This window comes from Streptomyces sp. NPDC014882 (genome assembly GCF_043081325.1).
In the GTDB taxonomy this organism is placed as follows: domain Bacteria; phylum Actinomycetota; class Actinomycetes; order Streptomycetales; family Streptomycetaceae; genus Streptomyces.
Genome location: NZ_JBIBWL010000001.1, coordinates 689,274 through 784,134 on the forward strand (window position 1 = coordinate 689,274; position 94,861 = coordinate 784,134).

85 protein-coding genes are annotated in these 94,861 nt (G+C 72.7%); 52 read left to right on the forward strand and 33 right to left on the reverse strand.

What is annotated here, in order from left to right; genetic code table 11:
* Window positions 1-108: 108 nt before the first annotated feature.
* The 4 genes from ACF09K_RS03100 to ACF09K_RS03115 form a co-directional block, all read right to left on the reverse strand.
* Window positions 109-2,202 (reverse strand): SpoIIE family protein phosphatase, encoded by a 2,094-nt coding sequence (locus ACF09K_RS03100; protein ID WP_392240714.1) that lies wholly within the window; start codon window positions 2,200-2,202, stop codon window positions 109-111.
* 296 nt (window positions 2,203-2,498) lie between these two features.
* Window positions 2,499-3,191 (reverse strand): DUF402 domain-containing protein, encoded by a 693-nt coding sequence (locus ACF09K_RS03105; RefSeq protein ID WP_392240715.1) that lies wholly within the window; start codon window positions 3,189-3,191, stop codon window positions 2,499-2,501.
* A 72-nt stretch (window positions 3,192-3,263) separates the two neighbouring features.
* Entirely contained in the window at window positions 3,264-4,649 is a 1,386-nt protein-coding gene (locus tag ACF09K_RS03110; protein WP_392240716.1) for a class II fumarate hydratase, read from the reverse strand.
* 193 nt (window positions 4,650-4,842) lie between these two features.
* A complete protein-coding gene (locus tag ACF09K_RS03115; RefSeq protein ID WP_392240717.1) occupies window positions 4,843-6,510 on the reverse strand; it encodes a fumarate hydratase in 1,668 nt (555 codons plus the stop codon).
* Window positions 6,511-6,677: 167 nt separating this feature from the next.
* Between ACF09K_RS03115 and ACF09K_RS03120 the strand changes: the two genes are divergently transcribed.
* Both ACF09K_RS03120 and ACF09K_RS03125 read left to right on the forward strand, forming a co-directional pair.
* On the forward strand, window positions 6,678-7,367 hold the full coding sequence (locus tag ACF09K_RS03120; protein ID WP_392240718.1) for a DUF1707 domain-containing protein: 690 nt from the start codon (window positions 6,678-6,680) through the stop codon (window positions 7,365-7,367).
* A 124-nt stretch (window positions 7,368-7,491) separates the two neighbouring features.
* On the forward strand, window positions 7,492-7,866 hold the full coding sequence (locus tag ACF09K_RS03125) for a WhiB family transcriptional regulator (protein ID WP_366060711.1): 375 nt from the start codon (window positions 7,492-7,494) through the stop codon (window positions 7,864-7,866).
* A gap of 321 nt (window positions 7,867-8,187) precedes the next feature.
* Here the strand turns inward: ACF09K_RS03125 and glpX are convergent, their stop codons facing one another.
* On the reverse strand, window positions 8,188-9,222 hold the full coding sequence (gene glpX / locus ACF09K_RS03130; RefSeq protein ID WP_392240719.1) for a class II fructose-bisphosphatase: 1,035 nt from the start codon (window positions 9,220-9,222) through the stop codon (window positions 8,188-8,190).
* 125 nt (window positions 9,223-9,347) lie between these two features.
* Here glpX and ACF09K_RS03135 point away from each other — a divergent pair, with 125 nt between their 5' ends.
* Window positions 9,348-9,875 carry a DUF4245 domain-containing protein gene (locus tag ACF09K_RS03135; protein ID WP_392240720.1) on the forward strand — a complete coding sequence of 176 codons (528 nt, stop codon included), beginning with the start codon at window positions 9,348-9,350 and terminating at the stop codon, window positions 9,873-9,875.
* 146 nt (window positions 9,876-10,021) lie between these two features.
* Here the strand turns inward: ACF09K_RS03135 and ACF09K_RS03140 are convergent, their stop codons facing one another.
* The 3 genes from ACF09K_RS03140 to xseA form a co-directional block, all read right to left on the reverse strand.
* Entirely contained in the window at window positions 10,022-10,612 is a 591-nt protein-coding gene (locus tag ACF09K_RS03140; RefSeq protein WP_392240721.1) for a malonic semialdehyde reductase, read from the reverse strand.
* 200 nt (window positions 10,613-10,812) lie between these two features.
* Entirely contained in the window at window positions 10,813-11,055 is a 243-nt protein-coding gene (locus ACF09K_RS03145; protein WP_392240722.1) for an exodeoxyribonuclease VII small subunit, read from the reverse strand.
* Window positions 11,052-12,275: an exodeoxyribonuclease VII large subunit gene (gene xseA, locus ACF09K_RS03150; RefSeq protein ID WP_392240723.1), complete on the reverse strand. Its 1,224-nt coding sequence runs from the start codon at window positions 12,273-12,275 to the stop codon at window positions 11,052-11,054. Before xseA ends, ACF09K_RS03145 begins: the two co-directional genes overlap by 4 nt.
* Before the next feature lie 108 nt (window positions 12,276-12,383).
* Here xseA and ACF09K_RS03155 point away from each other — a divergent pair, with 108 nt between their 5' ends.
* A complete protein-coding gene (locus ACF09K_RS03155; RefSeq protein WP_392240724.1) occupies window positions 12,384-13,400 on the forward strand; it encodes a 4-hydroxy-3-methylbut-2-enyl diphosphate reductase in 1,017 nt (338 codons plus the stop codon).
* A 29-nt stretch (window positions 13,401-13,429) separates the two neighbouring features.
* On the forward strand, window positions 13,430-14,179 hold the full coding sequence (gene ppgK, locus ACF09K_RS03160) for a polyphosphate--glucose phosphotransferase (protein WP_392240725.1): 750 nt from the start codon (window positions 13,430-13,432) through the stop codon (window positions 14,177-14,179).
* A gap of 100 nt (window positions 14,180-14,279) precedes the next feature.
* Here the strand turns inward: ppgK and ACF09K_RS03165 are convergent, their stop codons facing one another.
* Window positions 14,280-14,804, reverse strand: a complete 525-nt coding sequence (locus ACF09K_RS03165; protein ID WP_392240726.1) for a DUF6542 domain-containing protein — start codon at window positions 14,802-14,804, stop codon at window positions 14,280-14,282.
* 358 nt (window positions 14,805-15,162) lie between these two features.
* Here ACF09K_RS03165 and ychF point away from each other — a divergent pair, with 358 nt between their 5' ends.
* On the forward strand, window positions 15,163-16,251 hold the full coding sequence (gene ychF / locus ACF09K_RS03170) for a redox-regulated ATPase YchF (RefSeq protein ID WP_392240727.1): 1,089 nt from the start codon (window positions 15,163-15,165) through the stop codon (window positions 16,249-16,251).
* A gap of 159 nt (window positions 16,252-16,410) precedes the next feature.
* Here ychF and tnpA read toward each other — a convergent pair whose 3' ends face one another.
* Window positions 16,411-16,827, reverse strand: coding sequence for an IS200/IS605 family transposase (gene tnpA, locus ACF09K_RS03175; RefSeq protein WP_392240728.1), 417 nt, complete (start codon window positions 16,825-16,827; stop codon window positions 16,411-16,413).
* Window positions 16,828-16,854: 27 nt separating this feature from the next.
* On the opposite strand from tnpA, the gene ACF09K_RS03180 reads away from it, so the two are divergent.
* From ACF09K_RS03180 to ACF09K_RS03210, 7 genes are all read left to right on the forward strand, one after another.
* Window positions 16,855-18,045: an RNA-guided endonuclease InsQ/TnpB family protein gene (locus ACF09K_RS03180; RefSeq protein WP_392240729.1), complete on the forward strand. Its 1,191-nt coding sequence runs from the start codon at window positions 16,855-16,857 to the stop codon at window positions 18,043-18,045.
* Window positions 18,046-18,209: 164 nt separating this feature from the next.
* Complete coding sequence (locus ACF09K_RS03185) at window positions 18,210-19,466, forward strand: DUF4190 domain-containing protein (protein WP_392240730.1); 1,257 nt, start codon at window positions 18,210-18,212, stop codon at window positions 19,464-19,466.
* A 147-nt stretch (window positions 19,467-19,613) separates the two neighbouring features.
* Complete coding sequence (locus ACF09K_RS03190) at window positions 19,614-20,366, forward strand: GntR family transcriptional regulator (RefSeq protein WP_392240731.1); 753 nt, start codon at window positions 19,614-19,616, stop codon at window positions 20,364-20,366.
* A 396-nt stretch (window positions 20,367-20,762) separates the two neighbouring features.
* Entirely contained in the window at window positions 20,763-20,954 is a 192-nt protein-coding gene (locus ACF09K_RS03195) for an SPOR domain-containing protein (protein WP_392240732.1), read from the forward strand.
* A gap of 30 nt (window positions 20,955-20,984) precedes the next feature.
* Window positions 20,985-21,425, forward strand: coding sequence for a (deoxy)nucleoside triphosphate pyrophosphohydrolase (locus tag ACF09K_RS03200; protein WP_392240733.1), 441 nt, complete (start codon window positions 20,985-20,987; stop codon window positions 21,423-21,425).
* 201 nt (window positions 21,426-21,626) lie between these two features.
* Window positions 21,627-22,022 carry an ATP-binding protein gene (locus ACF09K_RS03205; protein ID WP_392240734.1) on the forward strand — a complete coding sequence of 132 codons (396 nt, stop codon included), beginning with the start codon at window positions 21,627-21,629 and terminating at the stop codon, window positions 22,020-22,022.
* A gap of 400 nt (window positions 22,023-22,422) precedes the next feature.
* Window positions 22,423-25,065, forward strand: coding sequence for a SpoIIE family protein phosphatase (locus tag ACF09K_RS03210; protein WP_392240735.1), 2,643 nt, complete (start codon window positions 22,423-22,425; stop codon window positions 25,063-25,065).
* 55 nt (window positions 25,066-25,120) lie between these two features.
* Here ACF09K_RS03210 and ACF09K_RS03215 read toward each other — a convergent pair whose 3' ends face one another.
* Complete coding sequence (locus ACF09K_RS03215) at window positions 25,121-26,755, reverse strand: hypothetical protein (RefSeq protein ID WP_392240736.1); 1,635 nt, start codon at window positions 26,753-26,755, stop codon at window positions 25,121-25,123.
* Between the two features lie 90 nt (window positions 26,756-26,845).
* Between ACF09K_RS03215 and ACF09K_RS03220 the strand changes: the two genes are divergently transcribed.
* The 9 genes from ACF09K_RS03220 (at window position 26,846) to ACF09K_RS03260 (ending at window position 40,920) form a co-directional block, all read left to right on the forward strand.
* Window positions 26,846-28,123 carry a hypothetical protein gene (locus tag ACF09K_RS03220; RefSeq protein WP_392240737.1) on the forward strand — a complete coding sequence of 426 codons (1,278 nt, stop codon included), beginning with the start codon at window positions 26,846-26,848 and terminating at the stop codon, window positions 28,121-28,123.
* A gap of 217 nt (window positions 28,124-28,340) precedes the next feature.
* Window positions 28,341-29,267 (forward strand): class I SAM-dependent methyltransferase, encoded by a 927-nt coding sequence (locus ACF09K_RS03225; RefSeq protein WP_392240738.1) that lies wholly within the window; start codon window positions 28,341-28,343, stop codon window positions 29,265-29,267.
* 662 nt (window positions 29,268-29,929) lie between these two features.
* Window positions 29,930-32,065 (forward strand): ABC transporter family substrate-binding protein, encoded by a 2,136-nt coding sequence (locus ACF09K_RS03230; RefSeq protein WP_392240739.1) that lies wholly within the window; start codon window positions 29,930-29,932, stop codon window positions 32,063-32,065.
* Window positions 32,066-32,227: 162 nt separating this feature from the next.
* Window positions 32,228-34,135, forward strand: a complete 1,908-nt coding sequence (typA, locus tag ACF09K_RS03235) for a translational GTPase TypA (protein ID WP_392240740.1) — start codon at window positions 32,228-32,230, stop codon at window positions 34,133-34,135.
* A 542-nt stretch (window positions 34,136-34,677) separates the two neighbouring features.
* Window positions 34,678-35,718 (forward strand): ABC transporter permease, encoded by a 1,041-nt coding sequence (locus ACF09K_RS03240; RefSeq protein WP_392240741.1) that lies wholly within the window; start codon window positions 34,678-34,680, stop codon window positions 35,716-35,718.
* Window positions 35,719-35,820: 102 nt separating this feature from the next.
* Complete coding sequence (locus tag ACF09K_RS03245; protein WP_392241024.1) at window positions 35,821-37,617, forward strand: ABC transporter substrate-binding protein; 1,797 nt, start codon at window positions 35,821-35,823, stop codon at window positions 37,615-37,617.
* Window positions 37,618-37,720: 103 nt separating this feature from the next.
* Entirely contained in the window at window positions 37,721-38,698 is a 978-nt protein-coding gene (locus tag ACF09K_RS03250) for an ABC transporter permease (protein ID WP_392240742.1), read from the forward strand.
* A gap of 10 nt (window positions 38,699-38,708) precedes the next feature.
* Window positions 38,709-39,770 (forward strand): ABC transporter ATP-binding protein, encoded by a 1,062-nt coding sequence (locus ACF09K_RS03255; protein WP_392240743.1) that lies wholly within the window; start codon window positions 38,709-38,711, stop codon window positions 39,768-39,770.
* 13 nt (window positions 39,771-39,783) lie between these two features.
* Entirely contained in the window at window positions 39,784-40,920 is a 1,137-nt protein-coding gene (locus tag ACF09K_RS03260) for an ABC transporter ATP-binding protein (protein ID WP_392240744.1), read from the forward strand.
* Window positions 40,921-41,134: 214 nt separating this feature from the next.
* Here ACF09K_RS03260 and ACF09K_RS03265 read toward each other — a convergent pair whose 3' ends face one another.
* Window positions 41,135-41,878: a class I SAM-dependent methyltransferase gene (locus ACF09K_RS03265; protein ID WP_392240745.1), complete on the reverse strand. Its 744-nt coding sequence runs from the start codon at window positions 41,876-41,878 to the stop codon at window positions 41,135-41,137.
* Between the two features lie 268 nt (window positions 41,879-42,146).
* Here ACF09K_RS03265 and ACF09K_RS03270 point away from each other — a divergent pair, with 268 nt between their 5' ends.
* Genes ACF09K_RS03270 through ACF09K_RS03290 form a run of 5 tightly spaced genes read left to right on the forward strand, consistent with a single transcriptional unit; the run spans window position 42,147 to window position 47,813 of the window.
* Window positions 42,147-43,769, forward strand: a complete 1,623-nt coding sequence (locus ACF09K_RS03270; RefSeq protein ID WP_392240746.1) for an ABC transporter substrate-binding protein — start codon at window positions 42,147-42,149, stop codon at window positions 43,767-43,769.
* A gap of 6 nt (window positions 43,770-43,775) precedes the next feature.
* Window positions 43,776-44,699, forward strand: a complete 924-nt coding sequence (locus ACF09K_RS03275; RefSeq protein ID WP_392240747.1) for an ABC transporter permease — start codon at window positions 43,776-43,778, stop codon at window positions 44,697-44,699.
* Window positions 44,700-44,703: 4 nt separating this feature from the next.
* Window positions 44,704-45,735 (forward strand): ABC transporter permease, encoded by a 1,032-nt coding sequence (locus tag ACF09K_RS03280; RefSeq protein ID WP_392241025.1) that lies wholly within the window; start codon window positions 44,704-44,706, stop codon window positions 45,733-45,735.
* A gap of 7 nt (window positions 45,736-45,742) precedes the next feature.
* Window positions 45,743-46,729: an ABC transporter ATP-binding protein gene (locus ACF09K_RS03285; RefSeq protein WP_392240748.1), complete on the forward strand. Its 987-nt coding sequence runs from the start codon at window positions 45,743-45,745 to the stop codon at window positions 46,727-46,729.
* The gene (locus ACF09K_RS03290; protein ID WP_392240749.1) at window positions 46,710-47,813 is read left to right on the forward strand and encodes an ABC transporter ATP-binding protein; all 1,104 of its coding nucleotides are present in this window, start codon (window positions 46,710-46,712) and stop codon (window positions 47,811-47,813) included. Before ACF09K_RS03285 ends, ACF09K_RS03290 begins: the two co-directional genes overlap by 20 nt.
* Window positions 47,814-47,962: 149 nt before the next feature.
* On the opposite strand, the gene ACF09K_RS03295 is transcribed toward ACF09K_RS03290, so the two are convergent.
* Window positions 47,963-50,122: a prolyl oligopeptidase family serine peptidase gene (locus ACF09K_RS03295; RefSeq protein WP_392240750.1), complete on the reverse strand. Its 2,160-nt coding sequence runs from the start codon at window positions 50,120-50,122 to the stop codon at window positions 47,963-47,965.
* Between the two features lie 178 nt (window positions 50,123-50,300).
* On the opposite strand from ACF09K_RS03295, the gene ACF09K_RS03300 reads away from it, so the two are divergent.
* The 4 genes from ACF09K_RS03300 to ACF09K_RS03315 all read left to right on the forward strand — a co-directional run bounded on the left by ACF09K_RS03300 (window position 50,301) and on the right by ACF09K_RS03315 (window position 54,328).
* Complete coding sequence (locus ACF09K_RS03300; protein ID WP_055635483.1) at window positions 50,301-50,495, forward strand: hypothetical protein; 195 nt, start codon at window positions 50,301-50,303, stop codon at window positions 50,493-50,495.
* 74 nt (window positions 50,496-50,569) lie between these two features.
* Window positions 50,570-51,433, forward strand: coding sequence for an N-acetyl-1-D-myo-inositol-2-amino-2-deoxy-alpha-D-glucopyranoside deacetylase (gene mshB, locus ACF09K_RS03305; RefSeq protein WP_392240751.1), 864 nt, complete (start codon window positions 50,570-50,572; stop codon window positions 51,431-51,433).
* Window positions 51,433-51,843, forward strand: coding sequence for a DUF6113 family protein (locus ACF09K_RS03310; RefSeq protein ID WP_392240752.1), 411 nt, complete (start codon window positions 51,433-51,435; stop codon window positions 51,841-51,843). Before mshB ends, ACF09K_RS03310 begins: the two co-directional genes overlap by 1 nt.
* Window positions 51,844-51,997: 154 nt before the next feature.
* The gene (locus ACF09K_RS03315; protein WP_392240753.1) at window positions 51,998-54,328 is read left to right on the forward strand and encodes a hypothetical protein; all 2,331 of its coding nucleotides are present in this window, start codon (window positions 51,998-52,000) and stop codon (window positions 54,326-54,328) included.
* Between the two features lie 158 nt (window positions 54,329-54,486).
* Here the strand turns inward: ACF09K_RS03315 and ACF09K_RS03320 are convergent, their stop codons facing one another.
* Together ACF09K_RS03320 and ACF09K_RS03325 are read right to left on the reverse strand one after the other, a co-directional pair.
* Window positions 54,487-55,320, reverse strand: a complete 834-nt coding sequence (locus tag ACF09K_RS03320) for a tetratricopeptide repeat protein (RefSeq protein ID WP_392240754.1) — start codon at window positions 55,318-55,320, stop codon at window positions 54,487-54,489.
* On the reverse strand, window positions 55,317-56,327 hold the full coding sequence (locus tag ACF09K_RS03325; RefSeq protein WP_392241026.1) for a GNAT family N-acetyltransferase: 1,011 nt from the start codon (window positions 56,325-56,327) through the stop codon (window positions 55,317-55,319). Before ACF09K_RS03325 ends, ACF09K_RS03320 begins: the two co-directional genes overlap by 4 nt.
* Before the next feature lie 140 nt (window positions 56,328-56,467).
* Here ACF09K_RS03325 and fdxA point away from each other — a divergent pair, with 140 nt between their 5' ends.
* Together fdxA and ACF09K_RS03335 are read left to right on the forward strand one after the other, a co-directional pair.
* Window positions 56,468-56,788, forward strand: a complete 321-nt coding sequence (gene fdxA, locus ACF09K_RS03330; RefSeq protein WP_130443832.1) for a ferredoxin — start codon at window positions 56,468-56,470, stop codon at window positions 56,786-56,788.
* Between the two features lie 151 nt (window positions 56,789-56,939).
* Entirely contained in the window at window positions 56,940-58,034 is a 1,095-nt protein-coding gene (locus ACF09K_RS03335; protein ID WP_392240755.1) for a bifunctional succinyldiaminopimelate transaminase/glutamate-prephenate aminotransferase, read from the forward strand.
* Window positions 58,035-58,315: 281 nt separating this feature from the next.
* On the opposite strand, the gene ACF09K_RS03340 is transcribed toward ACF09K_RS03335, so the two are convergent.
* Window positions 58,316-58,777, reverse strand: a complete 462-nt coding sequence (locus tag ACF09K_RS03340; RefSeq protein ID WP_392240756.1) for an ATP-binding protein — start codon at window positions 58,775-58,777, stop codon at window positions 58,316-58,318.
* Between the two features lie 296 nt (window positions 58,778-59,073).
* Complete coding sequence (locus ACF09K_RS03345; RefSeq protein ID WP_392240757.1) at window positions 59,074-60,060, reverse strand: heavy metal transporter; 987 nt, start codon at window positions 60,058-60,060, stop codon at window positions 59,074-59,076.
* A gap of 158 nt (window positions 60,061-60,218) precedes the next feature.
* Between ACF09K_RS03345 and dapE the strand changes: the two genes are divergently transcribed.
* Together dapE and ACF09K_RS03355 are read left to right on the forward strand one after the other, a co-directional pair.
* Window positions 60,219-61,298 (forward strand): succinyl-diaminopimelate desuccinylase, encoded by a 1,080-nt coding sequence (gene dapE, locus ACF09K_RS03350; RefSeq protein WP_392240758.1) that lies wholly within the window; start codon window positions 60,219-60,221, stop codon window positions 61,296-61,298.
* 113 nt (window positions 61,299-61,411) lie between these two features.
* Window positions 61,412-62,170: a TIGR00730 family Rossman fold protein gene (locus ACF09K_RS03355; RefSeq protein WP_392240759.1), complete on the forward strand. Its 759-nt coding sequence runs from the start codon at window positions 61,412-61,414 to the stop codon at window positions 62,168-62,170.
* A 115-nt stretch (window positions 62,171-62,285) separates the two neighbouring features.
* Here ACF09K_RS03355 and folP read toward each other — a convergent pair whose 3' ends face one another.
* Window positions 62,286-63,146: a dihydropteroate synthase gene (gene folP, locus ACF09K_RS03360; protein WP_392240760.1), complete on the reverse strand. Its 861-nt coding sequence runs from the start codon at window positions 63,144-63,146 to the stop codon at window positions 62,286-62,288.
* A gap of 125 nt (window positions 63,147-63,271) precedes the next feature.
* Between folP and ACF09K_RS03365 the strand changes: the two genes are divergently transcribed.
* Both ACF09K_RS03365 and ACF09K_RS03370 read left to right on the forward strand, forming a co-directional pair.
* Window positions 63,272-63,628, forward strand: a complete 357-nt coding sequence (locus tag ACF09K_RS03365; RefSeq protein WP_392240761.1) for a DivIVA domain-containing protein — start codon at window positions 63,272-63,274, stop codon at window positions 63,626-63,628.
* The gene (locus tag ACF09K_RS03370; protein ID WP_392240762.1) at window positions 63,625-64,212 is read left to right on the forward strand and encodes a DNA-3-methyladenine glycosylase I; all 588 of its coding nucleotides are present in this window, start codon (window positions 63,625-63,627) and stop codon (window positions 64,210-64,212) included. Before ACF09K_RS03365 ends, ACF09K_RS03370 begins: the two co-directional genes overlap by 4 nt.
* A 45-nt stretch (window positions 64,213-64,257) precedes the next feature.
* On the opposite strand, the gene ACF09K_RS03375 is transcribed toward ACF09K_RS03370, so the two are convergent.
* On the reverse strand, window positions 64,258-65,049 hold the full coding sequence (locus ACF09K_RS03375) for an enoyl-CoA hydratase/isomerase family protein (RefSeq protein ID WP_392240763.1): 792 nt from the start codon (window positions 65,047-65,049) through the stop codon (window positions 64,258-64,260).
* Between the two features lie 363 nt (window positions 65,050-65,412).
* Between ACF09K_RS03375 and ACF09K_RS03380 the strand changes: the two genes are divergently transcribed.
* Window positions 65,413-65,580, forward strand: a complete 168-nt coding sequence (locus tag ACF09K_RS03380) for a DUF3117 domain-containing protein (RefSeq protein ID WP_003966491.1) — start codon at window positions 65,413-65,415, stop codon at window positions 65,578-65,580.
* Between the two features lie 262 nt (window positions 65,581-65,842).
* On the opposite strand, the gene ACF09K_RS03385 is transcribed toward ACF09K_RS03380, so the two are convergent.
* Complete coding sequence (locus tag ACF09K_RS03385; RefSeq protein WP_392241027.1) at window positions 65,843-66,541, reverse strand: O-methyltransferase; 699 nt, start codon at window positions 66,539-66,541, stop codon at window positions 65,843-65,845.
* Between the two features lie 162 nt (window positions 66,542-66,703).
* Between ACF09K_RS03385 and sigE the strand changes: the two genes are divergently transcribed.
* The 5 genes from sigE (at window position 66,704) to ACF09K_RS03410 (ending at window position 72,389) form a co-directional block, all read left to right on the forward strand.
* The gene (gene sigE / locus ACF09K_RS03390) at window positions 66,704-67,486 is read left to right on the forward strand and encodes an RNA polymerase sigma factor SigE (RefSeq protein ID WP_392240764.1); all 783 of its coding nucleotides are present in this window, start codon (window positions 66,704-66,706) and stop codon (window positions 67,484-67,486) included.
* Window positions 67,483-68,445: a zf-HC2 domain-containing protein gene (locus tag ACF09K_RS03395; protein ID WP_392240765.1), complete on the forward strand. Its 963-nt coding sequence runs from the start codon at window positions 67,483-67,485 to the stop codon at window positions 68,443-68,445. The genes sigE and ACF09K_RS03395 overlap by 4 nt, the downstream gene beginning before the upstream one ends.
* A 454-nt stretch (window positions 68,446-68,899) precedes the next feature.
* The gene (locus ACF09K_RS03400; RefSeq protein WP_392241028.1) at window positions 68,900-70,825 is read left to right on the forward strand and encodes a trypsin-like peptidase domain-containing protein; all 1,926 of its coding nucleotides are present in this window, start codon (window positions 68,900-68,902) and stop codon (window positions 70,823-70,825) included.
* A 275-nt stretch (window positions 70,826-71,100) separates the two neighbouring features.
* Entirely contained in the window at window positions 71,101-71,550 is a 450-nt protein-coding gene (locus ACF09K_RS03405; RefSeq protein ID WP_392240766.1) for a sec-independent translocase, read from the forward strand.
* Between the two features lie 179 nt (window positions 71,551-71,729).
* On the forward strand, window positions 71,730-72,389 hold the full coding sequence (locus ACF09K_RS03410; protein WP_392240767.1) for a hypothetical protein: 660 nt from the start codon (window positions 71,730-71,732) through the stop codon (window positions 72,387-72,389).
* Between the two features lie 111 nt (window positions 72,390-72,500).
* On the opposite strand, the gene ACF09K_RS03415 is transcribed toward ACF09K_RS03410, so the two are convergent.
* Genes ACF09K_RS03415 through ACF09K_RS03425 form a run of 3 tightly spaced genes read right to left on the reverse strand, consistent with a single transcriptional unit; the run spans window position 72,501 to window position 75,538 of the window.
* Window positions 72,501-73,634: an Mrp/NBP35 family ATP-binding protein gene (locus tag ACF09K_RS03415; RefSeq protein ID WP_392240768.1), complete on the reverse strand. Its 1,134-nt coding sequence runs from the start codon at window positions 73,632-73,634 to the stop codon at window positions 72,501-72,503.
* Between the two features lie 43 nt (window positions 73,635-73,677).
* Entirely contained in the window at window positions 73,678-74,265 is a 588-nt protein-coding gene (locus ACF09K_RS03420) for a DUF1003 domain-containing protein (protein WP_392240769.1), read from the reverse strand.
* Window positions 74,249-75,538: a magnesium transporter MgtE N-terminal domain-containing protein gene (locus tag ACF09K_RS03425; RefSeq protein ID WP_392240770.1), complete on the reverse strand. Its 1,290-nt coding sequence runs from the start codon at window positions 75,536-75,538 to the stop codon at window positions 74,249-74,251. The genes ACF09K_RS03420 and ACF09K_RS03425 overlap by 17 nt, the downstream gene beginning before the upstream one ends.
* Before the next feature lie 250 nt (window positions 75,539-75,788).
* Between ACF09K_RS03425 and ACF09K_RS03430 the strand changes: the two genes are divergently transcribed.
* The gene (locus ACF09K_RS03430) at window positions 75,789-76,547 is read left to right on the forward strand and encodes a hypothetical protein (protein WP_392240771.1); all 759 of its coding nucleotides are present in this window, start codon (window positions 75,789-75,791) and stop codon (window positions 76,545-76,547) included.
* A gap of 19 nt (window positions 76,548-76,566) precedes the next feature.
* Here the strand turns inward: ACF09K_RS03430 and ACF09K_RS03435 are convergent, their stop codons facing one another.
* The gene (locus ACF09K_RS03435; RefSeq protein ID WP_392240772.1) at window positions 76,567-77,091 is read right to left on the reverse strand and encodes a hypothetical protein; all 525 of its coding nucleotides are present in this window, start codon (window positions 77,089-77,091) and stop codon (window positions 76,567-76,569) included.
* Between the two features lie 25 nt (window positions 77,092-77,116).
* Window positions 77,117-78,232, reverse strand: a complete 1,116-nt coding sequence (locus ACF09K_RS03440; protein WP_392240773.1) for a magnesium and cobalt transport protein CorA — start codon at window positions 78,230-78,232, stop codon at window positions 77,117-77,119.
* Window positions 78,233-78,757: 525 nt separating this feature from the next.
* On the opposite strand from ACF09K_RS03440, the gene ACF09K_RS03445 reads away from it, so the two are divergent.
* Window positions 78,758-79,342, forward strand: a complete 585-nt coding sequence (locus ACF09K_RS03445; protein WP_392240774.1) for a suppressor of fused domain protein — start codon at window positions 78,758-78,760, stop codon at window positions 79,340-79,342.
* On the opposite strand, the gene ACF09K_RS03450 is transcribed toward ACF09K_RS03445, so the two are convergent.
* Window positions 79,329-80,597, reverse strand: coding sequence for an MFS transporter (locus tag ACF09K_RS03450; RefSeq protein ID WP_392240775.1), 1,269 nt, complete (start codon window positions 80,595-80,597; stop codon window positions 79,329-79,331). The two genes, ACF09K_RS03445 and ACF09K_RS03450, sit on opposite strands and share 14 nt — an antisense overlap.
* Window positions 80,598-80,755: 158 nt before the next feature.
* Here ACF09K_RS03450 and ACF09K_RS03455 point away from each other — a divergent pair, with 158 nt between their 5' ends.
* The 3 genes from ACF09K_RS03455 (at window position 80,756) to ACF09K_RS03465 (ending at window position 83,204) form a co-directional block, all read left to right on the forward strand.
* Window positions 80,756-81,397: a DUF6758 family protein gene (locus ACF09K_RS03455; protein WP_392240776.1), complete on the forward strand. Its 642-nt coding sequence runs from the start codon at window positions 80,756-80,758 to the stop codon at window positions 81,395-81,397.
* Between the two features lie 293 nt (window positions 81,398-81,690).
* Window positions 81,691-82,548: a PHP domain-containing protein gene (locus ACF09K_RS03460; protein WP_392240777.1), complete on the forward strand. Its 858-nt coding sequence runs from the start codon at window positions 81,691-81,693 to the stop codon at window positions 82,546-82,548.
* A 50-nt stretch (window positions 82,549-82,598) separates the two neighbouring features.
* Window positions 82,599-83,204, forward strand: coding sequence for a MarC family protein (locus tag ACF09K_RS03465; protein ID WP_392240778.1), 606 nt, complete (start codon window positions 82,599-82,601; stop codon window positions 83,202-83,204).
* A 98-nt stretch (window positions 83,205-83,302) separates the two neighbouring features.
* Here the strand turns inward: ACF09K_RS03465 and ACF09K_RS03470 are convergent, their stop codons facing one another.
* The gene (locus tag ACF09K_RS03470; protein ID WP_392241046.1) at window positions 83,303-83,479 is read right to left on the reverse strand and encodes a hypothetical protein; all 177 of its coding nucleotides are present in this window, start codon (window positions 83,477-83,479) and stop codon (window positions 83,303-83,305) included.
* A gap of 307 nt (window positions 83,480-83,786) precedes the next feature.
* On the opposite strand from ACF09K_RS03470, the gene ACF09K_RS03475 reads away from it, so the two are divergent.
* Entirely contained in the window at window positions 83,787-84,692 is a 906-nt protein-coding gene (locus ACF09K_RS03475; RefSeq protein WP_392241029.1) for an NYN domain-containing protein, read from the forward strand.
* Here the strand turns inward: ACF09K_RS03475 and ACF09K_RS03480 are convergent.
* Both ACF09K_RS03480 and ACF09K_RS03485 read right to left on the reverse strand, forming a co-directional pair.
* Window positions 84,689-85,603 (reverse strand): alpha/beta fold hydrolase, encoded by a 915-nt coding sequence (locus ACF09K_RS03480; protein ID WP_392240779.1) that lies wholly within the window; start codon window positions 85,601-85,603, stop codon window positions 84,689-84,691. The genes ACF09K_RS03475 and ACF09K_RS03480 overlap by 4 nt on opposite strands.
* A 142-nt stretch (window positions 85,604-85,745) precedes the next feature.
* Window positions 85,746-88,319 (reverse strand): DEAD/DEAH box helicase, encoded by a 2,574-nt coding sequence (locus tag ACF09K_RS03485; protein WP_392240780.1) that lies wholly within the window; start codon window positions 88,317-88,319, stop codon window positions 85,746-85,748.
* 499 nt (window positions 88,320-88,818) lie between these two features.
* Here ACF09K_RS03485 and ACF09K_RS03490 point away from each other — a divergent pair, with 499 nt between their 5' ends.
* On the forward strand, window positions 88,819-89,556 hold the full coding sequence (locus ACF09K_RS03490) for a ferritin-like fold-containing protein (RefSeq protein WP_392241030.1): 738 nt from the start codon (window positions 88,819-88,821) through the stop codon (window positions 89,554-89,556).
* A gap of 315 nt (window positions 89,557-89,871) precedes the next feature.
* Here the strand turns inward: ACF09K_RS03490 and ACF09K_RS03495 are convergent, their stop codons facing one another.
* From ACF09K_RS03495 to ACF09K_RS03510, 4 genes are all read right to left on the reverse strand, one after another.
* The gene (locus ACF09K_RS03495) at window positions 89,872-90,141 is read right to left on the reverse strand and encodes a hypothetical protein (protein ID WP_392240781.1); all 270 of its coding nucleotides are present in this window, start codon (window positions 90,139-90,141) and stop codon (window positions 89,872-89,874) included.
* A 276-nt stretch (window positions 90,142-90,417) separates the two neighbouring features.
* The gene (locus tag ACF09K_RS03500; RefSeq protein ID WP_073493074.1) at window positions 90,418-90,645 is read right to left on the reverse strand and encodes a DUF3107 domain-containing protein; all 228 of its coding nucleotides are present in this window, start codon (window positions 90,643-90,645) and stop codon (window positions 90,418-90,420) included.
* A gap of 143 nt (window positions 90,646-90,788) precedes the next feature.
* Window positions 90,789-91,430: a TetR/AcrR family transcriptional regulator gene (locus tag ACF09K_RS03505; protein WP_392240782.1), complete on the reverse strand. Its 642-nt coding sequence runs from the start codon at window positions 91,428-91,430 to the stop codon at window positions 90,789-90,791.
* A gap of 222 nt (window positions 91,431-91,652) precedes the next feature.
* Window positions 91,653-91,874, reverse strand: a complete 222-nt coding sequence (locus ACF09K_RS03510; RefSeq protein ID WP_392240783.1) for a hypothetical protein — start codon at window positions 91,872-91,874, stop codon at window positions 91,653-91,655.
* Window positions 91,875-92,072: 198 nt separating this feature from the next.
* Between ACF09K_RS03510 and ACF09K_RS03515 the strand changes: the two genes are divergently transcribed.
* Together ACF09K_RS03515 and ACF09K_RS03520 are read left to right on the forward strand one after the other, a co-directional pair.
* Window positions 92,073-93,122 (forward strand): alpha/beta fold hydrolase, encoded by a 1,050-nt coding sequence (locus ACF09K_RS03515; protein ID WP_392240784.1) that lies wholly within the window; start codon window positions 92,073-92,075, stop codon window positions 93,120-93,122.
* Window positions 93,123-93,129: 7 nt separating this feature from the next.
* The gene (locus ACF09K_RS03520; protein ID WP_392240785.1) at window positions 93,130-94,638 is read left to right on the forward strand and encodes a DUF3152 domain-containing protein; all 1,509 of its coding nucleotides are present in this window, start codon (window positions 93,130-93,132) and stop codon (window positions 94,636-94,638) included.
* The last annotated feature ends 223 nt before the right edge of the window (window positions 94,639-94,861 follow it).

Below are 94,861 nucleotides of genomic sequence, written 5' to 3' on the forward strand. Positions count from 1 at the left end.
GTCGGAGGAACCGGCCACGGAGTCCCCGTCCGGCGAGCCGTCGAAGACGCGGGAACCGTCGCACCCGCCGCCTGCCGCGGGGACGCCGCCGCCCGCCGCCGGGACGGTCTACGTGCCCTGGTTCAACTCGAACCAGACCACCTTCCCCGTGCTCAGCCGGGTCGCCCCCCACCGCCGGGCCAGCCGGTTCACCAGGTACAGCCCGCGGCCGCCCTCGTCGGTGGCCCGGGCCTGCCGCAGCCGGGGCAGCTGCGGCACGTCGTCGCCGACCTCGCAGCGCAGCACGTCGGTGCGCAGCAGCCGCAGCGACACCGGCCGGGTGGCGTACCGCACCGCGTTGGTGACCACCTCGCTCACCAGCAGCTCGACGGAGTCCGTCATCCCCTCCATGCCCCAGCGGGACAGCGCCTGCCGGGCGAGGCGCCGGGCCCGCCCCGGAGCCGCGTCCTCCGGCTCCAGGAACCAGTACGCGACGTCACTGGGCGCGATCCCGTCGAAGCGGGCGGCGAGCAGCGCGATGTCGTCGTCCCGGTCGCCGGGACCGAGCATGTCGAGGACCTCGTCGCACAGGGCCTCCAGCGGCGGCGGATGGTCGGGACCGGTCAGCTGCGCGGTCGCGGCGAGCTTCTCGCGCAGCTGCTCTATGCCGGTCGCCACGTCCCGCAGCCGGGACTCCACCAGGCCGTCCGTGTACAGCAGCAGGGTGGCACCGGCGGGCGCGTCCAGCTCGACGGCCTCGAAGTCGACGCCGCCCACCCCGATCGGGGCGCCCGGCGGCACCCGCAGCACCTCGGCCCGGCCGCCCAGGTGCAGCAGGATGGGCGGGGGATGGCCGGCGTTGGCGATGGTGATGCGGTGCGCCACCGGGTCGTAGACGGCGTACAGGCAGGTCGCCATGCGGTCGGTGCCCAGGCGCTGCGCCTGCTCGTCCAGGTGGTGCAGGACCTCCTGCGGGGGCAGGTCCAGCCCGGCCAGCGTCTGGGCCGTGGTGCGGAGCTGGCCCATGATGGCGGCGCTGGTCATGGAGTGCCCCATGACGTCACCGACCACCAGCGCGACGCGGCTGCCCGGCAGCGGGATCGCGTCGTACCAGTCGCCGCCCACCCGCGCCGTCTCCGCCGCGGGCAGGTAGCGGGAGGCCAGCCGCACGCCCGTGGGACGCGGCAGGGTCTCCGGCAGCATCGTGCGCTGGAGCTCGTCGGCGATGTACGCCTCACGGTCGTACAGCACCGCCTTGTCGATGCCCAGGGCGCTGTGCGTGGCGAGCTGCGCGGCCACCAGCAGGTCGTCCGCGTCGAACGGGATGCGCTCGGGACGGCGGATGAAGACCGCGGCGCCGATCACCCGGCGCCGGCCGCGCAACGGCGCGAGGATCGCCCGCCGCCCGCCCGGAATGTCCAGCCTGTTCTCCGGGCCGAGGAGTTCGGGCAGCGCGGCGGTCGCCGCCGGGGTGTCCGCGAACACCGGACGCACCCCCCGCAGCACCTCCGCGAGGGCCCCGCCCGGACGCACCTCGCACAGTTCCGCTATCGCCGCCGACAGCTCGGACAGCTCCGGCGCCTCGGGGGGCGGCAGACCGAGCTGCGCGAACCCGGGCTCGGGCTCGCGCTCCTCGGGGATCCGGTCGGTGCGCCGCAACCGCAGCACGACCCGGTCGGCGACCGGCCGCTCGTCACCGACCGGCAGCGGATCACGCAGGTAGACCAGGATCGCGTCGGAGAAGGTCGGCACGGTGGCCCGGCACAGCCCCATCACGATCTCGTCCAGGTCCAGACCGCGGGCGATCCGCCGGGTCGCCGCGCCCACGAAACGCAGCCGGTCGCCGTCCCGCCGCATCGGCGTGGGCTGCCGGCCGGCCGGGGGCGCCTGGCCGGCCCGCCGGTCCCGGCCGTCCGGGCGCGCCTCGGCGCCCGGCTGGAGCGGTACGGCCTCGGGTGCGGGGCGCGGCCGGTGGGCGTCCGGCTCGGCGCCCGCCGCGGGCTGTGAGTGCTCGGCGTCGGAAACGGCCTGATCCTTCCCCTGGGGACGGGGCGCCGGGCCGCCCGGCGCGGTGGTGCCCGGGGCGCCGTCGGTACGGGCCCGGTCGGCGGGCGGTAAGGGGGTCGCGCCGGGCGCGGACTCCTGGGTACGCAGGAGCGCCCCGCGGTCGTCCGCGGGGTCCACGCCCTGAGGGCGTCCGTAGGAGGTGGGCTGCTCCGTCACGCGTGTCGAATCCGTCCGTCCGGGGCTGCGCGCCGCGCGTGCAGTCGGTCCCGCAGAGAACCCGATACCCGGAATACGTGTCCCCGGAACGGATTTCCCGCGTGGTCAGAGGCTGTTCCTGTGCCACCGGCGGGCCCACCGCGGCCCCGGCCGGTACTGCCCTCGTACCCCTCGCTCACGTCCTGCCGCCCCTCGGTGACGTTCGGTCAGACCTGGCGCCCCCTCCGGGAGTTGCGGTGGGAGCGCCCTTGCGGAGGACGATCCTACGTTTGCCGCCCGGGGGCACATCAAGGGTCTCACGTGGACAGGCGCGCGGGCGTGCGGTGCCAGTCCCGCGGCAGCGCCGGCACGGTCCACGACGGGTCCGGACGCCAGGCCTCCCAGCCGTCGGCGAACGGCGTACCCCAGGCACGGACCACCTCCACCGCCGACCGGCCCGCCTCCCGGACCCGCTCGGCCACCGCCCCGTCCATCAGCCCGTCCTGCTGGGCCTGCGCGAACTCGTCCTCGTCGCGCCAGTCCCAGGAGCGGTCGGGATAGACGCACAGGTCCAGGAAGTGGTCCTCGGAGTCCACCCCGCCGTCCCAGCGGGCCAGCGGCTCCTCGAAGTTGACGTACCAGTTCTTGAACCGCCAGCCCGGCTCCCAGAACAGCCACACCGACCACGGCTCGCCGGGCCGGGCCAGCTTCAGCACGCCGGTGCCGAACCAGCGGCCCGGCGCCACCGTCCGCGGCTTGGTGTAGCGCGTGCGCAGCGGCTCCTGGTGCGGGGGAGTGCCGTCGGCGAGCACGGGTCTGACGCACTGGGTGCCGGGCGCCAGCCACACCGCCAGCAGCTCCTCGTCGTCCCGCACGACGGTGACGGGACGGGCGATGTGGACACCCGCGCCGCCGTTCTCCCGGTACCGCCACAGGATCTGGTCCCCGGGCCGCCAGCAGCCCGCCGCCCCGTCCGTTCCCACGCGCCTCACCGCTCCACCGTCTGCCATGCACAGATATTAGGTGCCCCGGGCATACGACGCCGCGGCACGCGTCACGGTTCTCGCGCCGGACACGAAAGGTTACGGCCGTGTCATCCGCAGGACGTCGAGCGCCTCGTCGAGCTGCTCGAGCGTGAGGTCACCGCGCTCCACGTACCCGCCGTCGAGCACCGTCTCGCGGATCGTCCGGCGCTCGGCCAACGCCCTCTTGGCGACCTTCGCGGCCTCCTCGTACCCGAGGTACTTGTTCAGCGGGGTGACGACGGACGGCGACGACTCGGCGTACTCGCGGGCGCGTTCGCGGTGGGCGACGATCCCGTCCACGGTCCGGTCCGCGAGCAGCCGCGACACGTTGGCGAGCAGCCGGACCGACTCCAGCACGTTCTTGGCGATGACCGGCAGCATCACGTTCAGCTCGAAGTTGCCGGCCGCGCCCGCCGTCGCCACGGTGGCGTCGTTCCCGACGACCTGCGCGGCGACCATCAGCACCGCCTCCGGGACCACCGGGTTGACCTTGCCCGGCATGATCGAGGACCCCGGCTGGAGGTCGGGCAGCGAGATCTCCGCCAGCCCGGTCCGCGGCCCCGAGGCCATCCACCGCAGATCGTTGGCGATCTTCGTCAGTCCCACGGCGATCGTCCGCAGCTGCCCGCTGGTCTCCACGATGCCGTCGCGCGCGCCCTGCGCCTCGAAGTGGTCGCGCGCCTCCGTCAGCGGCAGCCCGGTGACCCGGGCGACCTCCGCGATGACGGCCGCGGAGAAACCGGGCGGCGTGTTGATGCCCGTCCCCACCGCCGTGCCGCCCAGCGGCAGTTCGGCGAGCCGGGGGAGGGAGGCCGTCAGCCGCTCGACGCCGTACCGCACCTGCGCGGCGTACCCGCCGAACTCCTGCCCCAGGGTCACGGGCGTGGCGTCCATGAGGTGGGTGCGCCCCGACTTCACCACGTCGGAGAACTCCGCCGCCTTGCGCTCCAGGGAGCCGGCCAGGTGCTCCAGGGCGGGGATCAGGTCGTGGGTGACGGCGGCGGTGGCGGCGACGTGGATCGACGAGGGGAAGACGTCGTTGGACGACTGCGAGGCGTTCACGTGGTCGTTCGGGTGGACGTCCCGGCCGAGCCGCTCGGTCGCCAGGGTGGCGATCACCTCGTTGGCGTTCATGTTCGACGACGTCCCGGAACCCGTCTGGAACACGTCCACCGGGAAGTGCGCGTCCCACGTCCCCTCGGCCACCTCCGCGGCCGCCTCCCGGATCGCCCCGGCGATCTCCTCGTCGAGCACGCCCAGCTCGGCGTTCACCCGCGCGGCGGCGCCCTTGATCCGGGCCAGCGCCTCGATGTGGGCGCGCTCGATGCGCTGCCCCGAGACGGGGAAGTTCTCGACGGCCCGCTGGGTCTGGGCCCGCCACTTGGCGTCCGCCGGGACGCGGACCTCTCCCATGGAGTCGTGCTCGATGCGGTATTCGGTCATACGGAGTACAGCGAACGGGACGGCGGGGTTGTTCCGGGCCGGGCCGGGCGGCTGCCCCGGACACCGGACCGGCCGGCCCGGCCCCTCAGGCGCTCGAACAGCGGCCCCGGGGGCCCTTCCCTGCCCCGTCCCGCCCCGTCCCGGGCCAGGGCAGGGAAGGGGCGGGGGCGAAAAACACCCCCGCCCCGCGGCCCTACGCCAGCCCCGGCCCCCGCACCGGAATGCTCGTGAACGTCGGCGCCGGAGCGGGATCCTGGAAGAAGTCGTTGCCCTTGTCGTCCACGACGACGAACGCCGGGAAGTCCTCGACCTCGATCTTCCAGACCGCCTCCATGCCGAGCTCCTCGTACTCGACGACCTCGACCTTCTTGATGCAGTCCTGGGCGAGCCGGGCGGCCGGGCCGCCGATGGAGCCGAGGTAGAAGCCGCCGTGGGTGCCGCACGCGTCGGTGACCTGCTTGCTGCGGTTGCCCTTGGCGAGCATGACCCGGGAGCCGCCGGCGGCCTGGAACTGCTCGACGTAGGAGTCCATGCGGCCGGCCGTCGTCGGGCCGAAGGAGCCGGACGCGTAGCCCTCGGGCGTCTTGGCCGGACCGGCGTAGTACACCGGGTGGTCCTTCAGGTACTGCGGCATCTCCTCGCCGGCGTCGAGGCGCTCCTTGATCTTGGCGTGCGCGATGTCGCGGGCCACGACGAGCGGCCCCGACAGGGACAGCCGGGTCTTCACGGGGTGCTTCGTCAGCTCGGCGAGGATGTCGTCCATCGGCTGGTTGAGGTCGATGCGCACGACGTCGCCGTCGGACTCGAGGTGCTCGTCCGTCGTGTCCGGCAGGAACCGCGCCGGGTCGGTCTCGAGCTGCTCCAGGAAGACGCCCTCGGCGGTGATCTTCGCGACGGCCTGCCGGTCGGCGGAGCAGGAGACGGCGATGGCGACGGGGCACGAGGCGCCGTGCCGGGGGAGGCGCACGACCCGTACGTCGTGGCAGAAGTACTTGCCGCCGAACTGCGCGCCGATGCCGATCCTCTGCGTCAGCTCGAAGACCTTCTCCTCCAGCTCCTTGTCCCGGAAGCCGTGCCCGAGCGGCGAGCCCTCGGCGGGGATCTCGTCGAGGTAGTGCGCGGAGGCGTACTTGGCGGTCTTGAGCGCGTACTCGGCGGAGGTGCCGCCGACCACGATCGCCAGGTGGTACGGCGGGCAGGCGGCCGTGCCGAGGGAGCGGATCTTCTCCTCCAGGAACTTCATCATGGAGGCCTCGTTCAGGACGGCCTTCGTCTCCTGGTAGAGGAAGGACTTGTTGGCGCTGCCGCCGCCCTTCGCCATGAAGAGGAACTTGTAGGCGCCGCCGTCGGTGGCGTACAGCTCGATCTGGGCCGGCAGGTTGGAGCCGGTGTTCTTCTCCTCCCACATGGTGAGGGGAGCCATCTGCGAGTAGCGCAGGTTGAGGTTGAGGTAGGCGTCGTAGATGCCGCGGGAGAGGGCCTCCTCGTCGCGGCCCTCGGTCAGCACGTTCTGCCCGCGCTTGCCCATGACGATGGCGGTGCCGGTGTCCTGGCACATGGGGAGCACGCCCGCGGCCGCGATGTTCGCGTTCTTCAGCAGGTCCAGGGCGACGAACTTGTCGTTCGCCGAGGCCTCCGGGTCGTCGATGATGCGGCGGAGCTGGGCGAGGTGGGCCGGGCGCAGGTAGTGCTGGATGTCGTGGATCGCCTCCTCGGCGAGCTTGCGCAGCGCCTCCGGCTCCACCTTGAGGAAGGTCCGCCCGTCGGCCTCGAAGGTGGAGACGCCCTCGGAGGTCACCAGCCGGTAGGGGGTGGTGTCCTCTCCCGCGGGGAGCAGATCGGTGTACGCGAACTCAGGCATGTCGCCCATTCCTCACTCGACAGACAGCGCGGCCGGCCTCCGTTGGCGGCGCCCACCAGGGTAGAACCTGCCGATCGCGGCGGGTCTGTGAGGTAAGGCTCAGTTCGGTGCGGGCCGGCCGCCGCGGAGGGCTGTCGCGATCTATCGTGTTTCGGTACGCTGCCGTCGTGGACCTTGAGAAGCAGACCCCGCCGCGTGCCGCGGCGAGCGAGTTGCGCGCCTCGGACGCCGACCGCGACCGCATCGCCGACATCCTGCGCGAGGCTCTCGCCGAGGGGCGCCTCACCGCCGACGAGCACGCCGAGCGCGTCGAGGGCGTGCTGGCCGCGAAGACGGTCGGCGAACTGGACGCGTTCGTCCGGGACCTGCCCGCCGCGCACCGGCGGCCCGCCCCGTCCCCGGTCCCGGCCCCCAACCGCCCGACGGCCGGAGCCGTCCCGGCCGACCCGGACGACACCCTGGTCGCGGTCTTCAGCGCCGCCGTCCGCAGGGGCCGCCTGCGCGCGGGCCGCCGTATCCACGCGTACGCGGTCTTCGGCAGCGTCGAGATCGACCTGAGCGAGGCGGTCTTCGAGTACCAGCAGGTCGTCATCAAGGCGTTCTCGGTCTTCGGCAGCGTCGACATCCGCGTCCCGGAGAACGTGTCGCTGCGCGGCACCGGCGGCGGCGTCCTCGGCAGCTTCGAGGTGGACGCCCTCGACTCGCCCGACCCCGACGCCCCCGTCGTCTACGTCGACGGCTGGTCCGTCCTCGGCAGCGTCGAGGCCCGGCCCCGGCGCGGCAAGCTCGTCGCGGACATCCTGGACCGGGTCCACCGCAAGGTCGACCGGGGGCTGCGCAAGCACCTGGGCCACTGACGGCCGTGGCGGCGGTGACCGGCGGCGGTGACCGCGGCCGTCAACTCAGTGCATAGGCGCGCGCACAGCGGGTAGGCCTTGCTGCATCGTCTCTCGCTCGCGAAGCCGTCGTCAGGAGTAGACCGTGCTGCAATCGCCGCATTCGTCCCAGGTCGCTGCCGTGCCGGCCCAGCTGCTGCCGGCGCGAGACAGGGACCAGGACGCGCCATGGCACACCGAAGCGGTGTGCCGGCGCGACGAGGCAGGCCTGTTCTTCGCCCCCTCCAAGGAGCCCACCGCGGCCCGCCTGTCCCGCGAGGAGGCGGCCAAGCGGGTCTGCGCACGCTGTCCGGTCATGGTGGAGTGCCGGGAGCACGCCCTGCTGCAACCGGAGCCCTACGGCGTCTGGGGAGGCCTGACCGCGGCGGAACGCCGGGTGGTCCTGGCCCGCCGCCGTCGCCGGGACGTGGAGCTGAAGAAGGCGGCCAGACCGGCGGACCGCATAGCGGCAGCCGGCTAGCCCCACGGCGGCCGGGCCCGCCACGGCGTCGGACGTCGTGCTCGCGGGGCGTCGGACCCCGCATCCGCGGAGCCCCGGACGCCGCGTTCGCAGGACGTCGGAAGCCCCGCTCGCAGGGCCTCGGACGCCGCTCCCCGAAAGCCCCGCCCGTGGGAAGAGGGCGTCCCCACCGCACCGGGGGCGCCCTCTTCCCGCGAGGTGGCCGCCGCGCCCCGAGGGGCGCGGGGCCGGGTCGGCGCGCGGCTCCGCCGCACGGTCGGGGCCGGCCGCGGCGGGCTCGCACGCGCCCACCGCCCGCGGCCCCGTCCGGCGGGGGCGGAGCTACTTCGCCCGGTCGAAGTCGATCGCGCTGTAGGCCCGCAGCTTGCTCAGCCGGTGCTCGGAGTCGATCCGGCGCACCGTCCCCGACTTCGACCGCATCACGATCGAGTCGGTGACCGCCGTCTCGGACCGGTACCGCACGCCCCGCAGCAACTCGCCGTCCGTGATGCCGGTGGCGACGAAGAACACGTTCTCCCCGGTCACCAGGTCCTCGGTGGTCAGCACGCGGTCGAGGTCGTGTCCGGCGTCGATCGCCCGCCGCCGCTCCTCGTCGTCCTTCGGCCACAGCTTGCCCTGGATGGTGCCCCCCAGGCACTTCACGGCGCAGGCCGAGATGATGCCCTCCGGGGTGCCGCCGATGCCGAGGAGCAGGTCGACGCCGGTGCCCTCGCGCAGCGCCAGGATGGAACCGGCGACGTCACCGTCGGAGATGAGCTTGATGCGGGCGCCGGTCCGGCGGATCTCGTCGATGATCCCCTCGTGCCGCGGCCGGTCCAGGATGACGACGGTGACGTCCTCCGGGGTGGCACGCTTGGCCTTGGCGACCCGGCGGATGTTCACCGACACGGGGGCGTCGATGTCGACGAAGTCGGCGGCCTCGGGGCCGGTGACCAGCTTGTCCATGTAGAACACGGCGGACGGGTCGAACATGGCGCCGCGCTCGGTGGCCGCGAGGACGGCGATCGCGTTCGGCATGCCCTTGGCCGTCAGCGTGGTGCCGTCGATGGGGTCGACGGCGATGTCGACCTCGGGTCCGGTGCCGTCACCGACGCGTTCGCCGTTGAAGAGCATCGGCGCCTCGTCCTTCTCGCCCTCGCCGATGACGACGACGCCGTTCATCGAGACGGTGGAGACGAGGGTCCGCATCGCGCGCACCGCGGCGCCGTCGGCGCCGTTCTTGTCGCCGCGTCCCACCCAGCGGCCCGCGGCCATGGCGGCGGCTTCGGTCACCCGGACCAGTTCCAGGGCGAGGTTGCGGTCCGGGGCCTCGGAGGGGACATCGAGTTCGGACGGCAGATGATGATGCTCGGTCATCGGAGCGCACCTTTCTGATACGACGACGGCCGGATGAGGGTTCGGCTCGACTCTATCGCCAGTACGACAAGATGAGCAGGGGACCCCACGGATGAGCGCTCCCGGCACCTGCGACGATAGGGGGCGTGGCAGGTTCGAAAGGCAAGACGCAGACGGTCCGGGACATGGTGCTCTCGCTGGGCCTGATCATGGTCGCCGGTCTGGTGATGTACTTCTTCATCCCGCACGACGACAGTGCCGCTCCCGACGTGAAGCGGGTCGACTACCGCGTGGAGCTGCTGACGGCGCGCCGCGCGGCCTCGTACCCGGTGGCCGCGCCCGAAGGGCTGTCCTCGGCCTGGAAGGCGACCTCGGTGCGCTTCGACGGCGCGGAGTTCGACTCCTGGCACCTCGGCTTCCACGCTCCCGACGGGGAGTACGTGGCGGTGGAGCAGTCGACCCGGCCGCGCGCGCCGTTCGTCGACGACGCGAGCCAGGGCGCCCGGGAGACGAAGACGACCGAGGAGATCGGCGGCCGCACCTGGACCCGCTGGACCGGCGGCCGCTACGACGCCCTGGTGCTGGAGGGCGCCGACGGTGCCACGACGGTCGTCGCCGGTACGGCGCCGTTCGCCCGGCTGGCCGAGATGGCGGGCGCGCTGAAGCTGGCGTGAGCCCTGCGCCCGCACCCCGGTCGCACCCCTGAGCACGACGAAGGCACCCGGCCGATCCGCCGGGTGCCTTCGTCGTGCTCGGGGGTGCTGTGTCCGGGGCGGCCGGCCTCGCGTCCCGGCGGTTCCGGGACGGCGGGCCTCGTGTCTCAGACGGTGGTGAAGACCTGCTCGTACGACAGGCGCGGGGAGCGCGGGTAGGAGGCGCCCTCGCCCGGCCTGCCGATGTTGACGACGATCAGCGGGGTGTGGTCGTCGTCCAGGAACTCCTTGCGGATGCCCTCGGCGTCGAAGCCGGTCATCGGGCCGGCGGCGAGACCGGCGGCGCGGATGCCGACGATGAAGTAGGCGGCCTGGAGGGCGGCGTTCAGCGCGGCGGAGCCCTCACGGACCGGGCGCTCGGCGAAGAAGGCGTCCTTGGCCTGCGGGAACGCCGGGAACAGGGCCGGCAGTTCCTCGTGGAACTCGTTGTCCGCGGCGAGGATCGCGACCAGCGGGGCGGTGGCGGTCTTGGCCCGGTTGCCCTCGGCCATGTGCGGCAGGAGGCGCTCGCGGGCCTCGGCGGAGCGGACCAGGGTGACGCGCAGCGGGTTCTGGTTGAAGGCGGTGGGGCCGAACTTGACCAGGTCGTAGATCGCCTGGACCTGCTCCTCCGTCACCGGCTCGTCGGTGAAGGCGTTGGCGGTGTGGGCCTCGCGGAACAGAAGGTCCTGGGCGGCGGGGTCAAGCGCGAGAGACATGGGGGATCTTCCTCGGAGTGGGCGTCGGTGGCCCGGGTGCCGGGCCGGTTGACGGGCTCGACAGTACGCCAAAGAGATTCAACATTCAACAAAACCCCGGGCGCCGGTGACCCGCCTCACACCCTGCGTCACCGTCCGGCCCCGTGCCGCCGCGTTCCGGCCCGCCGGACCGCCCCCGACCGCCCGCTCCTCGCCGCCGCCTACTCCTCCTCCGCGGCCCCTTCCCGCTCCCCCTCTCCCTCCTCCTCGGCGAGCGCCGCGTCGAGCCGGGCCCGCGCGCCCTCCAGCCGGCGCCGGCACACCTTGGCCAGCTCCTCCCCGCGCTCCCACAGGGCGAGGGACTCCTCCAGCGTCGTGCCCCCCGTCTCCAGGCGGCGTACCACCTCGATCAGCTCGTCGCGCGCCTGCTCGTACCCCAGCGCCTCGTCCGTCCTGCCCGTCATGCACCCATTCCCTGATCGTCGACTCGAACCGTGAACTCACCCGCGGCGACCCGCGCCCGGAGCGTCTCGTCCGCCGTCACCTCGCCCGGATCCCGGACCACGTGCCCGTCGGCCCTCTGCAGCACCGCGTACCCCCGCTTCAGCGTCGCCGCCGGGGAGAGGCCCACCACGCGCGCGTGCGTGTGCGACAGCTCGGAGTCGGCGCGGTCGAGGAGGTGCCCGAGCGTCCGCCGCGAGCGGTCGACCAGCGAGGAGACGTGCTCCGCGCGCTCGTCGACCATCCGGTGCGGCTCCCGCAGGACCGGCCGGCCGAGCGCGTGGTCCAGCCCGCGCTCCTCGCGCTCCACGAACGCCTCCACGCACCTCCTGGCCCGGCCGCGCAGCATCCGCACCCGCTCCAGCTCCTCGCCGACGTCCGGCACCACCTTCTTCGCCGCGTCGGTCGGCGTGGAGGCCCGCAGGTCGGCCACGTGGTCCAGGAGCGGGTTGTCGGGCTCGTGCCCGATCGCCGACACGACCGGCGTACGGCAGGCCGCCACCGCCCGCACCAGCCGCTCGTCGGAGAACGGCAGCAGATCCTCCACGCTGCCGCCCCCGCGCGCGACGACGATCACGTCCACGTCCCCGTGGGCGTCCAGCTCCTGCACGGCCCGGACGACCTGGGTCACCGCGTGCACGCCCTGCACCGCGACGTTGCGCACCTCGAAGCGGACGGCGGGCCAGCGGTGCCGGGCGTTCTCCAGCACGTCCCGCTCCGCGGCCGAGGCCCGCCCGCACACCAGCCCGACGAGCCGCGGCAGGAAGGGCAGCGGCTTCTTCCGCTCGGCGGCGAACAGCCCCTCCGCCGCCAGCGACCTCTTCAGCTGCTCCAGCCGGGCCAGCAGCTCCCCGACCCCCACGGGCCGTATCTCGAGGGCCCGCAGCGACAGCTGCCCGCGCGGGGCGTACCACTCCGGCTTGGCGTGCACGACGACGCGCGCGCCCTCGCCGACGACGTCCGCGACCGCGTCGAAGACCTGCCGGAAACAGGTCACGCTCACGGAGACGTCGCGCGACGGGTCGCGCAGCGTCAGGAACACGACACCCGCGCCGGGACGCCGCGACAACTGGGTGATCTGGCCCTCGACCCACACCGCGCCGAGCCGCTCGATCCACCCGCCGATGAGCCGCGAGACCTCGCCGACGGGCAGCGGGGCCTCGGCGGACGTATTGACAGCCATGCCGCGAGGGTAGTGGCCGCCACCGACAACACCCCGCACGCACACGGCCCGCCGGCCAGGACCCGTGCGCGATCTCCGCGCCCCGCACCCGGCCTTACGATGGGACGCATGACCGCTTCGTCTGGCCGCCGTGTCCTGCTCGCCGCCCCCCGGGGCTACTGCGCGGGAGTGGACCGCGCCGTGATCGCCGTCGAGAAAGCCCTGGAGCAGTACGGCGCTCCCGTCTACGTCCGCCACGAGATCGTCCACAACAAGTACGTCGTGCAGACCCTGGAGAAGAAGGGCGCGATCTTCGTCGAACGGACGGAGGAGGTCCCGCCGGGCAACATCGTCATGTTCTCGGCGCACGGCGTCGCCCCGGTCGTCCACGAGGAGGCCGAGCGCGGCCGGCTGGCCACCATCGACGCGACCTGCCCGCTCGTCACGAAGGTCCACAAGGAAGCCGTCCGGTTCGCCTCCGAGGACTACGACATCCTGCTGATCGGTCACGAGGGCCACGAGGAGGTCATCGGCACCTCCGGCGAGGCCCCCGACCACATCCAGCTCGTCGACGGACCCGAGGACGTCGCCAAGGTCGAGGTCCGCGACCCCTCCCGGGTCGTCTGGCTGTCGCAGACCACCCTCTCCGTCGACGAGACGATGGAGACCGTCGACGCCCTCAAGGAGAAGTTCCCGCAGCTCATCTCCCCGCCCAGCGACGACATCTGCTACGCCACGCAGAACCGTCAGCTCGCGGTGAAGCAGATGGGCGCCGAGGCGGAGCTGGTGATCGTCGTCGGCTCGCGCAACTCCTCGAACTCCAAGCGGCTCGTCGAGGTCGCCAAGCTCGCCGGTGCCCGCGAGGCGTACCTGGTGGACTTCGCGAGCGAGATCGACGAGGCGTGGCTGGAAGGGGTGACGACGGTCGGCGTCACCTCCGGCGCCTCCGTCCCCGAGGTCCTCGTCGAGGAGGTCCTCGCCCTGCTCGCCGAGCGCGGCTACGGCGACGTGGAGCTGGTGAAGGCCGCCGACGAGCACATCGTCTTCTCGCTGCCCAAGGAGCTCCGCCGCGACCTGCGCGAGGAGGCCGCCGCGCTGGCGGCCGGGCGGGGCGGCAGCGGCCCGGCGGCGACCTCGGGCGAGTGACGGTCCGTCCGCCGTCGTACCGTGGGGCCATGCAGATCTTCGGCGTGGACATCGGTGGATCCGGGATCAAGGGCGCCCCTGTGGACCTGGACAGGGGCGACCTCGCCCAGGAGCGCTTCAAGGTGCTCACCCCGCAACCGGCGACGCCCGACGGCGTGGCCGACGGCGTGCGGCAGGTGATCGACAACTTCGGCTGGACGGGCCCGGTCGGCCTGACCTTCCCGGGCGTGGTCACCGGCGGCTCCACGATCCGCACGGCGGCCAACGTCGACAAGAGCTGGATCGACACGGACGCGCGCGCCCTGTTCGGCGAGCGGCTGGGCGGACTGCCGGTGACGGTGGTCAACGACGCCGACGCGGCGGGCGTCGCCGAGGTCGCCTTCGGCGCCGGCCGCGACCGCCGGGGCACGGTCATCCTCCTCACCTTCGGCACCGGCATCGGCAGCGCCGTCTTCGTGGACGGGGTCCTCGTCCCCAACACCGAGCTGGGCCACCTCGAACTGCACGGCCACGACGCGGAGAAGCGCGCCTCCAGCAAGGCCAGGGAGGACGAGGAGCTGACCTGGGAGCACTGGGCGCACCGCGTCCAGAAGTACCTCGCGCACGTCGAGATGCTCTTCTCGCCCGAGCTGTTCATCATCGGCGGCGGCGTCAGCCGCAAGTCCGAGAAGTTCCTGCACCACATCGACGGCATCAAGGCCGAGATCGTCCCGGCGCAGCTCCAGAACAACGCGGGGATCGTCGGCGCGGCGATGCGGGCGGCGAAGGACAGCCGGTAGCGGCCCCGCCCGGCCCCGCGCACCGGGGGCCGGGCCCCGCGCACGGGGGTCGGGCCCCGCGCACCGGGACACCGGGGGCAGGACCCCGCTCACCCGGGCGTCAAGACGCCGTCGCCTTCCCTCGGCCCGGTCCCCCGGACAGGCCCTGACGGCGGGCGGCGGCTCGCCGCCGGGCCACCAGGACCACCCGGCGCACCAGTACGGTCAGCGCGGCCAGGAGTGTGCCGCCGTACAGCCAGCCCACCTGGGTGGCCAGCGCGGTGGCCAGCCCCATCAGCCGGGCTCCGGGCCCGTCCCCGTCCTTCGCCAGCGGCAGGACGCCCACGGCGAAGGCGATCGGCACCACGACGGGCGCGGCGAGCAGTTCGGCCCGGCGCACCCACAGCCCGCACAGCACGCACACCGGCAGGAACAGCACGCCGTACGCCGTCTGCGAGGCGCCCAGCAGGCGGTCGAGCCAGCCGAGCGCCAGCATCAGCAGCACGCCGAGCAGGCCGGTGCCGAGGCCGGTGAGCCGGGGATTCGGCAGCCGCCGGGCCGCCGAGGGCGAGAACGAGGGCGAGGACGACGTGGGCGCGCGGGCCGCCTTCGGCAGCCGCGGCGCACCGCCGGCCCGGGGCTGCACACCGGATCCGGGACCGCGCGGCGCACCGGATCCGGAGCCGCGGGGCGCGCCCGCCCGGCCGGCGCCCCCCGGCCCCCCTCCGCTCCCGCGGCGGGCGTCGCCGGCCCCGCCGCGGCCGGTCTGCGGCGGCAGGGGCGGGCCGCCGCGTCGCGTTCCGTTCTGCGGGGGTCGCGTCCTGTGTTGCTCCACCGGTCCAACCTAGGTCGGTTCATATGCCGAATCGGGCGCGGGACACGCCGGAGAGACGACCTTGGCCAAGCGTTCGACAGGTCCGCCGGGGCGGGCGCGGGCACGCCGTAAACTGGGGGATCGGCCAGCCCCCTGGCCCCCTGGCCCTCTCACTACGGGAAGTCGCAACGTGTCGCTCACGATCGGAATCGTCGGTCTGCCGAATGTCGGCAAGTCGACCCTGTTCAACGCCCTGACCAAGAACGACGTGCTGGCGGCCAACTACCCGTTCGCCACGATCGAGCCGAACGTGGGTGTCGTGGGCGTCCCCGACGCCCGGCTCACCAAGCTCGCGGAGATCTTCGGCTCGCAGCGGATCCTCCCGGCGACGGTCGACTTCGTCGACATCGCGGGCATCGTGCGCGGCGCCTCCGAGGGTGAGGGCCTGGGCAACAAGTTCCTGGCGAACATCCGCGAGTCCGACGCGATCTGCCAGGTCATCCGCGCCTTCAAGGACGAGAACGTCGTGCACGTCGACGGCAAGGTCTCGCCCAAGGACGACATCGAGACGATTAACACCGAGCTGATCCTCGCCGACCTCCAGACCGTCGAGAAGGTCCTTCCCCGGCTCCAGAAGGAGTCGCGCATCAAGAAGGACATCGGCCCGAAGGTGAAGGCCGTCGAGGAGGCCAAGGAGATCCTGGAGAGGGGCGACACGCTCTTCTCGCACGGCATCGTCCAGGGCACCGAGCGCAACGAACTGCTGCACGACCTGCACCTGCTCACCACCAAGCCCTTCCTCTACGTCTTCAACGTCGACGAGGACGAGCTGATGGACGAGGACTTCAAGGACGAGCAGCGCGCCCTGGTCGCCCCCGCCGAGGCGATCTTCCTCAACGCCAAGCTGGAGCAGGACCTCGCCGAACTCGACGAGGCGGACGCCATGGAGCTGCTGGAGTCGGTCGGCGCCGAGGAGCCGGGCCTGACCACCCTCGCCCGCGTCGGCTTCGACACCCTCGGCCTCCAGACCTACCTCACGGCCGGTCCCAAGGAGTCCCGCGCCTGGACGATCAAGAAGGGCGCCACCGCCCCCGAGGCCGCCGGCGTCATCCACACCGACTTCCAGAAGGGCTTCATCAAGGCGGAGGTCATCTCCTTCGCCGACCTGGTGGAGACCGGCTCGGTCACCGAGGCCCGCGCCAAGGGCAAGGCCCGCATGGAGGGCAAGGACTACGTCATGCAGGACGGGGACGTGGTGGAGTTCCGCTTCAACGTATAGCGGGCGACATGGCGCCACGTTGCTGATCCGGCAGACAAGCAGGTCGAATGGGGTCTGACTCCTCGGGGTCAGACCCTGAATCTTTACCGGGACTCTTGCAGAAAGCCGCGGCGTTCACGCCGGGGATGGATGCGTCTCAAGGCTGCTCTGACGTGCACGTCAGAGCGGACGTTTTTGCTGCTCGATGTACTGGCGGACGATCGCCAATGGTGCTCCGCCGCACGATGCGGAGAAGTATGAGGGCGACCACAGGTGCCCATGCATGACGGTGTGGTTGATCCGGCCGGTGAACTCCTGCCGTATCCGGCGGGCGGAGACGCCCTTGAGACTGTTGACCAGCTTGGAGACGGCGACCTTGGGCGGGTAGTGCACCAACAGGTGGACGTGATCGCGTTCGCCGTTGAACTCCTTCAGCTCCGCCTCGAAGTCCTCGCAGACCTTGCGCATGATCTCTTCGCAGCGTGTCAGCATCTCGTCGTTGAACACCCCGTGCCGGTACTTCGTCACGAAGACCAAGTGCACATGCATCGCCGAAACAACGTGTCTGCCCCGTCTGTAGTCGTTCTGCCCGTCCATGAGACCAATCGTAGTAGGATCTTGGTTGTGCAGCTCCGCTACAACTACCGGGCCTACCCGGACACCGCACAGCGCCGTGCGCTGGCCAGTGCGTTCGGCTGTGCCCGCGTGGTGTGGAACGACTGCCTGCGCGACCGGAAACAAGCGCACGCGGCGGGGCTGCCGTACGTGAAGTCGGCGGAGCTGTCCCGGCTTCGCATCACCCGGGCCAAGCGCACCGAAGAACGGGCCTGGCTCGCCGACGTGTCGGCGGTCGTCCTGCAGCAGTCCCTGCGGGACCTGGACACCGCCTACAAGAATTTCTTCGACAGCCTCAAGGGCAAGCGGCGGGGCCGCAAGGTCGGCCCTCCCCGCTACAAGTCGAAGAAGGACACCCGGCAGTCGATCCGCCTCAACACCAACGCCTTCTGCCTCCAGGACGACGGCACGGTGTACGTGGCCAAGGTCGGCAACCTCAAGGTCGAGTGGTCTCGCAGGCTTCCGGCCGCACCCACGTCCCTGACCGTCGCCAAGGACAGCTGCGGCCGGTACTTCCTCAGCTTCGTCGTGGACACCGAGCCGGACATCCTGCCCGAGTCGGAGACCGACGCCGGTATCGACCTCGGCCTGTCCGCCTTCGCGGTCCTGTCCGACGGCAGGAAGATCGACAGCCCGCGTTTCCTGCGCCGGGCGGAGAAGAAACTCAAGCGTCTTCAGCGGGAGCTGTCCCGTAAGGCCAAGGGATCGAAGAACCGGGCCAAGGCCCGCATCAAGGTCGCACGCCAGCACGCCAAGGTGGCCGACCGGCGCCGGGACTTCCACCACAAGGCATCCACACAGATCATTCGCGACAACCAAGCGGTGTACGTGGAAGACCTCGCGGTGTCCGGCCTCGGCCGCACCCGGCTCGCCAAGTCCGTGCACGACGCGGGATGGTCCGCGTTCACCCGGATGCTGGAGTACAAGGCGGTCCGGCACGGGCGCAGCTTCGCCAAGGTGGACCAGGCCTTCCCGTCCTCTCAGGTCTGCTCGGCCTGCGGATTCCGGGACGGTCCCAAGCCCCTGCACGTCCGGGGGTGGACGTGCGGCGAATGTGGCACCGTGCACGACCGCGACCACAACGCAGCCCGCAACGTCCTCTTCGAAGGACGCCGTATCGTCGCCGCCGGACGGGCGGAGACGCCAAACGCCTCGTGGAGCGCCGGTAAGACGGGCACCCGTGCCCGCACAGCGCGGTGAAGCAGGAAGCCCCCGGAAGGGTCAGACGACCCAGGCCGGAATCCCTGGACTTTAGGCCAGGGAGCACGTCAACATGCGCGCAGTCGTACGTCAGTTCCGCATCGTCGTGTGCGGTCCGTGCGGCGCGCCCCGCCCGACCCGTCTGATCCAGGAGCACGGTACTCGTGTCCATACCCCCGGCACCCCCGCCGCCCCCGCCCTCCGGGCCCCAGCAGCCTCAGGACCCGTACGGGCCTCCGCAGCCGCAGGGGCCGGGCCCGTATCCGCCGCAGCCGCAGCCGCAGCCGCAGCAGCCGCACGGTCCGCAGGCGCCCCAGGGGCCGTACGCGGGGGCGCCGTACGCGGTCTGGGGGCAGGGGTACCTGCCCCTCAACCGGCCCGCGCCGGTCAACGGGGTCGCGATCGCCGCGCTCGTCCTCGGCGTGCTGTGCTTCCTGCCGGCCGTCGGGCTGGTGCTCGGGGTCGTCGCGCTGATGCAGATCAAGAAGCGCGGGGAGCGCGGCGCCGGCATGGCGATCGGCGGGGCCGTGCTCTCCGCGCTCGGGCTCGCGCTGTGGGTGCTGGCGCTCGCCACGGGAGGCGCCTCCGCGTTCTGGGAGGGCTTCAAGGAGGGCGCGCGGGGCAACTCCAGCCTCTCCCTGGTCAAGGGCGACTGCTTCGACGTGCCGGGCGACTCCGTCGACGGGGACGTCTACGACGTCGACACGGTGGACTGCGCCGGCGAGCACGAGGGCGAGGTGTTCGGCGTCGTCACGCTGTCCGGCGGGAGCTACCCGGGCGACGCCTCCGTGGCGGACGAGGCCGAGGAGAAGTGCTACACCCTCGAGACCGAGTACGCGATGGACACCTGGGCGCTGACCGAGGAGGTCGACGTCTACCACCTCACGCCCACCCGTGAGAGCTGGGAGTGGGGCGACCGGCAGATCGTCTGCGTCTTCACCCACACCGACGGGGAGTCCCCGCTGACCGGCTCGCTGCGCTCCGACGCCACGACGCTGACCGCCGACCAGATGGCCTTCCTCGAGGCGATGAACGACCTCGACGGCACCCTCTACGAGGAGCCCGAGGAATACGCCGAGGAGGACCTGGACGCCAACAAGGCCTGGGCCGGCGACGTCGCGGACGCGACCGCCCGGCAGGCCGGCGCGCTGAACGGGCACACCTGGCAGGCCGCTGCCCGCGAGCCGGTCGCCGCCCTGGTCAAGGATCTGGGCAAGGCGGGCAAGGAGTGGACGGCGGCGGCGACCGCCGCGGACGTGGACACCTTCTACGAGCACTACGACACCGCCTACGAGCACGTCGACGGCGCCGCGACCGTCACCGCCCGCAAGGCTCTGGGGCTGGCCGACAGCCCGCCCGTGTACGAGGAGGACGGCGAGGGCGGCGGCACCGGGGGAAGTGACGGCGGCCTGGACGTGTGATCGCGTCCATAGCGGGGAGAAACTGCCTGCGTAAAGCCCTTCCCCGGGATAAGTCATCACATCGAGTGATTCTCTGGCCTTTGCTTGCACAGGACAACTCGTGGTTGCCACGCTGTTGCTGTCTGTACAACCTGATGGGAGCGGCCAGTGACATTCGGTGAGCAGCCTGCGTACCTGCGGGTCGCGGGCGATCTCCGCAAGCAGATCGTCGACGGCTCGCTGCCACCGCACACCCGTCTCCCCTCCCAGGCCCGCATCCGCGAGGAGTACGGCGTCTCCGACACCGTCGCGCTGGAGGCGCGCAAGGTGCTGATGGCGGAGGGCCTGGTCGAGGGCCGCTCCGGTTCGGGGACGTACGTGCGCGAGCGGCCGGTGCCGCGCCGGATCGCCCGCTCCGGATACCGCCCGGAGTCCGGTGCGACCCCGTTCCGTCAGGAGCAGGCGGACGCCGGGGCGCACGGCACCTGGGAGTCCGGCAGCGAGCAGGTGGAGGCCGGCCGGGCCGTGGCGGAGCGGCTCGGCATCAAGCCCGGCGACCGCGTGATGCGCACCAGGTACGTGTTCCGGGAGGCCGGCGAGGCGATGATGCTCTCCACCTCCTGGGAGCCCCTCGCGGTCACCGGCCGCACGCCCGTCATGCTGCCCGAGGAGGGGCCGCTCGGCGGCATGGGCGTGGTCGAGCGCATGCGCGCCATCGACGTCGTCGTGGACAACGTCACCGAGGACGTCGGCGCCCGCCCCGGCCTCGCGGAGGAGCTCCTCACCCTGGGCGGCGTGCCCGGACACGTCGTCCTGGTCGTCCGGCGCACCTACTACGCCTCCGGCCGCCCGGTCGAGACGGCGGACGTGGTCATCCCCGCCGACCGCTACCAGGTCTCCTACCACCTGCCCGTGAGATAGCCGCCGCTCCGCCGGCGGGGGCGGGGTGAAGTGGCGCACACCTTTGCGGTGACAGCGCACACCCCCTTGGCAGTTGCCCCCGGAAACGGCCCGCCCCGAGGCCGTCCGCGGGCCGTAGGAATCCGGTCGTTCTCCCGCGTTCCCGCAGGTCGCCCGCCTGGTGTCCGGCAGCGCGCCGACCGGAGACATCGCGGTGCGCGGGCGGCGCGTTCGGCTCCGTGCGCCCCCTGCGGGTTGGCTGGTTGCGTACCTGTTTGTGAAAAGCCGTATTCGCTCCGTAAAGGTTGGGCGTACGCTCGGGCATATGCGGATTGCGGTTTCCTCACAGGGCGGGACGCGGGTCGCGCCACGGACGGCATCCGACCCGGCCGGGGCGAGAAGGGGGCGTGCGGCGCGATGAACGACAGCACGGTCTCTCTGCCCTGGCTCGTCATACGCCAGGACGACAACGGCAATCGCTACCGCGTCGGCCGGTACGCGACCCGCGCCGAGGCCCAGAAGATCGCGGACAGCCTCGACAGCCGCGGCCACAAGCAGCTCTACTGGGTCGAACGCATCGCCCAGCACGGCGACGGCGCGCTCAACTGACGCCCCGGCCGCTCCCGTAGGCTCCCGCGCATGACGGAACGGATCGTGGTGGTCGGAGCCGCCCTCCTCGACGGCGGCCGGCTGCTCGCCGCACGCCGCAGCGCGCCCCCCGAACTCGCCGGACGCTGGGAACTGCCCGGCGGCAAGGTGGAGCCGGGCGAACGGCCCGAGGAGGCCCTCGTGCGCGAGCTGCGCGAGGAACTCGGCGTCGACGCAAGGGCCCTGGAGCGCGTCCCGGGGGAGTGGCCGCTGCGGCCGCCCTACGCCCTGCAGGTGTGGACCGCCCGTCTGGAGCCCGCCTCCGCCCCTCCCGCCCCCCTCCAGGACCACGACGGCCTGCGCTGGCTCACGCCCCGGGAGATCTGGGACGTCGACTGGCTCGACCAGGACGTCCCGGCGGTACGGGAGGTGGCCGCGCGACTGGGCGACGGGTCCGGGGAGCCGCCGGGGGCGGCGGCCGACGCGCACTGATCGCCGCCCCTCGTCGTCACCGCCCCACCGCCGCCCCGTCGTCACCGCCCCCGTCATTTCGTCGTCGCCGTCCCACCGTTGTCCCGTCCTCACCCTGCGCCGTCCCGGGCGGTACTTCATGCCGCATAACGGGTATGTCACCATCAAATACGTTGAGACGGACATCAGTGTGCTTCGCTGGCCCGGGAAGTGATCGGCGTGATGGACACCGCAGGCGACTGCGCCGGGTGGACGTTCCCCGCTGAGGCCGGCGCGGTGCGCGCCGCCCGGGCCGCGGTACGGGGGCAGTTGTGCCGCTGGGGCCTCGACAGCCTCGGCGACGTCGCCGCCCTGCTCGTCAGTGAACTCGTCACGAACGCCCTGCGGCACGCCACCGGTCCCATCGGGGTCCGCCTGGTGCGGCCCGCCGGTCTGCCCGAGGTGCTGCTCGTGGAGGTCTCCGACCCGGTGCCGGACCTGCCCCGCGAGCGCGCCGCCCGGCCCGACGACGAGAGCGGCCGCGGACTGCAACTGGTCGCCTCCTCCTCCCGCCGCTGGGGGAGCAGGCCCGGCGGCACGGGCAAGACGGTGTGGTTCGAACTGGCACTCCCCGGGTGACGTACGCATCCGCACCGATCCGGCGACCGGAAGCGAAGCCCGGACCGAAGACGGAACCGAGGCCGGAGCCGGGGGTGGAATCGAAGCGGGAATCGAAGACGGAATCGAAGACGGAATCGAAGCGGGAATCGAAGGCGGAACCGGGCCGGGGGTCCGGGCTTTCGCGCTCCGGCCGGAGGCGGCCCGGACACCGGTCCGGCGAACCGTGCCGCCCGGGGTGGTTCGACGACGTGTCCGCTGGTTAGAAGACTGGAAGTGTTGTCGCGGGACGGTCCGAAAAAAGCCTGGACCGTGCTGTGATCGTGAACACCGTGTCGTGCGGCGCCGTAGTGCTGGATACTGCGGGCAGCCGCAACCGGTGACCGGTGCCGGGCGCGGTGAGCTGGAGGGGACGGTTCGCGTGAGCGAGATACCAGCGAAGGCCACGGAGTCCGAGGACCCGTCGGACGGCGCGAGGGCGGAGGCCGCGGGTGCGCTCGCGGGCGACGCCGGAGGCGCCCTCGCCGGCGGTGAGGGCGAGGCGCCCGTCGGCGACGCGCTGTGGCAGAGCAGTCCGCCCGGCTCCATCTACGACTACATCAAGGTCGCCTCCTTCTCGATCGGCCCCGACGGGCTCGTCGACCAGTGGAGTCTGCGCGCCGAGCAGATCTTCGGCATCCCCGCCGACCGGGCCGTCGGCATGGACCCGATCGACGCGTTCGTCGACGCCGGCCAGCGCGAGCGCGGCCAGCGCAAGATGGCCGAGATCCTCGACGGCCGCGAGTGGACCGGCGTCGTCCCTTTCCGCCTGCCCGCCGGCGGGGACGGGAGGCGCCGGGAGCAGGGCCTCGCCGAGGTGTACGTCATGCCGACGCGCACCCAGGAGGGCGAGAAGGCCGCCGTCTGCATCGTCGTCGACGTCCGCACCCTGCGCAGCATCGAGACCGACCTGGCCGCCTCGCAGGCCGTATTCGGCCAATCCCCGTTCGGCTTCCTGCTGATCGACCCCGAACTGCGGGTCCGCCGGGCCAACCAGCGGTTCGCGTCCATCTTCGGCGGCACCCCCGACCACCACCGCGGCAAGGGCGTCCAGGACTATCTGCCCAGGCCCGAGGCCGAGCGGGTCAGCGCGGTGCTGCGCCGGGTGCTGGAGACCGGCGACTCCATCACGGACATGCACGTCACGGGGTTCGTGCCGGGCTCCGAGGAACGCCGGCACTGGTCCGTCAACCTGTACCGCGTGCACAGCGGTTCCGGCCGGCCGATCGGCGTCGCCTGGCTCGGCATCGACATCACCGCCCGCCGCGCGGCCGCCCGCGAGGCCGCCGCCGCACGGCGCAACCTCGCCCTGCTGAACGAGGCGGGGGCCCGCATAGGGAACTCCCTCGACCTCGAGACGACCGCGCGCGAACTCCTCGACGTCGTCGTGCCCGGGTTCTGCGACCTGGCCACCGTCGACCTCTACCAGGGGCTCCTCGCCGGCGACGAGACCCCGCCCGGCCTCGCCGACGGCAGCGCCGAACTGCGCCGCGTCGCCTTCTCGTCCGCCGTGTCCGACGCGCCGTTCCCCGGCAGCGGCGCGGCCGTCACGGTCGGCGCCGTCCACCACTTCCCGTTCAACTCGCCCTGCGCGGACGCCCTGCGCACCGCCCGCCCGGGGACCATCCCCGGCGAGGAGGGCGGCCTCGTGCAGTCCACCCTCGCCGTTCCGATGGTCGCGCACGACACGGTCGTGGGCCTCGCGCAGTTCTCGCGGACCAAGGGCAGCGAGCCCTTCGGGGACCGGGACCGGGACCTCGCGGTGGAGCTGGCGGCGCGGGCGGCGGTCTGCATCGACAACGCCCGGCTGTACCGGCGCGAGCACGAGCGGGCGCTGATGCTCCAGCGGTCCCTGCTGCCGCCGGGCGACCCGATCGCCTCCGGCCTGGACATCGCCTGCCGCTACCTGCCCGGCAGCGTCGCCTCGGGCCGCCCCAGCGAGGTCGGCGGCGACTGGTTCGACGTCATCGAACTCCCCGGCCACCGCACGGCGCTGGTCGTCGGGGACGTGATGGGGCGCGGACTGCGGGCGGCGGTCGCGATGGGCGAACTCCGCACCGCCGTACGGACCCTCGCCCTCCTCGACCTCGAACCGGCCGAGGTGCTCTCCGCGTTGGACGAGATCGCGCGCGGCCTCGGCGCCCCCGGCGGCGTCCAGCAGGCCACCCGCGCCGCCCGCCGGCCCCGCGAGGCCGACCTGTCCGAGGTGTACCTCGCGACCTGCGTGTACGCCGTGTACGACTCGGTGACCCGCAGGTGCACCTTCGCCAACGCGGGCCACCTGCCACCCGTGCTGGTCGAACCCGGCGAGGCCGCGCTGATGCTCGACGTGCCGCCCGGCATGCCGCTCGGGGTCGGCGGGGAGCCCTTCGAGGAGGTCGAGGTCGAACTCCCCGAGGGCGCGCTGCTCGCCCTCTACACGGACGGACTCGTCGAATCCCGCGACCACCCCCTCGACGAGGGCCTCCAGGCCTTCGTGGGCGCCCTGACGGACCCCGCGAGCCCCCTGGAGGACGTCTGCGACCACGTCCTCAACACCCTCGACACCCACCACGGCGAGGACGACATCGCGCTGCTGATGGCCCGCGTCCAGGGCCTGCCCGCCGAGTCCGTCGGCGACTGGACCCTGCCGCGCGAGCCCCGCAGCGTGGGCCGGGCCCGCGAGCACGCCCGCGGACAGCTGATCGGCTGGGACATGGAACCCCTGGTCGACACCGCGGAACTCCTCGTCAGCGAACTGGTGACGAACGCGCTCCGGTACGGCGAGGGCGAGATCAGACTGCGGCTGCTGCTGGACCGCACGCTGGTCTGCGAGGTGTGGGACGCGGGCCTCGTCCAGCCGCGCCGCCGCCGCGCCCGCGACACCGACGAGGGCGGCCGGGGCCTCCAGCTCGTCGGCCTGCTCTCCGCGGCCTGGGGCTCCCGCCGTACCCCCCGCGGCAAGACGGTCTGGTTCGAACTCCCGCTCCCCGACGGCGAGACGGGCCTCGCGGACCCGGCGGAGGCGCTGCTGAGCCTGTTCTGACGGGCGACGGGCGACGGGCCGGACCGCCCCGCCGGACCGCCCCGGCCCGTCGCCCCTATCCGGGCGGCGTCCCGGGCGACGTCCCGTCCGGTGACCGTGGCCGTCCCGCGAAGCCCGCCGGATCGGCGTTCTCCGGGTCGTCGGCGGGGAGGATGCCGCCCAGGACGGCACCGGCCGTGCCGGCTGTGCCGACCGTCCCGGCCACGGCCACCGGACGGGACGCGTCGGGGGCGGACGGCGGCGCCGCGTACGGGTTGCCCCGGACCCGCACGTCCTGCTCGGCCAGGGCGCGGGCCTCCAGGGCCAGGGCCTCGGCCCCGGGGTCGTCGCCGGCGGTCAGCAGGCGGCGGGCCTCCACGAGGCGGGTGCGGGGGGTGGCGCCGACCGCCCCCCGGTGCGTCGCGACGAAGTCGTCCGCCGCGGCGGTGGCGCTGCGCGCGGTGAGCCGGCCGGCGGCCGCGGTCACCCCGGCCCGCTCCGGGGCCGCCTGCGAGACGGCGGCCGTGATGCGGCGGAGCATGCCGAGGGGGTCGTACGGGCGGCCCGAGGTCAGTTCCCGGCGTACGGAGGACAGGACCGCGTCGGCGTGCAGCAGGGGGGTGAGGGCCTCGTCGCCGGGGCCGGCCGTGCCCCGCAGCGGGGCCAGCCCGGCCTCCGCGCCCGTCAGCGCGGCCGGGACCAGGCCGGTGGCCTCCCGCAGTTCGGCCGCCGTCCGTTCCACCGCCCCGACGAGGACGGCGGCCTGGGCGACGGCGCCCTCGGCGGCGCGCAGGTGCCGGGCCGCCTCCGCGGGACGGTCCGCGTCGTCCGCCTGACGGGCCAGGTTGAGCCGGAGGGTGGCGAACACCAGCCGGTCCTTGGCCTGTTCGGCGTACCCGACGACGGACGCGCTCGCCGTGGCCGCGTACGCCGCCCGCACGTCGGCCAGGACCGCCTCCGCGGCCGCCGTCCGACCGGTCAGCTCCCGGAACCGCGCCTCCGCGACTCCCAGCGCCCCGCTCACCCCCCGCTCCAGTCCCCGCAGCCGCCGGAAGCCGTCGGCCGCCGCGTCCAGCCGCCGCACCGCCTCCGCGCACCGCCCGGTGATCCCGGCCTGCGCCTGCCGTCGGGCGGCGGCGTCCCGCGGTACGCCGTCGTCGTAGCGCTGCCGCATCCGGAAGGCCGCCGCCAGTTCCGTCTCGGCCTCCCGCAGGGCGCCGGCGAAGGGCGCCACCGCCTCCGGGCCGGACAGCTCGCGCACGAAGCCGAGTTCGTCGCGGGCGGCGCGGACGCGGTCGTCGGCCGCGACGAGGGCCGCGCGGACCCGTTCGTCGGGCACGCCGGTCTCCGCGTGCGGGGAGTGGGCGGCGCCGCCCGGTGTCGTCCGGGTGCGGGAGCGGCGGACGCGGCGCACGTGGCCGTACCCCGCGAGGGCCCCGGCCACGCCGACCACGACGAGCGGCAGGACCAGGTCGACGGCGGACGTCCCCTCCTCCGCGGGCGCGGCGGGCGCGGCGGGCGCGGTGGTCGGCGCGGAGACGGCGGACGCGGGAGGACGGGTGATCGCAACCGGAACGTCCGTTCGCGTCGTCATCCCCGGCAACACCAGCCACACGATGCCCGTGGCGCCGCCCAGCACGGCGTGCAGCACCCGCACGGACACCTGCGGACCGGACCGCCGCGGTCGGCCCCGGAGCTTCGACGACGTCACATTCGGGAGCGTATGGCCGCCCATGCGGCCACGCGACCGGGATGCACCCGGGACGGCGCACGTGCGGCGGGCGACACGGAAGGGGAACAGGTGACGGATCACTCGACCGGTACGGACGCGGAGGCCGGGCCCGGCGCGGACGCGCCGACCACCGGGCCCGGCGAGACCGACCAGGCCGCCGGGGCCGCCACGACCGCCGGGGCCGCCACGACCGCCGGGACCGGTACGGCCGACGAGGCCGCCACGACCGTAGAGGCCGACCAGGTCACCCGGACCGCCACGACCGCCGGGGCGGAGGAGGCGGCCGACGCCCCCGAGGCCATCGACGCCCCCGACGCCCCCGACGCGGCGGCCCTCCGGCGGCGGCGTCGGCGGCGGACGGTGCGCATCGCCCTGGCCGTCCCGCTCCTCCCCGTGCTCGCGGTCCTCGTCGCCCTCACCGGCCTGCGCGTCAACTACCTGGGCGACCCGGCCGACGGCACGTACACCCGCGGCAAGGACGCCCTCTGGCTCGGCCACGCCTGGGTGGACGGCCGCAAGAAGGACGCCGACGTCACCGCCCTGGCAGCCCGTCTGAGGACCACCGGCATCCGCGACCTGTACGTGCACTCCGGGCCCCTGGAGCACGACGGCACGCTTCCCGCCTCGTCGTACCCGAACGCCCGCTGGTTCCTCGCCGCCGTCCACCGGGAGATGCCGCAGGTCCGGGTCCAGGCCTGGCTCGGTGACGTGCTCGCCAGCGAGAGCCCGCACGGCATGCGGCTGGAACGCGCGGCGACGCGTGCGGCGGTCGTACGGTCCACGCGCGAGATCCTCGCCACCGGCTTCGACGGGGTCCACTTCGACCTGGAGCCCCTGCACTCCGGCGACCGCGACTACCTGACCCTCCTCGACGCCCTGCGCCGCGTCACCGCCGCCCAGGACGCGCCCCTGTCCGTCGCCGCCCACCAGATCGACCCGGTGCCCGGCTTCCACTCCTTCTGGGGCACGACCACCGGCCACCCGAAGTGGTGGTCGCAGAGGTTCTTCGGCGAGGTGGCCCGCCGCGTCGACCAGATCGCCGTCATGTCCTACGACACCATCCAGCCGCTGGAGAGCACCTACGGCGGCTACGTCGCCCAGCAGACCTCCCTCGCGCTGGAGGTCACCCCGCCCACCACCGACCTGCTGATGGGCCTGCCCTTCTACCACGAGAACCGGTTCGGCCACTGGAACCATGCGGAGACCGTCCCCGCCGGAGTCCGGGGCGTCCGCCTGGGCCTGTCCCGCACGGACGCCGACCGCCCGAACTTCGGGGTCGCGCTGTACGTCGACTTCGCGGCCGAGGAGGCGGACTGGGCGGCGTACCGCGACGGCTGGGTGCGCTGACACCGGGGGCCCGTCCGACGCCGGGAACCGAGCCGCCGTGCCGCGCGGCGTGTGCCGTGCCGTGGGGCGCGGCCGTCGCCGCGTCACCTGCGACGCCATCGCGGCGTCGCCCGGACGTCATGCGGCCTTCGCCTCCGGGGCCACTCGAATTGGTTGTGCGGGGACCGGGCGCGTCCTAGCGTCCACCATCTCCCCTCCCTGTAAGGGTCACACTCTGATGCGATCGCTCCTCACCCGTAAGGCCGTCCGCCGAGCCCTGCGCCCGGTGGCCGAACTCATCGACCAGCGCATCGAGCGCCAGGTGCGCCGAGCCGTCCGCGCCGACGCCGACGCCTCCCTCGACGCGGTGCGGGGGGAACTCCGGACGCTCCGCGACCGGCAGCGCACCCTGGAATTCTTCTTCGACGGCACCGGGCGCGGCATGGCGCGCCTGCCGTCCGCCGCCCACCTGAGCCGGCTGGTCGACGAGCTGGCCGCGGTGACCGGCGACCGGGACGAGGCCGAGCGCAGCGCGGCCCAGGCGTTCCGGCTGCTCCTCGCCCTGGAGGCGCTCGGCGTGGGCCGGATCGCCGGCGGCACGATGAACATCGTCGGCAAGCTGTCCGCCGTACCGCTGCTCGATCCGCCGAACGACGACGTGCTGGAGATCGGCACCCTGTACGGGATGTTCGGCGCGGCCCTCATCCGCATGATGGAGCGCGCCGGCCGCGACCCCCGGCTGACGATCGTCGACCCGCTCGCCGGCACGCAGTTGCAGCCCGGCGCCACCATGTCGGACGACGCCTCGGGCACCCCCGTGCGGGAGGCCGCCGTGCGCACCAACCTCTCCCTGGCGGGCGCGGCCGGCGCCGCGACCCGGATCCGGCAGGGCTTCTCCGAGGACCCCGAGGTCCGCGCCCTGGTCTCCGACCGCTCCTACGGCGTGATCGTCGTCGACGGCGACCACTCCGCCGCCGGCGTCGCGGCGGACCTGGAATGGGCCGAGCGCATCGTCGCGCCGGGCGGCATCGTCGTGCTGGACGACTTCGGACACCCCAAGTGGCCCGGCATCAAGGAGGCGTTCGACAAGCACATGGCCGGCGACACCCGGTTCACGTTCCTCGGGAGCGTGGCGCACTCGGGGTACCTGCGGGCCTCCATCTGAGGCCCGCGGCCACAGCTCCCCGCGCCCCGGCATTCCGGGCCGCCCCGGTGGGTTCCGCCGCCTGATCCTGCCGCCGGGCCGGACGAGCGGGCTGTACGCGCGGGCCGTACGAGCGGGCTGTACGGGCGGGCCGTACGCGCGGGCTGTACGCGCGGGCCACGGCCCGCTCCTCCGAACGGCCCGCCCCCCTCTGGGGGATCGGCGCCCGGCCCGCCTCTCCGGTGAAGCCGGTGAAGCACGGGAGGCGGGCCGGGTGCCCGCGCCGCGGGAGCCGGAGGAGGCCCCGTGCGTCGGCCGGGTGCACCCGCGGCGCCCTCACATGGCGCGAGGAGCCGGGGCCCGCCCCCGTCCCGAGCCGACGGCGCGGGCGGCCTCGGCGCGGGAAGCGGCCCGGGGAGCGGCCCGAGGCCGCCGCTCGTCGGTGAAGCCCCCGTACCGGCGGCCCCCTCCCGCACGCCCCGCCGCCACCGGCCGGGCGGCCGCGGGCGGCGACGGTCGTGCGCCCGCGGGTGTTGCGCCGCACGAGTGGGCTTCCCGGTCGCCGCCGTCGTGTCGCCGACCGTTGCCGAATCCTTTCCTCTTCAGTGGCCGGATAGATGTGATCAGCTCCATATAGCACTAAAAGCGATCATTGCGTCCGTGGCTCCCGGAGGTAAGCAGAGATGTCCCACGACGGCCTCGGCCCCCGCGCGGTCATGCGCTCGGTGGCCTTCCTCACCGCGGGCGCGCTCGCGGTGCCCCTGCTGTCCGGCTGCTCCTCCGAGGACGAGGCGGCCGCTCCGGCGGCCGCCCAGGACATCGCCCCCGTCGCCCGCGCCCAGGTCGCCGACGGCGGCACCCTGCGCTGGGCCGTGGACGCCGTGCCGGAGACCTTCAACACCTTCCAGTCGGACGCCGACGCCACCACCACCCGGGTCGCCCAGGCCGTCCTGCCGTCGATGTACCGGCTCGACGCGACCGGGCGGCCCCGCCCGAACCCGGACTTCCTGGAATCCGCCGAGGTCGTCGACACCGAGCCCAGGCAGGTCGTCCTGTACCGGCTGAACCAGCAGGCCGTGTGGAGCGACGGCCGCGAGATCGGCGCCGCCGACTTCGCCGCCCAGTGGCGCGCCCTGTCCGGCAAGGACAGCGCCTACTGGACCGCCCGCAACGCCGGCTACGACCGCATCGAGAAGATCGAGCGGGGCGACGACGACCTGGAGGTCCGGGTCACCTTCGCCCGCCCCTACGCCGACTGGCGGTCGCTGTTCTCCCCGCTGTACCCGAAGGACGTCATGGGCACCCCCGACGCCTTCAACGACGGGGCGCGGCGCAAGCTGAAGGTCACCGCCGGGCCGTTCGCCGTGGAGCAGGTCGACCGCGGGAACGACCGGATCCGGCTCACCCGCAACCCGCGCTGGTGGGGCCGGCCCGCCAAGCTCACCGAGATCGAGCTGACCGCCGTACCGCGCGACGAGCGGGCCGACCGGCTCGCCGACGGCGACCTCGATCTGGCCGAGATCGACCCGGCCGCCGCCCGGGACATCGACAGCGCCGCGGGCGCCGCCGGACCGCTCCCGGGGCCCGGCGAGGGCCGTACCGCGGCGAAGGCGCCGCGCGGCTACGAGGTGCGCAGGTCGCTGGAGCCCGCCTACACGCAGCTGGCCCTCAACGGCGCCGGCGGGCCCCTCGCCGACGAGCGGGTGCGCCGGGCGGTGGCCAGGGCGCTCGACCGCGGGGAGCTGGCGAAGGCGGTGCTGAAACCGCTCGGCCTGCCCGCCGAGCCGGTCGGCAGCCACCTGGCGCTCGCCGGGCAGGCCGCGTACGCCGACAACAGCGGCTCCCTCGGCGGCCAGGACACCGAGGAGGCACAGGCGCTGCTCGCGGACGCCGGCTGGGTCCCCGGCGGCCCGGTGGACAGGAGCGGGAAGGGCGAGAAGGGCGAGAAGGCCGCCGGATCCGAGGGCGAGAAGGAGTCGGCGAGCGGGAAGAAGTCCGAGGACGGGAAGGAGTCCGGCCGCGGCGGCGGGTCCGCGGACGGCGACACGTCCGACGGCGGCGACGACGGCACGTACATCGTCGGTCAGGACGGCAAGGCACCCGCGGACCACGGTCGCGACCACGAGAGCCGGGGCAGGCAGCTCGCCCAGGAGGGCAAGCCGTACCTCGACCGGAACGGCGCGCCCGGCGCCTACGCCCCCCTGGGCACCGCCGCCCCGGCCGGCGCCGCGGGCAGGGCGCTGGCCAAGGACGGCAAGGCGCTCACCCTGCGGTTCGTGCTGCCGACCGGCCCCGGCTCGCAGTCCCTGCACCTGGTGGCCGGGCGGATCACGCGGATGCTGGAGAAGGTGGGCATCCGCACCGAGACCACCAAGGTCTCCGACGAGAGCTACTTCAAGGACCACATCGCCTCCGGCGAGTACGACCTGGCCCTGTACTCCTGGCCCGCCTCCGCCTTCCCGGCCACCGACGCCCGCCCGATCTACGCCAAGCCGGTGCCGGGCGCCGACGGGTCGCTGAGCGTCGAGCAGAACTACACCAGGGTCGGCACCGACCAGATCGACCAATTGTTCGATCGAGCGGTCTCGACCCTGGACGAGGCGGAGAGCCGCTCGCTGATCCGCAAGGCCGACGCCCGCATCTGGGCGGCCGCCGGATCGATCCCCCTCTACCAGCGCCCCCAGCTCATGGCCGCCCGGAAGACCCTGGTCAACGCGGGTGCCTTCGGTTTCCAGACCCCCGTCTACGAGGACATGGGCTTCCTGGAGAAGGGCGCGAAGATCCCCGCGAAGGTCTCCGCGAGCCCCTCGGAGAAGTGAGCGCGCGGTGGCCGCCGGATGAACCGTTCCGCCCTGCGGAGGCCGTCCCCCGCCGGGCCACGTACGATGGGGTGAGGCCGTGGCGTGTCAAGCCCGGCAGGGCCCGCGTAACACAGACGTACGCAGCAGGGCCGCCCTCACACTCCGGGAGATCGCCGCTTTATGGCCACGCGCCACGACATCCGCAACGTAGCCATCGTCGCCCACGTCGACCACGGCAAGACGACTCTGGTCGACGCCATGCTCAAGCAGGCCGGCGCCTTCGCCGCGCACGCCGCAGAGTCGCTCGACGACCGCATGATGGACTCGAACGACCTGGAGCGTGAGAAGGGCATCACGATCCTCGCCAAGAACACGGCGGTGAAGTACCACCCCAAGGACGGGGGGGACGTCGTGACCATCAACATCATCGACACCCCCGGTCACGCCGACTTCGGCGGTGAGGTCGAGCGCGGCCTGTCGATGGTCGACGCCGTCGTCCTGCTGGTGGACGCCTCCGAGGGTCCGCTGCCGCAGACCCGCTTCGTGCTCCGCAAGGCGCTCCAGGCCCGCCTGCCCGTCATCCTGTGCATCAACAAGACGGACCGCCCCGACTCGCGCATCGACGAGGTCGTCAACGAGGCCTACGACCTCTTCCTCGACCTCGACGCCGACGAGGACCAGATCGAGTTCCCGATCGTCTACGCCTGCGCGCGGGACGGCGTCGCCTCGCTGACCAAGCCGGAGGACGGCACGGTCCCGAAGGACAGCGACAACCTGGAGCCGTTCTTCTCCACGATCCTGTCGCACGTCCCGGCCCCGGAGTACGACGAGGAGGCCCCGCTCCAGGCGCACGTCACCAACCTGGACGCCGACAACTTCCTCGGCCGCATCGCGCTGCTGCGCGTCGAGCAGGGCGAGCTGCGCAAGGGCCAGACCGTCACCTGGATCAAGCGCGACGGCACGATGGCCAACGTGCGCATCACCGAGCTGCTGATGACCGAGGCGCTCACCCGCAAGCCCGCCGAGAAGGCCGGCCCCGGTGACATCTGCGCCGTCGCGGGCATCGCGGACATCATGATCGGTGAGACCCTCGCCGACCCCGAGAACCCGGTCGCGCTGCCGCTCATCACGGTCGACGAGCCCGCCATCTCGATGACCATCGGCACCAACACCTCGCCGCTGGTCGGCCGTGGCGGCACCGGCAAGGGCGCCGACAACAAGGCCGCGGTCAAGGACCGCAAGGTGACCGCCCGCCAGGTCAAGGACCGCCTCGACCGCGAGCTGATCGGTAACGTCAGCCTCCGCGTCCTGGACACCGAGCGCCCCGACGCCTGGGAGGTGCAGGGCCGCGGCGAGCTGGCGCTGGCCATCCTGGTCGAGCAGATGCGCCGCGAGGGCTTCGAGCTGACCATCGGCAAGCCGCAGGTCGTCACCAAGCTCGTCGACGGCAAGGTCTACGAGCCGGTCGAGCGCATGACGATCGACGTGCCCGAGGAGCACATGGGCGCCGTCACGCAGCTCATGGGTGTCCGCAAGGGCCGGATGGACAACATGTCCAACCACGGCTCCGGCTGGGTCCGCATGGAGTTCGTGGTCCCCTCCCGCGGCCTCATCGGCTTCCGCACCGAGTTCCTGACGGGCACGCGCGGCACGGGCATCGCCCACTCCATCCACGAGGGCCACGAGCCGTGGTTCGGCACGCTGACGACCCGTAACAACGGCTCGCTCGTCGCCGACCGCGCCGGTGCCGTCACCGCGTTCGCGATGACGAACCTCCAGGAGCGCGGCGTGCTGTTCACCGAGCCCGGTACCGAGGTGTACGAGGGCATGATCGTCGGCGAGAACTCGCGCGCCGACGACATGGACGTGAACATCACGAAGGAGAAGAAGCTCACGAACATGCGGTCCTCCTCGGCCGACTCCTTCGAGGCGATCGTGCCGCCGCGCAAGCTGTCGCTCGAGCAGTCGCTGGAGTTCTGCCGCGACGACGAGTGCGTCGAGGTGACCCCGGAGGCGGTTCGCATCCGCAAGGTCGTGCTCGACCAGCGTGACCGCGCCCGCACCGCGAGCCGCGCCAAGCACGCCTGACGCCCACCCGCCGAAGTCCCGGCCCTCCGCCGAGGAGGGCCGGGACTTCGGCGTGCTCGGGCGGGCGGCCGCGGACGAGGCGGGCGGTGAGCGCCGGTGCGGCGGCCGGGCCGGGCCGGGCGGAGGTACCCGGACGGGCCGGGGTCAGGAGGTCGCTGAGGGGCGGCCTGGCGGGCTCGGGCGCCGGCTGTGGCCGGCGGGGTGCCGGGTGGTGCCGCTGTGCCGGGCGGGAAGCCTGTGGGTCCGCTGTCCGCGTCACAGGAGTGGCCGTCCGTTTATCGGTTAACCAGCCAACGCGTTTCGGACATGTAAACAAAAAATAGTCAATGTATGTCTGAAATGACCGTTCATTGTCCCACCTGTCAAGCGCGCGCAGGTGTCGATCTTTGCAATTTTTCCTCAAAATATCGGCGGTAGGGAGATCCCTATGTCATTCGCCCTTGACGCGCGTTGAACACTTTGGCGAAAGTTCCCCCAAACCACAGAACCTGCCGGTATCTGTGCTGCGCTCAACTCTCCAACCCCCCGGGGGAAGTACACACATGACCAGTCCAGCCAAGGCTGAAGGCTCCGGGCCCGCGATCGCCTTGGACCCCCAGCTCGAGTCGACACCCGAGCCCGCGAAGGGTGAGGCGAAGCTGGAGGGTCGTTCTCCCGGCCAGTTGATGTGGCAGCGCTTCAAGCGTGACCGTACCGGGGTCGCTTCCGCGTGCGTAGTGATTTTCTTCTTCGTCGTGTCCGCGCTCGCCCCGGTCATCTCCCAGCTGTACGGCAAGGACCCGTACACGCTGTACGCGCAGGAGCCGGACTACCCCTTCCTGCTGGACGACTTCGCCATGCCGACCGGTTCCTTCGGCGGCATGTCGGGCGACTTCTGGTTCGGTGTCGAGCCCCGGCTCGGCCGTGACGTGATGACCATGCTGCTGTACGGCATGCGCACCTCGCTGTACATGGCGGTGATCGTGACGCTGGCCAGCGTCGTCACCGGCGTGCTGATCGGCATGGTGGGCGGCTACTTCGGCGGCAGGGTCGACTACTGGATGGGCCGGGTCACCGACTTCTTCCTCGCGTTCCCGAGCCAGCTGTTCTTCATCGCCTTCATGCCCGTCGTCACGGCGATGTTCGTCTCCCCGCAGGACGAGACCCCCACCTACCTGCGGGCCGTGGCCATCATCCTGGTGATGTGGTTCCTCGGCTGGATGGGCATGGCCCGTCTGGTGCGCAGCTCCGTGATCTCCCTGCGGGAGCGGGAGTTCGTCGAGGCCGCCAAGGTGTCGGGCGCCTCTCCCTGGCGCATCGTGCGCAAGGAGATCCTGCCCAACATCGTCACCCCGATCCTGGTGCAGGGCACCTACCTCCTGCCGAGCACGATCCTCTCCATCGCCTTCCTCTCGTACGTCGGCGTCGGCTTCGTCGAGCCGACCCCGGACTGGGGCCGCATGTTCGCCATCGGCTCCGAGATCTACGAGCAGGACCCCATGTTCATGGTCTTCCCGGGCGTGGCGATGGTGGTCTTCGTGCTGGCGTTCAACCTTCTCGGAGACTCCGTCCGGGACGCATTCGACCCCAAGACCGGACGCTGATTCGTCCTTTGGTGGTGGGGGGACTGCCACCCCCGATCCGGGCCTCCCGGACCGTCAGGCAGTACTCGTGGAAAACTATCGACAGGCAGGTGCATCGGGATGATGACGCCCATCAGAACGCGCCAGGCGCGCGCCATAGCCGTGGCCATCATGGCCGGATCGCTGGCGCTGACCGGCTGCTCCGACAACAAGAAGAGCGACGCCAAGGACACCTCCAAGTCCAAGGACGACGCCGCCGCCCAGTCGAAGCCCGTCGCCTACGGCGATGTGAAGGCTTCCACCGGTCCGGCCGAGGACGTGGCGGGGGCGAAGCCCGGCGGCACGATCAACGTGTACATGCAGTCGGACATGAGCCACATGGACCCGGGGCAGATCTACGTCAGCGACGCCGGCCAGTTCGCCAACCTGATCCACCGCGGTCTGACGAACTACCAGGAGGACGACCAGGGCAACCTGACGGTCGTCGGTGACATCGCCACCGACTCCGGCAAGTCCACCGACGGCGGCAAGACCTGGACGTACACGCTGAAGGACGGCGTCAAGGACGACCAGGGCAACGTCATCACGTCCGCCGACGTCCGCCACACCGTCGAGCGGCTGTACTCGAAGGTCATCTTCGACGGCCCGACCTACCTGCAGAACTGGCTGTCGGGTTCGGACTACCGCAAGGCGCTGCCGGACGGCCCGTACAAGGGCAAGCACCTGCCGGACACCGTCCTGGAGACCCCGGACGCCAAGACGGTCGTCTTCCACTTCGACAAGCCGCGCCCGGACCTCCCGCAGGCCCTGGCCATGGCCGGCTACGGCATCGTGCCGGCGAAGCGGGACACGAAGGAGGGCTACGACAAGGCCCCCGCCTCGCTCGGCCCGTACAAGATCTCCGACTACAAGTCGGGCAAGTCGCTGACCCTGGTCAAGAACGACCAGTGGGACCCGAAGACGGACTCGGTGCGCCACCAGTACGTCAACGGCTACAACTTCACCACCACGATCGACCAGGCGAGCCAGACCAAGCGTCTGATCGCCGACCAGGGCGACGCCAAGAACGCCATCCAGTTCACGGACTCGGTGGACCCGGCCCAGCTCTCCACGGTCATCGGCAACGCCGCGGCGAAGAAGCGCACGATCCAGGGCTACCAGCCCTACGTGTGGCAGATGTCCTTCAACCTGGACCGGATGAAGGACAAGAAGGTCCGGGACGCGATCGCCTACGCCCTCCCGAGCCAGGCCATGGTCCAGGCGGACGGCGGCCGCTACGGCGGTGAGGTGGCCGGCGGTCTGATGGCGCCGACCCTGCCGGGCTTCGACCCGAAGTACGACCCGTTCGGCAAGCTGAAGAAGCCGAACGGTGACCCGGAGAAGGCGAAGGAGCTCCTGAAGGAGGCGGGTGTCAAGGAGGGCACGAAGCTCACCTACGCCTACTCCAACAGCCCCCGTGGCCAGGCCCAGATGGTCATCGTCAAGGACGCGCTGAACAAGATCGGCTTCGACATCCAGGCCAAGGAGATCGACCGCGCCTCGTTCTACGAGCAGATCGGCAAGCTGGCCAACCCGTACGACCTGTACATGACCGGCTGGGGCCAGGACTGGTCCTCCCCGTCCACCGTCATCACCCCGGTCTACGACGGCACCCAGGTCGCCGACGGCGCCTCGAACTACTCGCACATCAAGGACCCCGAGGTCGACGCCCTCATCCAGAAGGCGCTGACCCAGGAGCCGACCGAGGCCGCCAAGACCTGGGAGAAGGCCCACCACCTCATCGTGGAGAAGGTCAACCCGGCCGCCCCGGTGTACTACTCCAAGCAGATCCAGCTGTTCGGTTCGAACATCGGCGGTGCCCGGTACAGCACCGAGTCGAGCTACATCGACATCAACGACCTGTTCCTGAAGCAGCCGTAACCGGTCAGTTCTGCTGACCCGCGGGGGTGCGCGCCAGGCGGAGCGCACCCCCGCGGTCGGTACCCCTCACACCGCCGCTTTTCGAAGAGAGCATCTACCCGCCATGCTTCAGTTCCTTCTCCGCAGGCTGACCGGCGCCGTCGTGATCCTGTTCCTGATCGGCGCCTTCACCTTCTTCCTGTTCTACACAATCCCCCAGGACTTCGCCGAACTGTCCTGCGGCAAGAACTGCACCCCCGAGAACATCGCGGTGATCCGCGAGAACCTCGGTCTCGACAAGCCCATCACCGCGCAGTTCTGGGACTTCATGGTGGGCATCGTGACCGGCCGGGAATTCCCGCAGGGCCACTGCCCCGCGCCGTGCCTGGGTGTCTCCTTCAGCAGCGGCGACTTCGTCTGGGACTCCATCATGGACCGCTTCCCGCTGACGCTGTCGCTGACCGTCGGCGGCCTGGTGATCTTCCTGCTGTTCGGTCTCGGCACGGGTCTGCTCGCCGCCTGGAAGCGCGGCACGATCGTCGACAAGATCGTCAGCGGCGCCTCCATGGTGCTGAGCTCGTTCCAGATCTACTTCCTCGGTCCGATCGTCCTCGGGTTCCTCGTCTACAGCACGGGCTGGATGGACAACCCCAAGTACGTACCGTTCACGGACAACCCGGCCACCTGGTTCCTGGGCATGCTGATCCCCTGGCTCGTGATGTCCACGATCTTCACCGCGCAGTACACGCGTATGGCGCGCTCGACGATGATCGAGCAGCTGCAGGAGGAGCACGTCCGCACCGCACGCGCGAAGGGCATGAAGCGCGGATACGTCTTCTTCCGCTACGCCTGGCGCGGGTCGCTGATCCCGATCGTCACCATCATCGGCATGGACCTCAGCGGGCTCCTCGCGGGCGCCGTCGTCACCGAGTTCACCTTCGACCTGGCCGGCATCGGCCGTCTCGCGGTCGAGTCCTCGCTGACCAAGGACCTGCCCCTCACGATGGGCGTCATGCTGTTCGGGGCGTTCTTCATCCTCGTCCTGAACATCATCGTGGACCTCGCCTACGCCTACATCGACCCGCGCGTGCGCCTCGCCTAGGAGAAATACCGTGACCACACTGACCAAGTCCGAAGGCGCCCAGGCTCCGAGCGGGTCCGAGGCCTTCCTGTCGGTCCGTGATCTGCGGGTGCGGTTCTCCACCGAGGACGGCATCGTCAAGGCGGTCGACGGACTCTCCTTCGACGTCGAGCGGGGGAAGACCCTCGGCATCGTGGGCGAGTCCGGCTCGGGCAAGTCCGTGACCAACCTGACCGTCCTCGGTCTGCACAACCCCATGACCTCCACCGTCGAGGGCGAGATCGTCCTGGACGGCAAGGAGCTGGTGACGGCGACCGAGCGGGAGATGGAGAAGCTGCGCGGCAACAAGGTCGCGATGATCTTCCAGGACCCGCTCACCGCGCTCTCGCCGTACTACACGGTGGGCCGGCAGATCGCCGAGCCGTTCATGAAGCACACCGGGGCCTCCAAGAAGGAGGCGAAGGAGCGGGCCGTGGAGATGCTGACCAAGGTCGGCATCCCGCAGCCCAGGACGCGCGTCGACGACTACCCGCACCAGTTCTCCGGCGGCATGCGCCAGCGCGCGATGATCGCCATGGCGCTGGTCTGCAACCCCGACCTGCTGATCGCCGACGAGCCGACCACCGCCCTGGACGTCACCGTGCAGGCGCAGATCCTCGACCTGCTCAAGGACCTCCAGCAGGAGTTCGGCTCCGCGATCATCTTCATCACCCACGACCTCGGCGTCATCTCGCACATGGCCGACGACCTGCTGGTGATGTACTCGGGCCGGGCGGTCGAGCGCGGCAGCGTCCGCGAGGTGCTGCGCAACCCGCAGCACCCGTACACCTGGGGGCTGCTCAGCTCGATGCCGCGACTGGGCGGTGACACCTCCGAGGCGCTCATGCCGATCCCCGGCAACCCGCCCAGCCTGCTCAACCCGCCCTCGGGCTGCCCCTTCCACCCGCGCTGCGCCTTCCGGTCCGAGGTGCCCGGCACCGCGTGCTCGGACGAGCGCCCGCCGCTGGGCGAAGGGCGCGCGGCCGCCTGCCACCTGACGGCCGAGCAGAAGCAGTCCATCTTCATCGACAAGATCCAGCCCCGGCTGCGCTAGGGAGCACCGAGACATGAGCGACAACCTCACCCTCCCCACACAGCAGGGACCGACCGACACGCCGTCCGCCGAGACGCTGCTGCAGGTCGAGGGTCTGACCAAGCACTTCCCCATCTACGGCGGCTTCCCGATCAAGCGGAAGGTCGGTGCGGTCCAGGCCGTCGACGGCGTCGACCTGACCGTCGGCGTCGGCGAGAGCGTCGGCCTGGTCGGCGAGTCGGGCTGCGGCAAGTCGACCACGGGCCGGCTCATCACCCGGCTGCTGGAACCGACCGGCGGGAAGATCACGTACGCCGGGCAGGACATCACGCACGCCTCCCGGCGGCAGATCGCGCCCGTGCGGTCCGAGATCCAGATGATCTTCCAGGACCCGTACTCCTCGCTGAACCCGCGCCAGACGGTCGGCACGATCATCAAGTCGCCGATGGAGGTCAACGGGATCGACCCGCCGGGAGGCCGGGAGAAGAAGGTCCGGGAGCTGCTGGAGCTGGTCGGCCTCAACCCCGAGCACTACAACCGCTTCCCGCACGAGTTCTCCGGCGGCCAGCGCCAGCGCATCGGGGTGGCCCGCGCGCTCTCCCTGAACCCGAAGCTGATCGTCGCCGACGAGCCGGTCTCGGCGCTGGACGTGTCGATCCAGGCGCAGGTGGTCAACCTGCTGCAGAAGGTCCAGGAAGAGATGGGCATCGCCTTCCTCTTCATCGCCCACGACCTGGCGGTCGTGCGGCACTTCTCGCAGCGCCTCGCCGTGATGTACCTCGGCAAGATCGTCGAGGTCGGCGACCGCGACTCCCTCTACAACCGGCCCCGGCACCCGTACACCCACGCCCTCCTCTCCGCGGTCCCCGAGGTGGAGATCGAGGGCGAGGGCCCCGCCCGCGAGCGGATCCGGCTCTCCGGCGACGTGCCCTCGCCGATCCACCCGCCGTCCGGCTGCCGCTTCCGCACCCGCTGCTGGAAGGCGCAGGACAAGTGCGCGACGGAGGAGCCGCCGCTCGTCCAGCTCTCCGGCAACCTGGCCGGCCACCTGACGGCCTGCCACTTCCCGGAGGACCCGACCACCGAGGCCCGCGACGAGGACGTCGTCCTCGACCCGGCGCTCAAGGCGCTGGAGAACGACGCCGAGGGCGGTCCCGCCGACAAGAAGTGACCCCTTCTCCCGCTCGGCCGGCCGTGCGGCGGTGACAGTCCGCCGCAGGCCGGCCGTTCGGCTGCCACGACCCGTTCCCGGCCGGCCGTCCGGCGCGGACGCAGACGGCCGGCCGGGTCGCCGGGGCCGCGCCGGTGCCGGTGGCGGCCGGTCGGACCCCGGGGCGGTGCCGGCGGCGCCCGGTCGCCCCGGCGTGCCGCCGCTCACCCGCCCCTCACCCCCCGCCGCGCTCCGCGACGGTGATGATCTCGGGGGAGGCGGGGGTCAGCGGCCCCCGCCGCCAGTCGCCGTAGCGCCGCCGTACGGTGAGGCCGGCTTCCGCGAGGAACCGGTCGAGCCCGTCCGCGCCGAGGAACCTGAGGGTGTTGCGGGTCACCCTGGGCCGCGGCAGGAGCGGGCTCTCGAAGGTCCCGGTGAAGGTCACCCGGTCCCCGACGACCGGGTGGAGCACCTCGTGCCGCAGCCGGACCGGGGTGCCGTCCGCCGCGGTCGTCCGGTGGATCCGGTCCGGTGTCCACCGGTCCCAGGCCCGCGCCGCCGGATTGCGGGTCTCGAACACGAACCGCCCGCCGGGGACGAGGGCCGCCCGTACGGCGGCGAGGGCGCGGCGCAGCGTCTCGTCGGCCACCAGCTCCTGGAACGCGTGCCCCGTCATCACGACGAGGTCGAACTCCTCCTGCCGGCGCGTGGAGTCGAGGTCCCCGAGCACCCACTCCACGTCCACGGCCCGCCGCCGGGCCTGCACGAGCATCGCGGCCGCCGGGTCGAGCCCGGTGAGCCGCCCCCGGTGTCCGGTCTCCCGCGCCCGGGCGAGCAACCGCCCCGTGCCGCAGCCCACGTCGAGGACGGCCCCGGCCCCTCGCACCAGTTCCAGGTAGAAGTCGTCGTCCGGCCCCCAGGGGTTGAGGCCGTCGTACAGCGCGGCGAGTTCGAGATCGCCGAAAGAGGCATCGACCATGCGGAGAGTCTGCCCGCCGGAGGGGGCGGGGCGCGGAACCGCGAACCGCGGCGGGCCGGTGCGGCCGCCCGCCGCCCGCCATCGGCCACCCGCCGCCCGCGGTTCCCTGGGGTCCGGTCCCCGGAGGTCCGGCACCCGGACGGGTGGCGCGCATGTGCGGCATGAACCTTTTGCATCGATATTGGCTGATAAAGGATCAGTACGTCGATACGGACGTCGACACCGACGGCACGGCGCTCAGGTGAGGCGCGGTCAAGAGGAGGCATCCATGCGTGGAGCCACGCACGCCAGGTGGGCCGCATGCGCGGCGGCCGTAGCCCTCACGGCGACGGCCTGCGGGGGCGGCAGCGGGGGCGACAGCGGCGCGGTGCTCAGCTCCTCGTGGGGCGACCCGCAGAACCCCCTGGAGCCGGCCAACACCAACGAGGTGCAGGGCGGCAAGGTCCTCGACATGATCTTCCGGGGCCTGAAGAAGTACGACCCGGAGACCGGCAAGGCCGAGGACATGCTCGCCGAGAAGATCGAGACCTCGGACTCGCAGAACTTCACCGTCACGATCAAGGACGGCTGGACCTTCAGCAACGGCGAGAAGGTCACCGCCAAGTCCTTCGTCGACGCCTGGAACTACGGCGCCGGCCTGAAGAACAACCAGAAGAACGCCTACTTCTTCGGTTACATCGAGGGCTACGACAAGACGCACCCCGAGGACGGGAGCAAGCAGACCGCCGACACCCTCTCGGGGCTGAAGGTCGTCGACGACAAGACCTTCACCGTCAAGCTCAACCAGAAGTTCTCGACCTTCCCCGACACCCTCGGCTACCCCGCCTACGCCCCGCTGCCCCAGGCCTTCTTCACCGACCACGCCGGCTGGCTGGCCAAGCCGGTCGGCAACGGCCCCTACGCCGTCGACTCCTACACCAAGGGCTCCCAGATGAGCCTGCGCAAGTGGGCGGACTACCCCGGCGACGACGCGGCGCAGAACGGCGGCGTGGACCTGAAGGTCTACACCGACAACAACACCGCCTACACCGACCTGCTGGCCGGCAACCTCGACCTGGTCGACGACGTGCCCGCGGCCCAGCTCAAGAACGTCAAGAACGACCTGGGCGACCGCTACCTCAACACCCCCGCCGGCATCCTCCAGACCCTCGCCTTCCCGTTCTACGACCCCCAGTGGAACCGGAGCGGCTCGGACAAGGTCCGCACCGGCCTGTCGCGCGCCATCGACCGCGAGCAGATCACCGAGACGATCTTCCAGAAGACCCGCACCCCCGCCACCGACTGGACCTCACCGGTGCTCGGCGAGGACGGCGGCTTCAAGGAGGGCCTGTGCGGGGACGCCTGCGACTACGACCCGGCCGAGGCCAAGAAGCTCATCCAGGAGGGCGGCGGCCTCCCCGGCGGCCAGGTCAAGATCACGTACAACGCGGACACCGGCTCCCACAAGCAGTGGGTCGACGCCGTCTGCAACTCCATCAACAACGCCCTCGGCAACGACAAGGCCTGCGTCGGCAACCCCGTCGGCACCTTCGCCGACTTCCGCAGCCAGATCGGCGACCGGAAGATGGCCGGCCCGTTCCGGGCGGGGTGGCAGATGGACTACCCGCTCATCCAGAACTTCCTCCAGCCGCTCTACTACACCAACGCCTCCTCCAACGACGGAAAGTGGTCGAACAAGGAGTTCGACGACCTCGTGGACAAGGCCAACGCCGAGACCGACACCGGCAAGGCCGTCGAGACGTTCCAGCAGGCCGAGGAGGTCGTCCGGGACAACATGGCCGCCATCCCGCTCTGGTACCAGAACGGCAGCGCCGGCTACGCGGAGCGCCTCTCGAACGTCAAACTCAACCCGTTCTCCGTCCCGGTCTACGACGAGATCAAGGTCAGCTGACCCGCCATGGGGCGGTACGTGATCCGGCGCCTCCTCCAGATGATCCCGGTGTTCGTCGGGGCCACGCTGCTGATCTTCCTGATGGTCAACGTGATGGGCGACCCCATCGCGGGCCTCTGCGGCGACCGGCAGTGCGACCCCGCCACCGCCGCCCAGCTGAAGAGGGAGTTCGGCCTCGACAAGCCGGTCTGGCAGCAGTACCTGACCTACATGGGGAACGTCTTCACCGGCGACTTCGGGACGGCGTTCAACGGCCAGCCGGTCACCGAGCTGATGGCCTCGGCGTTCCCCGTCACCATCCGGCTGACGATCGTGGCGATCCTCTTCGAGATCGTCATCGGCATCACCCTCGGGGTCGTCACCGGCCTGCGCCGCGGCCACCCCGTCGACACCGGCGTCCTGCTCGTCACCCTCGTCGTGATCTCCGTCCCCACCTTCGTCACCGGCCTGCTGCTCCAGCTGCTGCTCGGCGTCGAGTGGGGCTGGATCAAACCGTCGGTGTCCCCGGACGCCGCGTTCGGCGAGCTGATCGTGCCGGGCCTGGTCCTGGCGAGCGTCTCCCTGGCCTACGTCACCCGCCTGACCCGCACCTCCATCGCGGAGAACAGACGGTCCGACTACGTCCGCACGGCCGTCGCCAAGGGCCTGCCGAGGCGCCGCGTCGTCACCCGCCACCTGCTGCGCAACTCGCTCATCCCCGTCGTCACCTTCATCGGCACCGACATCGGCGCCCTGATGGGCGGCGCGATCGTCACCGAGCGCATCTTCAACATCCACGGCGTCGGCTTCCAGCTCTACCAGGGCATCCTCCGTCAGAACACCCAGACCGTCGTCGGCTTCGTGACCGTCCTCGTCCTGGTCTTCCTGGTGGCCAACCTGCTCGTCGACCTCCTGTACGCCGTACTCGACCCGAGGATCCGCTATGCCTGAACCGATGCCGCCGGAGCCCCGCCCGCCCTCCGGCGGGGGCCACGCCCCGGAGGAGGACGGCGCCGTCGCCGCGACGGGCATGGGCGGCGCGATGGACCTCGCCACCTCCGAGGGCGAGACCCTGGAGAAGGCGCCCGGCCCGGACGGCACCGGCCCCGGGGAGCCGGACACATCGGCCGCCTCCGGCGAACGGGCCCGCTCCCTGTGGTCCGACGCCTGGCGCGACCTGCGCCGCAACCCGGTCTTCATCGTCTCCGCCCTGGTCATCCTCTTCCTGGTGTTCATCTCCCTGTGGCCCTCGGCGATCGCCTCCGGCTCCCCCCTGAAGTGCGACCTCGCCAAGGCCCAGGAGGGCTCCCAGCCGGGCGCCCCGTTCGGCTACGACGGCCAGGGCTGCAACGTGTACACCCGCACCGTCTACGGCGCCCGCACGTCCGTCACGGTCGGCGTCCTGGCCACCCTCGGCGTCGCCCTGTTCGGCAGCGTCCTCGGCGGGCTCGCCGGCTTCTTCGGCGGGACGTGGGACTCGGTCCTGTCCCGGATCACCGACATCTTCTTCGCCATCCCGGTCGTCCTCGGCGGCCTGGTCCTGCTCTCCGTGGTCACCAGCAACACCGTCTGGCCCGTCATCGGGTTCATGGTGCTGCTCGGCTGGCCGCAGATCTCCCGCATCGCCCGCGGCTCGGTCATCACCGCCAAGCAGAACGACTACGTCCAGGCCGCGCGGGCCCTCGGCGCCTCCCACTCCCGCATGCTGCTGCGGCACATCACGCCCAACGCCGTCGCCCCCGTGATCGTCGTGGCGACCATCGCGCTCGGCACGTACATCGCCCTGGAGGCCACCCTGTCCTACCTCGGGGTCGGCCTGAAGCCGCCGACCGTCTCCTGGGGCATCGACATCTCCGCCGCCTCGCCGTACATCCGCAACGCGCCGCACGCGCTGCTGTGGCCCTCCGGCGCCCTGGCGCTCACCGTGCTGGCGTTCATCATGCTCGGCGACGCGGTGCGCGACGCCCTCGACCCCAAGCTGAGGTGAGCACCGCATGCTGCTCGAAGTACGCGACCTGCACGTGGAGTTCCGCACCCGCGACGGGATCGCCAAGGCCGTCAACGGCGTCACCTACGGCGTCGACGCGGGCGAGACCCTCGCCGTGCTGGGGGAGTCCGGCTCCGGCAAGTCCGTCACCGCCCAGGCCGTCATGGGCATCCTGGACGTCCCGCCCGGCCGGATCACCGGCGGCCAGATCCTCTTCCAGGGCCGGGACCTGCTGCCCCTCAAGGAGGACGAGCGCCGCAAGGTCCGGGGCGCCGGAATGGCGATGATCTTCCAGGACGCGCTGTCCTCGCTCAACCCCGTCCTCTCCGTGGGCGACCAACTCGGCGAGATGTTCGTCGTGCACCGCGGCATGTCGAAGAAGGACGCCCGCGCCCGGGCCGTCGAGCTGATGGACCGGGTCCGCATCCCGGCGGCGAAGGAGCGGGTCCGGCAGTACCCGCACCAGTTCTCCGGCGGCATGCGCCAGCGCATCATGATCGCGATGGCGATGGCCCTGGAACCCGCGCTGATCATCGCGGACGAGCCGACCACCGCCCTCGACGTCACCGTCCAGGCGCAGGTCATGGACCTGCTCGCGGAGCTGCAGCGCGAGCTGCGCATGGGGCTCGTCCTGATCACCCACGACCTCGGCGTGGTCGCCGACGTCGCCGACCGCATCGCCGTGATGTACGCGGGCCGGATCGTGGAGTCGGCGCCCGTCCACGACATCTACAAGGCGCCCGCCCACCCCTACACCCGCGGCCTGCTCGACTCCATCCCGCGCCTGGACCAGAAGGGCCGGGAGCTGTACGCCATCAAGGGACTGCCGCCCAACCTCATGCACATCCCGCCGGGCTGCGCCTTCCACCCGCGCTGCCCGATGGCCCGGGACGTGTGCCGCACCGACGAGCCGCCGCTGTACGAGGTGGACGAGGAGCGGGGCAGCGCCTGCCACTTCTGGAGGGAGTGCCTGCATGGCCAGTACCCCGGCTGACACGGCCGCCCCGGCCGTCACGTCGGCCGAGCCGATCCTCGAGGTGACCGGGCTCGTCAAGCACTACCCGCTCACCCGGGGCGTCCTCTTCAAGAAGCAGGTCGGCGCGGTCAGGGCCGTCGACGGCGTCGACTTCACCCTCCGCCGCGGCGAGACCCTCGGCATCGTGGGGGAGTCCGGCTGCGGCAAGTCCACGGTCGCCAAGATGCTGGTCAACCTGGAGAAGCCGACGGGCGGGACGATCCGCTACAAGGGCGACGACATCACCCGGCTGTCGGGGAAGGCCCTGCGGGCCGTGCGCCGCAACATCCAGATGGTCTTCCAGGACCCGTACACCTCCCTCAACCCCCGCATGACGGTGGGCGACATCATCGGGGAGCCGTACGAGATCCACCCCGAGGTGGCGCCCAAGGGCGACCGGCGCAGGAAGGTCCAGGACCTGCTGGACGTGGTCGGCCTCAACCCCGAGTACATCAACCGCTACCCGCACCAGTTCTCCGGCGGCCAGCGCCAGCGCATCGGCATCGCGCGGGGACTCGCCCTGCGCCCCGAGGTGATCGTCGCCGACGAGCCGGTGTCCGCCCTCGACGTGTCCGTGCAGGCGCAGGTCGTCAACCTGCTGGCGAGCCTCCAGAGCGAGTTCGACCTCTCGTACGTCTTCATCGCGCACGACCTGTCGATCGTCCGGCACATCTCCGACCGGGTCGGGGTGATGTACCTCGGACGGATCGTGGAGACCGGCCGGGACGCCGAGATCTACGACCACCCCACCCACCCGTACACCCAGGCACTGCTCTCCGCGGTGCCCGTGCCGGATCCGGAGGCGCGCGAGCACCGGGAACGGATCATCCTCTCCGGGGACGTGCCCTCGCCGACGGACATCCCCTCCGGCTGCCGCTTCCGCACCCGCTGCTGGAAGGCGCGGGAGCGGTGCGCCCGGGAGGTGCCGGCCCTGGCCGTCCCGGCGGAGTTCCGCCACACGGGCGGCCCCGCGGCCCACGACTCCGCCTGCCACTTCGCGGAGGAGAAGCGGGTGGTGCCGCCCGAGGGGACCCGGGAAGATCACGGGAAAGAGGGGACATAGGTGCGCATATAAGCCGCAACCGCGTTAACACGCAGGCAACTCGACCGACGCGATTCCGATATACGGACACGTCACGCTGAACGGCGTACGGCCGTGCGGGTGCCGTGAAACGGGCCGGGAGCGCCATGTCTCCCGGCCCGTTGCCGTGCCTAGGCCAGGCCCAGGGAGCGGCGCAGGAAGTCCAGTTGGAGGCGGAGCAGGTTCTCGGCGACCGTCTCCTGGGGGGTCATGTGCGTGACGCCGGCCAGCGGCAGGACCTCGTGCGGGCGGCCGGCGGCGAGCAGGGCCGAGGACAGCCGCAGGGAATGGGCGACCACCACGTTGTCGTCGGCGAGGCCGTGGATGATCATCATCGGACGGGCCGGTTCGGCGGCGTCGACCAGTCCCGCGTCGTCCACCAGGGAGTTCCGGCGGTAGACCTCCGGCCGCTGCCCGGGGTGCCCGAGGTAGCGCTCCTGGTAGTGGGTGTCGTACAGGCGCAGGTCGGTGACCGGGGCGCCGACCACCGCCGCGTGGAACACGTCGGGCCGGCGCAGCACCGCGAGCGCCGCCAGATAACCGCCGAAGGACCAGCCGCGGACGGCGACCCGGCTCAGATCGAGCGGGAAGTCGGCGGCCAGCGCCTGGAGGGCGTCGACCTGGTCCTGGAGCACGACGGCCGCCAGATCGTCCCTGACCGCCTTCTCCCAGGCCGGTGAGCGCCCCGGCGTGCCCCGCCCGTCGGCGACGACCACCGCGAACCCCTGGTCGGCGAACCACTGCGAGGTGAGGTGGGCGTTGTGCGCGGCGAGCACGCGGGACCCGTGCGGGCCGCCGTAGGGGTCCAGCAGGACCGGGAGCGAGGTGTCACCGGGGTAGTCCGTAGGCATAAGCACGGCGCACGGGATGCGCCGTGCGCCCCCCTGGGTGAGGGTCACGCGGGGCGAGAGGCCGGGATCCTCCGCGTACGACCGGACGGTGACCGCCGCCCCCCGGCCCCCGCCCGGAGCCGCCCCCGCCTCCCTGCGGCCGCCCTCCCGCAGCACCCGCACCCGGCTCCCGGGCCGGTCCGGGGTCGCCGAGACCAGGACGGTCACGCCCCCGGCCCGCACCGCCGAGTGCACGCCCGGCTCGTCGGACACGCGCTCCACACCGAGTTCGTTGACGCGGTAGACGTGCACCTCGCCGATCTCGGGGAGCTCCGCGGACTCCCCGGCCGAGGCCGCGACCAGCACGTCGTCGGCCGTCACGTCCAGTACGGCGCGGACGTGCAACGCGGCTCCCGTCAGCGGGCGTTCGCCGACCGCGAGGACCCGGGCGCCGCCCTCGTCGGCGATGCGCACCAGCTGCCCGGAGGGGCTCCAGCAGGGCACCCCGGGGAAAAGATCAAGCCAAATCGGATCCTCGTCGGCGTGCACCATCCGGGTCGCCCCGGAGGCGGTGTCGACCGCGAGGTACAGCTGGCTGCGCTGGTCGCGCGCCTGGACGAGCAGCAGGGGGGCACCCGCCGCTGACCAGTGCACTCGCGCCAGGTACGGGTAGCGTGCCCGGTCCCAGACGACCTCCGTGCGCACCCCGTCGAGACCGAGCACGAACAGCCGCACGTCGGCGTTGGCCGTCCCGGCAGCCGGATACGGGACGTGTCGTGGCTCACGTTTCGGCTGGGACGGATCGGAGATCCACCAGCGCTCCACCGGCGTGTCGTCCACCCGCGCCACCAGCAGCCGGTCGGACTCCGGAGCCCACCAGAACCCCCGCGAACGGCCCATTTCCTCCGCCGCGACGAACTCGGCCAATCCGTACGAAACCCCCTCCGACTCCGGCTCGGCGAGCGCCACGTCGCCCTCGCCCCCGGCGCCCACGACCCGCAGGGCACCCCGCGCGACGTACGCGACGAACCGCCCGTCGGGGGACGGCCGGGGGTCGATCACCGGTCCGGGAGTGCGGATCCCGCGCGCCGTGCCGGCCCGCAGCTCCGCCGTGAAAAGCCGCCCCGACAAGGTGAAAGACGCCAGCTCGACGGCCGTGTCGGTGGCGTACCCGACGATCCCGGCGCCCCCTTCCCGGCTGCGCTCGCGGCGCGCCCGCTCCTCGGGGGAGAGGTCCTCCGGGCCGCCGCCGAGGAGGACGCGCGGATCCGCGGCCAGGTGCTCCCGGCCGTCCGCCGGATCGAGGACCCACAGCGCGTTGCTGCGGTCGTCGCCGGCCGAGGAGCGCAGGAAGGCCACCCGGGAGCCGTCGGGCGCCACCGTGAACGAACGCGGCGCGCCGAGCGTGAAGCGCTGGGTCCGGGCGTGCCGGCGGGGGAAGGAGTCGGACTCGGTCGTCATGCCATGACCATATTGGCCATGCGCCCCCTTGTGCGGCTGTGCGCCGAGAGATGCGCACGCACCGACAGTTATGATCACTAGCGCTGTGTGGGTATGAACCTGCTGGCTGTTGTACGGATTTACAGCTTCCCTAGCTCTGTCGTCCCCCACGTAACCGGGTTCTTGGAGGTGAGCCGCCGTGGCACTCTCGATTTCGGCGGTGGTGCTGCTGGCGATCATCGTCTTCTTGTTGATCAAGAAGTCAGGACTGAAGGGCGGTCACGCGGTTGTCTGCATGCTTCTCGGCTTCTACCTCGCCTCCTCCACGATGGCGGGGACGATCAACGACCTGACGACGAGCGTCGCGAGCATGATCGGCAGCATCAAGTTCTGAGCGGCGCGACCCCGCGTCCGTCCGTGCGTCTGCCCCTGCGGCGCCGATGCATGCACGCCTCGTAGGGTTGCCCCATGACGGAACTGCCAGCCCGGCGTCTGCTGCTGGTGCACGCGCACCCGGACGACGAGTCGATCAACAACGGCGCGACCATGGCCAGGTACGCGGCCGAGGGCGCCCAGGTGGCCCTGGTCACCTGCACCCTCGGCGAGCGTGGCGAGGTCATCCCGCCGCAGCTGCGGCACCTCACCGGTGCCGCCCTGGGCGAGTGGCGCCTGCGTGAACTCACCGCCGCCATGGGCGAACTGGGCGTCGGTGACTTCCGGCTGCTCGGCGGCGCCGGGCGGTACGCCGACTCCGGGATGATGGGCCTGCCCGACAACGACGACCCCGCCGCCTTCTGGCAGGCCGACGTCGACGCCGCCGCCGGGGAGCTCGCCGGGACGATCCTCGCCCTGCGCCCCCAGGTCCTCGTCACCTACGACGACCACGGCGGCTACGGCCACCCCGACCACATCCAGGCCCACCGCGTCGCCACGCGGGCCGTCGAGCTGGCCGACCGGGCCGGCTGGAGCGTGCCCAAGGTGTACTGGAACCGCCTCCCGCGTTCCGTCGTCGAGGCCGCCTTCGCCCGGCTCGCGCGGGAGCTGCCCGACCTGCCCTTCGACCGGAGCGCCGCCGTGGCGGACGTACCCGGCGTCGTCGACGACGAGCGGATCACCACCGAGATCGACGGCCGCGCGTACGCCGCCGCCAAGGCCGCCGCGATGCGCGCGCACGCCACCCAGATCGAGGTCGCCCCCGACGGCGGGTCCTTCGTGCTCTCCAACGAGCTGGCCCAGCCCCTGTTCACCACCGAGTACTACGAACTCGTCCGCGGGCCGCGGACGCGGGAGCGGGAGACCGACCTGTTCGCCGGCATCGAGGAGACGCCCTGATGGCCGGCCCCGGCTCCTTCCTCGCCCAGCCCCTCCGGCGCCCCTCCGGCGCACGGATCGCCGCCCACCTCGGGCTCCTGCTCCTCGGCGCCCTCACCGCGCTGGCCGGGGCGCTCCTGCAGGCCGGCTGGTTCCCCGGCGGCCTGCTGCTCGCGCTCGCGGGCGCCGCCGGGCTGTTCCTCGGCGGCGCGCGGGCCCTCGGCAGCCGGGCCGGGGCCGTCGCGCCCGCCGCCGGCTGGATGATCGCCGTCGTCCTGCTCACCGCTGGCCGCCCCGAGGGCGACTTCCTGTTCGCCGCGGGAGGCGGTTCCTACCTCTTCCTGCTCGGCGGCATGGCCCTCGCTGTGATCTGCGCCACCATCGGCTGGGGACGGCAACCTGTCGGCGACGGCGTCCGACTTGGCAAGTGACGTACCACTTCGCCGCGGCACGGGCGTGCGAGTCCCGTGACGGTTTCGGCGGCGGTCATGGGATACCGGCCATAAGTGGCCAGTATGGTGGTGCGCGCCGCCGAGCTGCCCGTGAGGTCGTGGCGGGCGGCGGAGCCAACCTGGAGAACCTGCCTTGAGTCGTGAAACTGACAGTCCGTCCTCCGGGCCCAACGGGTCCAACGGGCGCGGCGGAGCCGCCTACCCCTCGGGCACGCCGCCCTACGGCACCCCGATGGTGTCCGACGGCGGCCCGGACGCGGGCCGTTCGGCCGCACGGCCGGAGGAACGCAAGACCGAGACCACGCTGACGACCCGGATCCGGATCAACATCCCCGGGTCGCGTCCCATCCCGCCGGTCGTCGTACGCAAGCCCGTCAACGAGGCGGACGACGCGGGCGACGGCGGCGCCGACGCGCAGGGCGCGGGCCCCTCCGGCACCGCGTCCGGCGCCCCCGCGACCGGTACCCCCGGACGTCCGGGAGCCGGCGGCGCCGCCGAGGCGCCCGGCGACCACGCGCCGGCGGCCGAGGAGAAGACGCCCAGCGACTGGTTCGCGCCACGCAGGTCCGGCCCCGCCAAGGGCGGTCAGGGCGGCCCCGCGGGCGGCGGCGACCCGGCGGCCGCCCCGGTCCCCGGCACGCCCCCCGGCGCCCCCTCCGCCCCGCCCGCGCCCGGCGCGGGCGCCGGTGCGCCCGGCGGCGCGCGCCCGGCGGCCGGACGGCCCGGCGGCGCGACCGGCGCCCCGGGCGCCGCCCGCCCCGGCGGTGCCAGCGGCGCCGGCATGTCCGGTGCCACCGGCGGTCCGGTGGCCCCCGGGCACGGCGGCGGCACCGGTTCCTTCGACGTGACCGAGGCGCTCGCCGCGGGCCCCCTCGGCAACGGCGGCCGTCCGGGGCAGGGCGGCGGCCGGATACAGGTCGGTCCGGGGCAGGGCGGCGGACCCGAGCCGCGCCCCGACGACCTGCGGTACTTCGCCGACAACGAGAGCGGTGCCGACGGCAACGGGAGCGGCAACGGGAGCGGCCAAACCGGCCGCCCCGGGCCGAGCGGCCCGGCCGGCGGCCCCGGTGCCGCCTACGACTTCAACGGGCCGGAAGGCCCCGTCGGCCGAGCGGGCCGGGGCGGCCCGCAGGGCCCCGCCGGGCCCACCGGCGGCCCGGTGACCGGTGACGGCCCGATGGTGCCGCCGATGAACGGCGGAGCCGCGGGCACGGTTCCGGGCGCCGGCGCGGGCGCCGTCCGCCATCCCGGCGGCGGCCTCAGCGACGACACCGCGATCCTCACCCCGCAGCAGCCGGCCTCCGGGCCCGGCGCCGGCGGCTACGGCCGGCACGACAACGTCTCCGGACACACCGTCACCAGTGGCATCCCGGTCGTTCCCACGGCCGGTCAGGGACCCGGCCCGGGCGGCCCGTTCGCGCCCGGCGGCCACCCCGACGGGCCGCTGCCGCACACCCCGCCCAAGGCGCCCGAACCGGTCGAGCGGCAGGCGCCCGCGGCCGGCCCGAAGCAGAAAAAGAAGAAGGGCCGCAGCAAGCTGGTCCTGCTCGGCGGCCTGGTGGTGGTCGCCGCGGCCGGCGCCTACGGGGCCGGACTGCTGATGAACCACTCCGACGTGCCCAAGGGCACCGCCGTGCTCGGCGTGGACATCGGCGGCGGCACCCGCGACGACGCCGTCAAGAAGCTCGACGACGCCTTCGGGAGCCGGGTGAAGCAGACGCTGAAGCTGTCCGTGGACGGAGGCACCGTCACCCTCAAGCCGGACCAGGCGGGCCTGCAGTTCGACGTGCAGGCCACCGTCGACGCGGCCGCCGGGAGCGACTACAACCCCGTCTCGGTGATCGGCTCGCTGTTCGGCGAGCACCGCGAGATCGAGCCCGTGATGCCGGTCGACGAGGAGAAGCTCCAGGCGGCCCTGGAGAACGCCGCGGGCGGCTCCGGCTCGGCCACCGACGGCACGATCGAGTTCACGTCCGGCAAGGCCGTCGCCGTGTACGGCAAGGCGGGCAAGGGCATCGACGCGGCCAAGGCGCAGGCGGCCGTCGTGGAGGCCTACCGCGGCCAGGTCGAGACCGGCACGCCCACCGCGGTGAAGGTCCCGACGACGACGAAGCAGCCCACGGTGCCCGACGCCGAGGTCGACCGGATGATGAAGGAGTTCGCCGAACCGGCGATGTCCGGCAACGTCACCGTCCAGACCGACGCCGCGCACTCCGTGCCGATGAGCCCGAAGAACTCCCTGTGGAAGTTCCTCGGCGTCAAGGCCGTCGACGGCAAACTCGTCGAGAGCTACGACGAGGCCGCGCTGAAGGAGCTGTACGGCGGCGCCTTCGACGACGTCCTCATCACCCGCGGCACCGGCCAGAAGACGCCCGTCACGGTCCAGGACGTCATCAGCGCCCTGCGCCCGGCCCTGACGAGCAGGACGGACCGGCTCGCGGTCATCGACACCGACCCGAGCTGACCCGGGGCGGACGACACGCGCAGGGCACCCGGCGGCATCCGCGCCGGGTGCCCCGGCGTTCGGGCGAGGCCGGCCGACCCCTGCGTTCGGGTGAGGCCGGCCGCCCCGTCCTCGCCGCCCCCCGTTCCCACGGCTCGCCGTCCCCGCGGCCCGGGAGCTCAGTTCAGCAGGGCCCGCGCCCCCCGGGCCTCCTGCCGGATCCGTTCCGCCAGCGCCTCGTCGACCACCTCCACCAGCGTCGCGTACTCCTCCATCTCCTCCGCCCCCTGTACGAACTCCCCGCGCTGCACCAGTAGTTGTCCCCGCTCGTACCGCAGCCGCGCCGGATGGGACGGCAGCAGCAGCGCCAGCTCCACCGCCCACAGCGCGACGTCCGACCGCTCCGGCCGGACGGCGGCCCACGCCCGGACGTTGCGGAGGATCCGCCGTACGACGTCCAGCGTCCCGGCCGGTTCCAGCATCGAGGGCTCCAGCGGGCTCCCCGTCGTCCCCGTCACCAGCAGCTCGGCATCGCGCCCCGTCAGCACCCGGCCCCCGTCGAACGGATCGACGAGCACCTGCTCCTCCCGAGGGCCGAAGCCGACCACGAAGTGCCCCGGCAGGGCGACGCCGTACACCGGCGCCCCGGCCCGCCGCGCCACCTCGATCCACACCACGGACAGCAGGATGGGCAGCCCCCGCCGACGCTCCAGCACCCGGTGCAGCAGGGACGACTCCAGCCGCTCGTAGTCCGCCGCGGAGCCGCCGAAGCCGAGCCGCTCGCCGAGCAGTTCGCGCAGCGCGGCCGCCCACGCGAGCGGCCCGCCCGGCCGGAACGGCACCCGACCCGCCAGCGCGTCCAGGTCGACCTGCGCGCCGTCCATCCCGGCCTCGTCCAGCGTCCGGTCCGCCGCCGCCCCCACCAGCAGGCACAGCAGCGACAGATCGGGCCGCTCGGACCGGGCCTCCTCGGCGAACCGGCGCCGCAGCTCCGCGCGTTCGAGCCCGCTCACGACGCACCCGCCTCCGGCTCCCGGTAGTGGTGGTAGGCGTGATGCGCCCCGAAGCCCATACCGGCGTACAGCGCCCGCGCTCCCGCGTTGTCCTCCTCGACCTGGAGCCAGGCCGCCGACGCGCCCTCCTCCAGCGCCCGGCGCGCCAGCGCGGCCATGACGACCGTCGCCAGCCCCCGCCGCCGCCGCGCCGGATCGACCTCGACCGCCGCGAACCCGGCCCACCGCCCGTCCACGACACACCGTCCGACGGCCGCCGGAACCGCCCCCTCGCCGGGCACGGACGCGAACCACACCGACGGCCCCGACCCCAGGACCCTGAGCGCCACCTCGCCGACCCCCTTGCGCCGGTACCGGGCCAGCCAGGCCTCGTCGGCCTCCCGCGCCAGCACCACCCGGCCGGCCTCCGCCCCCGCCCGGTCGGCGACCGGCGCCAGTGCCCCGGTCCACAGCTCGGCGGTCACCTCGCGCACCCACCCGCGCCGCTCCAGCTCGGCGCACAGCAGCTCCTGGGTGCCCTCGGCCCCGGTCGCGGTCTGCAGGTAGGCGGGCAGGCCCCGGCCGCCGTACCAGCGCCGCACGGCGTCCAGCGCCGCGTCGAGGGGCAGGCCCGGATCGCCCAGCGGCAGCACGGAGTTGGCGCGGCGGGTGAAGCCGGAGGCGGCGCGCAGCTCCCACTCGCCGAGCCGCTCGCTCTCCACGGGCCGCCAGGCCCGCGCCGAGATCCGGGCGAGTTCCCCGTAGGAGGCGGCCGGCCCCCGGCGGCGGGCCGGAGCGGCCGGGACGACCTTCCCGGCGACCAGCGAGGGCTCCGCGATGCGGACGTTCTCGCCATTCTTCCGTGTGATCTGCAGCACGCCGCTGTGCCACGATGTGAGAACACCCACCGTGTCGGTGAATTTTCCCCCGGTGGCCCCGGCCTCGCTCAAGCACCGCACGGAGACGCGTTTGCCCACGTCAGCGGCGGTGATGCGAACCTCGAGACGTCCGGTGGCCGAGATTTCCACAGGTTGGTCCACCCCTCCTGTTCGGATCAGTGCCAAGAACGGAGATACTAGAGCCGGGCATCGACGACGCCGCGCTCCCGCGCGCCAGGCGGCGGAGCCTGAGGAGGCCCGCCGGCGCCCTATCGAGGAGGAACGACAGCGTGACCTACGTCATCGCGCAGCCTTGTGTCGACGTGAAGGACAAGGCGTGCATCGAGGAGTGTCCGGTCGACTGCATCTACGAGGGCCAGCGGTCCTTGTACATCCACCCGGACGAATGCGTCGACTGCGGTGCCTGTGAGCCGGTCTGCCCGGTCGAGGCGATCTTCTACGAGGACGACACTCCGGAGGAGTGGAAGGACTACTACAAGGCGAACGTCGAGTTCTTCGACGAGCTGGGCTCGCCCGGCGGCGCCAGCAAGCTGGGTCTGATCGAGCGCGACCACCCCTTCATCGCCGCGCTGCCGCCGCAGGCCGGGTAACCGGGCGAGCGGTCCGCCGCCTCGGTCCCGCACGGTCCGGTCGTCCCGGATCGCCGTGCGGGACCGGGGCGTTTGCCGTGTCCGCCGAAGGCCGCGGCCGCAGGGCCGCACCCGTCAGGGGCCCTATCCGTCAGAGAGCGAGCTGAGCACCGTGTCCGCAGTTTCCGACCGCCTTCCCACCTTCCCCTGGGACAAGCTGGAGCCGTACAAGAAGACGGCCGCGGCGCATCCCGGCGGGATCGTCGACCTCTCCGTCGGCACCCCGGTCGACCCGGTCCCCGAGCTGATCCGGAAGGCGCTGGTCGACGCGGCGGACTCCCCGGGCTACCCGACGGTCTGGGGCACCCCGGCGCTGCGCGACGCGATCACCGGCTGGCTGGAGCGGCGCCTGGGCGCCCGCGGGGTCACCCACCGGCACGTCCTGCCGGTCGTCGGCTCCAAGGAACTGGTCGCATGGCTCCCCACCCAGCTGGGCCTCGGTCCCGGCGACAAGGTCGCCTTCCCGCGCCTGGCGTACCCGACGTACGAGGTCGGTGCCCGCCTGGCCCGTGCCGCGTACGAGGCCTACGACGACCCGACCGCGCTGGACCCCACCGGCATCAGGCTCCTCTGGCTGAACTCCCCGTCCAACCCGACCGGCAGGGTCCTGTCCCAGGCCGAGCTGACCCGGACCGTGGCCTGGGCCCGCGAGCACGGCATCCTGGTCTTCTCCGACGAGTGCTACCTCGAACTGGGCTGGGAGGCCGACCCGGTCTCCGTCCTCCACCCGGACGTCAACGGAGGCTCCCACGACGGGATCGTCTCCGTGCACTCCCTGTCGAAGCGCTCCAACCTGGCCGGCTACCGCGCCGCCTTCCTGGCCGGTGACCCGGAGGTCCTCGCCCCGCTCCTGGAGATCCGCAAGCACGGCGGCATGATGACGTCGGCGCCCACCCAGGCGGCGGTCGTGGCGGCCCTCTCCGACGACGTCCACGTCCACGAGCAGCGCGAACGCTACGCCGTCCGCCGCACCCTCCTGCGCGAGGCACTCCTCGCCCACGGCTTCCGCCTCGACCACAGCGAGGCCGGCCTCTACCTCTGGGCCACGAGGGACGAGTCCTGCTGGGACACGGTGTCCCACCTGGCCGAGCGCGGCATCCTGGTGGCCCCCGGCGACTTCTACGGCCCGGCGGGCGGCCGGCACGTACGGGTGGCCCTGACGGCGACGGACGAGCGGGTACGGGCGGCGGCGGAACGACTCGCCTGACGCGGCCACCCGCGTCGCGCCGGGCGGTCCCGCGCCGCGCCAACCAGCCCCGCGTCGCGCCGGGCGGTCCCGCGCCGCGCCGGGTGGTGCCGCGTCGCGCCGAACGGCCCCGCGTCGCGCCGGGCGGTCCCGCGCCGCGCCGGGTGGTGCCGCGTCGCGCCGAACGGCCCCGTGCGCAACCGGGTGCGCCCCGCCCCCGCACCGTGCGGCCCCCGCACACACGGGAGACGGGGCCCGGGGGGCAAGACCCCCCGGACCCCGTCACCGCGGTAGCCCGGTGCTCAGCCGAGCGGCAGGCCCTTGGTCGGCAGCGTCTCCGCTCCCGGCAGCCCGCCCCGGGTCAGCGAGTCCGTCGGCAGCCCACCCTTGGTGGCGGTGGACGCGGTGTCCCCGAGGACGTCCCCGGCGGAGCCCGCCGCGGAGCCGGCCGCCTCACCGGCGGCCTTCTGCGCCACCGGCGTCACCTTCTTCACGGCCTTGCCACCGGTCTTGCCCACGGCCGGCACGGCCTGCTCGACCGTCCTGCCACCGGCCTCGCCCGCGGTCCCGGTGACGTTCCGGGTCGCGCTGTCGACCGTGTGACCCACGCTCGCACCGTCCAGGGCGGTCAGGCCGCCGAGGTTCGGGCCGGCGGGCAGGGCGGGGGCGGCGCCGGCGGAGCCGGCCGCGCCGACACCGGCAGCGGCTCCCGCGGCGACGAGCAGTGCGGCACGGGCGATCCTGCGGGTCAGGGGGAGGGACATGATGCTCCTTCGACGGAGATGACGAAAACGGTCTGTGACATCTGTCCGGGCCCGGACGCAGTGACTACCGCTCGAACCCCGCGAAGGTTGCGCACGGCCGACGTAAAGAGTTGGTAATGCGTCGCATAATCGGATCTGGATAAAAGCGGGCGAAACTCGCCCGCTGTGAAAGCTCGTGCAACCCGTCGATCCCAGTGCTGCCAAGGCGCGTGGCGGCCTCGGCGGTGGCGGCGCGAAAACCCGTGCGTCCCGTTGTCCGGTGCCCCGTGCGTCACCCTCCGGGAGGAGGGCTCGCACTACTGCGCGGTGACGATCCGTACGCTCCCGGCGCCGCCGCCCGCGCCCGTGGTGCCGGCGGCCTCGGTCGAGCCGGTGGCCCGCCAGGTGCTGCCGGTGCGCCCGGCGACCCACTCCCGGCCGGCGTAGGCGACGCGCTCGATGCGCAGCGCGGAGGCGTTGGCGACCGCCCAGTGCGCGAGCTGCCAGCCGCGCTCGGCGGCCGCGCGCCCGTCCGCGGCGGTCCGCCCGGCCACGGGCAGCGTCACGGTCCGTCCGTCGGCCTCGGCGACCGGCGGGGTCCCGTCCGCGGCGGAGGCCTCCGCGCCGCCCACCTCGGCGCCCGCCCGCTGGAGCGCGTCGTGCCCGAAGTCCCGTACGAGGGCGGCGCGGACCGCGTCGGGACCGGTGGCCGCCGCCGTGGCCGCCGGCCGGCCGTCGCAGGTCAGCGAGGCCGCTGAGGTCCCGGTGAGCGCGGCGGCCAGCAGGGCCGCGTCCGGCTCGTGCTTGGCGTACGCCTCGGGGTAGCCGCTGCGCTGCACGCGCTGAGCGGCGACGGTCAGGGGCAGTCCGGTGTAGTCGGGGACCTTGGCTAGGTGCTCGTAGAAGATGTTCGCCGCGTAGGCCGGGTCCCGCACCTCCTCGGCGCTGCCCCAGCCCTGCGAGGGCCGCTGCTGGAAGAGGCCGAGCGAATCCCGGTCGCCGTGGTCGAGGTTGCGCAGCGCCGACTCCTGGAGCGCGGTCGCCAGCGCGATGGTCACGGCCCGCTCCGGCATGTTCCGGTTGGTGCCGACGGCGGCGATGGTGGCCGCGTTCACCGCCTGCTCCGGCGTGAACTCGTACGCCGCCGCCGCGTCCGCGGAGACCACTCTGCACCCGGGGTCTCCGGCGTCACCGGTGACGTACTGGACCGCGACGTAACCCGCGACGGCGGACAGGACCACGCAGGCCGCCCCGTATCGCAGGAGGCGGCCCCGGCGCTGGGGGGAGGCTGACGGCTCTGGCACGCGTACAAGGTACTGGAGAGTACGGAAACCGGGGAGTCCGTGGGGAAAGCCGGGGGAGGCGGGAAGGGAGGCCGGGAGACGGGAGGGAGAGGCGGGGGAGGCGGGTGGGAGAGGCGGGGCCGGGCGGGCGGAGCGCGCGGCGCGTTAGGGTCGACGGCATGGCCGAGACCCCGCTTGACCTCACGCTGGACGCCGCCCTGCTCACCGCGCAGCTCGTCGACCTCCCCTCCGAGAGCGGCACGGAGAAGCCGCTCGCGGACGCCGTCGAGGCGGCCCTGCGCGCGCTGCCGCACCTCACCGTCGACCGGTACGGCAACAACGTGATCGCCCGCACCCGCCTCGGCCGTCCGGAGCGGGTGATCCTCGCCGGCCACCTCGACACCGTCCCGATCGCCGGCAACGTGCCGTCCCGGCTGGACGCGGACGGCGTCCTGTGGGGCTGCGGCACCTGCGACATGAAGGCCGGCGTCGCCGTCCAGCTCCGCATCGCCGCGACGGTCCCCGCGCCCAACCGCGACCTGACCTTCGTCTTCTACGACAACGAGGAGGTCGCCGCCGACCTCAACGGGCTGGGACACGTCGCCGAGGCGCACCCGGAGTGGCTGGAGGGCGACTTCGCGGTGCTCCTGGAGCCGTCCGACGGCCAGGTCGAGGGCGGCTGCCAGGGCACCCTGCGGGTCCTGCTGAAGACCGCCGGCGAGCGGGCGCACTCCGCGCGCGGCTGGATGGGCTCCAACGCGATCCACGCCGCCGCCCCGATCCTGGCGCGCCTCGCCTCGTACGAGCCGCGCCGGCCGGTGATCGACGGCCTGGAGTACCGCGAGGGCCTCAACGCGGTCGGCATCACCGGCGGAGTGGCCGGCAACGTCATCCCCGACGAGTGCGTCGTGACCGTCAACTTCCGCTACGCGCCCGACCGCACGCCCGAGGAGGCCGTCGCCCACGTCCGCGAGGTGTTCGCCGGCTGCGGGGTGGCGGAGTTCGTCGTCGACGACCACAGCGGGGCGGCCCTGCCCGGCCTCTCCCACCCCGCCGCGGCGGCCTTCATCGAGGCCGTGGGCGGCACCCCGCAGCCCAAGTACGGCTGGACGGACGTCTCCCGCTTCTCGGCACTCGGCGTCCCCGCCGTCAACTACGGCCCGGGCAACCCGCACTTGGCGCACCGGCGGGACGAGCGCGTGGAGACCGCGAAGATCCTGGCGGGGGAGGAGCGGCTGCGGGCCTGGCTGACCGCGTGATCACGGGGCATCCGTGTCCGGGGACGCTCCGCGGCGGACACGCCGACGTCCCCCGCCCGTAACCCGCGTAGATCTACGCTGAGGTGGAACGACTGCAAGCGGAGGGAGTTCACATGGCTACAGGCAACCCGGAGGGCAGGCGGCGGCCACCGGAGGAACAGCGCCTGGGACCGGTCCTCCGGCGGCGGGACCAGGTGCAGGCGAGCACCACCGACCAGCGGCTGCTGGACGAGCGCGCCCCCTCCGACTGGGTCCACACCGATCCCTGGCGGGTCCTGCGCATCCAGTCCGAGTTCATCGAGGGCTTCGGCACCCTCGCCGAACTCCCGTCCGCCATCAGCGTGTTCGGCTCCGCCCGGACGGCGGTGGACTCACCCGAGTACGAGGCGGGCGTGCGGCTCGGACGCGCGCTGGTCGAGGCCGGCTGGGCGGTGATCACCGGCGGCGGTCCCGGCGCCATGGAGGCGGCCAACAAGGGCGCCAGCGAGGCGGGCGGGGTCTCGGTGGGCCTCGGCATCGAACTGCCCTTCGAGCAGGGGCTGAACCCCTACGTCGACATCGGCCTGAACTTCCGGTACTTCTTCGTCCGCAAGATGATGTTCGTCAAGTACGCGCAGGGATTCGTCGTCCTGCCCGGCGGCCTCGGCACCCTGGACGAACTCTTCGAGGCCCTCACCCTCGTCCAGACCCAGAAGGTCACCCGCTTCCCGATCGTCCTCTTCGGCACGGAGTACTGGGGCGGCCTGGTCGACTGGCTGGAGAACACCCTGATCGCCCAGGGCAAGGCCTCGGAGAAGGACCTCCTCCTCTTCCACGTCACGGACGACGTGGCGGAAGCGGTGGCCCTGGTCTCGAAGGAGACGAGCCGCTAGGGGGTCGAGCGGAGCGATCGGGCCGGCCGGAGCGGTCGGGACGGTTTCTTCCGGTCTTCCGGTCTTCTGGCGGGCGGCGGGGGCGGGCCAGGGGGTGTCCGACACCCCCCTGGGACTACGCCAGCCCCCGCCGGGCCACCGCCGGCTGCCGGTGCCCCGCGATGGACGCCACCATGTCCAGCACCTGCCGCGTCTCGGCGACCTCGTGCACCCGGTACACCTGCGCCCCCAGCCAGGCGGACACCGCGGTGGTGGCCAGCGTCCCCACCACCCGCTCCTTGACGGGCCGGTCCAGCGTCTCGCCGACGAAGTCCTTGTTGGACAGCGACACCAGCACCGGCCACCCCGTCCCCACCATCTCCCCGAGCCGCCGCGTGGCCTCCAGGCTGTGCCGCGTGTTCTTGCCGAAGTCGTGCCCCGGGTCGATCAGGATCGACTCCCGCGGCACCCCCAGCCCGGCCGCCCGCTCCGCCAGCCCCACGGTCACCGCCAGGATGTCGGCCATGACGTCGTCGTACGCCACCCGGTGCGGCCGTGTCCGGGGCTCCGTGCCGCCCGCGTGCGTGCAGACCAGCCCGGCCCCGTACCGCGCCGCGACCTCGGCCAGTCCCGGATCGACCCCGCCCCAGGCGTCGTTGAGCAGGTCCGCGCCCGCCTCGCAGACCGCCTCGCCGACCTCGGCCCGCCAGGTGTCCACGCTGATCACGACGTCCGGGAAGCGCCGCCGCACCTCGGCCACGAAACCGACCGTGCGCCGCGCCTCCTCCTCGGCGGTGACCTCCTCGCCGGGCCCGGCCTTGACGCCGCCGATGTCGATGATCGCGGCGCCCTCGGCCACCGCCTGCTCCACGCGCGCGAGGGCCGGCTCGTCACGGAAGGTCGCGCCCTGGTCGTAGAAGGAGTCCGGGGTCCGGTTCACGATCGCCATGACCACCGGCTCGTGGGTGCCGAATTCCCGCCCGCCCAGCCTGAGCATCCCCTGTGACCTCTCCTCGTCCGTCCCTGACATCCGCCGTCTGCGACCCTAACTGTCACACCCTCATGGCACGATCGGACCCTGACACATCCGACAACGAGCACAGCGAGCGTGGGGACCCACCGATGGTTATGTTCTTCTTCCTGGTCATCGCGCTCGCCGTCGTGGTGGCCGCGGTGACACTCGCCGTGGTGGGCGGCGGCGAGGGCACCGGCCCGCTGCCGGAGGTCGCGCCCGAGCGGCTGCACGACCCGCTGCCCCCCGACCGACCCGTCGACCGGTCCGACGTCGACCGGCTCCGCTTCCCGCTCGCCGCCCGCGGCTACCGCATGGCCGACGTCGACGACGCCCTCAACCGCCTCGGTGCCGAACTCGCCGAGCGCGACGCCCGCATCGGCGAACTGGAGTCCGCGCTCGCCGTGGCCCGGACGCCCGAGCCGCACGTCTCCATGGACAAGCCCGCGCGGGAGGAGCAGCAGTGAGCGACGGCACCCCCCTTGCCGGCCCCGACGGAGCGCTGCGCTGCCCCTGGGCCCTGTCCGCGGCGGACTACGTGACCTACCACGACGAGGAGTGGGGCCGACCGGTCCACGGAGACCAGGCCCTCTTCGAACGCCTCAGCCTGGAGGCCTTCCAGTCCGGCCTGTCCTGGATCACCATCCTGCGCCGCCGCCCCGGCTTCCGCACCGCCTTCGCCGGCTTCGCGATCGACGCGGTCGCCGCCTTCACCGACGAGGACCGCACCCGCCTGCTCGCCGACACCGGCATCATCCGCAACCGCGCCAAGATCGACGCCACGCTCGCCAACGCCCGCGTACTGGCCGGCTGGTCCCCGGGTGACCTCGACGAACTGATCTGGTCCCACGCCCCGGACCCGGAGACCCGCCCCGTCCCCAAGTCCCTCGCGGACGTCCCGGCGATCACCCCGGAGTCGACCGCCCTGTCGAAGGCGCTCAAGAAGCGGGGCCTGCGTTTCGTAGGCCCGACGACGGCGTACGCGCTGATGCAGGCCTGCGGCCTGGTGGACGACCACCTGGCGGCCTGCGTGTCCAGAAGCACCCCGTGAGGGCCGCCGGGGCCGCGTGACGGACCCGCGGCCCCGCCGCCGACCTCAGCGGCCCAGGTACTTCGGCTTCTCCTTGTTCACGAACGCCCGCACGGCGATCGTGTGGTCCTCCGAGGCCCCCGCCCGGGTCTGCAGTTCGTCCTCCTTCTCCAGCGTCTCCGCCAGCGAGTGGGAGAGCCCGTACGCCACGGCCTCCTTCAGCGCCGAGTAGGCGACCGTCGGCCCCTCCGCCAGTGCCCGCGCGACCTTCTCGGCCTCGGCGCGCAGCGCGTCCGCCGGGACGACCCGGTTGGCGATGCCCAGCTCGTAGGCCTCCTGCGCCTTGACGTTGCGCGGGAAGAGCAGCAGGTCGGTGGCCCGGCCGGGGCCCACCACGCGCGGCAGGGTCCAGGAGACGCCCGAGTCGGCGGTCAGCGCGACCCCCGCGAACGAGGTGTTGAAGGAGGCGGTGTCCGCCACGATCCGGTAGTCGGCGGCCAGCGCGAAACCGAAACCGGCGCCGGCGGCGACCCCGTTCACGGCGGCGACCACCGGTTTCGGCGCCTCGGTCAGCGCCCGCACGACCGGGTTGTAGTGCTCCTTGACCGTGCGCATGACCTCGCCCGAGCCCTCCATCAGCAGCCCGACGTGCTCCTTGAGGTCCTGGCCCACGCAGAAGGCCCGCTCCCCCGCGGCGGTCAGCAGCACCGCCCGTACGGCGTCGTCGGCCGCCGCGGACTCCACCGCCTCCCGCAGGGCGGCCTTGGTCGCGATGTTCAGCGCGTTCATCGCCTCCGGGCGGTTCAGGGTGATCGTCGCGAGCCCGTCGCTCACCTCGTAGAGCACGGTGTCGGCCATGGAATGTCCCCTCGGTGTCGCGTCTGACGTACTGATCAGTACGCAGTGTCCGAAGGACAGCATGAAGGACGCCGGGCACACGGGACGTGTGACCTGCGTCAAAGAAATCCGGACGATTTCCGGTGGGCGGAAGTCCGTGCGGGCGCGCAGTATCGCAGTCACACCGCCGAAATGGGTGGTTTTGCTCGCGCGCGTTGCCCAAGCGATGCCTACCGATGTTGGTCATCGGGTCCTGCGATGCGGGATAATGGCTGGGAAGCAATGTGTTCGATGCCGGTGTCGTGGGTCCCATGCTGGGCCGCGCCTTGCCCTTCACGGGCCGTCGGCTTTGACGATGAGCTGGTTTCAGGAAGGGGAACGAGCATGGCGGCCATGAAGCCGCGGACGGGCGATGGCCCGCTCGAGGTGACCAAGGAGGGGCGGGGCATCGTCATGCGCGTTCCGCTCGAAGGCGGCGGTCGGCTCGTCGTCGAGCTGACCCCTGACGAGGCCGACGCGCTCGGCGACGCCCTCAAGAAGGTCGTCGGCTGACGCGCAAGCGACCACACCCCTTGCGGAAACAGGTCTCCCCGGCATCCTCAAGGGTGCCGGGGAGACCTGTTTCCGCAAGGGCGTCCGAGGATCCGTGACCCGGACGGCGTACCGGGCGGGCGGGCATACGAGCGGGGCGGGCACACGGACGGGCCGCCGTGCGTGCGGTGGTGCGGTCGGCCGCACGGGCCTCGTTCGACCTCGTACGACCACGTACGGCTCGCGCGGGCGGGCATGACGTGCGGGGTCGCGGCCGGCGCGGCTACCGCTTGACCGCGCAGAGCAGGCCGTCGCCCACCGGCAGCAGCGACGGCACCAGCTCCTGGCTCTCGCGCACCGCGCGCAGCAGCTCGCGCACCCTTATGACCTCGGTGGGCTGCGGGCCCGAGTCGACCGTCCGGCCGTTCGCGAACACGCCCTCGAAGACCACCAGGCCCCCCTGACGCAGCAGGCGCAACGATTCGGCGAGGTAGTCCATGACCTCGAGGCGGTCGCCGTCGCAGAAGACGAGGTCGTAGCCGGCGTCCGCGAGCCGCGGCAGGACCTCCAGCGCGCGGCCGGGGATGAAGCGGGCCCGGTTGCTGGCGAACCCGCAGGCGCGGAAGGCCTGCCGGGCGGACTGCTGGTGCTCCGGTTCCGGGTCGACGGTCGTCAGGACGCCGTCCGGACGCATGCCGTGCAGCAGGTGGATCCCCGAGACGCCGGTACCGGTACCGATCTCCGCGACCGCCTTGGCGTCCACGGTGGCGGCGAGCAACCGCAACGCGGCGCCCGTGCTGGGCGACACCGAGCGCAGCCCCGCTTCGCGGGCCCGGTCACGGGCCCAGAGCAGTGCCTCGTCCTCGGCGACATAGGCGTCGGCGAACGCCCAGCTCGTCTGCCGGTTGCCGGTAATGACCCTCTCCTGTCCCCGTGGTTGCCTGGGCGTGACTGTATCCGTTGGCGCCGGGAACCCGCAGATGGGACCGCGCGTTTGAAAAGGTGGGACGGACCGAGGGGGACACGGTTGGATCACGACGAGCGACGGGATGCCGAGCAAGTGCTGACGCAGTCGTATGAGCCGTGTCAGCCCAGATCAAATTCTCGTAAAACCGCTTATCCGGAGCTAACGGGCGAGGTGGCTATGGTAGGGGCTCCGCTGGACACCACCAGAGCCGACAGGGGAGGTGCGGCTGCACCTGTGGATCGGGCAGGAGCGCTGCGGCGCCTTCTCGGTTCGGCAGGCAGGCCGAAATCCGTGAACGACACCGCTGACCACAGTCACGCCGCCGGCCCCGGTGCCGGCCCCGCCCAGACCGCGACCTTCTCCACCGACGCGGACGGGCAGGCGTGGACTCCGCCCACGTGGGAGGAGATCGTCAGCATGCACAGCGGCCGCGTCTACCGGCTCGCCTACCGCCTCACCGGTAACCAGCACGACGCCGAGGACCTCACCCAGGAGGTCTTCGTCCGCGTCTTCCGCTCGCTGTCGACGTACACGCCGGGCACCTTCGAGGGCTGGCTGCACCGCATCACCACCAACCTCTTCCTGGACATGGTCCGCCGCAAGCAGCGCATCCGCTTCGACTCGCTCGGCGACGACGCGGCCGAGCGGCTGGCCAGCAAGGAACCCACGCCGCAGCAGATCTTCAACGACGCCCACTTCGACGCGGACGTCCAGCAGGCCCTCGACACCCTCGCCCCCGAGTTCCGCGCCGCGGTCGTCCTGTGCGACATCGAGGGACTGTCCTACGAGGAGATCGCCGCGACCCTCGGCGTCAAGCTCGGCACGGTCCGTTCGCGGATCCACCGGGGCCGCTCGCAGCTGCGCAAGGCACTGGCGCACCGTTCGCCCGAGGCGCGCTCCGAGCGTCGCTCGTTCGTGGCCCGGGTCCCCGTTCTGGGGGGAGGGGGCGCGACCGCGTGAGTGGAACCCGTCCTACCCCGGCCGAGCAGCACCTCGGTGACCGACTCTCCGCCCTCGTGGACGGTGAGCTGGGCCATGACACCCGCGAGCGGGTGCTGGCGCACGTGGCGACCTGCTCCAAGTGCAAGGCGGAGGTCGACGCGCAGCGCCGGCTGAAGAACGTCTTCGCGGAAGTGGCCCCGCCCGCTCCCTCGGAGAGCTTCCTGGCGCGCCTTCAGGGGCTGCCCGCGGGAGGCGACCCGGGCGACGGCGGCCTGCCGCCGCTCGCGGGAGGCTTCGGCGACAGATTCGGGGCCCGCCCCGGAGCGCCCGGAGTCTTCGGAGCGAGACGGGAGGAGCCCTTCGAGTTCGGCTACGTCCCCGCACGCGACCACGGTTCCGTGTTCGCCCCCGCCACCGGGCGCGGCTTCGGCGTCCACCCGGTCGGCAGGTCCGACGCCGAGCGCTCGCGTGGGCTGCGGTTCGCCTTCGTCGCCGCCGGTGCGGTGTCGCTGGCCGCGATCGCCCTCGGCGGCATGAACACCGGCGTCCCGACCGACACGGACGCCCGTGGCGGCGTGGGCTCGGGCAGCAACGTGACACCGGCCCGCACGCCGGGCGGCGGCTCCGCGACGACCCCCGAGAGCCAGCGGCGCCGTGGCGTCGGACCCCTGCTCGCGCAGGGCGGACAGCTGGCCGGCGAGACACCGGTCGCCCCGACCCGGGCCTCCGCCCCGCTGCTGCCCGGGGTGCCGTCCCCGCCGGTGCACCCCGAGCAGTCACTGCACCGGCTGACCACACCCGTGATGGCCGGCGCCGCCGCGATGTCCCCCCTGATACGTCCGCTCGGCACGCCCCCGCCGGTCTCGCTGACCTCCTGGACCACCAGTACCCCGGAGATCGCCTCCCCCGGACTGCTCGCCGCACCCGTCCCCGACACCACCCCCCTCCCCACACCGTCGCCGCACCAGGCCCGCTGACCCGCGAACCTGGTTGAATCCAGGGTGAACCGTGCCCGAGCGGCGCGGGGCGGAGCGCGAGCCTGACCGCGGGGAGAGCATGAACGAGGGCAAGCCCACAGAAAGCCCTGCCGGGCGGATGAACGAGGACGACCCGAGCGCGACGGCGGGGCACCCCATCGACGACGAACCGGTCGGGGGCGAATCGGTCGAGGGCGAACCGGCTGGAGGCAGCCCGGTCGAGGGCGGCCCCGCCGGACGGACCGACGGGGAGTCGCCGAGCGGACCCGGACGGGACGTGCTCCCCGAGGACGATTACGAACTGGCCCGTCCCGCGGGGAGCGCCGAGAAGGCCGCAGCGGACCGGCACCGCCCGTTTCCTGCCGGCGGCGACGACCACGGCAACGGCGACGGCGACGACGAGACGCCCGGCCGGCTCCTTCCGGCACACCCCGTCACCCCTTCCGTCACCCCCGTGGCCGGTCCCGCGGAGGCGCCGGACCGGGCGGCTGCCGGGGCGCCCCCCTCTCCCGCGGACGATCGCGCCGGGTCCCCGCCGCCGACGGAGCCTGCGCACCCGGGCCCCCGGCCTCCGGCCGCCACCGACCGCCCCAAGCCCCTGCACGACCCCGACCCCTACGGCACCCCGCCGTACGGCGAACCCGGCCCCTGGGCGCCGGCCCCGCCCGTCCAGCACCCCGCGGTGACATCGGCCCCCGGTACGGCCGCCTCCGGCATGCCCGGAGCACACGCCGTGGACGCGACCGTGCCGCCCCCGGCCCCGCCCGGCCCGCCCGCCCCGGCCTCGGGCCCGCCCGCCCCCGCCATGCCCGGCACGAACGCCTTCGCGGCGCCCCCGGCCGTGCTGGGTGTCCCCGGCGCAACCGCCTCCGGAGCGACGGCGCCGACGCCCGGTACTTCCGGCGCCGGCCTTCCCGACGCGCCGCCGCCCGTTGCCGTTCCCGGTGTGCCGGATGTGCCGGCGCCGGACGGGAGGTTGCCCGTTCCGGACGCCGGCCTTCCCCACGCCCCGCCGTCCGCTGCCGTCCCCGACGTGCCGCGCACCCCCGTGGACGTCCCCGACGCGCCTCAGCCCGTGCCGGGCGCCCTCGGCGTGCCCGGCACGGCCTCCGAGGCGCATTCCGGCACCACCGCCCCGCCCGCCACGGTCCCCGCCGACCCGTGGCGCCGCTACGACCCCTGGGCCGGCGGCCCCGTGGCCGTCGGGCCGCTCCAGCAGACCGGGGCCGCGGTCGCCGGCCTGGAGCAGGTGCGACGGCGCCGGCGGCGGAGCCTGGCCGTCGGGGCCCTGCTGCTGGCCCTGGTCTCCGGCGCCGTCGGCGGGGGCGTCGGGGTGTACCTGGAACGCAACGGCGGGATGGGGGCGGTGGAGCTGCCCCAGGCCCCCGTCGAAGCGGGCGACCGGGACGCGGACGGGGTCGCCGGGATCGCCGCCCGTGCCCTGCCCGGCGTCGTCACGCTGCACGTCAGCGGCAACGGCAGCGGCAGCAGTGGGGCGGGCGGCACCGGCACCGGCTTCGTGCTCGACACGCGGGGGCACATCCTCACCAACAGCCACGTCGTCGAGCCCGCCGGGTCCGGCGGCAGAATATCCGTCGTCTTCAACGGCGGCCGGACCGCCGAGGCCGAGGTCGTCGGCAAGGACAGCGGGTACGACCTCGCCGTGGTGAAGGTGACCGGCGTGCGGGGCCTGCGGCCCCTGCCCCTCGGCAACTCCGACAACGTCCGGGTCGGCGACCCGGTCGTCGCCATCGGCGCCCCCTTCGACCTGGAGGGCACCGTCACCTCGGGCATCATCAGCGCCAGGGAACGGCCCATCACCGCCGGCGGCGACAGCGGCGACGCGAGCGACGTGTCCTACGTGGACGCCCTGCAGACCGACGCCCCCATCAACCCGGGCAACTCCGGCGGCCCCCTCCTCGACGCGCGGGGCCACGTCATCGGCATCAACTCGGCCATCCGCTCCGCCGCCGAGAGCACCGGTTCCGACGGCGGCCAGGCCGGTTCGATCGGCCTGGGCTTCGCCATCCCGGTCAACCAGGGCAAGCGCGTCGCCGAGGAACTGATCAACACGGGCCGGGCGACCCATCCGGTCATCGGCGTGACCCTCGACATGGACTACGCGGGCGACGGCGCCCGCGTCGGCACCGAGGACGGTGGCGGAGGCGAGCCGGTGACCCCGGGCGGCCCCGGCGACCGGGCCGGCATCCGGCCCGGAGACGTCGTCACCGCGGTCGACGGCCGACGCGTCCACTCCGGCGAGGAACTGATCGTGAAGACCCGTGCGCACCGTCCCGGCGACCGCCTGGAGCTGACCGTCGAACGCGACGGGGAGGAACGGACCCTCTCCCTCGTGCTCGGCTCCTCCGACGGCGGCTGAGCCGGCCCGCGCCCCGCCCGGCCCACCGCGCCCCGCCCGATCCGCGGAAACCTCACAATTCGCCCGCCCGCCCGTCCTCCGCCCGCCGTCCCGACGGGCGGACCACGCGGAAAACAGGCCGTCCGCAACCAGCCGGACACCTCGGGACGGTACCGATCGGACAGGTGCGACAGGTACCGTGGACCCGGCCCGGACCACGGAAGACCCGCACCGACCACCGAGGGCCACCAGGGCCACCGAGGACCGCGGACCGCGGACATCGCAAGGAGCTTCAGGTGTTCAATGACATAGGACCGCTCGAGCTGGTGACGATCATCGTCCTGGCCGTGCTCGTCTTCGGTCCGGACAAGCTCCCGAAGGTCATCCAGGACGTGACGCGCACGATCCGGAAGATCCGTGAGTTCTCCGAGAGCGCCAAGCAGGACATCAGGCAGGAACTCGGCCCGGAGTTCAAGGACTTCGAGTTCGAGGACCTCAACCCCAAGACCTTCATCCGCAAGCAGTTGGACAACGAGGACCTGGGGCTGAAGGAGATCCGCAACGGCTTCGACCTGAAGAAGGAGATGGCCGAGGTCACGGACGCCGTCCACAGCCGCGACCAGGAGTCCTCCCCGTCCCCGTCCTCGTCCCCGTCCGGCTCGTCCGGCGGGCGGATCGACATGACGAAGAAGCCGGAGGAGCCGCGCAAGGACGACCGCCCGCCCTTCGACGCGGACGCCACCTGAGCCTCCCGCGTCCCCGGATGTGAGGGGGCGCACGCTCCCCGTGCCGGGCGGCTTCCCCGCAGCCGCGAGCGGGGTGGCTATGCTGCCTGGTTGTTGTACGGGCCGTACCCAGACGGGCAACGCCGCCCGAAGGGGGGCGGGCCGTACGGTCCGGCGAGAGCGAGGAGGCGTCCGGGCACATGGAGACGACGAGTCGGGCAGTCGTGCAGGCGCCGGCCGCGGAGGGCGGACAACAGGTCCCCTCCGCCCGGCGCACGGTCGACGGGTACCTGGAGGCGCCGTTCCCCTGGTACGGCCTCGACGAGGCCTTCACGGGGCCGCGCTGGCTGATGCAGGTCGGCACGGCGGCCGACGGTGCCGTCGAGCACGGTTCGATCGGGCACGGTGACGAGCCCTCCGTGCGGCACGAGACGGCGGGGGAGGACCGCGGGAAGTTCGCGGTCGTCGTGACCGTCGCCGCGAACCCCGACCGGCGCAGCGCGGACGGCACGGGGCTGCTGGAGGCCACCTCGGTGTCCTCGGCGGCCTGGCTGGCGGGGGTGGGGCTGCTGTCCTTCACCTGGCCGGGCCAGATGGACCACAGCCTGCGCGACGACTGGCTGGAGCAGCAGACGGAGACGGCGTGGGTGCTGGCCGACGACCTGTCCGGCCCGGACTGGTCCACGCTGTCCCTGCCGGTCGACGGCGTGCCGACCCCCTTCCACTACCGCGAGTCCGAGTTCGGCTGGGTGCTGGCCGGCTCGACCCCGGAAGGGGTGCACGTGGGGGCGTACGGGAGGGGCATGAGCGCGTACGGGCTCGGCTTCGCCGTGATCAAGGACATCGCGGAGTACGCGTAGCCGCGGGGTGACGACGACGGGGGCGCGGTCCTGGCGGACGGCGCCCCCGCGGTCGTACGAAGGAACGGCGCAGGGCCCACGGTGGTCCGAGGGCCCTGCGCGGACGACGGGTCAGAACTTGTTCTTCGGGGTGATGCCGAGGGACAGGCCCGACAGGCCGCGCTGACGTCCGCCCAGCTTGCCCGCGATGGCCCGCAGCGCGGAGCCCGCCGGGGAGTCCGGGTCGGTGAGGACGACCGGCTTGCCCTCGTCACCGCCCTCGCGCAGGCGGACGTCGATGGGGATGGAGCCGAGGACCGGCACCGAGGCGCCCGTCGTACGGGTCAGACCGTCCGCGACGCTCTGGCCGCCGCCGGTGCCGAAGACGTCGACCATCTCGTCGCAGTGCGGGCAGGGCAGCCCGGACATGTTCTCGACGACGCCGACGATCTTCTGGTGGGTCTGGACGGCGATCGAGCCCGCCCGCTCGGCCACCTCGGCGGCGGCCTGCTGGGGCGTGGTGACGACCAGGATCTCCGCGTTCGGGACGAGCTGGGCCACCGAGATGGCGATGTCGCCGGTCCCCGGCGGGAGGTCCAGCAGCAGGACGTCCAGGTCGCCCCAGTACACGTCGGCCAGGAACTGCTGGAGCGCGCGGTGCAGCATCGGGCCGCGCCAGACGACCGGGGCGTTGCCCGGGGTGAACATGCCGATCGAGATGACCTTCACGCCGTTCGCCGACGGCGGCATGATCATGTTCTCGACCTGGGTGGGACGGCCCTCCGCGCCCAGCATGCGCGGCACGCTGTGGCCGTAGATGTCGGCGTCCACGACGCCCACCTTCAGGCCGTCGGCCGCCATCGCCGCCGCCAGGTTCACCGTCACCGAGGACTTGCCGACGCCGCCCTTGCCGGACGCGACCGCGTACACGCGCGTGAGCGAGCCCGGCTTGGCGAAGGGCACCTCGCGCTCGGTCTGGCCGCCGCGCAGCGCCGCGGCCAGCTCCTTGCGCTGTGCGTCGCTCATCACGTCGAGCGTCACGTCGACCCGCGTGACGCCGTCGACACCGGAGACCGCCTCGGTGACGCGCTGCGTGATCGTCTCGCGCATCGGGCAGCCGGAGACCGTCAGGTACACGGTGACCGCGACCGCCCCGTCCGCCCCGACGTCCACCGACTTGACCATCCCGAGTTCGGTGATGGGACGGTTGATCTCGGGGTCGTTCACCGTCGCCAGTGCCTCGCGCACCGCGTCTTCCGTAACCATAAGGACGATGGTACGGCGCTCCACCGGAGCCTCGGCATGGCCGTCAGCGGTCGTCTACGTCACGTCCGCGCGACCGTTCCGCCGGGAATACGACGTGGCCGTCCCGCATCCCCTCGAGTTCCTTCACCATGTCCTGGAGTTCGGAGCGGATCCAGTCGCGGGTGGCGACCTCACCGAGCCCGATCCGCAGGGCGGCGATCTCCCGGGTGAGGTACTCGGTGTCCGCGATGGACCGCTCGTTCTGCTTGCGGTCCTGCTCCAGGTTGACCCGGTCGCGGTCGTCCTGGCGGTTCTGCGCGAGCAGGATCAGCGGGGCCGCGTAGGAGGCCTGGAGCGACAGCATCAGCGTCAGGAAGATGAAGGGGTAGTTGTCGAAGCGCAGGTCGCGCGGGGCGAAGATGTTCCACAGCACCCACACGATGATGACGATCGTCATCCAGACGATGAACCGCCCGGTGCCCAGGAACCGCGCGATGCGCTCCGAGAGCCGCCCGAAGGCCTCGGGGTCCCACTCGGGCAGGATCCGGCGCCGGGGCGGGCGCGGCTGGTCCAGCCGGACCCGGGGGCGGGTCGTCGCCGTGGCGCCGACCGGGACGCGCTCGGAGCGCGCGGGGTCACGCTCGGGAGCCATCGGCCACCTCCCCCTCGGCCAGGTGGAACTCGGTCTCCCGCCAGTCCTCGGGCAGCATGTGGTCCAGCACGTCGTCCACCGTCACCGCGCCGAGCAGCGAGCCGGCCTCGTCGACGACGGGCGCCGCGACCATGTCGTACGTCGCGAAGAACCCGGCGATCACGGGCAGCGTCGCGCCCGGGGCGAGGGTCTGCAGGTCCTCGTCGAGGAGCGCGCTGACCAGCGTGTACGGGGGGTCGCGCAGCAGCCGCTGGAAGTGGACCGTCCCCAGGTACTTGCCGGTCGGCGTGTCGTCGGGCGGCCGGCACACGTAGACCTGGGCGGCGAGGGCGGGGGAGAGGTCGCGGTTGCGGACCCGGGCGAGGGCGTCGGCGACGGTCGCGTCGGGCCGCAGCACGATCGGCTCGGTCGTCATCAGCCCGCCCGCCGTGTGCTCCTCGTACGCCATCAGCCGCCGCATGTCGGCCGCGTCGTCGGGCTCCATCAGGCTGAGCAGCCGCTCCTTGTCCTGCTCGGGCAGCTCGGAGAGCAGGTCGGCCGCGTCGTCGGGGTCCATCGCCTCCAGGACGTCCGCGGCGCGCTCCTCCTTCAGTTTGCCGAGGATCTCGATCTGGTCGTCCTCCGGCAGCTCCTCCAGGACGTCGGCGAGCCGGTCGTCGTCGAGGGCGGCGGCCACCTCCGCGCGGCGCTTGGCGGACAGGTGGTGCAGGACGTTCGCCAGGTCGGCCGGGCGCAGCTGCTCGAAGGTGGCGAGGAGGCTCTCGGCGCCCTGCCCGTGCTCCTCCAGGGAGAAGCCGGTGACCGCCGACCACTCCACGGTCAGCTTCTCGCCCCTGCCGCGCCGGAAGGCGCCCGACTTCCTGCCCTTCTGCACGAAGACCCGGTCGATCTCCCAGTCCCGGCGGGCCGGCAGCTGACGCACGGACAGATCGAGGACGGTGACCTCCTCGCCGGTCTCGGTGAGCGTGACGCGCCGGTCGAGCAGTTCGCCGAAGACGAGCCGCTCGGTGGGCCGCTGCTCGAAGCGGCGGACGTTCAGCACGCCGGTGCTGAGGACCTCACCGGACTCGATGCTGGTCACCCGGGTCATGGGCAGGAAGATCCGGCGCCGGGTGGTGAGTTCGACGACCAGCCCGAGCAGCCGGGGCGGCTTGCGGCCGACCCGCAGCATGACGACCATGTCGCGCACCCGTCCCACGGTGTCGCCGTTGGGGTCGAAGACGGCGACTCCGGCGAGGTGGGAGACGAAGATCCGGGGGGCGCCCGCTGCCATGTCCGGACCTCCTTCTCGTACGCGCCGGTACGGTGTGTTCGCCGTCGTGCTCCCCGCACTGTCGCGGGTGGGGTTCTTTTCCCAATTGCCCGCTCGCGCGGGCTTCAGGCTAGCCCGTCCCGATCGGGTACGCCCTGGTGAGCGGTCCGGACGGACTGGCTCCGTTCCCCGGCCGGGACCCCGGTACGCTGCGGTACGCCGTTCAGGAGTCCCCCGTTCAGGAGTCCCCCGCAGAAAGGCAGCTTCCTCTGTGACTGCGATCGCCCAGGGCCGTACCCACCGCCGGGCCGCGCTGGTGAGCGCGATGTGCGCGCTGGCCGTGACGGGCCTGGGGCTCACCGGGTGCGGCGAGGACCCGGACGCGGGGACGAACGGGGTCGGCAAGCTGGCCGCCGACAAGATCCAGGCGAAGACCCGGGCGGCCGCCGCGGCGGTGGACGCGGTGCGGCTGTCGGGGACCGTGGTCGCCGGCGGGAAGTCGTACAAGCTCGACATGAGCCTGAAGGCGGACGGCGCGACCGGGTCGGTCACCGCCGAGGGCGCCGCCTTCCACCTGCTGCGGGTCGACGAGGAGCTGTACCTCAAGGCGGACGCCGCGTTCTGGAAGCACGAGGACGGCGCCTCCGACGACACCGGTTCCGACGACGCGGCGGCGGGCAAACTCGACGACAAGTACGTGAAGGTGCCGACCGGTGACCCCTCGTACAAGAAGTTCAGCGGGTTCACGGACAAGGACCTCCTTCTCGACAGTGTGCTGACACTGCACGGTTCGCTGGACAAGGACGGGCACCACGAGCAGGCCGGGGTGCGCACCATCCGCATCACGGGCGACGGGGGCTCCGGCGGCACGCTGGACGTGTCCCTGGAGGGCAAGCCGTACCCGTTGCGCCTGGTGCGCGCGGGCGGGGCGGGCACCCTGACCTTCTCCGCCTGGGGCAAGGACTTCGCCCTGAAGGAGCCGGCCGAGAGCGAGACCGTGGACTACGGCAAGGAACTGCCGACGTCGTGACCGGCCGCGCGCCCGCGTGCTACGCGCGCCCGCCCTTCCCGCGTTTCCTCAGCAGCAGCCTCAGGAGGCCCGCCGGGACCGGCTGACGGGTCGTCGCCGGGGACGGTGCCGGCGGTGCCGCCAGATCCCCGTCGGGCAGCGGGGACGTGACCCCGGTGGGCTCCAGCCGGATCACCCGGCACTCCCGCGCCCAGCGCGCCGTCATCGCCTCGCCGTCGGGCGCGTTCAGCCGCTTGCCCTTGAGGTCGGCGACGGCCGCCTCCCACGCCTCGGTGCCGGGGGCGAGCTGGGCGACCCGCGCCGTCCAGGTGACCAGCCGGCCGCCCTTGTCCTTGCTGCGGACGGTCACCTCGGCCGTCACGCCGTCGGCCAGTCCCGGCAGCGGCTGCTCGCCGGGGCCGTCGCCGACCAGACAGGCCGCGCCCTCGTGCCACACGTGCCACAGCGGCCGTGTGCTCCGTTCGCCGGCCGCCCCGACCCAGATGAGACCGGACTTCTTGGTGGCCTCCTCGACGAGGGCCGGGTCGAGCAGCTCGCGTGTCATGGGGCTCACCCTATCCAGGCGGTCGTCACAGCCAGCCGTTGCGCTTGAGCGTGCGGTGGATGCCCACGCAGAGCATCACCGTCACCGACATGATGACGGGGTAGCCGTAACGCCAGTGCAGCTCCGGCATGTGGTCGAAGTTCATGCCGTAGACCCCGCAGACCATCGTCGGCACGGCGATGATGGCCGCCCAGGACGTGATCTTGCGCATGTCCTCGTTCTGCGCGACGGACGCCTGCGCGAGGTTGGCCTGGAGGATGGAGTTGAGCAACTCGTCGAAGCCGACGACCTGTTCCTGGACGCGGGCGAGGTGGTCGGCGACGTCCCGGAAGTACTTCTGGATGTCGGGGTCGACCAGCCGCATCGGCCGCTCGCTCAGCAGTTGCATCGGCCGCAGCAGCGGCGACACCGCCCGCTTGAACTCCAGTACCTCACGCTTGAGTTGGTAGATCCGGCCGGCGTCGGTGCCGCGCGGACTGCCCTTGCGGCCCGGCGAGAACACCTCCGTCTCGACCTCGTCGATGTCGTCCTGCACGGCGTCGGCGACCGCGATGTACCCGTCGACGACGTGGTCGGCGATCGCGTGCAGCACCGCCGAGGGGCCCCGGGCGAGCAGCTCCGGGTCGTCCTGGAGCCGGTGGCGCAGCGCGCGCAACGAGCCCTGGCCGCCGTGCCGGACGGTGATGAAGAAGTCCTTGCCGGTGAAGCACATGACCTCGCCGGTCTCCACCACCTGGCTGTTGGCGTCGAGTTGGTCGTGCTCGACGTAGTGGATGGTCTTGAAGACGGTGAACAGGGAGTCGTCGTAGCGCTCCAGCTTGGGACGCTGGTGGGCCTGGACCGCGTCCTCCACGGCCAGCGGGTGCAGCCCGAACTCCCGGGCGATCCCTGCGAACTCACTCTCCGTCGGCTCGTGCAGGCCGATCCACACGAACCCGCCGTCGCGGCGCACCTGGCGCATCGCCTCGTGCGGGGTCAGCGGCGCCGGCGCCTCGACGCGGGCGCCGTCGCGGTAGACGGCGCAGTCGACGACCGCCGAGGGGGTGGCGGGATCGCGCGTGGTGTCGTACGCGCCGCTGTCCTTGCGCAGGCCGGGGCGGGACGGGCGGACCACGGCACGCAGGTCGCGGATCATCGACATGGCGGGCTCCTTCGCGACAGGCAGCGAAAGGCGCCGACGGCGGATGGAACTACCCGGAATGGGGACGTCCTGACGTCCTGGCGAGGAGTCTCCCGCCCCTCGAAGCGGGGAAGGATGTTTGGCACGTCCACAAAGCGGGGAGCACCGCTCCGTCGCGGTGGCGGGTTTCGCTACTGATTCAGGTACTGCTTCAGATCAGACGGATCGCGCGGACCGAGGGGCCGGGGCGGATCCGGTACGACGAAACGAAGTGCTCTTCCGAGTGAGGACGAGAACGCGAGAGGCGGCGGTCGGCCGGAGCCAGAGCTACATCAGCGGCGGGAAGAGCGAGTGGTACTGCACGGTCGACTTCGATCCATGACAGCCCCACCTCCTCCAGCCGGTCCCCCGTGAGGGACTACCTCGGCGTCGGGGCTTGATCGCGACGCTTCTGCGTGCTGCCCCGAACCGCCGGGCCAGAGTATCAGCCGACCGAAGTGTCAAGGCGCTGCTTTGCCCAGTACTGGCGAGTTCTATGCTCGCGGCATGGCAGATGTTCTTCCTCTGGTCGAGGCCCGGTTGCGCAGCGCGCTGGGCGAGCCGGACGCCCGCGCCGCGGTCACCTTCCTGGGTACGGACCGCATCGAGGTCCTGCGTTTCCAGGAGGGCGGCATCGTCCGCTACGCCACGCTCGGCATGTCCGCGCAGCCGATGAGCGACCCCACCGCGGTGCTCGCCGATCCGGTGCGGGGGCCGCGCGCCGAGCTGGTCCTGTCCGTGCGGGCGGGCCTCGCCGACACCGACAAGGTGCTCCGCCCGCTCGCCGTGCTCGCCGCCTCCCCGCAGGTGGAGGGCGTGGTCGTGGCGCCCGGCGCCTCCCTCGACGTCGGTGAACCCCTGTGGCCCGGCGCCCCGTTCACCTCCGTGCTGGTGGCCGAGCCCGGCGGCCTGGTCGAGGACCTGGACCTCGACGAGCCCCTGGACCCGGTCCACTTCCTGCCGCTGCTGCCGATGACCCCGAACGAGGCCGCCTGGAAGCGCGTGCACGGCGCGCAGGCCCTCCAGGAGCGGTGGCTGACGCACGGGACGGACCTGCGGGATCCGTCCCGCGGGTCCGTCACGCTGGAGTGACCCGGCTCACCGATCGGCCGGAAGCGCGCGCCGGTCGGCGAGGACGGCGCCCCTCGTCCTCCGCGGCGTGCCCCGGCTCCAGCTCCTCCGCCCTCGCGGTGAGCGCCTCACGCCGCACGAGGACCACGACCGCACCGAGGACCGCGGTGGCCGCGGCGACGGCGAACGGGGCGTGGACGTCCGTCCACTCCTCGATCCTCGGCGCGAAGAACGGCGCGGCGGCCGCGGCGAACCAGCGCACGAAGTTGTAGCCGGCGCTCGCGACCGGGCGCGGGGCGTCCGACACGCCCAGCGCCAGCTCGGTGTAGACGGTGTTGTTGACGCCGATGAGGGCGCCGGACAGGACCGTGCACACCACGGCGGTGGTGTGGTCGCCGTAGCCGAGCACCAGGACGTCGGCGGCGAGCAGCACCAGGGAGCCGCCCAGCACCTTCAGCGAGCCGAACCGCTTCTGCAGCCGCGGGGCCACCAGGACCGAGAAGACGGCGAGCAGCACGCCCCAGGCGAAGAACACCGCGCCCGACCGGTACGGCGTCATGTCGAGCACGAACGGCGTGAAGGCCAGCACGGTGAAGAACGTGTAGTTGTAGAAGAACGCCGAGACCGCCGTCGAGGCCAGACCGCCGTGGCCGAGCGCCTTGAGCGGGTCCAGCAGCGAGGTCCTGCGGGCCGGCTTCGGCTGCTCCCCCAGGAACGCCGTGATGCACAGGAAGCCGATCGCCATCAGCAGCGCGGTGCCGAAGAAGGGGTAGCGCCAGCTGGCGTCCCCGAGCAGCGCGCCCAGCAGCGGCCCGCACGCCATGCCGAGGCCGAGGGCGGACTCGTACAGCAGGATCGCCGAGGCGCTGCCTCCCGCCGCCGCCCCGACGATCACGGCGAGGGCGGTGGAGACGAACAGCGCGTTGCCCAGTCCCCAGCCCGCGCGGTAGCCGACGAGCTGTCCGACCGTGTCGGAGGTGCCGGACAGGCCCGCGAAGACGACGACCAGGGCGAGGCCGAGCAGCAGGGTCCTGCGGCCGCCGATCCGGCTGGAGACGAAGCCGGTCAGCAGCATCGCGAAGGCGGTGATCAGGAAGTACGAGGTGAACAGGAGGGAGACCTGACCGGCCGTGGCGTCCAGCCCCCGGGCGATGGACGGCAGGATCGGGTCGACGAGTCCGATGCCCATGAAGGCGACGACGGACGCGCCCGCGGTCGCCCAGACCGCCTTGGGCTGGCGCAGAAGGCCACCGGCTCCCGCTTCGAAGGGGTCCATGTCCGCTCCCGTTCCGACAGATGGTTGGCGTTTACACATAGTAAGTTAGCCAAGCTAATAAGTGCAAGCTGCATCTATATCGGCCGTCCGGGCGGGGTTCCGCCCGGACGGGTGATCGTCCTTGACGCGGGCCGGATCGGGTAGGACCGTGGGGCCCTATGAGGGGCGAACCCAGTTGCCCGAAGTGTGGTGGCCGGGTCAGGGCTCCCGGCCTCTTCTCCGATTCCTGGCAGTGCGACGTGCACGGGGCCGTGCATCCGCTCCAGCCCGTGATCCCGCCCAGCGTCGAGGGTCTCGGTGTCGTCGTGCACCGGACCCGGGTGCCGGTGTGGATGCCGTGGCCGCTGCCGGTCGGCTGGCTCTTCACGGGCGCGACCTACGCCGGTGACGACCGCAGCGGCGGCCGCGCCAGCGCCGTCGCCTGCACGGGCCCCGGCCCGCTCGGCGGCATGGGGGAGCTGATCCTCGTCGCGGAGGAGCTGGGCGTCGGACTTGGCGCCCGGTACGCCGGGGTGGAGGGTCCCGATCCCGGCCCGTACCTGGACGTGGAGAAACCGCCCCAGGCCAAGGTCCTCGCCGCCGGCCGCCCCACCCCGCTCTGGCTGGTCGACGGCGTCCCGGACGACCGCGCGGTCTTCGCGGGCGAGGCGCGGGGGCTGTGGCTGTGGGCGGTCGTCTGGCCCGAGCAGTCGGGGCTGCTGATGTACGACGAACTGGTGCTGACCGATCTGCGCGACGCCGGGGCCGAGATCGAACTGGTGCCGTGCGGGGCGCTCTCGCCGCGACTGCTGAAGCCGTAGCGGGCGGGCCGGCGGGTCGGCCGGCCGGGAGCGGGCGAGGGGGATGCCCGCGAAGCCGTGGCGGCCGGGTCGGCCGTGAGCGGGCCGGCAGGAGTATGGGCGGGGCGGCCGGAGAGGGCGCACGGGCGGGCGTGCAGGCAGGCGGGTCGACTGCGGGCCTACGGGCGTGCGGACGGGTCGGCCGGAGGCGTGGTGTAGGGGGCGCCCGACTGGTTCGGGTGTGACGGAGAAGTCCGGAAATCCGGTTATCCTTGAGCGTCCCCGTCCGCCCGTCACCGCTTGGAGTCCGCGTCGTGCGCATCGACCTGCACTGCCACTCCACGGCGTCCGACGGCACGGACACCCCGGCCGAGCTGGTGCGCAACGCCGCCGCGGCCGGACTGGACGTCGTGGCGCTGACCGACCACGACAGCACCCGGGGGTACGCCGAGGCGATCGCCGCGCTGCCGCCGGGCCTCACCCTCGTCACCGGGGCCGAGCTGTCCTGCCGTGTCGACGGCATCGGCATGCACATGCTGGCCTACCTCTTCGACCCCGACGAGCCGGCCCTGCTCGCCGAGCGCGAGCTGGTGCGCGACGACCGGGTGCCGCGGGCGCGCGGGATGATCGCCAGGCTCAACGAGCTGGGCGTACCCGTCACCTGGGAGCAGGTCGCGCGGATCGCGGGGGAGGGCTCCGTCGGACGCCCGCACGTGGCCACCGCGCTCGTCGAACTCGGCGTCGTACCGACCGTGAGCGACGCGTTCACCCGGGAATGGCTGGCCGACGGCGGCCGGGCCCACGTCGAGAAGCACGAGACCGACCCCTTCGAGGCGATCCGGCTGGTCAAGGCGGCGGGCGGGGTCACCGTCTTCGCCCACCCGGGCGCGAGCAAGCGGGGCCGCACGGTGTCCGAGTCCGTGATCGCCGAGCTGGCCGCCGCCGGCCTCGACGGCATCGAGGTCGACCACATGGACCACGACGACGACACCCGGGTGCGACTGCGCGGCCTCGCCGCCGACCTGGGACTCCTCGTGACCGGGTCGAGCGACTACCACGGCAGCCGCAAGACCTGCGCGCTCGGCGAGTACACGACGGACCCCGAGGTCTACGGGGAGATCATCCGGCGCGCGACCGGCGCGTTCCCGGTGCCGGGGACCGGCGGGGCCTGAGGCTCCCCCGACCCGCCACCCGCCTCCTTTCCCGCAAGGTTCTCGTACTGATGTTCGACGTTGCCGTCTTCGGCTCCCTCTTCCTCACCCTTTTCGTCATCATGGATCCCCCCGGGATCACCCCGATCTTCCTCGCGCTGACCGCCGGTCGTCCCGCCAAGGTGCAGAAGCGGATGGCCTTCCAGGCCGTCTGCGTGGCCGGCGGTGTCATCGCCGTCTTCGGGCTCCTCGGCCACCAGATCCTGGACTACCTGCACGTCTCCGTGCCCGCACTGATGATCGCCGGCGGGCTGCTGCTCCTGCTGATCGCCCTGGACCTGCTGACAGGCAAGACCGACGAGCCCCAGCAGACCAAGGACGTCAACGTGGCACTGGTCCCGCTCGGCATGCCGCTGCTGGCCGGGCCGGGCGCGATCGTGTCGGTCATCCTGGCCGTGCAGAAGGCCGACAGCGCCGCCACGCAGCTGTCGGTGTGGACGGCGATCCTCGCCATCCACGTCGTGCTGTGGCTGGTGATGCGCTACTCGCTGCTGATCATCCGCGTCATCAAGGACGGCGGCGTGGTCCTGGTGACGCGCCTCGCGGGCATGATGCTCTCCGCCATCGCCGTACAGCAGATCATCAACGGCGTCACGCAGGTGATCCAGGGCGCCTGAGCCCCTCCGGCGCGCGGAGACCCCCGCCGCCATCGCGAGAGCCCCCCGCGGCAGCGTGCCGTGGGGGGCTCCGAAGTCTGGGGTGAAGACCCTGGGCGTTACGAGGCCGAGGTGTCGGCCGGGCGGATCCACAGCCGCTGCCCTATGGCGGCGGCCTGCTGAACGATCCGGTTGACGGAGGCGGCGTCCACGACGGTGCTGTCCACGGTCGTGCCGTCGACGTCGTCGAGTCGCATGATTTCGAAGCGCACGGGCTTCTCCCTTCGTCTGGTCATCCTCCTGAGGAGAATTGCTGTACATGGAGAGTCAACAGGGCGCGTGTTACAAACATTCCCTACGCTAAGGAAAATTTTCGAACGTCTAATTACTAGCCGGTAAGGGAGCTGTCGCGGTCGACGCTCGTGCGTGACGGCCGCATGACCGTCCGTCGCGATCCTCGTCGCGACTCCGCCTCGTTCCCCGAGGCCGTCCCCGTCGCGATCTTCACTGCGACCGTCCGTCGTGACGGCTCGCCGTGATCGGCGGTCGAGCTCGCATGGACCGAACGGGACCGGTTGTGTTCGCAGCGTGACCGCCGGGACAATGGACGTGATGAACGACGACCTCACGGCCCTCGCCGCCCGCATCGACCGCACGAACGAGCTGCTGACCCGCATGCTCGCCGAGGTGGCGAAGACACCCTCGACCCATGCGATCTTCGTCGACGCCGGGTACCTCTACGCGGCGGCGGGCCGGCTGGTCGCCGGGACCGAGGACCGACGGGCCTTCGACCTCGACGCCGAGGGCCTGATCGACGCCCTCATCGACCGCGCCCGCACGATCTTCGCCGACAGCCGGCTGCTGCGCGTCTACTGGTACGACGGCGCCCGCCGCCGCATCCACACGGCCGAGCAGCAGTCCATCGCCGAACTCCCGGACGTCAAGGTCCGCCTGGGCAACCTCAACGCCAACAACCAGCAGAAGGGCGTCGACTCCCTGATCCGCAGCGACCTGGAGTCCCTCGCCAGGCATCGCGCCATCAGCGACGCCGCGCTGCTGGGCGGCGACGAGGACCTGGTCTCCGCCGTGGAGGCCGCGCAGGGGTACGGCGCCCGCGTCCACCTCTGGGGCATCGAGGCCCCCGAGGGCCGCAACCAGGCGGAACCCCTGCTGTGGGAGGTCGACAGCCAGCGCACCCTCGACCTCGACTTCTGCAAGCCGTACGTCTCACGGCGCACCGCCCAGAGCTACGAGCCGGCCGGCGCGGCCCGGCCCACCCGCGACGACGTCCGCTTCGTGGGCGCGCAGATCGCGGCGAAGTGGCTGGCGGCGCGGGGCCGGGAGTCCCTGGTGGAACTGCTGCCGGGCCACCCCTACCTGCCCGGCTCCGTCGACCAGGACCTCCTCGTGGAGGCGGAGGGCATGCTCCAGTACTCGCTGCGCGGCCAGTCGGACCTCAGACGGGCGCTGCGCGACGGGTTCTGGGAACACCTGCAGACGCAGTACTAGCCACGTCTCCGGCGTGATCCGCCGGGCAGCCCCCGGTCCCCGTCGGGGCGGGCCTTGTCCCAGAAGTCGGCGAGCGCGTGGGCCGTCGGCAGGGGCTGGTCCAGGTTGGGGGAGTGCTCGGCGCCCGTGACGACCGTCCGGTGCGCGCCGAGGTCCATCGCCATGTCGTCCAGGACGGGCACCGGCCAGGTGTCGTCGCGCGCCCCCGACAGCACGTGGAAGGGCAGCGGTACGGCGGCGAGTTCCGCGACGCGGTCCGGCTCGACGAGCAACTGGCCCCCGGTGGCGAGGAGCTGGGCGGGCTTGTGGTTCACCCAGCGCTGCCGCAGCGACGCCGGTTCGCCGAACCCGCGGGCCGGGCCGCCGACTTCCTCCGGCGGGCCCATCGCCAGGATCGCCTCCCACACCTCCGGCATCGTCATCAGCGCGAGCGCGTCGTGCAGCAGTCGCACACGCTGCCGCTGTGCGACGGAGATCTGCGCCGGGCCCGACGCGACCAGCGTGAACGAGGCGAAGGGGGAGTGGTCGAGCAGCACGGCCGCCCGGGCGATCTGGCCGCCCAGGGAGTGCCCGGCCAGATGCACGGGGGCGCCGAGCGCGGCCGCCTGCGCGAGGATGTCCCGCGCCAACTCCTCCTGGGCGTAGGGCGCTTCATCGAGGGCGGGCCCGTCGCTCTCGTTCTGTCCGCGCCCGTCCACGGCGACCGTGCGGTACCCGCGCGCCGCGAGCGGCTCGTGCAGCAGGTGGAAGTCCTCCTTGCTGCCGGTGAACCCGGGCAGCAGCAGCGCGACACCCCGCGGCACCACGCCGTCGGCCACGGGCGAGTCGACGACGGCGAACTCGCCGCGCGCGGTGCGCAGCGGGTACGCGCGGGCGCCGGGAGGCGGGGGGAAGGCGGTCGGGACGGTCACACGCCGAGATTACCGGCCGCGTCGACGGGACCGGCCCGGAGGAGCAGGCGGCCGAACGACGCCGGGTGCCGGCGACGCCGACGGCCCGGCCCCTCCACGAGGGAGGGACCGGGCCGTCGGACTGTGGTGCCCTGGCGGGCGATCAGCTCTCCGCGGACTCCGCGGCGGCCGTCGCCTTGCGCGTACGCCGGACCTTCGGCTTCGCCTCGTCGGCGGCGGCTTCGGCGGCCGGCGCGGTGGTGGCGGCCTTGCGGGTGCGGCGGGGCTTGGGCTCCGGCTCCTGCGCGGTCTGGGCCGGGATGTCGGCGACGGTGGCCGTCGTCTCCGGCTGGGCGGCCTTGCGGGTACGGCGGGGCTTGGCCTCGGCGTCGTCCGCGACCGGTGCGGCGGTGGCCGTCTTGCGCGTGCGGCGCGGCTTGGGCTCCGTGCCCTCGGCGGTGTCGGCGGCGGCTTCGGCGGTCGGTGCCGTGGCGGCCGTCTTGCGGGTCCGGCGCGGCTTGGCCTCGGTGGCCACCGCAGCGCCTTCGGCCGTGTCGACCGCGGACTCCGCGGCCGGTGCCGCCGTCTTGCGCGTACGGCGGGGCTTGGCCTCGACCGTGTCGGCGGCACCCGCCGCGGTCTCCGTCGACACCGCGGTCTTGCGCGTGCGGCGCGGCTTGGTCTCCGTGCCCTCGGCGGTGTCGGCGGTGTCGGCGGCGGCTTCGGCGGCCGGCGCGGTGGTGGCGGCCTTGCGGGTGCGGCGGGGCTTGGGCTCCGGCTCCTGCGCGGCCTGGGCCGGGATGTCGGCGACGGTGGCCGTCGTCTCCGGCTGGGCGGCCTTGCGGGTGCGGCGGGGCTTGGTCTCCGTGCCCTCGGCGGTGTCGGCGGCGGCTTCGGCGGTCGGTGCCGTGGCGGCCGTCTTGCGGGTCCGGCGCGGCTTGGCCTCGGTGGCCACCGCAGCGCCTTCGGCCGTGTCGACCGCGGACTCCGCGGCCGGTGCCGCCGTCTTGCGCGTACGGCGGCGAGGCCTGGCCTCCGTCGCCTCCGCCGTGTCGGCGCCGGCTTCGGGGGCCGCGACCGGCGCCTGGGCGGGGATCTCCGCCACGGGCTCGACCGTGGGCTCGACCGCCGTGTCGGTCACGTTCGTCGGCGCGTCCGCGGTCCGGCGGGTACGGCGGCGGCGCGGCTTGGCGGTCTCCGGGTCGTCGAGGGCCGGGCCCTCCGCGGACGCCACCGCCGCCTGCGCGGCCTCGGGGACGTCGACGGACGTCACCGACGCCGTCGCGGCGACCTCCTGCGCCGCCGTGCCACGCGTACGGCGCCGACGGCGCGGCGTGCGCGACGCGGCCGCCTCCTCCGCGACGGGCGCCTGCTCGGGCGCCGCGGTGGCGGCGGGGGCCGACGCGTCGAGGGGCTCGCCGTTGCGCGTGCGGCGGCGACGGCGCGGCGTACGGGCGGGACGCTCGCGCTCGGCGGAGCGGGACTCGCCACGGCCGCCGCCGCGGCGGTCACCCCGGTCGTTGCGGCCGCGTCCACCACGGCCGCCCGGCTCGCCGAGGTCCTCCATCTCCTCCGCGTCGAGTCCGGCGCGGGTGCGCTCCGAACGCGGCAGCACACCCTTGGTGCCGGCGGGGATGTCGAGGTCCTCGAAGAAGTGCGGGGACGTGGAGTACGTCTCCGGCGGGTCCGGGAAGCCCAGGTCCAGCGCCTTGTTGATCAGCTGCCAGCGCGGGATGTCGTCCCAGTCGACGAGGGTGACGGCGATGCCCTTGGCACCCGCGCGGCCGGTGCGGCCGATGCGGTGCAGGTACGTCTTCTCGTCCTCGGGGGACTGGTAGTTGACGACGTGGGTGACGCCCTCGACGTCGATGCCGCGGGCGGCGACGTCGGTGCAGACGAGGACGTCGACCTTGCCGTTGCGGAAGGCGCGCAGCGCCTGCTCGCGAGCGCCCTGGCCGAGGTCGCCGTGGACCGCGCCGGAGGCGAAACCCCGCTGCTTGAGCTGGTCGGCGAGGTCGGCGGCGGTGCGCTTGGTGCGGCAGAAGACCATGGCGAGACCACGGCCCTCGGCCTGGAGGATCCGCGAGACCATCTCCGGCTTGTCCATGTTGTGCGCGCGGTACACGTGCTGCCTGGTGTTCGCGACGGTCGCGCCCGCGTCGTCCGGCGACGTGGCGTTGATGTGCGTGGGCTGCGACATGTAGCGGCGGGCGAGGCCGATGACCGCGCCCGGCATGGTCGCCGAGAACAGCATGGTCTGGCGCTTCGCCGGAAGCATGTTGATGATCTTCTCGACGTCGGGCAGGAAGCCCAGGTCGAGCATCTCGTCGGCCTCGTCGAGGACGAGCGAGCGGATGTGCTTCAGGTCGAGCTTCTTCTGGCCCGCGAGGTCCAGCAGCCGGCCCGGGGTGCCGACGACGACGTCGACGCCCTTCTGCAGGGCCTCGACCTGGGGCTCGTAGGCGCGGCCGCCGTAGATGGCGAGGACCCGCACGTTGCGCACCTTGCCCGCGGTGAGCAGGTCGTTGGTGACCTGCGTGCACAGCTCGCGGGTGGGGACGACGACGAGCGCCTGCGGGGCGTCGGTCAGGTCCTCGGGCCCGGCACGCCCGGCCTCGACGTCGGCCGGGACGGTGACGCGCTCCAGCAGCGGAAGGCCGAAGCCGAGCGTCTTGCCGGTGCCGGTCTTGGCCTGTCCGATGACGTCCGTGCCCGTGAGGGCGACCGGGAGTGTCATCTCCTGGATGGGGAAGGCGGTGATGATGCCGACGGCCTCGAGGGCTTCAGCGGTCTCGGGAAGGATTCCGAGCTCTCGGAACGTGGTAGTCAGGGTGCTGCCTCTTCTGTGTGCGCGGTGCGAGGCGAGCGCGGGGGTCGTGGCGGACCGCGCCGGGGACGTCGGCTGCCCTGGGGGCGAAGCCGGCAAGACGCGGGACCTCTGCCGACGCTCTAGCGTTCGTACCGCTGAGGGGTCCCCTCCGGTCGTCGTACGCGATGTGCCGTACGGCCAGGGAGGGCTGTCGGGTCGGAGCCGATCGGGCCACCGACCGGGCATCCTCATACCTGCGGCCCGTCGAAATACTCGGCAGGCGCATTACCACCATACCCCGGATTCGCGCACATGCGATGGCCGATTCGGTCACGTTGTGGTTGTCACACCATCGGACACGGTCTTCCGCGTCGTCGTGGTCACACTCACTGACCAGGGACTTCCCTCCCGCGGCGGGCGGGCTATTGTGCGCTCCATGACGAGCTCTGACAAGCCTGAGAACGCCGCCACCGGTATCGCCGCCCAGGACTGGGCGAAGGCCTCCGCCGATCCGCAGTACCGGGCCGCGGTCGTGGACCTCCTCGGCGCGCTCGCGTACGGCGAGCTCGCGGCGTTCGAGCGGCTCGCCGAGGACGCCAAACTGGCGCCCACGCTGGAGGACAAGGCGGAACTGGCGAAGATGGCGTCGGCCGAGTTCCACCACTTCGAGCGGCTGCGCGACCGGCTCACGGAGGTCGGCGAGGAGCCGACGCGCGCGATGGAGCCGTTCGTCGCCGCGCTCGACGGCTTCCACCGGCAGACCGCCCCGTCGGACTGGCTGGAGGGTCTCGTCAAGGCCTACGTCGGCGACTCGATCGCCAGCGACTTCTACCGCGAGGTCGCGGCCCGTCTGGACACCGACACCCGCGCCCTGGTGCTGGCCGTGCTCGACGACACCGGTCACGCCGGCTTCGCCGTCGACCGGGTGCGCGCGGCGATCGACGCGGACCCGCGCGTGGGCGGGCGGCTCGCGCTGTGGGCGCGGCGGCTGATGGGTGAGGCCCTGTCGCAGTCGCAGCGGGTGGTGGCCGACCGCGACGCGCTGTCGACGATGCTCGTGGGCGGCGTCGCGGACGGGTTCGACCTCGCGGAGGTGGGCCGCATGTTCTCGCGGATCACCGAGGCGCACACGAAGCGGATGGCTGCGCTGGGCCTGGCCGCGTAGCGCTCCGCGGGGTTCGGGGAACGCCACGCGGGCGGCCCGCGGGGTTCGGGGAGCGCTCAACGGGGGTGCCGCGGGGTTCGGGGAACGGCACGCGCGCGGCCCGCGGGGTTCGGGGAGCGCTCAGCGTGGGTGCCGGGCGGTCGCGGGCCGGCAGTGCGTGGCCGGTCGCGCGGTTTCCCGTATCCCTGACGGCCCCTGACAGTCCCTCACGGTTACTGCGGGGCCGGCCGAGACCGGCCGCCGTGTCCCGTGCGTGCTCCGCGGGGGGCGGTGCCGCTGGGCGTTCCGCAGACGGGGTTCCGCGGGCCGACGCCGTTACGCGGTGGCTGATCGGCGACGGAGTCCGGCGGCCGGGCGCAGGAGCAGCGACAGGGAGGCGGTGGAGACGACCGCCGCGCCGAGGAGGGCGACGACCACGGAGCCGGGGCCCAGCGCGCTGTGGGTGACGAAGTCGCCGAACAGGGCACCGGCGACGCCCGTCGCCAGCACCAGGGCGCGGGCGGGGAGCCGGTGGGACAGGCGGTGGACCGCCGCCCACGCGAGCACGAGACCGAACACAGCGGAGCCGAGCGCTTCCAAGATCATCCGGGGTCCCTCCAGGCGGCCGGGCCGTGCACCAAGGTCGTAGCCCGTCCTACCCGTGACCTGCGGAATGCAATCCTCCCGCGCGGCCGGGCCGTGCTCCGTCCGTGGCGGGTCCGGCGCGCGAGCCGATGCGCCCCGGCACCGAAGCCGATGCGCGTCCCGGCGCGGGAGCCGGTCCGGCCTCCGGTACGCGGGCTGACCTGGGCTCCGGCGTGGTGGCACGCGGAAGGGGCCCGGCAGCCGAACGGCCGCCGGGCCCCTTCCGCCGAGCGTGGCCTACAGCGCGCCGAAGCCCACCTTGCGCGGGGCGGGCTCGCCCAGCTCCACGTAGGCGAGGCGGTCGGCCGGAACCAGGACCTTGCGGCCGTGCTGGTCCGTGAGGCTGAGCAGCTGCGACTTCCCGGCCAGGGCGTCGGCCACCACGCGCTCGACCTCCTCGGGAGTCTGACCGCTCTCCAGAACGATCTCGCGGGGCGCATGCTGCACGCCGATCTTGACCTCCACGGCTAAGTCCCTCCGACGATCACGAGGTGCGCGGGCGTCCGCGCCGTACGCTGCACACATTAGCCCGGTGAGGGGGGCGTGCACGGCGCGGCCGTCCACGCCAGGAGCGAACAGTGAACGGGAACAAACGGCCGGGGCGTCGCTCAGTGCTGGTCGATGCCGTGCAGCGGGAATCCGGCGATGCCCCGCCAGGCCAGGGAGGCCAGCAACTGCACCGCCTGGTCGCGCGGGACACTGCGGTCGCTGTGCAGCCAGGAACGCGCCACCACCTGCGCGAGACCGCCGAGGCCGGAGGCCAGCAGCATCGACTCCGCGCGCGAGAGGCCGGTGTCCTCGGCGATCACCTCGCAGATCGCCTCGGCGCACTCGTTGGTGACCTTGTCGACGCGCTCGCGCACGGCGGGCTCGTTCGTCAGGTCCGACTCGAAGACCAGCCGGAAGGCGCCGCCGTCGTCCTCGACGTACGCGAAGTACGCGTCCATCGTGGCGCGGACGCGCTGCTTGTTGTCGGTCGTCGAGGCGAGCGCGCTGCGCACGGCCTGGATGAGCGACTCGCAGTGCTGGTCCAGCAGCGCCAGGTACAGGTCGAGCTTGCCCGGGAAGTGCTGGTAGAGCACCGGCTTGCTGACGCCGGCGCGTTCCGCGATGTCGTCCATCGCCGCCGCGTGGTAGCCCTGCGCGACGAAGACTTCCTGGGCGGCGCCCAGCAGTTGGTTCCGTCGGGCACGGCGCGGCAGGCGCGTGCCTCGCGGGCGCGCCGCCTCGGTCTGCTCGATGGCTGTCACGCCGCCTCCCAATGTCGTCCCTCTTGCGGTGTGCCGCCGCGCCGCCATCGTACTTTTCGGTAACCGTGCTGTGCGCGGTGCGAGCGCAGAATTTCACGGACCGGACGACGGCAGAAGCCGTAGGTAAGGTTTCGTAGCGGGGCGTAGTGGGAAGAACCGCGCTCCGCTCCGGCCGGACGCACGGCGGTCCCGGCGTCCTCCGGGTGGCGGTCCCGAGTCCGCTCAGCGGTAGTCGTCCTCGTCCTGCGAGACGACGCGTGCCTGTTCGACGATGTCCGCCACGTTGGCACGGCTCGGATCCACCTCGTCCAGCGGGTCGTCGCTCTCCGGCGCGACGTCGGCCTGCTGCTCGGCGGCGTCGTTCTCCGGCGCCTCGACGTCGATCTCCGTGGCGGCCTCCTCCTCGTCCGCGAACGTCTCCGGATCGGTGGGGTCGATGGCCATGACGGGCTCCCTTTCTACGAACGTCCCTGAAAACGCAGGTGCCACATACGGGTGCCCTCTGTACGAGAGTAGGAGACACCCATTTCGGACGCTATGCGATGTGCCCGGGAATCACGTCGCCATCTGTGCGACGCGCGGCCGGCCTCTTGTGACGCCGAACACGCGGATCCGCGTGTGATCGTCTCGTAACATTGCGGCATGTCTTCGACAGAGCTGCCGTCCGTGCCGCCCACCAGCGTGCTGCCGAAGGCCGCGTCGGTCCGGGTCGCCGAGGGCGAGAGGCTGCGGTCGGTGCGCCTGCCCGGCGTCACCCTGACGGTCCGCTCCAGGCCCGCCGCGCGCGCGGGACTGCACCCCGCGCTGTACGTCCACGGCCTCGGCGGTTCCTCGCAGAACTGGTCCGCGCTGATGGCGCAGCTCGACGGCGTCGTCGAGAGCGAGGCCGTCGACCTGCCCGGTTTCGGGGACTCCCCACCGCCGGACGACGGCGACTACTCCATCACGGCACACGCGCGTGCGGTGATCCGTCACCTCGACGCGTCCGGTCGCGGACCCGTCCACCTCTTCGGCAACTCGCTGGGCGGCGCCGTGTCCACGCGGGTCGCCGCGGTCCGCCCCGACCTCGTCCGGACCCTGACCCTCGTCTCACCCGCCCTCCCGGAGCTGCGCGTCCAGCGCACGGCGGTGCCCACCGGCCTGCTCGGCATGCCCGGCGTGGCCGCGCTGTTCACCCGGTTCACCCGGGAATGGACGGCCGAGCAGCGGGTCCGCGGCGTCATGGCCCTGTGCTACGGCGATCCCGGGCAGGTCACCCCGGAGGCCTTCGGCCACGCCGTGGAGGAACTCGAACGGCGGCTGCGACTGCCGTACTTCTGGGACGCGATGACGCGCTCGGCGCGCGGGCTGGTCAGCGCCTACACACTGGGCGGCCAGCACGGCCTGTGGCGCCAGGCCGGACGCGTCCTCGCCCCGGCCCTCCTCGTCTACGGCGGCCGCGACCAGCTCGTCGGCTTCCGCATGGCCCAGCGGGCGGCACGCACCTTCCGCGACTCCCGCCTGCTCACCCTGCCGAACGCGGGGCACGTGGCGATGATGGAGTACCCGGAGACGGTCGCCACCGCGTTCCGCGAACTGCTGGAGCAGACGCCGGATCCGGGATCGGCGGCCGAGGAGACGGGTCCGGGAACCGGTTCGGACTCCGGGGCGTTCACCGAACGGGCCGGCGGATCCGCGGGCACGGGGAGCTGAGGGGGCCGTGGGACGTCACAGCCGGCGCGGGCCCGCGCCCAGGAGCACACCACCGCAGGGCACCGGCGGTGCCCCCCGGGAAACCGCGCCGGACGAGGCGGGTGACGCACGCCCCCGGGGCCCGGCCCGGCCGGCCGACGCGCCCTCCGCGAAGACCGGGCTTCCCGACGGCACCCCGGCCCGTGGTGTGCCGAGGCTCCCCGACGGCACCCCCGCGCGGGGCGTGCCCCGGCTTCCCGACGGCACCCCGGCCCAGGGCCTGCCCCTCCCGGGCGGCCGCCGCGACCCCGACGGCACTCCCGCCCACGGCACCCCGCAGGTCCGCGGCGGGCACCCCGAGCAGCGGGAGTCCGGGGGCGCCTGGGGCGAGCTGAGGGGCCGTACGGCGAGCGGATCCGGCCCGCTGATCCCCCGCCAGCGGCCCGAGTCTGCGGCCGGGGTCCGCCGGCGGCCGACCGATGCCGCGGCGGGTCCGCGCCAGGACTACCTCGACGCCTTCACCGAGGACGACAGCGTCTTCGAGCGCCGCGCGCCCGTGCCGGCCGCCACGGCCACGGTGCTCGCCACGGACACGTGCGTCGCCCCGCGTCCCACCGACGCCTACGCCTCCGCCACCGACCGGGACGGGAACCCCCGTCCGGTTCCCTCGGGCGGCGGGGCCGGGGGGTCCGACGGCGCGCCACCCACCGGCGAACCGGCGGCCAGGGGCGGCAAGGGCCGTGCCTTCACCGGCATCGCGGCCGCCGCCGTCACCACCGTGCTGGCCATCGTGGTCGCCGGGCAGGTCACCGACGCGCACGACGAGGACTCCGGCCAGTCCCGCGCCGCGACCGACGAGGGCGCCCGTGGCGCCCACGGCTCCGCCGCGCGCGGCGCCGAGCGGCCGAGCCCGTCGGCGTCACCCAGTGCGCTGCCGCTGACGTACGACCAGCTGATGAGCGCGCGGTACCGCTTCGAGGCCGGGTTCGTGGGGTCGGGGAAGTTCGACGCGGTGCCCGGCATCGACAAGGCGCCCGGCAGGGGGCAGAAGTACACCTACCGCGTGGACGTCGAGCAGGGGCTCGGGCTCGACGCCGAACTGTTCGCGCAGGCCGTGCAGAAGACGCTCAACGACGACCGCAGCTGGTCCCACGGCGGCGCGCGGACCTTCGAGCGGATCCACTCGGGGGAGCCGGACTTCGTCATCACGCTCGCCAGTCCCGGCACCACGGCCGACTGGTGTGCCAAGTCCGGCCTCGACACCACCGAGGACAACGTCTCCTGCGACTCGGCCGCCACCGAACGCGTGATGATCAACGCCTACCGGTGGGCGCAGGGGGCCGCGACCTACGGCGACCAGATGTACGCCTACCGCCAGATGCTGATCAACCACGAGATCGGCCACCGGCTCGGCTACGGCCACGTCACCTGCGACAAGGACGGGGATCTCGCCCCGGTCATGCAGCAGCAGACGAAGTTCCTGGAGTACGACGGCATCCGCTGCCTTCCCAACCCCTGGCCCTACCCGAACACCTGACGAACGGCGGGGCGCCGGCCACGAGGCGTGACGTTCGGCACTCGTTTGATCTCTTAGCGCGACGGAACGCCGCCCGCGCGGGAAAGTTACGACCGTTCACCCCTTTTGGTGGGGGGGGGGGGCCCCCCCCCCCCCGGCCCCCCCCCCGGGGCGACGCGAAGGTGGCCGGCGGGGCCCCCCCGGCCCCGCGGCGGCGCCCCCCCCGGGGGGGGGGGGGGGGGCG

Coding starts and splice junctions, on each gene's coding strand:
- ACF09K_RS03205 (WP_392240734.1), top strand. CDS start 21,627: ATGGACACCGCAGGCGACTGCGCCGGGTGGACGTTCCCCGCTGAGGCC.
- ACF09K_RS03425 (WP_392240770.1), bottom strand. CDS start 75,538: ATGGCAGCGGGCGCCCCCCGGATCTTCGTCTCCCACCTCGCCGGAGTC.
- ACF09K_RS03415 (WP_392240768.1), bottom strand. CDS start 73,634: ATGGTTACGGAAGACGCGGTGCGCGAGGCACTGGCGACGGTGAACGAC.
- ACF09K_RS03290 (WP_392240749.1), top strand. CDS start 46,710: ATGGCCAGTACCCCGGCTGACACGGCCGCCCCGGCCGTCACGTCGGCC.
- ACF09K_RS03485 (WP_392240780.1), bottom strand. CDS start 88,319: ATGACACTCCCGGTCGCCCTCACGGGCACGGACGTCATCGGACAGGCC.
- ACF09K_RS03270 (WP_392240746.1), top strand. CDS start 42,147: ATGCGTGGAGCCACGCACGCCAGGTGGGCCGCATGCGCGGCGGCCGTA.
- ACF09K_RS03240 (WP_392240741.1), top strand. CDS start 34,678: ATGACCAGTCCAGCCAAGGCTGAAGGCTCCGGGCCCGCGATCGCCTTG.
- dapE (WP_392240758.1), top strand. CDS start 60,219: ATGGCCGAGACCCCGCTTGACCTCACGCTGGACGCCGCCCTGCTCACC.
- ACF09K_RS03145 (WP_392240722.1), bottom strand. CDS start 11,055: ATGACGGGCAGGACGGACGAGGCGCTGGGGTACGAGCAGGCGCGCGAC.
- ACF09K_RS03285 (WP_392240748.1), top strand. CDS start 45,743: ATGCTGCTCGAAGTACGCGACCTGCACGTGGAGTTCCGCACCCGCGAC.
- ACF09K_RS03340 (WP_392240756.1), bottom strand. CDS start 58,777: ATGTCCCTCCCCCTGACCCGCAGGATCGCCCGTGCCGCACTGCTCGTC.
- ACF09K_RS03440 (WP_392240773.1), bottom strand. CDS start 78,232: ATGTCGATGATCCGCGACCTGCGTGCCGTGGTCCGCCCGTCCCGCCCC.
- ACF09K_RS03435 (WP_392240772.1), bottom strand. CDS start 77,091: ATGACACGCGAGCTGCTCGACCCGGCCCTCGTCGAGGAGGCCACCAAG.
- ACF09K_RS03295 (WP_392240750.1), bottom strand. CDS start 50,122: ATGACGACCGAGTCCGACTCCTTCCCCCGCCGGCACGCCCGGACCCAG.
- ACF09K_RS03515 (WP_392240784.1), top strand. CDS start 92,073: ATGTCTTCGACAGAGCTGCCGTCCGTGCCGCCCACCAGCGTGCTGCCG.
- ACF09K_RS03195 (WP_392240732.1), top strand. CDS start 20,763: ATGAACGACAGCACGGTCTCTCTGCCCTGGCTCGTCATACGCCAGGAC.
- folP (WP_392240760.1), bottom strand. CDS start 63,146: ATGCTCAGGCTGGGCGGGCGGGAATTCGGCACCCACGAGCCGGTGGTC.
- ACF09K_RS03105 (WP_392240715.1), bottom strand. CDS start 3,191: ATGGCAGACGGTGGAGCGGTGAGGCGCGTGGGAACGGACGGGGCGGCG.
- ACF09K_RS03310 (WP_392240752.1), top strand. CDS start 51,433: ATGGCCGGCCCCGGCTCCTTCCTCGCCCAGCCCCTCCGGCGCCCCTCC.
- ACF09K_RS03450 (WP_392240775.1), bottom strand. CDS start 80,597: ATGGACCCCTTCGAAGCGGGAGCCGGTGGCCTTCTGCGCCAGCCCAAG.
- ACF09K_RS03200 (WP_392240733.1), top strand. CDS start 20,985: ATGACGGAACGGATCGTGGTGGTCGGAGCCGCCCTCCTCGACGGCGGC.
- typA (WP_392240740.1), top strand. CDS start 32,228: ATGGCCACGCGCCACGACATCCGCAACGTAGCCATCGTCGCCCACGTC.
- ACF09K_RS03420 (WP_392240769.1), bottom strand. CDS start 74,265: ATGGCTCCCGAGCGTGACCCCGCGCGCTCCGAGCGCGTCCCGGTCGGC.
- ACF09K_RS03510 (WP_392240783.1), bottom strand. CDS start 91,874: ATGGCCATCGACCCCACCGATCCGGAGACGTTCGCGGACGAGGAGGAG.
- ACF09K_RS03265 (WP_392240745.1), bottom strand. CDS start 41,878: ATGGTCGATGCCTCTTTCGGCGATCTCGAACTCGCCGCGCTGTACGAC.
- ACF09K_RS03260 (WP_392240744.1), top strand. CDS start 39,784: ATGAGCGACAACCTCACCCTCCCCACACAGCAGGGACCGACCGACACG.
- ACF09K_RS03470 (WP_392241046.1), bottom strand. CDS start 83,479: ATGACCAGACGAAGGGAGAAGCCCGTGCGCTTCGAAATCATGCGACTC.
- ACF09K_RS03355 (WP_392240759.1), top strand. CDS start 61,412: ATGGCTACAGGCAACCCGGAGGGCAGGCGGCGGCCACCGGAGGAACAG.
- ACF09K_RS03140 (WP_392240721.1), bottom strand. CDS start 10,612: ATGTCTCTCGCGCTTGACCCCGCCGCCCAGGACCTTCTGTTCCGCGAG.
- ACF09K_RS03275 (WP_392240747.1), top strand. CDS start 43,776: ATGGGGCGGTACGTGATCCGGCGCCTCCTCCAGATGATCCCGGTGTTC.
- ACF09K_RS03225 (WP_392240738.1), top strand. CDS start 28,341: ATGCGATCGCTCCTCACCCGTAAGGCCGTCCGCCGAGCCCTGCGCCCG.
- ACF09K_RS03110 (WP_392240716.1), bottom strand. CDS start 4,649: ATGACCGAATACCGCATCGAGCACGACTCCATGGGAGAGGTCCGCGTC.
- ACF09K_RS03445 (WP_392240774.1), top strand. CDS start 78,758: ATGGCAGATGTTCTTCCTCTGGTCGAGGCCCGGTTGCGCAGCGCGCTG.
- ACF09K_RS03155 (WP_392240724.1), top strand. CDS start 12,384: ATGACCGCTTCGTCTGGCCGCCGTGTCCTGCTCGCCGCCCCCCGGGGC.
- ACF09K_RS03115 (WP_392240717.1), bottom strand. CDS start 6,510: ATGCCTGAGTTCGCGTACACCGATCTGCTCCCCGCGGGAGAGGACACC.
- ACF09K_RS03475 (WP_392241029.1), top strand. CDS start 83,787: ATGGACGTGATGAACGACGACCTCACGGCCCTCGCCGCCCGCATCGAC.
- ACF09K_RS03245 (WP_392241024.1), top strand. CDS start 35,821: ATGACGCCCATCAGAACGCGCCAGGCGCGCGCCATAGCCGTGGCCATC.
- ACF09K_RS03380 (WP_003966491.1), top strand. CDS start 65,413: ATGGCGGCCATGAAGCCGCGGACGGGCGATGGCCCGCTCGAGGTGACC.
- ACF09K_RS03375 (WP_392240763.1), bottom strand. CDS start 65,049: ATGGCCGACACCGTGCTCTACGAGGTGAGCGACGGGCTCGCGACGATC.
- ACF09K_RS03410 (WP_392240767.1), top strand. CDS start 71,730: ATGGAGACGACGAGTCGGGCAGTCGTGCAGGCGCCGGCCGCGGAGGGC.
- ACF09K_RS03455 (WP_392240776.1), top strand. CDS start 80,756: ATGAGGGGCGAACCCAGTTGCCCGAAGTGTGGTGGCCGGGTCAGGGCT.
- ACF09K_RS03250 (WP_392240742.1), top strand. CDS start 37,721: ATGCTTCAGTTCCTTCTCCGCAGGCTGACCGGCGCCGTCGTGATCCTG.
- ACF09K_RS03365 (WP_392240761.1), top strand. CDS start 63,272: ATGGTTATGTTCTTCTTCCTGGTCATCGCGCTCGCCGTCGTGGTGGCC.
- ACF09K_RS03230 (WP_392240739.1), top strand. CDS start 29,930: ATGTCCCACGACGGCCTCGGCCCCCGCGCGGTCATGCGCTCGGTGGCC.
- glpX (WP_392240719.1), bottom strand. CDS start 9,222: ATGACCGAGCATCATCATCTGCCGTCCGAACTCGATGTCCCCTCCGAG.
- xseA (WP_392240723.1), bottom strand. CDS start 12,275: ATGGCTGTCAATACGTCCGCCGAGGCCCCGCTGCCCGTCGGCGAGGTC.
- tnpA (WP_392240728.1), bottom strand. CDS start 16,827: ATGGACGGGCAGAACGACTACAGACGGGGCAGACACGTTGTTTCGGCG.
- sigE (WP_392240764.1), top strand. CDS start 66,704: ATGGTAGGGGCTCCGCTGGACACCACCAGAGCCGACAGGGGAGGTGCG.
- ACF09K_RS03465 (WP_392240778.1), top strand. CDS start 82,599: ATGTTCGACGTTGCCGTCTTCGGCTCCCTCTTCCTCACCCTTTTCGTC.
- mshB (WP_392240751.1), top strand. CDS start 50,570: ATGACGGAACTGCCAGCCCGGCGTCTGCTGCTGGTGCACGCGCACCCG.
- ACF09K_RS03495 (WP_392240781.1), bottom strand. CDS start 90,141: ATGATCTTGGAAGCGCTCGGCTCCGCTGTGTTCGGTCTCGTGCTCGCG.
- ppgK (WP_392240725.1), top strand. CDS start 13,430: ATGCAGATCTTCGGCGTGGACATCGGTGGATCCGGGATCAAGGGCGCC.
- ACF09K_RS03280 (WP_392241025.1), top strand. CDS start 44,704: ATGCCGCCGGAGCCCCGCCCGCCCTCCGGCGGGGGCCACGCCCCGGAG.